80 protein-coding genes, 4 tRNA genes, 1 rRNA gene and 2 pseudogenes (2 of these 87 running past the window's edge) are annotated in these 93,724 nt (G+C 34.3%); 61 read left to right on the top strand and 26 right to left on the bottom strand.

The features are described 5' to 3' along the window. The 7 genes from AC0ONG_RS26290 to dnaA all read right to left on the bottom strand — a co-directional run. Positions 1-441 (bottom strand): 16S ribosomal RNA (locus AC0ONG_RS26290); it reaches 1,111 nt to the left of the window's first position. 244 nt (positions 442-685) lie between these two features. Further along, on the bottom strand, positions 686-3,157 hold the full coding sequence (gene gyrA, locus AC0ONG_RS26285) for a DNA gyrase subunit A (RefSeq protein WP_001282868.1): 2,472 nt from the start codon (positions 3,155-3,157) through the stop codon (positions 686-688). A gap of 88 nt (positions 3,158-3,245) precedes the next feature. Then, positions 3,246-5,168 carry a DNA topoisomerase (ATP-hydrolyzing) subunit B gene (gene gyrB / locus AC0ONG_RS26280; RefSeq protein WP_000435979.1) on the bottom strand — a complete coding sequence of 641 codons (1,923 nt, stop codon included), beginning with the start codon at positions 5,166-5,168 and terminating at the stop codon, positions 3,246-3,248. Between the two features lie 39 nt (positions 5,169-5,207). Further along, the gene (recF, locus tag AC0ONG_RS26275; RefSeq protein ID WP_000470754.1) at positions 5,208-6,335 is read right to left on the bottom strand and encodes a DNA replication/repair protein RecF; all 1,128 of its coding nucleotides are present in this window, start codon (positions 6,333-6,335) and stop codon (positions 5,208-5,210) included. Positions 6,336-6,347: 12 nt separating this feature from the next. Beyond that, positions 6,348-6,560, bottom strand: coding sequence for a S4 domain-containing protein YaaA (gene yaaA / locus AC0ONG_RS26270; RefSeq protein WP_000680510.1), 213 nt, complete (start codon positions 6,558-6,560; stop codon positions 6,348-6,350). A 127-nt stretch (positions 6,561-6,687) separates the two neighbouring features. Next, entirely contained in the window at positions 6,688-7,833 is a 1,146-nt protein-coding gene (gene dnaN, locus AC0ONG_RS26265; RefSeq protein ID WP_001212884.1) for a DNA polymerase III subunit beta, read from the bottom strand. A 178-nt stretch (positions 7,834-8,011) separates the two neighbouring features. After that, on the bottom strand, positions 8,012-9,352 hold the full coding sequence (gene dnaA, locus AC0ONG_RS26260) for a chromosomal replication initiator protein DnaA (RefSeq protein ID WP_000428018.1): 1,341 nt from the start codon (positions 9,350-9,352) through the stop codon (positions 8,012-8,014). 564 nt (positions 9,353-9,916) lie between these two features. Between dnaA and rpmH the strand changes: the two genes are divergently transcribed. The 10 genes from rpmH to spo0J all read left to right on the top strand — a co-directional run bounded on the left by rpmH (position 9,917) and on the right by spo0J (position 18,963). Beyond that, the gene (rpmH, locus tag AC0ONG_RS26255) at positions 9,917-10,051 is read left to right on the top strand and encodes a 50S ribosomal protein L34 (RefSeq protein WP_000831901.1); all 135 of its coding nucleotides are present in this window, start codon (positions 9,917-9,919) and stop codon (positions 10,049-10,051) included. Between the two features lie 76 nt (positions 10,052-10,127). Continuing rightward, positions 10,128-10,475 carry a ribonuclease P protein component gene (rnpA, locus tag AC0ONG_RS26250; protein ID WP_000726621.1) on the top strand — a complete coding sequence of 116 codons (348 nt, stop codon included), beginning with the start codon at positions 10,128-10,130 and terminating at the stop codon, positions 10,473-10,475. A 52-nt stretch (positions 10,476-10,527) separates the two neighbouring features. Further along, entirely contained in the window at positions 10,528-11,295 is a 768-nt protein-coding gene (gene spoIIIJ / locus AC0ONG_RS26245; protein WP_000727741.1) for a YidC family membrane integrase SpoIIIJ, read from the top strand. After that, positions 11,292-11,909 (top strand): RNA-binding cell elongation regulator Jag/EloR, encoded by a 618-nt coding sequence (gene jag / locus AC0ONG_RS26240; RefSeq protein ID WP_000022797.1) that lies wholly within the window; start codon positions 11,292-11,294, stop codon positions 11,907-11,909. The genes spoIIIJ and jag overlap by 4 nt, the downstream gene beginning before the upstream one ends. Positions 11,910-12,135: 226 nt before the next feature. Continuing rightward, positions 12,136-13,512, top strand: coding sequence for a tRNA uridine-5-carboxymethylaminomethyl(34) synthesis GTPase MnmE (mnmE, locus tag AC0ONG_RS26235; protein ID WP_000393760.1), 1,377 nt, complete (start codon positions 12,136-12,138; stop codon positions 13,510-13,512). A 46-nt stretch (positions 13,513-13,558) separates the two neighbouring features. Further along, a complete protein-coding gene (mnmG, locus tag AC0ONG_RS26230; protein WP_000541045.1) occupies positions 13,559-15,448 on the top strand; it encodes a tRNA uridine-5-carboxymethylaminomethyl(34) synthesis enzyme MnmG in 1,890 nt (629 codons plus the stop codon). A gap of 21 nt (positions 15,449-15,469) precedes the next feature. Next, complete coding sequence (gene rsmG, locus AC0ONG_RS26225) at positions 15,470-16,189, top strand: 16S rRNA (guanine(527)-N(7))-methyltransferase RsmG (RefSeq protein ID WP_001019628.1); 720 nt, start codon at positions 15,470-15,472, stop codon at positions 16,187-16,189. A gap of 105 nt (positions 16,190-16,294) precedes the next feature. Further along, on the top strand, positions 16,295-17,167 hold the full coding sequence (noc, locus tag AC0ONG_RS26220) for a nucleoid occlusion protein (protein WP_000799016.1): 873 nt from the start codon (positions 16,295-16,297) through the stop codon (positions 17,165-17,167). A gap of 190 nt (positions 17,168-17,357) precedes the next feature. Beyond that, on the top strand, positions 17,358-18,119 hold the full coding sequence (gene soj / locus AC0ONG_RS26215) for a sporulation initiation inhibitor protein Soj (RefSeq protein ID WP_000516114.1): 762 nt from the start codon (positions 17,358-17,360) through the stop codon (positions 18,117-18,119). Continuing rightward, the gene (gene spo0J, locus AC0ONG_RS26210) at positions 18,112-18,963 is read left to right on the top strand and encodes a stage 0 sporulation protein Spo0J (RefSeq protein ID WP_001051833.1); all 852 of its coding nucleotides are present in this window, start codon (positions 18,112-18,114) and stop codon (positions 18,961-18,963) included. The genes soj and spo0J overlap by 8 nt, the downstream gene beginning before the upstream one ends. 20 nt (positions 18,964-18,983) lie before the next feature. On the opposite strand, the gene yyaC is transcribed toward spo0J, so the two are convergent. Continuing rightward, positions 18,984-19,580, bottom strand: coding sequence for a spore protease YyaC (gene yyaC, locus AC0ONG_RS26205; protein ID WP_474204546.1), 597 nt, complete (start codon positions 19,578-19,580; stop codon positions 18,984-18,986). Positions 19,581-19,839: 259 nt separating this feature from the next. Between yyaC and AC0ONG_RS26200 the strand changes: the two genes are divergently transcribed. The 26 genes from AC0ONG_RS26200 (at position 19,840) to AC0ONG_RS26075 (ending at position 40,803) form a co-directional block, all read left to right on the top strand. Continuing rightward, a complete protein-coding gene (locus AC0ONG_RS26200; protein ID WP_000365111.1) occupies positions 19,840-20,721 on the top strand; it encodes a mechanosensitive ion channel family protein in 882 nt (293 codons plus the stop codon). Between the two features lie 23 nt (positions 20,722-20,744). After that, positions 20,745-20,942 carry a DUF951 domain-containing protein gene (locus AC0ONG_RS26195; RefSeq protein ID WP_000435486.1) on the top strand — a complete coding sequence of 66 codons (198 nt, stop codon included), beginning with the start codon at positions 20,745-20,747 and terminating at the stop codon, positions 20,940-20,942. A gap of 115 nt (positions 20,943-21,057) precedes the next feature. Next, positions 21,058-22,158 (top strand): redox-regulated ATPase YchF, encoded by a 1,101-nt coding sequence (ychF, locus tag AC0ONG_RS26190; RefSeq protein WP_000524658.1) that lies wholly within the window; start codon positions 21,058-21,060, stop codon positions 22,156-22,158. 191 nt (positions 22,159-22,349) lie between these two features. After that, a complete protein-coding gene (rpsF, locus tag AC0ONG_RS26185; RefSeq protein ID WP_001233781.1) occupies positions 22,350-22,640 on the top strand; it encodes a 30S ribosomal protein S6 in 291 nt (96 codons plus the stop codon). A 26-nt stretch (positions 22,641-22,666) separates the two neighbouring features. Next, positions 22,667-23,188: a single-stranded DNA-binding protein gene (gene ssb / locus AC0ONG_RS26180; protein ID WP_000981963.1), complete on the top strand. Its 522-nt coding sequence runs from the start codon at positions 22,667-22,669 to the stop codon at positions 23,186-23,188. Between the two features lie 45 nt (positions 23,189-23,233). Beyond that, a complete protein-coding gene (gene rpsR, locus AC0ONG_RS26175; RefSeq protein WP_000918873.1) occupies positions 23,234-23,467 on the top strand; it encodes a 30S ribosomal protein S18 in 234 nt (77 codons plus the stop codon). Between the two features lie 79 nt (positions 23,468-23,546). After that, the gene (locus AC0ONG_RS26170; RefSeq protein ID WP_474204540.1) at positions 23,547-24,482 is read left to right on the top strand and encodes a YybS family protein; all 936 of its coding nucleotides are present in this window, start codon (positions 23,547-23,549) and stop codon (positions 24,480-24,482) included. Positions 24,483-24,560: 78 nt separating this feature from the next. After that, a complete protein-coding gene (locus AC0ONG_RS26165; protein WP_001113785.1) occupies positions 24,561-26,534 on the top strand; it encodes a DHH family phosphoesterase in 1,974 nt (657 codons plus the stop codon). Beyond that, positions 26,531-26,977: a 50S ribosomal protein L9 gene (gene rplI / locus AC0ONG_RS26160; RefSeq protein ID WP_000864237.1), complete on the top strand. Its 447-nt coding sequence runs from the start codon at positions 26,531-26,533 to the stop codon at positions 26,975-26,977. Before AC0ONG_RS26165 ends, rplI begins: the two co-directional genes overlap by 4 nt. A gap of 27 nt (positions 26,978-27,004) precedes the next feature. Next, positions 27,005-28,354: a replicative DNA helicase gene (gene dnaB / locus AC0ONG_RS26155; RefSeq protein ID WP_001286147.1), complete on the top strand. Its 1,350-nt coding sequence runs from the start codon at positions 27,005-27,007 to the stop codon at positions 28,352-28,354. Between the two features lie 215 nt (positions 28,355-28,569). Next, positions 28,570-29,859: an adenylosuccinate synthase gene (locus AC0ONG_RS26150; protein ID WP_000100230.1), complete on the top strand. Its 1,290-nt coding sequence runs from the start codon at positions 28,570-28,572 to the stop codon at positions 29,857-29,859. A gap of 140 nt (positions 29,860-29,999) precedes the next feature. Then, positions 30,000-30,075 (top strand) — tRNA-Lys (locus AC0ONG_RS26145). Between the two features lie 13 nt (positions 30,076-30,088). Continuing rightward, positions 30,089-30,160: transfer RNA gene (locus AC0ONG_RS26140), tRNA-Glu, on the top strand. A 21-nt stretch (positions 30,161-30,181) separates the two neighbouring features. Continuing rightward, a tRNA-Asp gene (locus AC0ONG_RS26135) sits at positions 30,182-30,257 on the top strand. Positions 30,258-30,298: 41 nt separating this feature from the next. Next, positions 30,299-30,371, top strand: a tRNA-Phe gene (locus AC0ONG_RS26130). A 281-nt stretch (positions 30,372-30,652) separates the two neighbouring features. Then, positions 30,653-31,360 (top strand): cell wall metabolism DNA-binding response regulator WalR, encoded by a 708-nt coding sequence (gene walR, locus AC0ONG_RS26125; RefSeq protein WP_000971869.1) that lies wholly within the window; start codon positions 30,653-30,655, stop codon positions 31,358-31,360. Between the two features lie 3 nt (positions 31,361-31,363). Next, entirely contained in the window at positions 31,364-33,205 is a 1,842-nt protein-coding gene (gene walK, locus AC0ONG_RS26120; protein WP_000755366.1) for a cell wall metabolism sensor histidine kinase WalK, read from the top strand. Continuing rightward, positions 33,202-34,518 (top strand): YycH family regulatory protein, encoded by a 1,317-nt coding sequence (locus AC0ONG_RS26115; RefSeq protein WP_000061567.1) that lies wholly within the window; start codon positions 33,202-33,204, stop codon positions 34,516-34,518. The genes walK and AC0ONG_RS26115 overlap by 4 nt, the downstream gene beginning before the upstream one ends. Beyond that, positions 34,499-35,341, top strand: coding sequence for a two-component system regulatory protein YycI (locus AC0ONG_RS26110; protein ID WP_016078234.1), 843 nt, complete (start codon positions 34,499-34,501; stop codon positions 35,339-35,341). Before AC0ONG_RS26115 ends, AC0ONG_RS26110 begins: the two co-directional genes overlap by 20 nt. Next, entirely contained in the window at positions 35,325-36,119 is a 795-nt protein-coding gene (locus tag AC0ONG_RS26105) for an MBL fold metallo-hydrolase (protein ID WP_000522837.1), read from the top strand. The genes AC0ONG_RS26110 and AC0ONG_RS26105 overlap by 17 nt, the downstream gene beginning before the upstream one ends. Before the next feature lie 63 nt (positions 36,120-36,182). Then, positions 36,183-37,358: a S1C family serine protease gene (locus AC0ONG_RS26100; RefSeq protein WP_474204533.1), complete on the top strand. Its 1,176-nt coding sequence runs from the start codon at positions 36,183-36,185 to the stop codon at positions 37,356-37,358. A 53-nt stretch (positions 37,359-37,411) separates the two neighbouring features. Continuing rightward, positions 37,412-37,597, top strand: a complete 186-nt coding sequence (locus AC0ONG_RS26095; protein ID WP_001052827.1) for a CxxH/CxxC protein — start codon at positions 37,412-37,414, stop codon at positions 37,595-37,597. A gap of 59 nt (positions 37,598-37,656) precedes the next feature. Continuing rightward, positions 37,657-38,136 carry a 23S rRNA (pseudouridine(1915)-N(3))-methyltransferase RlmH gene (gene rlmH / locus AC0ONG_RS26090; RefSeq protein ID WP_001027003.1) on the top strand — a complete coding sequence of 160 codons (480 nt, stop codon included), beginning with the start codon at positions 37,657-37,659 and terminating at the stop codon, positions 38,134-38,136. Between the two features lie 801 nt (positions 38,137-38,937). Next, entirely contained in the window at positions 38,938-39,312 is a 375-nt protein-coding gene (locus AC0ONG_RS26085) for a GntR family transcriptional regulator (RefSeq protein WP_000866328.1), read from the top strand. Positions 39,313-39,314: 2 nt separating this feature from the next. Further along, entirely contained in the window at positions 39,315-40,175 is an 861-nt protein-coding gene (locus AC0ONG_RS26080) for an ABC transporter ATP-binding protein (protein ID WP_000432710.1), read from the top strand. A gap of 1 nt (position 40,176) precedes the next feature. Next, complete coding sequence (locus AC0ONG_RS26075; RefSeq protein WP_474204528.1) at positions 40,177-40,803, top strand: ABC-2 transporter permease; 627 nt, start codon at positions 40,177-40,179, stop codon at positions 40,801-40,803. Between the two features lie 197 nt (positions 40,804-41,000). Here the strand turns inward: AC0ONG_RS26075 and AC0ONG_RS26070 are convergent, their stop codons facing one another. Next, entirely contained in the window at positions 41,001-41,210 is a 210-nt protein-coding gene (locus AC0ONG_RS26070) for a hypothetical protein (RefSeq protein WP_000764646.1), read from the bottom strand. 466 nt (positions 41,211-41,676) lie between these two features. After that, positions 41,677-41,886, bottom strand: a complete 210-nt coding sequence (locus AC0ONG_RS26065) for a hypothetical protein (RefSeq protein ID WP_000764647.1) — start codon at positions 41,884-41,886, stop codon at positions 41,677-41,679. A gap of 199 nt (positions 41,887-42,085) precedes the next feature. Between AC0ONG_RS26065 and AC0ONG_RS26060 the strand changes: the two genes are divergently transcribed. The 7 genes and pseudogenes from AC0ONG_RS26060 (at position 42,086) to AC0ONG_RS26030 (ending at position 51,658) form a co-directional block, all read left to right on the top strand. Next, positions 42,086-44,305 carry a peptidase domain-containing ABC transporter gene (locus tag AC0ONG_RS26060; RefSeq protein WP_127726053.1) on the top strand — a complete coding sequence of 740 codons (2,220 nt, stop codon included), beginning with the start codon at positions 42,086-42,088 and terminating at the stop codon, positions 44,303-44,305. Further along, a complete protein-coding gene (locus AC0ONG_RS26055; RefSeq protein ID WP_000036959.1) occupies positions 44,298-45,611 on the top strand; it encodes a putative HlyD family type I secretion protein in 1,314 nt (437 codons plus the stop codon). The genes AC0ONG_RS26060 and AC0ONG_RS26055 overlap by 8 nt, the downstream gene beginning before the upstream one ends. 41 nt (positions 45,612-45,652) lie before the next feature. Continuing rightward, complete coding sequence (locus tag AC0ONG_RS26050) at positions 45,653-46,333, top strand: autotransporter (protein WP_127726052.1); 681 nt, start codon at positions 45,653-45,655, stop codon at positions 46,331-46,333. A 21-nt stretch (positions 46,334-46,354) separates the two neighbouring features. Continuing rightward, positions 46,355-46,627, top strand: coding sequence for a hypothetical protein (locus AC0ONG_RS26045; RefSeq protein WP_000581652.1), 273 nt, complete (start codon positions 46,355-46,357; stop codon positions 46,625-46,627). A 228-nt stretch (positions 46,628-46,855) separates the two neighbouring features. Next, positions 46,856-48,873 (top strand): annotated as a pseudogene (locus AC0ONG_RS26040) (GAF domain-containing sensor histidine kinase). A gap of 274 nt (positions 48,874-49,147) precedes the next feature. Further along, complete coding sequence (locus AC0ONG_RS26035) at positions 49,148-50,620, top strand: WD40/YVTN/BNR-like repeat-containing protein (protein ID WP_000280572.1); 1,473 nt, start codon at positions 49,148-49,150, stop codon at positions 50,618-50,620. Positions 50,621-50,779: 159 nt separating this feature from the next. Beyond that, positions 50,780-51,658 carry a radical SAM/SPASM domain-containing protein gene (locus tag AC0ONG_RS26030; protein ID WP_000713633.1) on the top strand — a complete coding sequence of 293 codons (879 nt, stop codon included), beginning with the start codon at positions 50,780-50,782 and terminating at the stop codon, positions 51,656-51,658. Between the two features lie 37 nt (positions 51,659-51,695). Here the strand turns inward: AC0ONG_RS26030 and pepF are convergent, their stop codons facing one another. Together pepF and guaC are read right to left on the bottom strand one after the other, a co-directional pair. Next, on the bottom strand, positions 51,696-53,513 hold the full coding sequence (pepF, locus tag AC0ONG_RS26025; RefSeq protein ID WP_074790822.1) for an oligoendopeptidase F: 1,818 nt from the start codon (positions 53,511-53,513) through the stop codon (positions 51,696-51,698). 136 nt (positions 53,514-53,649) lie between these two features. Further along, positions 53,650-54,633, bottom strand: coding sequence for a GMP reductase (guaC, locus tag AC0ONG_RS26020; RefSeq protein WP_000432438.1), 984 nt, complete (start codon positions 54,631-54,633; stop codon positions 53,650-53,652). 478 nt (positions 54,634-55,111) lie between these two features. On the opposite strand from guaC, the gene AC0ONG_RS26015 reads away from it, so the two are divergent. Then, entirely contained in the window at positions 55,112-56,557 is a 1,446-nt protein-coding gene (locus AC0ONG_RS26015; RefSeq protein ID WP_000039346.1) for a DEAD/DEAH box helicase, read from the top strand. A 40-nt stretch (positions 56,558-56,597) separates the two neighbouring features. On the opposite strand, the gene AC0ONG_RS26010 is transcribed toward AC0ONG_RS26015, so the two are convergent. Then, positions 56,598-57,158, bottom strand: coding sequence for a DUF1836 domain-containing protein (locus AC0ONG_RS26010; protein WP_000427875.1), 561 nt, complete (start codon positions 57,156-57,158; stop codon positions 56,598-56,600). A gap of 164 nt (positions 57,159-57,322) precedes the next feature. On the opposite strand from AC0ONG_RS26010, the gene trhA reads away from it, so the two are divergent. Together trhA and galE are read left to right on the top strand one after the other, a co-directional pair. Continuing rightward, a complete protein-coding gene (gene trhA, locus AC0ONG_RS26005) occupies positions 57,323-57,970 on the top strand; it encodes a PAQR family membrane homeostasis protein TrhA (protein ID WP_001099726.1) in 648 nt (215 codons plus the stop codon). Between the two features lie 185 nt (positions 57,971-58,155). Then, a complete protein-coding gene (gene galE, locus AC0ONG_RS26000) occupies positions 58,156-59,172 on the top strand; it encodes a UDP-glucose 4-epimerase GalE (protein ID WP_000996551.1) in 1,017 nt (338 codons plus the stop codon). Between the two features lie 568 nt (positions 59,173-59,740). Here galE and AC0ONG_RS25995 read toward each other — a convergent pair. Beyond that, positions 59,741-60,142, bottom strand: coding sequence for a hypothetical protein (locus AC0ONG_RS25995; protein WP_001128270.1), 402 nt, complete (start codon positions 60,140-60,142; stop codon positions 59,741-59,743). 371 nt (positions 60,143-60,513) lie between these two features. Here AC0ONG_RS25995 and AC0ONG_RS25990 point away from each other — a divergent pair, with 371 nt between their 5' ends. After that, a complete protein-coding gene (locus tag AC0ONG_RS25990) occupies positions 60,514-61,104 on the top strand; it encodes an AmiS/UreI family transporter (protein ID WP_000542567.1) in 591 nt (196 codons plus the stop codon). 102 nt (positions 61,105-61,206) lie between these two features. Next, positions 61,207-62,094, top strand: coding sequence for an NAD-dependent epimerase/dehydratase family protein (locus AC0ONG_RS25985; protein ID WP_003280977.1), 888 nt, complete (start codon positions 61,207-61,209; stop codon positions 62,092-62,094). 88 nt (positions 62,095-62,182) lie between these two features. Here the strand turns inward: AC0ONG_RS25985 and sodA are convergent, their stop codons facing one another. Further along, positions 62,183-62,809 carry a superoxide dismutase [Mn] gene (sodA, locus tag AC0ONG_RS25980; protein WP_000094037.1) on the bottom strand — a complete coding sequence of 209 codons (627 nt, stop codon included), beginning with the start codon at positions 62,807-62,809 and terminating at the stop codon, positions 62,183-62,185. A 216-nt stretch (positions 62,810-63,025) separates the two neighbouring features. Between sodA and AC0ONG_RS25975 the strand changes: the two genes are divergently transcribed. Both AC0ONG_RS25975 and AC0ONG_RS25970 read left to right on the top strand, forming a co-directional pair. Continuing rightward, positions 63,026-64,096, top strand: a complete 1,071-nt coding sequence (locus tag AC0ONG_RS25975; protein ID WP_000005086.1) for a nitric oxide synthase oxygenase — start codon at positions 63,026-63,028, stop codon at positions 64,094-64,096. Positions 64,097-64,455: 359 nt separating this feature from the next. Beyond that, on the top strand, positions 64,456-66,024 hold the full coding sequence (locus AC0ONG_RS25970) for a BCCT family transporter (protein ID WP_474204517.1): 1,569 nt from the start codon (positions 64,456-64,458) through the stop codon (positions 66,022-66,024). A gap of 52 nt (positions 66,025-66,076) precedes the next feature. On the opposite strand, the pseudogene AC0ONG_RS25965 reads toward AC0ONG_RS25970, so the two are convergent. After that, positions 66,077-67,375 (bottom strand): annotated as a pseudogene (locus AC0ONG_RS25965) (MFS transporter). A 324-nt stretch (positions 67,376-67,699) separates the two neighbouring features. Here AC0ONG_RS25965 and lytS point away from each other — a divergent pair. From lytS to msrB, 6 genes are all read left to right on the top strand, one after another. Then, positions 67,700-69,469, top strand: a complete 1,770-nt coding sequence (gene lytS, locus AC0ONG_RS25960; protein WP_474204515.1) for a two-component system sensor histidine kinase LytS — start codon at positions 67,700-67,702, stop codon at positions 69,467-69,469. Then, positions 69,447-70,187, top strand: coding sequence for a LytR/AlgR family response regulator transcription factor (locus AC0ONG_RS25955; protein WP_000921847.1), 741 nt, complete (start codon positions 69,447-69,449; stop codon positions 70,185-70,187). The genes lytS and AC0ONG_RS25955 overlap by 23 nt, the downstream gene beginning before the upstream one ends. A gap of 132 nt (positions 70,188-70,319) precedes the next feature. Further along, positions 70,320-70,751, top strand: coding sequence for an antiholin-like murein hydrolase modulator LrgA (gene lrgA / locus AC0ONG_RS25950; RefSeq protein WP_000104901.1), 432 nt, complete (start codon positions 70,320-70,322; stop codon positions 70,749-70,751). Between the two features lie 35 nt (positions 70,752-70,786). Then, positions 70,787-71,479: an antiholin-like protein LrgB gene (gene lrgB / locus AC0ONG_RS25945; RefSeq protein ID WP_000168869.1), complete on the top strand. Its 693-nt coding sequence runs from the start codon at positions 70,787-70,789 to the stop codon at positions 71,477-71,479. Between the two features lie 325 nt (positions 71,480-71,804). Further along, entirely contained in the window at positions 71,805-72,839 is a 1,035-nt protein-coding gene (locus AC0ONG_RS25940) for an AI-2E family transporter (protein WP_001166011.1), read from the top strand. A 101-nt stretch (positions 72,840-72,940) separates the two neighbouring features. Beyond that, positions 72,941-73,906 (top strand): peptide-methionine (R)-S-oxide reductase MsrB, encoded by a 966-nt coding sequence (msrB, locus tag AC0ONG_RS25935; protein ID WP_000290180.1) that lies wholly within the window; start codon positions 72,941-72,943, stop codon positions 73,904-73,906. Between the two features lie 28 nt (positions 73,907-73,934). Here the strand turns inward: msrB and AC0ONG_RS25930 are convergent, their stop codons facing one another. Continuing rightward, a complete protein-coding gene (locus AC0ONG_RS25930; protein ID WP_001033479.1) occupies positions 73,935-77,051 on the bottom strand; it encodes an efflux RND transporter permease subunit in 3,117 nt (1,038 codons plus the stop codon). A 140-nt stretch (positions 77,052-77,191) separates the two neighbouring features. Here AC0ONG_RS25930 and AC0ONG_RS25925 point away from each other — a divergent pair, with 140 nt between their 5' ends. Continuing rightward, positions 77,192-78,067 carry a TetR/AcrR family transcriptional regulator gene (locus tag AC0ONG_RS25925; RefSeq protein WP_000659642.1) on the top strand — a complete coding sequence of 292 codons (876 nt, stop codon included), beginning with the start codon at positions 77,192-77,194 and terminating at the stop codon, positions 78,065-78,067. 41 nt (positions 78,068-78,108) lie between these two features. Here the strand turns inward: AC0ONG_RS25925 and AC0ONG_RS25920 are convergent, their stop codons facing one another. Next, on the bottom strand, positions 78,109-79,662 hold the full coding sequence (locus AC0ONG_RS25920; protein WP_002083531.1) for an ABC-F family ATP-binding cassette domain-containing protein: 1,554 nt from the start codon (positions 79,660-79,662) through the stop codon (positions 78,109-78,111). Positions 79,663-79,831: 169 nt separating this feature from the next. Here AC0ONG_RS25920 and AC0ONG_RS25915 point away from each other — a divergent pair, with 169 nt between their 5' ends. After that, positions 79,832-80,404, top strand: a complete 573-nt coding sequence (locus AC0ONG_RS25915) for a TetR/AcrR family transcriptional regulator (protein ID WP_000074952.1) — start codon at positions 79,832-79,834, stop codon at positions 80,402-80,404. 59 nt (positions 80,405-80,463) lie between these two features. After that, positions 80,464-81,402, top strand: a complete 939-nt coding sequence (locus AC0ONG_RS25910; protein WP_474204508.1) for an NAD-dependent epimerase/dehydratase family protein — start codon at positions 80,464-80,466, stop codon at positions 81,400-81,402. A 49-nt stretch (positions 81,403-81,451) separates the two neighbouring features. Here AC0ONG_RS25910 and AC0ONG_RS25905 read toward each other — a convergent pair whose 3' ends face one another. From AC0ONG_RS25905 to AC0ONG_RS25890, 4 genes are all read right to left on the bottom strand, one after another. Further along, a complete protein-coding gene (locus AC0ONG_RS25905) occupies positions 81,452-82,390 on the bottom strand; it encodes a glycosyltransferase family 2 protein (RefSeq protein WP_000175828.1) in 939 nt (312 codons plus the stop codon). A gap of 83 nt (positions 82,391-82,473) precedes the next feature. Next, positions 82,474-85,152, bottom strand: coding sequence for a YfhO family protein (locus AC0ONG_RS25900; RefSeq protein ID WP_000200234.1), 2,679 nt, complete (start codon positions 85,150-85,152; stop codon positions 82,474-82,476). A 348-nt stretch (positions 85,153-85,500) separates the two neighbouring features. Then, positions 85,501-86,916 carry an oligosaccharide flippase family protein gene (locus AC0ONG_RS25895; protein ID WP_000856150.1) on the bottom strand — a complete coding sequence of 472 codons (1,416 nt, stop codon included), beginning with the start codon at positions 86,914-86,916 and terminating at the stop codon, positions 85,501-85,503. Between the two features lie 97 nt (positions 86,917-87,013). Beyond that, the gene (locus AC0ONG_RS25890; protein WP_016078223.1) at positions 87,014-87,994 is read right to left on the bottom strand and encodes a glycosyltransferase family 2 protein; all 981 of its coding nucleotides are present in this window, start codon (positions 87,992-87,994) and stop codon (positions 87,014-87,016) included. Between the two features lie 225 nt (positions 87,995-88,219). Between AC0ONG_RS25890 and AC0ONG_RS25885 the strand changes: the two genes are divergently transcribed. Continuing rightward, on the top strand, positions 88,220-89,497 hold the full coding sequence (locus AC0ONG_RS25885) for a glycosyltransferase family 39 protein (RefSeq protein ID WP_000946117.1): 1,278 nt from the start codon (positions 88,220-88,222) through the stop codon (positions 89,495-89,497). A 79-nt stretch (positions 89,498-89,576) separates the two neighbouring features. On the opposite strand, the gene AC0ONG_RS25880 is transcribed toward AC0ONG_RS25885, so the two are convergent. The 3 genes from AC0ONG_RS25880 to AC0ONG_RS25870 all read right to left on the bottom strand — a co-directional run bounded on the left by AC0ONG_RS25880 (position 89,577) and on the right by AC0ONG_RS25870 (position 91,389). Continuing rightward, positions 89,577-89,933, bottom strand: a complete 357-nt coding sequence (locus AC0ONG_RS25880) for a DUF2304 domain-containing protein (RefSeq protein WP_000547569.1) — start codon at positions 89,931-89,933, stop codon at positions 89,577-89,579. A 6-nt stretch (positions 89,934-89,939) separates the two neighbouring features. Beyond that, positions 89,940-90,668 (bottom strand): glycosyltransferase family 2 protein, encoded by a 729-nt coding sequence (locus tag AC0ONG_RS25875; RefSeq protein WP_000021473.1) that lies wholly within the window; start codon positions 90,666-90,668, stop codon positions 89,940-89,942. 208 nt (positions 90,669-90,876) lie between these two features. Further along, positions 90,877-91,389 carry an acyl-CoA thioesterase gene (locus AC0ONG_RS25870; protein ID WP_000412126.1) on the bottom strand — a complete coding sequence of 171 codons (513 nt, stop codon included), beginning with the start codon at positions 91,387-91,389 and terminating at the stop codon, positions 90,877-90,879. Positions 91,390-91,688: 299 nt separating this feature from the next. Between AC0ONG_RS25870 and AC0ONG_RS25865 the strand changes: the two genes are divergently transcribed. Then, positions 91,689-93,002: an ArnT family glycosyltransferase gene (locus tag AC0ONG_RS25865; RefSeq protein ID WP_001015632.1), complete on the top strand. Its 1,314-nt coding sequence runs from the start codon at positions 91,689-91,691 to the stop codon at positions 93,000-93,002. 88 nt (positions 93,003-93,090) lie between these two features. On the opposite strand, the gene AC0ONG_RS25860 is transcribed toward AC0ONG_RS25865, so the two are convergent. Beyond that, positions 93,091-93,724, bottom strand: partial view of a methyl-accepting chemotaxis protein gene (locus tag AC0ONG_RS25860; RefSeq protein WP_370541919.1) — the 3' portion only. 68 nt of this gene lie beyond the right edge of the window; the window shows 634 of its 702 coding nt (coding positions 69-702); the start codon falls outside the window, past its right edge — the gene reads right to left on this strand; its stop codon occupies positions 93,091-93,093.

Here is a 93,724-nt window from a genome sequence, read left to right as displayed (position 1 = left end):
TTTTACGACCCGAAAGCCTTCATCACTCACGCGGCGTTGCTCCGTCAGACTTTCGTCCATTGCGGAAGATTCCCTACTGCTGCCTCCCGTAGGAGTCTGGGCCGTGTCTCAGTCCCAGTGTGGCCGATCACCCTCTCAGGTCGGCTACGCATCGTTGCCTTGGTGAGCCGTTACCTCACCAACTAGCTAATGCGACGCGGGTCCATCCATAAGTGACAGCCGAAGCCGCCTTTCAATTTCGAACCATGCAGTTCAAAATGTTATCCGGTATTAGCCCCGGTTTCCCGGAGTTATCCCAGTCTTATGGGCAGGTTACCCACGTGTTACTCACCCGTCCGCCGCTAACTTCTTGAGAGCAAGCTCTCAATCCATTCGCTCGACTTGCATGTATTAGGCACGCCGCCAGCGTTCATCCTGAGCCAGGATCAAACTCTCCAATAAAGTTAGTTTGTCTAGCATCTAAAAATAAAAATTGACGTTTCACGTTGTTTGTTTCGTTTAGTTTTCAAAGTTCAATATCGCGTTTCAGCGACTTTTATAATATATCATAGTATATTATTTTCGTCAACAAGTTTTTCAAGATAATTTGTATCTCTCATTTGCTGACTCTGCCTATTATATAGACTTTGCTATCACTATGCAAGTATTATTATAAAAAAATAAGAGGGGGGGAAAATCCACCCTCTTATTCTTCAGAAGAAACCTCTTCATTAGATTCTTCTTCTTCATCTTTCTGTGCTTTTGCTACTGTCGCTACCTCTTGCTCATCCTCTAAACGAATTAGACGAACACCTTGTGTATTACGTCCCATTTGAGAGATTTGATCAACCGGCATACGAATAATAACGCCTGCGGCTGTAATTAGCATGATGTCTTCTTCACCTGTTACAGACTTAACCGCTACTAACTTACCGTTTTTATCTGTAATGTTACAAGTTTTAAGACCTTTACCACCACGGCTTTGTAGTCGATACTCTTCAACTGGAGTACGCTTACCATACCCGTTTTTCGTTACAATTAAGACATTCGTATCTTCTTCAACAATTTCCATACCTACTACTTGGTCCTCTTCGCCTAATGTAATAGCTTTTACACCAGCTGCATTACGGCCCATAGAACGTACATCTTGTTCATTGAAGCGAATTAACATACCGTTGCTTGTCCCTACGATAATATCTTTATCGCCAGATGTTAAACGTACAGAAATCACTTCATCTTCTTCACGAAGCGAAATTGCAATTAAACCGTTCGTACGTATATTTGCAAATGATGAAAGTGGCGTTCTCTTAGAAATACCTTGTTTCGTTGTAAAGAATAAGAACTGGTCGTCACCAAATTCACGAATTGGAATAATGGCATTGATCCACTCACCCTTATCTACCCCTAATAGGTTAATAATTGGTAGCCCTTTTGCAGTACGACTATACTCTGGGATTTCATATCCTTTCGTACGGTATACTTTACCCTTGTTTGTAAAGAATAAAATATGATCATGAGTAGACGTTGTTAATAAGTGTTCAACAAAGTCATCATCATTCGTACCCATTCCTTGTACACCACGTCCCCCACGGTTCTGTGTTTTGTACGTAGAAGCTGGTAACCTCTTAATATAACCGTTATGAGTTAACGTAATTGCAATATTTTGCTCAGGAATTAAATCTTCATCTTCAATAAATTCCATACCGCCAATTGTAATTTCTGTTCGTCTCTTATCATTGAAACGCTCTTTTACTTCTGTTAATTCTTCACGAATAATCTCAAGAACTTTCTCTTCATCTGCTAAAATCGCTTTTAATTCAGCAATTAAATTCATTAAATCTTGATATTCTTGCTCGATTTTTTCACGTTCTAATCCAGTTAAACGTTGCAGACGCATATCTAAAATCGCTTGCGCTTGTTTCTCACTTAAACCGAAACGTTCCATTAAGCCTTGCTTTGCAATATCAGCCGTTTTTGAACTACGAATTAACGTAATAACTTCATCAAGATGATCTAAAGCAATTCGTAATCCTTCTAAAATATGAGCACGTGCCTCTGCTTTTTCTAATTCATACGCAGTACGTCTACGGATTACTACCTTCTGGTGCTCCAAATAATGATATAAGTTTTGTTTTAAATTTAGTACTTGAGGCTCTCCATTTACAAGAGACAACATATTAATACCGAAACTTGTTTGAAGTGCTGTATGTTTATATAGATTGTTTAATAGTACGTTTGCATTGGCGTCACGACGTACTTCCATGACAATACGCATACCATTTCGGTCTGATTCATCACGTAAATCTGTAATACCTTCAATTTTCTTATCGCGAACTAATTCTGCGATTTTTTCAATTAATCGTGCCTTATTAACTTGATAAGGTAGTTCCGTTACGATAATAGATTGTTTACCATTTGATTTCTCTTCAATTTCAACTTTGGCACGAAGCATAATAGAACCGCGCCCTGTTTCATAAGCTCTACGGATGCCACTTCGACCTAAGATTAAACCTGATGTCGGGAAGTCTGGTCCAGGAATATATTCCATTAACTCCGCTATAGTAATATCCGGGTTATGACTTAATGCCAACACACCATCAATTACTTCGCCAAGTTGATGCGGCGGAATATTTGTTGCCATACCAACTGCAATACCTGTCGTACCGTTTACTAATAAATTAGGAAAACGCGCTGGTAATACAATCGGCTCTCTTTCCGAACCATCGTAGTTATCTTGATAATCAATTGTATTTTTTGAAATATCACGTATTAATTCCATAGAAATCTTAGACATTCTTGCCTCTGTATAACGCATTGCCGCTGCTGAATCTCCATCTACAGAACCGAAGTTACCATGCCCATCTACAAGCATATAACGTTGACTGAAATCTTGCGCCATACGTACCATTGTTTCATAAACGGCTGAATCACCATGAGGGTGATACTTCCCGATTACTTCACCGACAATACGTGCTGATTTCTTATACGCTTTATCAGCTGTAATTCCTAAATCATTCATCGCATATAAAACCCTACGATGCACAGGTTTTAATCCATCACGAACATCTGGTAATGCACGAGATACGATAACACTCATTGCGTAATCTAAAAATGAGGTACGCATTTCATGACTAATATTAATTTCTCGAATTCGTGCTTGTTGTTGATTGTCTGACATCAACGAGCACCTCCTCTTACGTTTCCGTTATACATACATTGATTTATATGTAGAAGACAGGAATACTTAGATTCCTGTCATTACTCATTTAAATATCAAGGTTTTTCACGTATTTTGCATTCTCTTGGATAAAGTTACGACGTGGTTCCACTTTATCACCCATTAAAATTTCAAATGTTTCATCTGCTTCTATTGCATCTTGAAGAGAAACTTGAAGTAACGAACGTACTTCTGGATCCATTGTCGTCTCCCATAGCTGAGTTGGATTCATCTCTCCAAGACCTTTATAACGTTGAATTCCTGGTTTCGGCTGGGCTGGTAACTCAGCTAATATTTTTTCAAGTTCTTTATCATTATAAGCATATTGAATTTTTTTACCTTGTTGCACCTTAAACAACGGTGGCTGTGCGATATATATATATCCACACTCAATTATTTGACGCATATAACGATAGAAGAAAGTTAATAATAGGGTACGAATATGCGCACCATCAACATCGGCATCGGTCATAATAATAACTTTATGATAGCGTGCTTTTTCGATATCGAAGTCCCCACCAATATTTGTACCAATCGCCGTAATAATTGTACGAACTTCATCATTTGATAAAATCTTATCTAAGCGTGCCTTTTCAACATTAATAATTTTACCCTTCAGCGGTAAAATTGCTTGAAAATGACGATCGCGTCCTTGTTTTGCAGATCCACCCGCAGAGTCACCCTCTACGATATAAATTTCACTAATTGCTGGATCTTTAGAAGAACAATCTGCCAATTTCCCTGGTAAACTTGAAACTTCTAAAGCACTCTTTCGGCGAGTTAGCTCACGAGCTTTTTTAGCTGCTACACGCGCACGTGCTGCCATCGTTCCTTTATCTACAATCTTACGTGCAACATTGGGATTTTCCAGTAAGAATTTTTCAAAAGCCTCAGAGAATACTGACTCCGTAATCGTCCTCGCTTCACTATTTCCAAGTTTCGTCTTCGTTTGCCCTTCAAATTGTGGATTTGGATGTTTAATCGACACAATTGCTGTTAAACCTTCACGAACATCTTCACCAGTCAAATTACTATCCGCATCTTTTAAAATGTTATTTTTACGACCATAATCGTTAATCACACGTGTTAAGGCAGTTTTAAATCCTACCTCATGTGTACCACCTTCATACGTATGAATATTATTTGTAAATGAGTAAATATGATTTGTATATCCTTCGTTATATTGAAGCGCAACTTCAACTTGAATACCATCTTTTGAACCTTCTACATATACAGGCTCTTCATGAATTGGTTGTTTTGAACGATTTAAATGTTCAACATATGATTTAATTCCACCTTCATAGTGGAACTCTTTCTTTTGCTTATGTTCACGTTTATCTTCAATTGTTAATTTAATATTACGATTTAAAAACGCCAACTCACGCATACGAGTCGCTAGCGTATCGAATTCATATTCTGTCGTCTCTTTAAAAATTTCTGGATCCGGTTTAAAGCGAGTTATTGTTCCAGTCTTATCTGTATCACCGATGACTTTTAAATCTGCAACCGGAATACCTCTTTCGTATTTTTGGTAATGGATTTTACCATCACGATGTACAAATACTTCTAATTCTGTTGATAAGGCATTTACAACAGATGCACCAACACCGTGCAAACCACCAGAAACTTTGTAACCGCCACCGCCAAATTTACCACCAGCGTGGAGGACAGTCATAATAACCTCTACTGCAGGACGCCCCATTTTTTCTTGTATACCAACTGGAATACCACGTCCATTATCCGTTACAAGAATACTATTATCTTCTTCGATACTAACGTTAATTTCATCACAATATCCTGCTAACGCTTCATCGATACTATTATCGACAATCTCCCATACAAGGTGGTGAAGTCCCTTTCCACTCGTAGATCCAATATACATACCCGGACGTTTCCGAACTGCCTCTAGTCCTTCAAGTACCTGTATCTGACTTTCATCATATGCATTTTCTTGCATTTGTTTTTGTTCCATTGACACAAAGATCACCTACTTTTCCATTTAAACAGGGGTTTATGCCCTATCTATTTCACAATCTACCGTGCCGTTCGTTACATGAATTGTTTTCGCATCTTTTAATGTTTCGTGTTCAATTCCGTCGACACTCGTCGTTGTAACAAATGTTTGCACCTTTCCTTGAATTGTATTTAACAGATGTGATTGACGATAATCGTCTAATTCTGATAAAACATCATCCAGCAAAAGGATTGGATATTCTTTAACCTCTGAATAAATTAATTCAATTTCAGCTAATTTTAGGGATAGTGCGGTCGTTCGTTGTTGCCCTTGCGAACCAAAGACTTGAACATTTTTACTATTAACGAAGAATTGTAAATCATCACGATGAGGACCAATTAAAGTCGTACCACGGAAAATTTCACGTTGTTTCACAGATTGAAAACTTTCATAGTATACTTCTTTTATTTTCGACAAATCCATTGATTCTGATACATCTACACTTGGTTTATAGACAATTTCTAACTCTTCTAATCCACGGCTTATACCGCGATGAATTGGAGCTGCCCATTCCTGTAGCAAATGCAAAAATTCAAAACGTTTTTGCAGTATTTTCGCACCATGCTCAATTAGTTGAAGTGTAAATACATCCAACATCGTTTCCTCATTCTTACTATTCCCTTGCATTTTTTTCAACAAGTGATTTCGTTGCGTGAGCACCTTTTGATATTGACTTAATTCATACAAATATATAGGAGCTATTTGTCCTAATTCCATATCTAAAAAGCGTCTTCTTACTTGAGGGCTTCCTTTTACAAGATTTAAATCTTCTGGGGCAAACATGACAACGTTCATCACGCCAATATATTGACTTAACTTTTGTTGTTCAAGTTGATTTAATTTTGCCTTTTTACCTTTTTTCGAAATATTTAATTCCAAAGACAAAGAACTGTTTCTTTTTTGTAATTTCCCTTTTATTTGACCAAACTCTTCATCCCAGCGGATAAGTTCGCGATCATTAGAGGTTCTATGAGATTTCGCCATCGCTAAAACATAAATAGCTTCCATCAAGTTTGTTTTCCCTTGTGCATTTTCGCCGATAATTACATTTACCTTATCTTCAAAGGAAAGCTCTAATTTTTCATAATTGCGATAGTTTTTTAATTGTATTTCTGAAATAAACAAAGGGCTCCCCCTTTATGCCTGAACTTGGAAAGTTCCGCTTCCTGGAATTTCAATAACATCATTCGCATATAGTTTGCGACCTCTTCTATTTTCAAGTTCGTTGTTCACGTACACTTCATATTCTTGTAAAAACCATTTTACAGCGCCACCTGTATCAATTACATCAGCTAACTTTAAAAATTGTCCTAGTGTAATATACTCTGTTGAAATTTTAATATGTTTCATAAAATCGCTCACTTTCTGAAAGTGTTCATTCTTTCATTGTACTAAATAAACTAACATTAGGAAAGTAATACCCAAAAATCAAATAAGGGCCACTAGCATCTTTAAACTAGCAACCCTTATTCCTTACCTAGTAAGTACGAACCGGTAAAATTAATTGAATAATTGAATCATCATTTACTGTACGAATTAAGAACGGTCTCATCGCCCCAGTAAAGCTAACTTTAATCTCTGTACTATCTAGAGCTTTCAATGCATCCATCATATATTTTGCACTAAAAGATATTTTTAACTCTTCTCCATCTACTTTTTCACATTGTACTTCTTCGACAACTTTTCCAATTTCTGGTGAATTCGAGGAAATCTCTAGCATTTCTTGCTCTAAAGTTGATAATTTGACAACGTTATTGCGGCCATCTCTCGCTAATAGTGAAGCACGATCAATTGCTTGTAGGAATTCTTTTGTATTTACAAAAATATCCGTTTTACTCTCTGCTGGAATTAAACGTGTCGTATCTGGATAATTTCCTTCTAACAATCTTGAGAAGAATAATAAATGCTTTGTACGGAATAATACTTGATACTCAGTTATTACAATATCTACCATCTCTTCAGACTCATCCAGAATTTTACTTAATTCGTTTAAGCTCTTACCTGGAATAACAACATTAGCTTGAAATTCATCTGCAATATTATGTCCTTCGATTTTCGCTTTTCGAAGTGCCAGTCTATGACTATCTGTTGCAATACAAGTTAACTCGCTGTTATATACCTTCCAGTTTACACCTGTCAAGATTGGTCTTGTTTCAGAAGTAGAAACTGCAAATACAGTTTGTCTGATCATATGTTTAAGTAAATCTGTTGGTATCTTAAATACATGATGTTCTTCAATCTGTGGTAATAACGGATATTCTGCAGAATCTAAACCATTTAAGTTAAACTCTGATTTTCCAGATTTTATTTTTGTCATAAAATGATTTTCCACAGAAATTTCGACAGTATCCTTAGGTAGTTTTTTTACAATCTCACTAAAATATTTTGCTTGTAAAACAATGCTTCCTGATTGAGCTATTTCTACGATTTCTTTTCCATCTTCTTCGACTGGAATAAACGATTCAATAGAAATATCAGCATCGCTTCCTGTTAATGTAACCCCTTCTTCAGTAGCTACAACTTTAATTCCCGTAAGGATGGGGATTGTTGTACGAGAAGAAACTGCCTTCATTACATCTTGTACACCTCTTACAAGATAGTCTTTTTGTATTGTAAAACGCATAAAGAAAAACCTCCGGTAAGTATAAGATTTTATTTAATTAATAAAGATAAAAAATAGTAGTAATAGTAATAGGGCTTGTGGATATGTGGATAACCCCTTTGAAGGATGTAAAAACAGTCTATCTACATGTGGATAGACTGTGCGTAAAACAAGGTAAGTTATTCACACTATTCAGCTACTACTTTAAAATACCATTAATTTCTTCAACCTGCTTTTGTAATTGCGTATCGGTTTTTAGTAGTTTAGAAATTTTTTCATGGGCATGGATAACTGTTGTATGATCACGTCCACCAAATTCTTCACCTATTTTTGGTAAAGAGGAATCCGTAAGTTCGCGTGATAAATACATTGCAATTTGGCGAGGAAACGCAACTGATTTTGTACGTTTTTTCGCTTTAAAATCTTCTAATTTTACTTGATAAACGTCTCCGACAGCTTTTTGAATATCATAAATAGAGATAATTTTCGGCTTAGAATTTGGAATAATATCTTTAAGTGCTTCAGCTGCTAAATCAGCATTAATATCTTTATTAATTAAAGATGAATAAGCTACAACTCGGATAAGTGCACCTTCTAATTCGCGAATATTTGAATCAATTTGATTTGCGATATAAAGCATAACTTCATTTGGTATATCAAGCCCTTCAGCTTTTGCTTTTTTGCGTAAAATTGCAATTCGTGTTTCTAAATCTGGCGGCGTAATATCTGTAATAAGTCCCCATTCAAAGCGAGAACGAAGACGATCTTCTAAAGTTGGAATTTCTTTTGGTGGTCGATCACTAGAAATTACAATTTGTTTACTTTCTTCGTGTAATGCATTAAATGTATGGAAAAACTCTTCTTGAGTTTGTTCTTTTCCAGCAAGAAATTGAATATCATCTATCAATAAAACATCTACATTGCGATATTTATTACGAAAATCAACAGCTTTATTATCACGAATAGAGTTAATAAATTCATTCGTGAATTTTTCTGATGATAAATATACAACTTTTGCATTTGGATTATGTTCAATTACATAATGGCCAATCGCGTGCATTAAATGCGTCTTTCCAAGCCCAACTCCCCCGTAAATAAAGAGTGGATTATACGCTTTAGCTGGCGCCTCGGCTACAGCTAATGAAGCTGCATGGGCAAAACGGTTACCAGAGCCGATAACAAATGTATCAAATGTATATTTTGGATTTAACATGCTCTGTGGTAAATGAGCTGAATCATCTTGTGCTGGATTCCGCTTAACTGGAGGAAGATCAATGTCCTCTTCCGCTTGACTTTGGGGAATAATAAAGCGAATTGCTAATTTTGCCCCTGTTAAATCGTATAGTGTTTCTGAAATTAGTTCTGAGTAATGAGATTCTAGCCAGTCACGAGCAAATTCATTTGGAGCTGTAATCGTTAATACGTCTTTCTTCAAGTTATGAGCCGTTGTTGATTTTAACCATGTCTCATAACTAGGCTTGCTTACCTTTTTTTCTAATTCTTTTAAGGCACTATTCCATAAATCAGAGATATTTTCCAAAGGTGTCCCTCCTTTACTAAGATGGTAAAAGAATAAGGCTGCGCAACAAATGTACAACCTAATAAATATAAAATGTATATTTATACGAAACGTATTTTAAAACCTAAAAACGTCGTTTGTATATGAGATAGGGTTTTCGACAAAAAAAACAAATGTGGACAACTGTTTACCCACATGTGATTAAAACTGTCCACATGTTATACACAAATTGTGGATAAGATAAAGATGTGGAAAACTTATTCAAAGTGAAAACACAACTATAATATCAAAAAAAAGTGGCTATAGCAATGAATTTAAGAAAGTTATCCACAAAATCAATACCTTGTGGAATAAACTTGTCCACAACACGATATACTGTGTAAAAGTGGGAAAAAAGTTTGTGGATATAAAAAACGTGAAAAAACATTTATCCACAAGGAAATATAGATGCTGTGAAAAAGTATGTGAATAGGTTCAAAATGAATATTTGATGAAAATTTCTAGAACCATTGACATTTTCCTAGTTGATTAACTATAATTTATAGGACTGTCTTTAACAGATATTCCTCAGGGAGGTGTCATATAATGAAAAGAACTTACCAACCAAATAAACGTAAGCGCAGCAAAGTACATGGTTTCCGCAGCCGTATGAGCACAGCGAACGGACGTAAAGTGCTAGCAGCTCGTCGTCGTAAAGGAAGAAAAGTATTATCTGCGTAGACCACTGATCGTTCAGTGGTCTTTTTTTCTAATAATAGTGAATTTCCGCTGATGAAATACAGGAGTGTCAATTGATATGAAGAAAAAACATCGTATAAAGAAGAATGATGAATTCCAGGCGGTTTTTCAAAAAGGAAAATCAAATGCGAATCGTCAGTTTGTTGTATACCAATTAGATAAAGAAGAACAGCCAAACTTTCGCATCGGCCTTTCTGTTAGCAAGAAAATAGGAAATGCAGTAGTTCGTAATCGAATTAAGCGCATGGTCCGTCAAGCTATTACAGAGTTAAAAGATGAGATAGATTCTGGAAAAGATTTTGTTATAATAGCAAGGAAGCCTTGTGCAGAGATGACATATGAAGAAGTAAAGAAAAGCTTAATTCATGTCTTTAAACGCTCTGGTATGAAAAGAATAAAAAAGTAGCGTAAGGAAATGAATTACACTATATACATACCGATACAAGGAGGAGTAGGCTTTGAAAAAGAAATTAGGTTTACTAGCCATGGTCGTTGCATTAATGGCGATTGCCACCGGTTGTAGTGAAACGGGTCAGCCGATTACATCGAAAAGTACTGGGATTTGGAATGAATATTTCGTATATCCGCTTTCTCAGTTAATCACGTATTTTGCCGACTTATTTAACAGTAATTACGGTTTAGCAATTGTTATTACAACTCTTATCATTCGTTTTGCATTATTACCATTAATGATTAAACAAACAAAGAGTACAAAAGCAATGCAAGCGTTACAACCAGAAATGGTGAAGTTAAAAGAGAAATATAGTTCTAAAGATCAAGCAACACAGCAAAAACTACAACAAGAAATGATGCAGTTATATCAAAAGAATGGTGTAAATCCATTGGCAGGATGTTTACCGATATTTGTTCAGATGCCTATTTTATTCGCGTTTTATCATGCGATTATGAGAACAACAGCAATTAGTGAACATACATTTTTATGGTTTGATTTAGGACAGGCAGATCCGTTCTATATCTTACCGGTTGTTGCAGCAATTACGACATTTATTCAGCAAAAGCTTGCAATGGCAGGAACAGCTGGTCAAAATCCGCAAATGGCAATGATGCTTTGGCTTATGCCGATTATGATTTTAATCTTTGCAATTAACTTCCCAGCTGCATTATCACTTTACTGGGTTGTTGGTAATATCTTTGGTATTGCTCAAATGTACTTTATCAAAGGGCCAGAGATTAAGGCTAGCAAAGCTGGAGGCTCAAGCAAGTGAGTATAATTACTGCTAAAGGACAAACAGTCGAGCTGGCAGTAGAGGATGCTTTAAGGCAATTAAATACATCAAAAGATCGAGTAGATATAAATATTGTCGATGAGGGTAAAAGAGGATTCTTAGGTTTATTTGGGAATCGTCCTGCAGTAGTAGAAGTTGTATTGAAGAAAGATCCAATTCAGGAATGTGAAGAATATTTAAGAAATGTTATTCACAATATGGGTGTGGAAGTTGAAATTAGTAAAGTTGTAAAAGGACGCGAGATCGAATTTACAATTTCTGGTGATGATGTAGGAGTTTTAATTGGAAAAAGAGGTAATACACTAAACTCTTTACAGTATTTAACAAAACTTGTTGCGAATCGTAACACGAAGCAGTATATAGGTATTACACTAGATGCTGAAAATTATCGTAGTAAAAGAAAAAGTACGCTAGAATCACTTTCTTATCGATTAGCGAAACAAGTATCTAATACGAAAAAAAGAGTTATTTTAGAACCGATGCCATCTTTTGAACGAAAAATTATTCATCAGGCATTATCAAATCATCAAGGTATCAAAACAACTTCTGAAGGAAATGAACCACATCGGCATGTTGTAATATCTCCTAAATGACCGGTTGCTCAAATGAGTGCCGGTTTTTTTGAGCGAAAAATAGATGTGGATAACTAAAAAACACTAAACTTATCCACTGTGAATAAGTTTAGTGTTTTTTACATGGGGATATAATAAAATGAGTTATTCTTCTTTTGTAGATAGGTTCGTTATGGTATCCTAATAATTTAGTGAAAGAAATAATCATGTTGAAATAGAGATAAATAAGCAAGTGAGGTGAAAGGACATGGAATTTGATACAATTGCTGCGATTTCCACAGCGCTTGGAGAGGGTGCAATTGCCATTGTTCGAGTAAGTGGGGATGATGCGGTTGAGAAAGTTGACCGTATTTTTAAAGGGAAGGATTTAACAGAGGTTCCTTCTCACACTATTCATTATGGTCATATCGTTGATTTAGATACAAATCAAGTTATTGAAGAAGTTATGGTGTCTATTATGCGCGCACCAAGGACTTTTACACGTGAAAATATAGTGGAAATTAACTGTCATGGCGGACTTGTTTCAGTAAATAAAGTATTGCAACTTATTCTAGCGCAAGGAGTACGATTGGCAGAACCGGGCGAATTTACAAAACGTGCTTTTTTAAATGGACGTATCGATTTATCACAAGCAGAAGCTGTTATGGATTTGATTCGAGCAAAAACAGATCGTGCGATGAATGTAGCAATTAATCAAATGGAAGGGCGATTATCTAAATTAATTGGTCGCCTACGTCAAGAAATATTAGAAACATTAGCTCATGTTGAGGTAAATATAGATTATCCAGAATACGATGATGTAGAAGAGATGACACATAATATTTTAATTGAGAAAGCGACGCATGTTCGTTCGGAAATCGAAAAAATATTAGAAACATCAAAACAAGGGAAAATTTTACGTGAAGGTATTGCTACAGCAATTATCGGTAGACCTAATGTTGGGAAATCATCGTTATTAAATAGTCTTGTTCAGGAGAAAAAAGCAATTGTAACTGATATTGCAGGAACAACTCGTGATGTTATTGAAGAGTACGTTAATGTGCGTGGTGTACCTCTTAAACTTATAGATACAGCCGGTATTCGTGAGACAGAAGATGTTGTTGAACGAATTGGTGTGGAGCGATCAAAAGAAATGATGAGCCAAGCAGATTTAGTATTAGTTGTTGTCAACTATAGCGAGGCTTTAACAAATGAGGATGAAGATCTATTCCATGCGGTACAAGGAAAAGACTTTATTGTTATTGTGAATAAGACTGATTTACCGCAAGCGATTGATATGGAACGTGTTACAGAGTTAGCTGCGGGAAATCGTGTTATTACAACATCCTTAATTGAGGAACAAGGAATAGATGAACTCGAAAAGGCAATAGCTGATTTATTCTTTGAAGGAACAATCGATTCTGCAGATATGACATATGTTTCTAATGCGAGACATATTGGATTATTAACACAAGCGGGACAAACAATCGGTGATGCAATTGAGGCAATAGAAAATGGTGTACCAATTGATATGGTGCAAATTGATTTAACAAGAACGTGGGAAATACTTGGTGAAATTACTGGTGACACAGTCCATGAAAGCCTAATTGACCAGTTGTTCTCTCAATTTTGTTTAGGAAAATAATATAGTGATGTTTTAGAAAGATAGAGATTATTAGGAGGAATAAACAATGGGATACAATGCCGGTTCATATGATGTCATAGTAATCGGTGCAGGTCATGCAGGATGTGAAGCTGGTCTTGCGGCAGCACGAATGGGCTCAAAAACATTAATGTTAACAATTAACTTAGATATGGTAGCTTTCATGCCATGTAACCCTTCTGTTGGTGGACCAGCAAAAGGGATTGTTGTTCGTGAAATTGATGCATTAGGCGGAGAAATGGGACGTAATATTGATAAAACTCATATTCAAATGCGTATGCTAAATACAGGTAAGGGGCCAGCTGTACGTGCACTTCGAGCGCAAGCTGATAAATTCTCTTACCAACATGAATTGAAGAAAACAATTGAAGAAACACCAAACTTAACGTTATTCCAAGGAATGGTAGAGCGTTTAATCGTTGAAGATGGTATGTGTAAAGGGGTAGTTACACAAGCTGGTGCAGAATATACAGCAAAAACCGTTGTAATTACGACTGGAACATTTTTACGTGGCGAGATTATCATGGGCGACTTAAAATATTCAAGCGGTCCAAATAATCAGCAACCGTCTATTACATTATCTGAGCATTTAGAGGAACTTGGGTTTGATCTTGTTAGATTTAAAACAGGGACACCTCCGCGTGTAAACAGTAATACAATTGACTACAGTAAAACAGAAATTCAACCGGGTGATGATAAGCCACGTTCGTTCTCTTTTGAAACAACGAAATTTATTATGGATCAAATTCCATGTTGGTTGACATATACAAGTACAGAAACACACCGTTTAATAGATGAAAATTTACATCGTTCAGCTATGTATTCTGGTATGATTAAAGGAACAGGCCCTAGATACTGTCCTTCTATTGAAGACAAAGTAGTAAGATTTAATGATAAACCACGTCATCAAATTTTCTTAGAGCCAGAAGGGCGTAATACACAAGAAGTATATGTGCAAGGTTTATCCACAAGCCTACCAGAAGATGTACAACGTGACATGCTTAGAACAATTCCAGGCCTAGAAAATGTTGAAATGATGCGCACAGGTTATGCAATTGAATATGATGCAATTGTGCCAACACAACTATGGCCAACACTTGAAACGAAAAAGATTAAAAATTTATATACAGCAGGACAAATTAATGGAACTTCTGGTTACGAAGAGGCGGCAGGACAAGGGCTTATGGCTGGGATTAATGCAGCATGCCGTTCTTTAGGTAAAAAAGAAGTTGTTTTAGGTCGTGAGGATGCTTATATTGGTGTCTTAATTGATGATCTTGTTACGAAAGGTACAAATGAACCATATCGTTTATTAACATCTCGTGCAGAATACCGTCTATTATTACGCCATGATAATGCTGATCTTCGTTTAACTGAAGTTGGTCGTGAAATTGGATTAATTAAAGAAGAGCGCTATGAGCGATTTACAAATAAAAAACTACAAATTGAACAGGAAAAGGAACGTTTAAGCAGCATTATTATTAAACCACGTCCTGAGGTTCAAGAATTAATTCGCAATATTGGCGGAAGTGAATTGAAAGATGGAATACGTGCAAGTGACTTATTACGTCGTCCAGAGATGACATATGAGCATATTCATCTTTTAGTACCAAGTGAAGTAGAATTAAGTGATGAAGTTACAGAACAAGTTGAAATTCAGATTAAGTACGAAGGATACATTGAAAAATCTTTACAGCAAGTAGAGCGTATGAAGAAAATGGAGAGTAAAAAAATACCTGTAGATATTGATTATGATGCGATTTCTAGCCTTGCCTCAGAAGCTAGACAGAAATTGAAAGATGTTCGTCCACTTTCAATGGGGCAGGCTTCACGTATTTCTGGCGTAAATCCAGCGGATATTTCCATTTTACTTGTTTATATAGAACAAGGAAAAATTGCGCGCGTATCGAACCAATAAATAGTAAGGAGATATTGCTAGATGAACATAGAACAATTTCAATCTATGCTAGAAGAGAAGGGGATCACCCTCTCTTCTAGACAGTTAGAGCAGTTCAAAATCTACTTTGAAACATTAGTAGAGTGGAATGAGAAAATGAACTTAACGGCTATTACAGAAAAAGAAGAAGTATACTTAAAACACTTTTTTGATTCTATTACAGCTGCTTTTTATTATGATTTTTCAAAACCGTTCTCAATTTGTGATGTTGGTGCAGGGGCTGGATTCCCAAGTATTCCTTTAAAAATCTGTTTCCCGCACTTAAAAGTAACAATTGTAGATTCATTGCAAAAACGTATTAATTTCTTAAATCACTTAGCACAAAAGTTAGAATTAAGTGATGTTGCATTTTGTCATGATCGTGCTGAAACATTTGGGAAAAAAGAAGGTGTACGTGAATCATACGATATTGTAATGGCACGTGCAGTTGCACGTCTTTCTGTATTAAGTGAGCTATGTTTACCACTTGTAAAAGTTGGAGGAACATTCATTGCAATGAAAGGTGCAGCAGCAAATGAAGAAATCGAAAATGGTAAGTATGCTTTAGAGGTGCTAGGCGGAGAGTTAAAAGAGATGTCTACGTTCCAATTACCGTTTGAAGAGAGTGAACGTAATATTTTATTAATCGAGAAAAAGCGCAAGACACCAAAGAAATATCCACGCAAACCGGGAACGCCCAATAAATTACCTATTGAAAAATAAATCTTATTAGACGTAAGATTAAATTATATAAATGAAAACGTAAATGTTTCATAGGAAACATTTTATGGAGAATAGTCAATAGGCCTAAAAGGTGGTGGAATATGTATGAAAAATACGTTTTCTCGTTTATTTGGCTTTGGAGATAAAGAGAGCGAATTCGAATTACAAGACGAAAGCCATGAAGAAATAGATAAAAAGGTATATGAAGAAATACAAGAAATTCCGATAGTAAATATTACCCCTAACCGTTATCAACCAAGAACAGTTTTTGATGATGCACGTATTGATGAGCTAGCATTAACGATTCGTACACATGGACTTATTCAACCGATTGTTGTAAGGCAATATGAGGATGATAAGTACGAGATTATCGCTGGAGAAAGACGCTTTCGTGCGGCAACAAAGTTAGGTTGGGAAAAGGTTCCTGCAATTATAAAGAACTTAAATGATACAGAGACAGCTTCTGTAGCTTTAATTGAAAACTTGCAACGTGAGGAACTAACGGCAATCGAGGAAGCTGTGGCATATCAAAAGCTGATTGAGTTACATAATTTAACACAAGAAGCATTGGCACAACGACTTGGAAAAGGACAATCTACAATCGCAAATAAGTTGCGATTGTTAAAGTTGCCTGAAGAAATAAAAAGTGCATTATTAGAAAAAAGCATTACAGAACGTCACGCCCGCGCTCTCATTCCTTTAAAAAATGAGGAATTACAACTGAAGGTTTTACAGGAAATTGTGGAGAAACAACTGAATGTAAAGCAAACAGAAGAACGAATTGCGAAGTTACTAGAGGAAGCAAAACCGAAGCGTAAGGCAAAGCAAAAAGCAGTAAGTCGAGATACGAGGATTGCTATGAATACAATTAGACAATCTTTACAAATGGTTACTGAAAGTGGTTTGAATGTTAATTCTGAGGAAGAAGAATTTGATGAGTACTATCAAATTACAATTAAAATTCCAAAGAAAAAATAATAACGACGTGTTAGAGACCTTATCCTATTGGAGAGGTCTCTTTTACTATATTTTCTTGTTAAATGAAGAAGGAGTTTAGAAATAAATTTTGAAGTTTAATAAAGGACGTAAAAGAAAAAGTTTTATTTCATGTTACAATAAACGTAATTGTTATTAGAATAAGATAGAAAGGTTGAAAGTAGGTGACATCATGGGAAAAATCATTGCTATTGCTAATCAAAAAGGCGGTGTTGGAAAAACCACAACATCTGTTAATTTAGGGGCTGGATTGGCGCAAGTAGGTAAAAAAGTCCTTCTTGTAGATATTGATGCTCAAGGAAATGCAACGACTGGTGTGGGAATTGAAAAATCTGAATTAGATCAATGTATTTACAACGTTCTTGTGGAAGATGCAGATGTTCAAGGGGTTATACAGAAAACCGCAACGGAAAACTTAGATGTTCTACCCGCTACAATTCAATTGGCTGGTGCTGAAATTGAATTGGTACCGACTATTTCCCGGGAAGTACGTTTACAAAGAGCATTACAGCCAGTTCGTGATGAATATGATTATATTATTATCGACTGTCCCCCATCTTTAGGGTTATTAACAATTAATGCATTAACAGCAGCAGATTCTGTTATTATTCCTGTACAGTGTGAATATTACGCACTAGAAGGGTTAAGTCAGCTATTAAATACAGTTCGACTTGTACAAAAACATTTAAATAAAAATTTAGCAATTCAAGGTGTATTGTTAACGATGTTGGATGCCCGTACAAATTTAGGGATCCAAGTTATAGATGAAGTGAAAAAGTATTTTAGGGATAAAGTATATCGCTCGATTATTCCGCGTAATGTACGCTTGAGTGAGGCTCCAAGTCATGGGAAACCTATTATGCAGTATGACGCTAAATCAAGAGGAGCAGAAGTATATATAGATTTAGCAGAGGAAGTGATTGCAGGTGGCTAAGGGATTAGGAAGAGGAATTAATGTGTTTTTTCCTGATTTAGATGTGAAAGAAGAGGAAACAATTCAGGAGATTCTTGTAACTGAATTAAGGCCAAATCCATATCAACCGCGTAAACACTTTAATAAAGAGGCTATTCAGGAATTAGCAATTTCGATTAAGGAACACGGTATTCTACAACCATTAATTGCTAGGAAGAGTATTAAAGGATATGAAATCGTTGCAGGTGAAAGACGATTTCGTGCTGCAAAAGAGGCTGGTTTAGAAAAGGTACCTGCGGTTGTAAGACAATTAACTGAACAGCAAATGATGGAATTTGCTTTGTTAGAAAACTTACAACGAGAAGATTTAAATCCTATGGAAGAGGCAATGGCATACCAGATGTTAATGAATGAGCTAAATGTAACGCAAGAACAATTAGCGAAACGTCTTGGCAAAAGCAGACCTTACATTGCAAATTATACTCGGTTATTAAGCCTCCCTTCGTTCGTCCAAGATATGATTGCAAATGGTCAACTTTCAATGGCTCATGGGAGAACTTTACTTACGATAAAAGATGAAGAACAATTGAAGTCCTTATTGAAACGCATTGAAAAAGAAGGATTAAATGTTCGTCAATTAGAGAAAATCGTCCAAGAGATTAATCAACACGTTTCACGTGAAACAAAAAAAGTGAAAAAAGAGCGAAATATATTTTTCGTAGAACGTGAAACGTTCTTAAGAGAAAAGTTTGGCACAGATGTGAAAATTAAAGAGACGAAAAAAGAAAAAGGTAAAATCGAAATTGAATTTTTTAATAAAGAAGATTTGAATCGTATTTTAGAACTATTATCACAAAAAAAATAAAGAGCAAACCATCTTATTATTTATAGATGGTTTGCTTTTTTTAGTGCGGATAATTTTTGATCCGTCTCTTTTATACTTTGTGCGATTACATCGGCCATTTTCATAACTAAACTTAATCTTGTATTTTGAAGAACGAAAAACTCCATAAACCCATTTAGATTGACGATACCGTGTATATGCAGATCACCAACTGCAGGTAATTTCTTATTCATAGCAGCTCCAGGCTTACTAGGACCCTTTCCAGTAGTGATTGACCCGATATTTTGAGACTTTCCTAAACATGCATCAACAGCAATTATAAATGCAGCAGGATATTCTTTCTGTATATTTCGAATTTTTTCTTCTAAATTTAGCGCATGTACTGGCTCATCTAGTGTACCGAATACTTGGAGGTTTTTGATGTCTATTTGTTCAAGTTTTGTACCAACTAACGGGCCGAGTGCGTCACCTGTAGAACGATCTGTTCCGATACAAACGAGAATGAGTGGTATATTAGTTTTAATAGGAATGTGGGTAAGTAAGAAATTACTGATTATCTCAGAGGCTTCTAGATCCTGGTGCATAACGTTTTGAGTTTCTTTCTCAAAAAATGGTAAGCGAAAACTTCCAATATTCATGAAGCACCCATCCTTTTAATAAATTTTCAATATATGTTATATGGTGAGAAAAATGGAAATCTATAAGTGCGTAATTTTTGCAAAATGTGAATGAAAACGGAAATAATAGTACTAGTATATATATATTCGTTCCATTTTATACCTGAATGGCGGGGGTAAAATAGGATTAAAATCATAAAATTTTTTCAGCAATTAGAGGACTTCTGATACAATAATAAGGATAACTAAAAAGAAATTTTAGCTAGAGAGGTAGAGGTACATGGATTTATTAACGAAGTGGTTTAATTCTACGAAACAGTATTTATTAGATGCTGATCGTTGGGCTCATATTGGAGTTGCGACATTAAAAATATGTATTATTTTAATAATCGGTGCAGTTGTTGTGCGAATTGCAAGAGCGGTTGTACGAAATGCGTTTCGTATGGGGAGTCGTTCTCCAATTCAAATTTCAGAACGTCGTACAGTTACAGTAGCGAAATTACTTGAAAATATTGTAGCGTACGTTGTTATGTTTATTATGCTGATTGCGATTTTAGGTGTGTTTGATATTAATGCATCAGGTTTATTAGCGGGTGCCGGGGTAATTGGTTTAGCAGTCGGATTTGGTGCTCAAAGTTTAGTGAAGGACGTTATTACAGGTTTATTTATTTTGCTAGAAGATCAGTTTTCAGTTGGCGATTATGTTAAAATCGGTCAATTTGAAGGAGTCGTTTTAGAAATTGGGCTTCGTACAACGAAAGTAAAGAGTTGGACAGGTGAAATTCATACTTTACCAAACGGAAGTATTATTCAAGTTACTAACTACTCAGTTAGTAATAGTGTAGCATTTGTTGATGTATCTATTTCATATGAGGCTGATATTGCGAAAGCAGAGCAGGTTATTGAAGATTTATTAGTAGAGTTACCTTCAAAGTACGAAAAAATGGTAACAACACCTCAATTATTAGGTGTGCAAACGTTAGCTGCATCAGAAGTTATATTACGCGTTATTGCTGAAGTAGAGCCGATGCAACATGCAGTTATTGCAAGGGCACTTCGTAAAGAGATTAAAAATCGTCTTGATTTACATGGAATTGAAATTCCATATCCACGTATGGTTTTATATAATCGTGAAGAATTGGTTAGTGGAAAAGCAATTTAGTATGGAGAGGAGGAGTTTGAAGAGTGGAGCAAAAGGAATATAACTTGTACGATGTTGTGGAAATGAAGAAAGCACATCCATGTGGCGAGAATCGTTGGAAAATTATTCGTATGGGAATGGATATCCGCATTAAGTGCGAGGGATGTGACCATTCAGTAATGATTACTCGAAGAGAGTTTGATCGTAAGGTGAAAAAAATACTTGTGAAGCACGAAGAATAGAGAGAGAGTAACAGTTACAGTAGGTAACTGTTACTTTTTTTCGTTTGGCGGAAACTTGTCATTTTTTTCGTTACTATCTATAATGATGAAAGATTGAGACATAGGAGTGAAAAATATGGGATTAACGGCTGGGATTGTTGGATTACCTAACGTAGGGAAGTCCACTTTATTTAATGCAATTACACAAGCAGGAGCAGAATCTGCGAACTATCCATTCTGTACAATTGATCCAAACGTAGGGATTGTAGAAGTACCAGATGAGCGTTTAAATAAATTAACGGAATTAGTAGAACCGAAAAAGACTGTTCCGACTGTATTTGAGTTTACTGATATTGCAGGTATCGTAAAAGGTGCTAGTAAAGGTGAAGGTTTAGGAAATAAATTCTTATCTCACATTCGTCAAGTAGATGCAATTTGCCAAGTTGTTCGTTGTTTTGAAGACGAAAATATTACGCACGTTTCAGGGAAAGTAGATCCAATTGATGATATCGAAACAATCAACTTAGAGCTAATTTTAGCGGACTTAGAGTCTGTTGATAAGCGTATCGAGCGTGTTGCGAAATTAGCAAGACAAAAAGATAAAGAAGCTGTATATGAGCATGAAATTTTAGTTCGTTTAAAAGAGGCTTTTGAAGAGGGGAAACCGGCTCGTACTGTTGAATTTACAGAAGAGCAGATGAAGATTGTTAAAGGCCTTCATTTACTTACAACAAAAGAAATGTTATACGTAGCGAACGTAAGTGAAGACGATATTATCGATCCTTCGGAAAATAAATACGTACAAATGGTAAAAGAATTTGCAGAAAATGAAAATTCTCAAGTAATCGTTGTATGTGCAAAAATCGAATCAGAAATCGCTGAATTAGACGAGGAAGAGAAAAAAGTATTCCTTGAAGAACTAGGTATTGAAGAGTCTGGTTTAGATCAATTAATTCGTGCAGCATATGACCTATTAGGACTTGCTACTTACTTTACAGCTGGCGTTCAAGAAGTACGTGCTTGGACATTTAAACAAGGTATGAAGGCACCACAATGTGCTGGTGTTATTCATACAGACTTTGAGCGTGGATTTATTCGTGCAGAAACAGTTTCTTATGATGACTTAATGACAAACGGTTCTATGACAGCTGCAAAAGAAGCTGGAAAAGTACGTTTAGAAGGAAAAGAGTATATCGTAAAAGATGGAGATGTTATGCACTTCCGTTTTAACGTTTAATTTAATATTTCCTAGGAAAAATAAAGATATGAGCTTGGCGAATATATTATATGTTTGCCAAGTTTTTTATGTATTGGTGAGTTGATTCATATAACTTACTATGATATAATCTAAACTCGTGAGTAATTACTATAAATTAATTGCTCCTTGCCCATTATGGGCCGTTTAGACCAAAAGGAGGTGAAAGTGTAATGAGAAAGTACGAAATTATGTACATCATTCGTCCTGGCGTTGAAGAAGAAGCTCAAAAAGCTTTAGTTGAACGTTTTGCAGGTGTTTTAACAAACAATGGTGCAGAAATCATTAACACGAAAGAGTGGGGTAAGCGTCGTTTAGCTTACGAAATCAACGACTTACGTGAAGGTTTCTACATGATCTTAAACGTGAACTCTAACGCAGAAGCGATTAACGAATTCGACCGTTTAGCTAAGATCAACGAAGATATCCTTCGTCATATCGTTGTTAAAGAAGAAGAAAAATAATTGATATATAAGGGAGAGTGGTTCGATTGATGAATCGTGTTATCCTCGTTGGTCGTTTAACTAAGGACCCTGACTTACGTTACACGCCCAATGGTGTTGCAGTAGCTACTTTTACGTTAGCTGTGAATCGCGCATTTGCGAATCAACAAGGTGAGCGTGAAGCTGACTTTATTAATTGTGTAATATGGCGTAAACAAGCAGAAAACGTAGCAAATTATTTGAAAAAAGGAAGCTTAGCAGGCGTAGATGGACGTCTTCAAACTCGTAATTACGATGGACAAGACGGTAAACGTGTGTATGTAACAGAAGTTCTTGCGGAAAGCGTACAATTTTTAGAGCCGCGTAATGGCGGTGGGGAGCAACGTGGTTCATTCAATCAGCAACCATCAGGAGCTGGTTTCGGTAACCAAAGCTCTAACCCATTTGGTCAATCTAGTAATTCAGGTAACCAAGGTAATCAAGGGAACTCTGGATTTACGAAGAATGACGATCCATTTTCAAATGTAGGTCAACCGATCGACATTTCCGACGACGATTTACCGTTCTAATACAGTAAATTTGTTAGTTTTAACAAAGAATGGAGGGAAATAGACATGGCAGGACGCAAAGGTGGACGTGCGAAACGTCGTAAGGTGTGTTTCTTCACAGCTAACGGCATCACTCGCATTGACTATAAAGATGTTGATTTATTAAAACGTTTCGTTTCTGAGCGTGGTAAAATTTTACCTCGTCGTGTAACAGGGACAAGCGCAAAATACCAACGCAAACTTACAGTTGCAATTAAACGTGCTCGTCAAATGGCACTTTTACCATATGTTGGTGAATAATAGCGTATGAAATGCACAGTAGAGTCGGACTCTACTGTGCATTTTGCTATGCTTTTCTTTTTGAAAGAGAGGTTAAAATGTGAAACAAACAAAGTTTATTACAGAAGGTGCAGCGTTATTAGCTATATATGCAATTTTATTGCTTATATCTATGTATGTTCCGATTTTGGGTACTGTTGTAAATTTTGCGTTGCCGTTACCATTTATACTATTAACGATAAGACATAAACTATCTAATGTGCTCATGATTTTTGTAGCATCACTTTTTGTTACTATTATTGTGAGTCAACCCATGAATTTAGTGAAGACAATTATGTTTGGATTGATAGGGATTGTTTTAGGATATATGTATAAAACAAGAAAAAAGTCAGTAGAAATCTTAATAGCGGGGACGCTTGCATACTTAATTGGTTTTGTACTTATTTATGTTGCGAGTATAAAGTTTTTCAACATAGATATAATGAAGCAAATGCAAAGTATGTTTAGTGAAAGTATGGTGCAAAGTGAAAAGATAGTAAGTGCTACAGGTATGCCGATTAGTAAGGAACAAAAAGAGTTACTTACACAAATGAATGATATATTACAATCGTTATTTCCAAGTATACTTGTTCTAGTTTCAGTATGTTTTTCTTGGATTACAGTGATAATATCAGGTAGTGTTTTGAAAAAGTTAAAACATGACATTATACCTTGGCCTAAATTTAAAGATATACAATTACCAAAGAGTATTGTTTGGTATTACGTTATATTTATTTTGTTAGCAACTTTTATAAAAGTAGAACCAACATCATATTTACATATGGTATTTTCTAACCTAAATGTCATATTTACACTATTGCTTGTACTGCAAGGTCTGACATTTATTGCCTTTTTAGCGTATAGAAAAGGTTTTACTAAAGGGATTCCTATTATTAGTTTTATTGCATGCATGTTTATTCCGATGCTGTTTCCTCTTGTGACAATCTTAGGTATAATTGACTTAGGGATTTCATTGCGTTCTAAAATAGGGGGATAAAACAATATTCCTTATACTATTTTAATCTGTTTAACTAACTGGAAGGTGAGTTAGTTTTACTTTATAGGAGTTGTATACATGCCTGAATTTGATAAGAAACAGTGGTTTTTATATCCTGTTTATGTATTGGCATTTTTTGTGTTTGTGCTCATTTCAATTCTCTGTTATTTTCATTTAATTATGGGAATAGCTGCTTTTGTCATTTTTTGTATCGTATTTTTTATCGTTATACGATTTGAACTTAATTTTCAAAGGAATTTCGAAAAGCATACTACAGATATGATTACAAGAGTAAAGAAAGTAAGTAATGAAGCATTTAACCAAATGCCGATTGGTATTTTGTTATACAATAAGGATTATGGGATTGATTGGGCAAATCCTTATTTATCTTCATGTCTGGGACAGCATGCATTAGCTGGATGGCACCTTTACGATGTATCAGAAACATTACTTCTTTTCATTAAAGGAGAAACTTCTGATGATATAGTCTCTTTAAATAATCGAAAGTTTCGCGTTTTTGTAAGGAAAGAAGAAAAGTTAATTTATTTCTTTGATGTAACGGAACAAACAGAAATCGAAAAGATGTATGAGGATCAACGTACTGTTTTAGCTGTAATTTATTTGGATAATTATGATGAAGTTACACAAGGATTAGATGATCAATTACGTACGAATATAACAAGTCTTGTGACATCGCGACTAAATGAATGGGCACTTAAGTATGGTGCGTATTTAAAACGTGCATCTTCAGAAAGATTCTTCGTTGTGCTAAATGAAAGTATTCTGACGCAAATGGAGAAAGGGAAATTTAGTATTTTAGATCAGGTGCGTGAAGAAACATCTAAAAGGAATATACCACTTACATTAAGTGTAGGTGTCGGATCAGGTGATTTACCTTTGTCAGAGCTTGGGGCAATGGCTCAATCTGGTTTAGACCTTGCGCTTGGACGCGGGGGAGATCAAGTAGCTATTAAACAAGCGACAGGTAAAGTTAAGTTCTATGGAGGCAAGACAAATCCGGTTGAAAAGCGTACCCGTGTACGTGCTAGGGTCATTTCGCATGCGTTAAAGGATTTAGTATTAGAAAGTAGTAATGTCATTATCATGGGGCATAGGGCTCCTGATATGGACGCAATTGGTGCTGCGATTGGTATTTTAAAAGTGGCTCAATTAAACGAGCGTAAAGGATATATTGTATTAGATGAAAATGATTCTGATAAGGGAATTAAACGCTTGATGGACAAAGTGAAACAAAATGAGGAATTATGGTCTCACTTTATTACTCCAGAGCAAGCGATGGAATTTGCGAATGATGAGTCATTACTTGTTGTTGTTGATACACATAAACCTTCTATGGTGATGGAACAAAAATTGTTACATAAAATTGAAAATGTAGTAGTTATCGATCATCATCGCCGTGGAGAAGATTTTATTGAAGATCCATTGCTAGTTTATATGGAACCATATGCTTCTTCAACGGCAGAACTGGTTACAGAATTGCTTGAGTATCAACCGAAAAATTTAAAGATGACAATGTTAGAAGCAACGGCATTGTTAGCGGGGATTATTGTCGACACGAAAAGTTTCACATTCCGGACGGGGGCTCGTACGTTTGATGCTGCTTCCTATTTACGCTCACATGGTGCAGATACTGTACTTGTACAAGAACTTTTAAAGGAAGATATGGATCAGTATTTACGGGTTGCAAAAGCTATAAAAAATGCGTACATTTATAAAAATGGAATTGCGATTGCTAAAGTTGATAGTGATGATTACTACGATCAAGTGCTTATTGCGCAATCAGCTGACACGTTATTAACAATGACAGGAATTATTGCATCATTTGTTGTTGCGAAACGTGGCGAGAATCTCATTGGAATTAGCAGCAGGTCTTTAGGTGAAGTGAATGTGCAGCTAATTATGGAAAACTTAGGTGGTGGCGGGCATTTGACGAATGCAGCCACACAAATGAAAAATGTTACAGTAGATGAAGCCGAGGAGAAGCTTCGATTTGTTATTGATGACTATTTACAGGGAGGCACACAATCATGAAAGTAATTTTTCTAAAAGACGTAAAAGGTAAAGGTAAAAAAGGAGAAGTAAAAAACGTACCAGATGGCTATGCAAATAACTTCTTACTAAAACAGGGATTGGCTGCTGAAGCAACAAATAGCAGTATGAAAACTTTAGAAGCTCAAAAGCGTAAAGAAGAAAAAGATGCAGCGGCAGAAGTTGAGAATGCAAAAGAGCTGAAAGAAACATTAGAGAAATTAACTGTAGAAGTAAAAGCGAAATCTGGAGAAGGTGGCCGTTTATTCGGTTCTATTACGAGCAAACAAATCGTAGATGCGATGCAAAAATCACATAAAATTAAACTTGATAAACGTAAATTTGAAATGGATGATGCAATCCGTGCATTAGGCTACACAAATGTAACAGTGAAATTGCATCCGCAAGTAACAGCGACAGTAAAAGTTCATGTTAGTGAACAATAAAAATAAATTAAGCAAGGAGGATTGCGTATGAGTGATGTACTTGCTGATCGTACCCCTCCGCATAATATAGAAGCCGAGCAGGCGGTTTTAGGGGCCATATTAATTGATCAAGATGCGTTAACATCAGCATCAGAGTTATTGGTACCTGACTCATTCTATCGAACGAAACATCAAAAGATTTTTGAGGTAATGCTTGGGTTATCTGACAAAGGAGAACCGATCGATTTAGTAATAATGACATCAGCGATGGCTGATCAAGGATTACTAGAAGAAGTTGGTGGAGTGTCTTATCTAGCAGAGTTAGCAGAAGTTGTTCCAACAGCTGCTAACGTTGAATATTATGCACGTATCATCGCTGAAAAGGCACTTTTACGTCGTTTAATTCGAACAGCGACTCATATTGTGTCGGATGGATACGAGAGAGAAGATGACGTAGACGGCCTTTTAAATGAGGCCGAGAAAAAAATATTAGAAGTATCCCATCAAACGAATGCAAAAGCATTTCAAAATATTAAAGATGTTCTTGTAGATGCTTATGATAAAATTGAACTTTTGCATAATCAAAAAGGTGAAGTTACTGGGATACCAACTGGATTTACTGAATTAGATAAGATGACGGCAGGTTTCCAGCGAAATGATTTAATCATCGTAGCAGCACGTCCGTCAGTAGGGAAAACTGCATTTTCATTAAATATCGCACAAAACGTAGCGACGAAAACGGATGAAAATGTAGCGATTTTTAGTTTGGAGATGGGCTCCGATCAGCTTGTTATGCGTATGCTTTGTGCAGAAGGAAATATCGATGCGCAAAGACTTCGTACCGGGTCATTAACTTCTGATGATTGGGCGAAATTAACAATGGCGATGGGTAGTCTTTCAAATGCCGGTATATATATTGATGATACACCAGGAATTAAGGTAAATGAGATTCGAGCGAAATGTCGTAGACTAAAGCAAGAACAAGGTCTTGGTATGGTTTTAATTGACTACTTACAGCTTATTCAAGGAAGTGGGAAATCAGGTGAGAACCGTCAGCAGGAGGTATCTGAGATTTCTCGTACTTTAAAAGGGATTGCGCGTGAATTGCAAGTGCCTGTTATTGCCTTATCACAGTTATCTCGTGGTGTAGAATCTCGTCAGGATAAACGCCCGATGATGTCTGATATTCGTGAATCTGGTAGTATTGAGCAGGATGCTGATATTGTAGCTTTCCTATATCGTGAAGATTACTATGACCGTGAAACGGAAAATAAAAATACGATTGAAATTATCATTGCAAAACAACGTAATGGTCCGGTAGGTTCAGTAGAGCTTGCGTTTGTTAAAGAATTTAATAAATTCGTTAATTTAGAACGACGCTTTGAGGATGGGGCATAAAGGCAGTATAAAAAAGAAACACATTTCTTATAATAAGATGTGTTTCTTTTTTTATGGGATAAAGATAAGGCTTTCATAAGGTGAAAATATAATTCTTACGAACGAAAATGATTTTTAATAAAAAAATGTTCGCTTTTTGGTTGACTTCTTTTTCGGTTTTGGTACAATTATATTGTTTGAATAGATCGTTTGAAAATTGCGGAGGTGCTTTAATAATGTCTTCAGTAGTAGTTGTAGGAACACAATGGGGCGACGAAGGAAAAGGTAAAATCACTGATTTTCTTTCTGAGCATGCGGAAGTAGTTGCAAGATATCAAGGTGGAAATAACGCGGGACATACAATTGTTTTCGGCGGAGTTAAATATAAGTTACACTTAATTCCATCTGGTATTTTCTATAAAGAGAAAATTTGTGTAATCGGAAATGGCTTAGTAGTAGATCCGAAAGCATTACTTGAAGAGTTAAAATACTTACACGACCGTGGTGTAAGTACTGATAATTTACGTGTAAGTAACCGTGCACACGTTATTTTACCTTATCACTTAAAACAAGATGAGTTAGAAGAGGCTAGTAAAGGTGATAACAAAATCGGTACAACGAAAAAAGGTATCGGTCCTGCATATATGGATAAAGCTGCTCGTATTGGTATCCGTATGGCTGATCTTTTAGACCGTGAAGCATTTAAAGAGAAGCTTGAGCGCAATTTAGTAGAGAAAAATCGTTTGTTTGAAAAAATGTACGATACAGAAGGTTTCAGCGTAGAGGAAATCTTTGAAGAGTACTTCGAATATGGACAACAAATCGCACAATATGTATGCGACACATCTGTTGTATTAAATGATGCACTAGATAACAATCACCGTGTATTATTTGAAGGTGCACAAGGTGTTATGCTTGATATTGACCACGGTACGTACCCGTTCGTTACATCTTCTAACCCGATTGCGGGTGGTGTAACAGTTGGAACTGGAGTTGGCCCTGCGAAAGTTACTCGCGTTGTAGGTGTATGTAAAGCATATACAAGCCGTGTTGGTGACGGTCCATTCCCTACTGAACTTAATGATGAAATTGGTCATCAAATTCGTGAAGTTGGTCGTGAGTACGGAACAACAACTGGTCGTCCGCGCCGCGTAGGTTGGTTCGATAGCGTTGTTGTAAGACATGCGCGTCGTGTTAGTGGTTTAACGGATCTATCATTAAATTCTATCGACGTTCTAACAGATATTCCAACTCTTAAAATTTGTGTTGCTTACAAATACAATGGCGAAGTTATCGATGAAGTTCCAGCAAACTTAAACATTTTAGCGAAATGTGAGCCTGTATATGAAGAGCTTCCAGGTTGGACAGAAGATATTACTGGTGTAAAATCATTAGACGAGCTTCCTGAAAATGCAAGAAAATACGTAGAACGTGTTTCTGAGTTAACAGGAATTCAATTATCTATGTTCTCAGTTGGACCAGATCGTAACCAAACGAATATTGTTCGTAATGTATACGAAGCTTAATTGATATTTTTAGAAAAAACTCATGTCCGCATGAGTTTTTTCTTATCTTTTATAAAAAAATGAAAAAAAGTATTGCGAAGAATACAGAATACATGTTATGATACATCTTGTCGTCACGAAAATATGACGTTGGTGAGTATGAGCCATTAGCTCAGTTGGTAGAGCATCTGACTTTTAATCAGAGGGTCGAAGGTTCGAATCCTTCATGGCTCACCATTTTATTTTTCGTGGCCCGTTGGTCAAGTGGTTAAGACACCGCCCTTTCACGGCGGTAACACGGGTTCGAATCCCGTACGGGTCATGTTTTTTTATGCTTATTTTTGGTCCCGTGGTGTAGTGGTTAACATGCCTGCCTGTCACGCAGGAGATCGCCGGTTCGACCCCGGTCGGGACCGCCACTTTTGTTTATACCACCATTAGTGGTTTTATATATAGTTTTGGCTCGGTAGCTCAGTCGGTAGAGCAGAGGACTGAAAATCCTCGTGTCGGCGGTTCGATTCCGTCCCGAGCCACTCTCAGGATATTAAGTGGGCCCACTTAATATCCTTTTTATTTATGTAATTTTACAAAACTGAGTAGTTATTTTAAAATAGAACGAGGAGCCTCTAGCAGTTGAAGCTAGAGGTTTTTCTATAGATCGTATAGGATGCCGTGTAAAAGTGGATCATACATGAGTCTATGAGAATAGAGGAGAAAATACTTAAACAAAGGATGCGGTCATATAGGACATACTATGTAAACATCGATATGTTTAGGGATTATTGACCATATTTTTATAAGGAGGAAATAGACGATGATGGGAAAGAAAATTTTAGTAGTTGATGATGAAAAGCCGATTGCAGATATTTTGAAGTTTAATCTAGAAAAAGAAGGTTTTGAAATAGTAATGGCGCATGATGGTGATGAAGCAATTGAAAAAGCTAATGAAGAACAACCAGATATGGTTTTATTAGATATTATGCTACCGGGTAAAGATGGATTAGAGGTTTGCCGTGAAATACGTAAAAGTTCAGAAATGCCGATTATTATGCTTACAGCAAAGGACTCTGAGATTGATAAAGTATTAGGGCTTGAGCTTGGGGCAGATGATTATGTAACGAAGCCATTTAGTACGAGGGAATTACTTGCTCGTGTGAAGGCGAATTTACGCCGTCATCAACAAGGTGGTTCTGCAGAAAAAGAAGAAAATACAGAAATGGTTATTGGACCAATTGTTATTAATCCAAATGCATATAGTGTAACGAAGCGCGAGGAAAATATCGAGCTTACACATCGTGAATTTGAGTTGCTACATTATTTAGCGAAACATTTAGGACAAGTTATGACACGCGAACATTTATTACAAACAGTTTGGGGTTATGACTATTTTGGAGATGTGCGCACAGTAGACGTAACAGTACGTCGTTTGCGTGAAAAAATTGAAGATAATCCAAGCCATCCTACTTTAATTGTAACTAGACGTGGAGTAGGGTATTACTTGCGTGACCCAGAGCAGGAATAGTATATGAAGAAAGTTGGTTTTTTTCAATCTATTCATTTAAAATTTGTGCTTATATATATGCTATTAATATTAATAGCGATGCAAGTTATTGGGGTTTATTTCGTAAGGGAATTAGAGAAGAGCCTAGTACAAGGTTTTAGGGATTCTTTAACGCAGCAAACAAACTTATTATCATATAACTTGAAACAAGAGTTTAAAAAAAGTTATACAAAAGCAGAAACAGAGTCAACAGATGAAACCATTAAAACTTCTATTCGAAAATTTGCCTCTGATCAAAAGAAAGTTATACAAGAGGTAAGTGTATTTGATTCGCATAGAAAGTTATTGGCTATTTCAGATGAATCAAAGCAGAATAAGGTGAATAGAACATCAACTGATATAGCTGTTCAGCGAGTGTTAGTACAAAAAAAGCCAGAAGTGAAAATTGAGAAGGATGGTAGTACAGGCCATCGTGTTCAAGTTATGCTTACTCCGATTCTAGATGATAATGGCAAGGATGCGCTTGGTGTTATATACATCGTTGCATCTATGGAAGATGTATATAAACAAATGAAGGATATAAATCAAATTTTTGCTACGGGAACAGTAATTGCCTTATTAGTAACGGCCGTACTTGGGATTTTATTGGCTCAAACAATTACAAGACCAATTTCAGATATGCGGAGACAAGCAATTGAAATGGCAAAAGGAAATTATTCGAGAAAAGTAAAAGTGCATAGCCATGATGAAATTGGACAACTGGCATTATCCTTCAATAATTTATCAAAAAAATTACAACAAGCTCGTTCTTCTACAGAAAGTGAAAGGCGTAAATTATCATCAGTTTTATCACATATGACAGATGGAGTAATTGCTACTGACCGAAAAGGGGATATTATTTTACTAAATGACCCTGCGGAAAAGATGTTAAATGTTTCTCGTGAAACAGCGCTCGATCAATCTGTTTTAGAGGTATTAGGGATACAGGAAGAATTTACGCTCGATCATTTATATGAAGAGCCAGATTCTGTGTTATTAGATTTTAGTACGAGAAACGAACCATATATTTTACGTGCTAGTTTCTCTGTTATTCAAAAAGAAACAGGGAAGGCCAATGGCTTAATTGCTGTACTATATGATGTAACAGAGCAGGAGCGTATAGAAGGGGAACGCCGTGAGTTTGTGGCGAATGTCTCTCATGAATTAAGGACGCCATTAACGACGATGCGCAGTTATTTAGAGGCACTTACAGATGGAGCGTGGCAGGATCCGAATATTGCACCACAATTTTTAACGGTTACACAAGAAGAAACAGAAAGAATGATTAGACTTGTAAATGCGTTGTTACAGCTATCTAAACTTGATAGTACAGAGCACCGTTTAATGAAAGAATGGGTCGACTTTACTGATTTCTTTAATAATGTTATTGATCGCTTTGAAATGTCTAAAGAGCAAAATGTAAGTTTCAAACGATCTTTCTCTAAAAAATCTAGGTTTATTGATATGGATACTGACAAAATTACTCAAGTGCTGTATAACATTATTTCTAACGCATTAAAGTATTCACCAGAAGGTGGAACAGTAACATATCGCTTACGTGATCGCGGTGATTTATTAGAAATTAGCGTAAGTGACCAAGGAATGGGTATTCCAAAAGAAAACGTTGATAAAATCTTTGAACGTTTTTATCGCGTAGATAAAGCTCGTTCAAGACAAATGGGTGGTACGGGACTTGGATTAGCAATTGCAAAAGAAATGATTGAGGCACATGGTGGCTCTATTTGGGCGAAGAGTGAAGAAGGAAAAGGGACAACTATTTATTTCACGTTACCAATGGCAGCAGATGAAGAGGACGATTGGGAATGAGTATGGAAAACTTTAAAACAATAGTTTTAATTAACCTAGTCGTAATTAGCCTATTTCTTACTTTTAACCTATGGACGTATGTGCCAGATTCTACATCCATGCAAAACGCGAAATTTGTACAGGGCAATGAAGGAACGAATCAAACTAAAATTGCCGATGTTGTCCGTCCTACTTCTATCATCGTGCATAAAGATAAAAATCATTATGGGAGCAGAAGAGAGGCAGATATAGAATCAATCTATAAGCCTCTGGAAGTAGGGGAACTACATGAGTTTAGAGAGATATCAATCACTAAGGGTGATTTCCTGTCCTATGTGCATGGTGAAGGGAAAATTGAACTTGTTTTCCCTACCGATATCCCATTTGATGCAGTTAAATCCATGTTTAACATGAAAGAGAAAGGTACAGATAAGCCTAAACATTTTAATCGTATTCTTCTTGATCCTTCTAGAAGTAAGGATCAAGAAATTAAAATTAACTTTGTTTCTGATGGTGATAACTTTAAAATATATGAGGCAAAATTAAGTGGCGTGTATTTAAAAGATATTGTAAATGCCCAAAATCAATTTATAGTATCAGCAAAGCCTTATTTTGATTATCAAATCAATGATATGAAAAAGTTATTTTTACCAGATGGAACGACAGAGTTAAACAATATAACATATATCTCATCTAATTTAGCAGTGGATACGTTTAAGAATGCTCTGTTTAGTGATCCTCGTTATTTAAGTCCAATTACTGAGATATCGAAAGAAACATTTACAGATGGTATTAGATCTATGGAAATTGAAGACGATCGTCACATGCTAAAGTATAAAAACTCTTCTGTCTTAACTGAGAAAACGATAGATAATTTAATGCTGTTACAAAAAAGCTTTGAATTCGTAAGTGGTCACAGTGGAAGTTTGGATTCATATCGTTTGGACTATATGAATAAAGGAGAGACAGTGTTTCGCTTACATGAAGATGGATATTCCGTATTCAATACAGATGGATTAGCTGAATTGAGACAAAAATGGGGATCAGAAGAAGTAATGGAATATGAAAGACCGTTGCTGTCTTTAAATACTAAAGGCATAGAACAGAAGGTTACTCTTCCGTCAGGGCATGTTGTAATAGCATCTCTAGAAAATAATCCAGAGATAAAGAAACAAGTAATTAAGGATATTGGTATTGGATACAAGTTATCACTAGATGGACAAGTAGTTCGACTACAACCAATTTGGTATGTAAAGCTTGTTGAAGGTGAAACAGGTAAACAGAAAATCTATGAGTGGAGTGAGGGAGGACTAAATGGATTGGGATCGGATTAAAACCATATTTATTGTGACCTTTTTTGTTTTGGACCTCTTTCTCATTTTTCAATTCATTCAAAAGCAAGATAGTAATCAATTGGAGCTTATTGCAGAAACAAAGATAGATCAAGAATTAAAGGCAAACAAAATTACTATAGGGAATATCCCTAAGGAACCGAAAAAAGAGTCGTTTATTAGAGCGGAAAATAAAGCCTTTAAAGAAGATGATATACAGTCTTTGAAAAATCAAACGGCGCAGATACAAAATATGTACAAGATAGAAAGTAAGCTAAAAGAGCCTTTTTTAAATACGAAATCATTATCAAAAGATAAGTATAATGAATTTTTGAAGAACTATGTATTGGATGGACAAAAGTATGAATTTGGAGCGGTGAAAGACTCTAAAATTTATTTCTTCCAAAAATATAAAGATAAGCCTATTTTCTATAATAATCAGGCGATGATTGTTGTGGAATTAAATGAAAAAAATGAACTTGTTTCATATACGCAGACAATGCTAACTGATTTAAAAGAAATGGGCGAAGGTGAAAAAACGAAAGAGCAAGAAATTATTACGGCTCAAACAGCTTTAGAAAATTTGTATTTAAAAAATAAAATTCATGGAAATACGCATGTTAAAGAAGCACAAATTGGCTATGCCACTCTTACCGCATCTACTTCTAATAACCAAGTACTTGCTCCAACGTGGAATTTAAAAACGGAGCAGAAACAGGACTTCTTTGTGAATGCAATTGAAGGACAAGTTATGGAATTAGGGGAAAAGGAAAATCAAGTGGTTGATGAACATACTGGAGTGAGAAAGAATGGGGTTGCATTTTAGCGTACTTGCAAGTGGAAGTACAGGAAATATGCTATACGTAGGAACCGATGAAAAAAAATTACTAGTCGATGCAGGTTTAAGTGGTAAAGCGACAGAGGCTTTATTTAAACAAGCAGAACTGAATATAAATGATGTATCAGGTATTCTTGTAACACATGAGCATAGTGATCATATTAAAGGGTTAGGTGTATTGGCGCGTAAATATGATTTACCCGTTTATGCGAATGAGAAAACATGGAATGCAATGGAACATTTAATAGGAAATATCCCAACTGAGCAAAAATTCATTTTCTCAGTTGGGGATGTGAAAACATTTGGTGATATTGAAGTCGAATCATTTGGAGTTTCTCATGATGCGGCAGAACCGATGTTTTATGCTTTCCATAACAATAATAGGAAATTAGCACTTATTACAGATACGGGATACGTAAGTGACCGTATGAAGGGCGTTATTAAGGGAGCTAATGCTTTCGTATTTGAAAGTAATCATGATGTGGAAATGCTTCGTATGGGACGTTACCCATGGAGCATTAAACGACGTATTTTAAGCGACGTTGGGCATGTTTGTAATGAAGATGCTGCATTAGCAATGGCAGATGTAATTACAGATGAGACAAAGCATATTTATTTAGCCCATTTAAGCTTAGATAATAACATGAAAGAACTAGCTCGTATGTCAGTATCACAAGTACTAGAGGAAAAAGGATTTGGAGTGGGTGAATCCTTTGAAATTCACGATACAGATCCAAAAATGCCTACAAAAATTCAATACGTATAATTCTTCATTTTAGTAAACAATAAAGGTGAATATAGTTGTTTTCAGGAAGATGGGTGAACAAATATGTCCTTTATTGATGAAGAAAATTATCGTATGAAACGTGCAGGGAAAAAGAAGCATAAAGGTATAGTTCTTTCTAGTATAGCGGGAACAATTGTAGGAGCTTCTTTATTTGCGTTTGGAGCTCCTTTATTTTCAAATTCTGCTGATACGCTTCCGCAAGCTGAAGCAAGCGGAAGTAATATGGCCGAAGCTCAAGGAATTAAACAGATTAGCTTTGTAGATGCTGTTGACCGTGCATCTGAAGCTGTTGTGGGCGTTATTAACATTCAACGAGATAACTTTTCAGAGGCAGATTCAGAGGCTGGTACAGGATCAGGAGTAATTTATAAAAAGACAAATGGTCAAGCTTATATTGTAACGAATAATCATGTTGTAGCTGGAGCGAATCGTATTGAAGTAAGTTTAAGTGACGGTAAGAAGGTTCCTGGAAAAGTATTAGGAACCGATGTAGTCACAGATTTAGCTGTATTAGAAATAGATGCAAAGCATGTGAAAAAAATAATTGAAATCGGCGATTCTAATACTGTTCGCAGAGGAGAGCCAGTCATTGCGATTGGAAATCCACTCGGACTGCAATTCTCTGGAACTGTTACACAAGGTATTATTTCAGCTAATGAACGTATTGTCCCTGTAGATTTAGATCAAGATGGACACTATGATTGGCAAGTAGAAGTGTTACAAACGGATGCGGCGATTAATCCGGGGAATAGTGGCGGTGCGCTTGTAAATGCAGCAGGACAATTAATTGGTATTAATTCAATGAAAATTGCTGCAAAAGAAGTAGAAGGAATCGGACTTGCTATTCCGGTGACTAGGGCTGTTCCGATTATGAATGAACTTGAGAAGTATGGAAAAGTAAGAAGGCCGTATGTTGGGATTGAAATTAGGTCATTAAATGAAATTCCAAACTATTATTGGTCAAAAACATTACATTTACCAGGTACTGTAACAGAAGGAGTTTGTATTTTGGATGTGAAAAATCCTTCGCCAGGCGCAGATGCTGGTTTAAGAGAACATGATGTTATTGTGGCAGTAGATGGAAAACCGATTCGCGATATTATTGGATTCCGCACGGCCTTATATGATAAGGAAATTAATGATAAAATGACTCTTACGTTTTATCGTGGTACAAAAAGAGTAACAACAACAGTGAAATTAGGCATTCAAAAGTATTAAAAACAGGAGGGCCTACCTCCTGTTTTCTATTGTAGAAAAGTGAGGTGAAGAAAATGAATTTACCTTGTTGTTTAGAACATGTTGAATTAGCGTTAGATATTATTGTGGATGAGTGTGAAGTTGCGCCGGTTATCAACAATGTGGATAACTCAGAAAAAGAGAAAAAAACATGTGAATTTTGTCAAAATGAGGCGACATATGTTGTATCGAACACAGATTCTCACACAATATGTGGGTAGTGTTTGTGGATATGTGGATAAGTTTTGTGGATAACATGTTTGTAAGGTGGATGATACGTGTGAATATCTCGATTATTTCAATTGGGAAATTAAAAGAAAAATATTTGAAACAAGGTATAGCAGAATACTTAAAACGATTATCAGCATACGCAAAAGTAGAAGTAATTGAATTGCCCGATGAAAAGGCGCCAGAAAATTTAAGTGAAGCAGAAATGTTAATTGTAAAGGAAAAAGAAGGTATACGTATACTGGATAAAATTTCTGATGACACGCATGTGATTGCATTAGCTATAGAAGGAAAGCAAAAGTCATCAGAAGAATTTGCGGTAAGTCTAGATCGCCTTGCTACATACGGAAAGAGTAAAGTCGCATTTGTAATTGGTGGATCACTCGGACTAAGTTCAGAAGTGATGAAGCGTTCAAACGAATCACTTTCTTTTTCAAAGATGACATTACCACACCAATTAATGCGATTAGTATTGCTTGAACAAGTGTATAGAGCGTTTCGGATTAATCGTGGGGAACCGTATCATAAGTAACGGTAAACCAAGCCAAAAATAAATAATAAATTAGGTATATATTTTATAAAATAGGTTAATAGTGATGGTGTAATCAATAATAACTTATTAAACATTTGGACGAAGTTATCAGGGAAGTATATAAAGGAATAATTGGATAGTAATTGTATTGGGGTTAGTCTGCCTAATGCAAGATACAATTTCATTGTTGGTTTGAGATTGCGTTGGAAGATGTAATAAAGGATAAATTATTTTTTCAGGCACCGTCTAAGTTTCGCATATACAAAAAAGGGTACTATCCGTTTTATTTGTTTTATCTTCCAGATAATAGGGATAAAAATTTTGCAGAGTTTATTTTTAAAGTGCAGCATGAACCTGCAATGGAGATAGATTCAAGTGAGCATTGTTCAATTATTAATAATGAGATAAAAAATATATAGGTATTTAACAACTTGATTTTTGATATATAACCCAAAATATTGCGGATATAGTATCTCATAGTAATAGAATAAAAAAGAGAGTTTTCCTAATTAAGGAAAACTCTTTTTTGGTTTTGGGATTCCGCCAGCATTTTGGAATTTACTACGCCAAGGGATCTTCAATCAAGAAAAGACACCCTAAGGAGCCTCTCTCTGACTTGAACCACTTTCATTTAATACGAATTTATCCGTATTATCCCTTTGTTATAAATGTAAACACATCCTATAAAACAGGACCGTTTATCGTGTATGTGTTACAGAAATATAATGTGTATCTATTGAGTATAATGTATATATTGTATATAATGTTAATGTAAGGTGATGTGAGTGAAGGGGTTGAAAAATGAAAGTTTTACTATCTAATAGTTCCAAGGAGCCTATTTACCAACAAATCATTGATCAAATTATATTACAAATATTGAATGGGACATTAAAAGAAGATGATGCTTTACCTTCTATGCGTTCATTGGCTAGAGACTTAAAGGTAAGTGTGATTACTTCAAAAAGAGCATACGAGGAACTTGAGAAAGCTGGTTATATTTATTCTATAGTAGGAAAAGGATCTTTTGTTGCAAAACAAATTGAAAAAACAAGGATTGATAAATCAAATTATCTAATACGTCGAGAGTTTATTAGAGTTGTTCGTGAAAGTAAGAGTAGTCATGTATTACGAGGTGATTTAATAAAGATTATTGATTCTATCTATGGGGAGGAATAGAAATGGAGAATGTTGTAGAGTTGAAAAATGTATCGAAAACTTATAAAGAGTTTTCTTTAAAAAATGTTTCTTTTAACATTAAAAAAGGGTTAGTTACAGGGTTTATTGGTGCAAATGGAGCTGGGAAAAGCACAACAATAAAACTCATTATGGACCTTATTGGTAAAGATAGTGGGGAAATTACAGTTTTTGATGAAGATTATCAAAAGAACCAAATTTCTATCAAAGAACGTATTGGTTTTGTATACGATGACAATATTTTTTATGAAGATATGACAATTAATGAACTCAAAAAATTCATTGCACCTGCATATACAAAATGGGATGAAAATCAATTTCAATTATATATAAAACGTTTTGAACTACCGATTAATGTAAAAATAAAAAAGATGTCTAAAGGTATGAAAATGAAGGCATCTCTAGCGTTCGCGCTTTCACATCATGCAGAATTTATTATTATGGATGAACCAACATCTGGATTAGATCCAGTATTTCGTCGAGAAATTTTAGATATACTCTATGACTTAATGGTTGATCAAGATAAGACGATTTTCTTCTCTACACATATTACAACAGATTTAGATCGTATTGCAGATTATATTGTATTTATCCATAATGGTGAAATTGAGTTCGAGAAGGATATACATAGTATTTCTGAAGAATATGCAATTATAAAGGGGGATACAGACTTACTTACATTAGATATGAAACAAAACTTAATTGGGATTCGTGAAACAAATGTAGGATTTGAAGCACTTACAAATAACGTAAAACAAGTACGCACGCAGTTAGGTGATGAAGTATTAATTGAAGCAGCAACGCTAGAAGACATAATGTACTATACAAAAAAGGGGAATGTTTAAAATGCTTAATTTAATATTAAAGGACTTTCGGTTACAAAAAGTAATTATGTTACTCTATCTTGTGGTTGCATGCCTTTTTATTGGAACCTTTGGGAGTTTTGGATTAACAGTTGTTTTAATTGCTTGTTCTTATATGATGAATTTACATTATTACGATGACAAGAATAATAGTCACAAATTTATTAACAGTCTTCCTTATAGTAGAAATACAATTATTATGTCAAAATATATAGGTGTAATAATATTCACGCTAACAGTAGTCCTATTTTCTTTATTAATTCAAGAAATAATTCAATTTATTTCTCCAATTCATAGTGGGAAAGTAGCAAGTCTACAAGAAATTATAATTAGTATTCTGACTGTCATGTTGCTGACATCTATTTACTTCCCATTTTGCTATCGTTTTGCCAATAAATATTTATTAATTGCAGTTAGCGCGGTGTCTCCTGTTCTTATTATTTTATGGAAAAGCATAGGGGAATATGTAAATATTATTGATGCTATGCAAAAGGCGACTACACAACTTACTGTTAATCAAATGGTTACACTTGTTTCAATAGTTGTTATTGTTCTATTCATTGCTTCGTACTTTTTAACTGTAAAAATTTATAAACGTACTGATTTTTAATTTTGTTTTATAGAGTATCTACCAGTTAAACACATTGATTTTTACATTGTATATATGATTATTCTATCCATGCAAAGGATCAAGATGGCTAAGGTATATAAAAATTAACATGTCAATTAGCTATAGAAAAGCCTCTCCACAAACTGGAGAGGCTTTTATGAAATAATTGATTTGCATAAGAATATTTTAATTTGCTATTAGCAGTAAACTACGCCTAAAGCACCAATACCAGCACCTACTGCAGCACCTACTGCAGTACCTACACCAGGTCCGAATGCTGTTCCGAAAGCAGCACCATAACCTGCAGATGCAGCAGTACCTACACCTAAAATGCCCCAACTACAAACATTGTTAGCACCAGCTGAGATTTCTAAAAGTTCTTTTTCTGTAAGTGTTTCAAGTTTCATAATAAAATTCTCCTTTAAAATAAATTTTTTTATGATTAATAATTCGATAAAATAAAATATATCAATCGATATATATACAATATCATGAAAATAAGTAAAAATTAAGCAATATGTAAAATTGCATATTATATCCATATTTTTTAAAAAATAGATATAATATTTTTGAAAGTGAATTTTCTTTTTTGAAAAATGTCTTATTTTATTAAACAGAAAGATTTGAAAGAGCATAGCTCAGCAGTATATTTTAATGATCATAGATCCATGTTGGCGGTCTCTACAAAACAAATATCTGGTGTGAATTTAGTCGAAAGTAATACCAAAGGGGAATAAAAGAAGGAAAGAAATCTGTATAGGAGGCTAAAACAACAAAATGATTACTATAAATTTTGTTGTTTATTATCTAAATAAACAAAAGAGCCCTAAATAATTAGGACCCTCTATATGTTTAATCAATTTTAATTTACTATTAGCAGTAAATTACGCCTAAAGCACCAATACCAGCGCCTACTGCAGCACCTACCGCAGTACCTACACCAGGTCCGAATGCTGTTCCGAAAGCAGCACCATAACCTGCAGATGCAGCAGTACCTACACCTAAAACGCCCCAATCACAAACGTTTCCACCACCAGCTGAGATTTCTAAAAGTTCTTTTTCTGTAAGTGTTTCAAGTTTCATAATAAAATTCTCCTTTGAAATAAATTTTTTATGATTAACAATTCGATAAAATCAAATATATCAATCGATGTATATACAATATCATGAAAATAAGTAAAAATTAAGTAATATGCAAAATTGCATATATAACCTTTTTAGGTAATATTTAGATATAATATTTAAGTGTAATATTTTAATATTAAGAAATGAGGCTGTGATTTTGTTTGAAAAAAAGTTTTCTTATATTAAGCAACAAGATTTAAAGGATTGTGGTCCAGCATGTCTAGCAATGATTTCTCGTTATCATGGATTTAAGATGTCTATTTCTAAAATCAGGGAAATTGCTGGCACAGATTTAGAGGGAACTAATATAAAGGGGTTAATAGAAGCAGGAGAAAAATTGGGATTTGAAGTTAAAGCTGCAAAGGCAACAAAACCGGATGATTTAAAAGAAATACCATTACCTGCAATTGCTCATGTAATAGTCAATGGTGGCTTACTACATTATGTAGTTATTCATAAGGTTAAGGATAATAAAATTTATATTGCTGATCCAGAGAAAGGATTAGTTACGTATCTAATTGATGAATTTTGTCCAATGTGGACAGGTATTCTTGTATTAATGAATCCTACGGAAAACTTTCAACAGGGTAAAGAATCTCAAGGAACATTTTCTCGTTTTGCCTTGTTATTAAAGCAGCAAACAAATTTATTAGTGCCCTTATTTTTTGCTTCAATATTCTTTAATTTGTTTGGATTATTAGGTGCGTTTTATTTTAAATTCTTAATTGATGATATTGTGACGAACCAATTGTTACAGACACTTCATATAGTATCAATTGGAATCATCATATTATATATTTTTAAAGTGATACTTTCTTATTTCCGTACGCATTTAATTTTATATTTAAGTAGACGAATAGATATTCAATTAATGCTGGGATATTATCGACACGTTGTAGGTTTACCAATGAATTTTTTTGAAACAAGAAAAGTAGGGGAAATTATTTCGCGATTTATGGATGCAAGTAAGATTCGAGATGCTCTATCAACTGTAACGGTTACCTTAATGATAGATACACTAATGGTTACATTAGGAGCTATTTTATTATATATACATAGTCCACTATTATTTGGTGTAACTTTATTACTAGTACCCTTTTATATTGGTATTATTTTTGCTTTTCATAAGCCTTATCAATCTATTAATCGTAAAGAAATGGAGAGTAATGCAAAATTAAATTCCTACTTAGTAGAGTCATTAAATGGTATTTCGACAGTAAAATCATATAATGCGGAAAAAGAAGTGTTTTTCCAAACAGAAAATCGCTTTATCAATTTATTAAAGCATGTGTTTAAAAGAGGGATGTTATCTAATCTCCAAAGTTCCATTAAAGTAGGACTTGAGTTAATTGGTGGCACTTTAATTCTTTGGATTGGGGCTGTGCAGGTATTAGAAGGAAATATGACGATAGGAGAATTAATTACTTATAATGCTTTGTTAGCATATTTTTTAAATCCAATTGAAAATTTGATTAGTATTCAGCCTACCATGCAATCAGCACTTGTCGCTGGAGAACGATTAAATGAAATTTTTGATTTAGATCAAGAGAAGAGTGAAGAAGAGGAGAATAAAGTATGTCCTAAACAATTATCAGGTAAGATTCAATGTTCAAATGTTACATTCCGTTATGGAACACGTAAGAATGTATTAAATAACATCAGCTTTTCGATTGAATCAGGTAGTCAAGTAGCATTTGTAGGAGAGAGTGGATCAGGTAAAACAACAATTTCAAAACTATTGATGCATTATTATGAATCTCAACAAGGGGATATATATTATGATGATTATCATATCAAAGAAATAAATCGTACAGCATTACGTGATAGGATTGCATTTGTTTCACAGGAATCCTTCTTTTTTAGTGCTACAATTTATGAGAATTTATGCTTTGGTTTAGAACGTCCAGTCACTTTAGAGGAAGTTATACAAGTATGTAAACAAGCTTATGTACATGAATTTATTAGTGAATTACCGTTACGTTATGGAACTCTTTTAGAAGAAAATGCTTCAAATTTATCTGGTGGACAAAGGCAGCGTTTAGCAATTGCACGAGCATTATTAAAAAAACCGGATATTTTAATATTAGATGAAGCAACTAGTAATTTAGATTCCACAACTGAAAAATATATTACCGATATGCTAAAAGATTTAAGTTCACAAGGGGTTACAGTAATCATGATTGCCCATCGTTTAAGTACAGTTCAACATGCAAATCAAATCTTCGTGATGGGACAAGGAGATATCATAGAGCGGGGCTCTCATATGGATCTATTATCAAATAAAGGAGAATATTATCGTTTGTGGAAAAATCAAACCATTCATGTAGAACATACAGAATCTCAACCTTATGCAATGCGAGGTGTTCAGGATGAGTAAGATATATTCGTTTGATCAGTTAACAGATAGTAAGGAATTATTAGAAAAAAAACCGCCTCGTTTTATTGCTGGAGTAATTGTTTTTCTTTTAATAAGCATATTTACTTTTTTAATTTGGGCTTATATAAGTAAGATAGATATTGTAAGTAAAGGAACGGCAATGATACAAGGAAAATCAGACATAAGTGTGTCTCGTACTCAAATTGTAGGTGTGGTAGATACAGTCAATGTAAAGTCTGGTAACGAAGTGAAAAGAGGAGATATTATACTCCAATTAAAGAATCAGGAATTAACAGATAAACAAAGCCAGATGGACCAAATTGTACAACATTTAGAAAAACAAAAGGGAATGTTAGAGCAGTTGAAAAAGAGTATCCAGTCTCATAAATCTTCTTTTCCTGATGATGTGGATAAAAAAATAAGAGAAGAATATCAGGCTTATAATCAAAGATATCAATCTATACAAAATGAAAAAGACAATGAAATAAAAATGATAGAAAATAGTAAAACTTCAAGCGAACAAGATGAAGTTTTACAAGGACTAATTGCAGAAAAAGAAAATATCCAAAGAGAAATAGACATAATTGAAAAACAAAAAACAAAAGAAAATATATTAGAAGAACAAAAACAAGTAATGGATGATAAAAAGGGAAATTTAGAATCTCAAAAAAATAGTGTAGAAAAGCGTATTCAACAACGAAAAGAAACGTTAGAGCATGAAAAAACAAAATTGGATGTTACTAAAGAAGGAAAGCAGGAACAAAAGAAAGATGCTTTAAATCAATATAAAGAAGAATCTATGATTTCAGTAAATCAACGTATTCAATCCCTAGAACAAGAACTATTTATTAAAAACCAAGAATTAGATGGACTGCGTCATCAAAATGAAACGACAATTGTAAAAGCACAAAAAGACGGGATTGTACAATTTCCTGCCATCTTACAACAAGGGGATTTAATTAATCCTGGCCAAGAAATTGTTTCGGTTATCCCAAAAGAAGACCAAAAAAAAGTAAGAATCTTATTACCAGCTCGAGAGATAAAAGGAATAAAAAAAGGAGATAAAGTACAATATTCATTTAATCTACAGAAAACGGATAAACAAATGGGTAAAGTAACATACGTATCAGCATATCCTACGTTTGATAAAGATACGAAGGGGTATATGTATGAATTAGAAGCGACAATAGATACAAAAGATTTACAAGAACTACATACAGGAATGATCTGTAGAGCTTCTGTCATTACAGGAGAGGAAACGGTATGGAAATTTATTTTAAGAAAATTAGATTTTATTTCTAATTAAAATAGTAAAAAATAGATTAATGTAAGGGGACAGAATTAAGTATGAAAAAGTATATTTCTATTATAACCATGTTGATTTTATTAGTGGGATTTTTTCCACTCTCTGTTACATATGCAAAGGAAAATAACATCACTTTAGGTAATATTGAGGAAATGACCAATGTCTTTAATAATGATACTAGTTTAGTAGAAAAAATTAGTGCCATTAGAAATGATGATTGGAATAATTGGTCAGTTAAAGAAATAAATCAAGTCCTAGATAAAATAGATGATTTAAATCTAAGTATAATGGAACGAGCGAGTTTAAAGAGAGAGGTAATACGTTCTTCAGGATTCTCTAATTTTGATTTTAAAGGCACAAATTCAGATGTATTAGCATTTAAGGAATTAAAAATAGAAATTATAGAGACTGAGAATCCACTTATTTTACACAGAAGAAGCAAGTCCGGTGAACCAGAATCTAAATATGGTCTCGGTTATTGGTGGGGAGATAAAGAAAGAGATATTGAAGAAACTAGAAATGAGTTAGCTGTATTAGAGGCTTGGGGGAATCCGCTCAATACACAATATAAAATCAAGGTACCTAAAGGAACAAGAATACTTAAAGGATTGACAGCTTCCCAAACCCAATATCTTAAAGGGACAAGTATAGTACAAGAATATAGAGAAGGTGGGGCTATACAATACTGGATTAATAAGATAGATAACAGTTGGTTACAATAAAAAAATTATTAGGAGGAAGACATGATACATAATCATGAATTTATAAATCTTGCTCTAGATTGCGAGCGTATTATAACACAAAATATTCCTAGTAATCCTGATGATGTTAAAAGGTATCACTTAATGTTAGACGAACTTAAAGGATTAAGAATGACCATAAAATCAAACCAATTGAATGATAAGCAATATTACTTATCAATTACACAGATGCTTGAAAAAGATGATCCAGAAGAAGTATTACAAGCTGTTTTAAAAGTAAATACATTTTATTGTAACTACTATCAAAATGTATAAAATTATTAACCCGATAAACTCAAGCATATAGTATTTAAAATAACATAAATTTATAGCCTTAACATACAGTATACGTTTCAAAATATGCCCGAACTATGTTTAAATGTACAATTTTCTTATTTTGATCTGGTGAACCGTATCATAAGTAAGATATTCTATGTAAAATAAAGGTAAGACACTGATATTATCATATTTATTTTATTATGCCTATAACTGGAGGCTATGTGAATGGTAAGTGATCAGACGAGATATTCTAGGCTCGCGAATATAACAAAAATAATAAATACGAAATTAGAACTACGTGAAGTATTGCAGCGTGTGACAATGGCGATATCAGAGGAGATTGTTAGGTGCGATGCTGTTGGAATTTATTTACCACAGGAAGATGGAACATTTAGAGGGTTTGCAGGAAAACCAAAGACCATAAATGGCGTAACGCTCGATACTCAGGTAATTGATCCTGAAATAGACTTACTGGCAAAAGAAGTTATTGAAACGAAAAAAACCATCTATATTCCTGATACCTCAAAGGATCATCGACCAGATCCGAGACCAGTTGATGCGTTTAAAATTAAGTCCTTATTAGCTCTGCCTATCTCATTTAGGCAAGAGTTATTTGGTCTGGTTTTTTTATTTGATTATGGGATTCCGATGAACTTAACAGATTCAGAAATTCAAAGTGTTGAAGCTTATGTAAATATGGCCGCGGTCGCAATTCAAAACGCAAATAATTTAACACAAAAGGAAAACCTTATTGCTGAGAAGCAGCTGTTACTAAATGTTACCCGTGATTTATCAATGTGTTCTTCGATACAGGAGAGTTTTGATAAATGCTTTTTTTACTTAGAACAGATTTTAGAGAGTAAAAATATGACTGCCCATCTTCTAGATCCGCTAGACAAAACAACGATTAAAACAACGAAATTAAGTAAGGGCTGTGATTGGACAGAAGCGGATCGGACAGAGAAAAGCTATGAAGCCAAGATCCAAGAGGTTATTCAAACAAAAATATAGATAGTAAGGATCTATTGATGATTCCATTGGTTTCAGTGGGAGAAGTATTAGGGGTAATCGTCGTTGGCAAAGAAGGAAAAGCTCACAATTACGATAATTCTCAAATTCAACTAGCAAAATCTATCGTTGATGCCACAGCCCCTACGTTTTCAAATTTGTTATATATGGATCAACTAGAAAGCATAGTGAAAGAGCGAACGGGAGAGCTAGCTGCTGCTAATGAAAAAGTTACAAGTGTGATTGAATGTATTACGGATGGATTCTTTACTTTAAATAATAAATGGGAATTTACGTACGTAAATAAGCACCAATATTTTCCGCAAAGAAAAACAGCAAAAGATGTATTAGGAAAGAATATATGGGATGTTTTCCCGAGTGACATCGACACAGTTATGTATAAGGAATTTCATCGTGCGATGTCAGAGCGAACTACAGTTCATTTCGAATTTCTTTCTACTGCAGATGAATATTGGCACGAAGTTATTGCATACCCGTATGATGATGGTATTTGCTGTATTTTTAAAAACATAACGGAAAAAAAGAAATATGAACAGGAATTGAAAAGATTATCTAACATTGATTTAATAGGGCAAATGGCAGCAGGTATCAGCCATGAAATTAGAAATCCAATGACAACGGTACTAGGATTTTTGCAGTTATTAAAAGAAGAGAATACCTATGAGAAACATAATAAGTACTTTCATTTAATGATTGAAGAACTTAACCGTGCCAATTCTATTATTACTGAATTTCTCTCAATGGGTAATACAAGGAAATTAGATTTGCAGATGTTAGATTTAAATTCAATTATCCGCGATATTATCCCTTTAATAAAGATTGATACGTATAATCAAAATAAATATATTCAAGTCGATACAAATGACATTCCGGAATTACTTTTAAATCGTAATGAGATACGGCAATTATTAATGAATCTATATCGTAATGGCTTAGAAGCGATGAATACAGGGGAAGTTCTAACCATTAGCACCTACAAGGAAGGTCAAAATTGTGTGGTGCTTGCAGTGCACGATCAAGGAAAAGGTATCAGGCCTGAAGTCTTAGAGAAACTGGGTACGCCATTTTACACGACCAAAGATAATGGAACTGGATTGGGGTTAGGTGTATGTTATGCCATTGCTGCCCGCCATAATGCAAAAATAGAAATTCAAACAGGATCGGAAGGCACTACCTTTTTTGTTAAATTTAATTATAAAGATAATAAAAAGTAAACTTATTTAGATTAGTTACGGTGAACTGTATCATAAATATTGATCCGAAATTAATCATGCCTTGTGTACCAACATGAAGTATTATTGGCTGTATATTGAATAAAAAATATAATCAAGAAAAAAGCACTTATCTTTACAAGATAGAGTGCTTTTTTATACGCATTTTATTATTTTAGATTTAACCGATATGTAATGAAGATGTACAGTAAATATGGGGGTATGCAAGTGCCTGGTGAAATCAAGTATACTCAATATAGGAAAAAAGAAGTATTAGATGTACTTAGGGGGGATTAACATATTTAAGGAAGATATGAAAAAAATATTGGCATCATTACTAAAAAATCCATTAGTAATAATCGTATACTGGATTTTTTGTTATGAGTTAGCTTTATTATGTATGTATGGGAGAATGAATAATAATATTTATATTTGGTTATTATCTATAGCATTTCTAATACTTATCATTATATTTACTACAATTAAAATTGTGAAAAATAGGGAACGCGAATCATCCAAATTATTAAATGTAAAGGGATGGAAATACATTTCTGTTCTAATACTTATCCTTATAACGTCTTTTTATGGGATAAAAATTTATAAAAGTGCAACGAATTATGGCGGTAAACTAGCATGGTTTATAGAAAGCGTAAAAAACGAAAGATCAGTTAAACTTGAGCGTGATAATATATATAAGTATGGTGTAGAGGGCATTTTTGAAGATATAAATAAGAAATATACTTTGCCAAAGAAGTTATATATGTCGGATGATTTTACTTTGGAATTTAAATCAGATGGAACAATTACATCATTTGATACTTTTCTTTATGGGAAAAATGCTGCTGGAAAAGAGGAAAGCTACTTAATATCTTATAATAAAAATAAATCAAAAGATATTTTTGTAGGATTAAATGGGTATGTTAACGCTGATTATAATGAAGATAAATTAGTAAAACCTTTAATTAAAACAGTTCAAGCCATTCCAGTTAAACAAACTGTAAGTAAGTGGAATGAAGATAAGTATGGGCTGGTCTATTATGGGAAAAGGAACTGGGGTTACAACAGAGAAGGAATTATTAATATTAATAAAGATGGGAAATTAGAGAAGCTTGAAGAAGCAAAGTCCGAAATAATTGGATATACGGTATCTATATTTATCCCTGGAAAAGAGAAAGAGGTAGTACCTGCTAGATATAATTTACTAGGTGACCCAAATTGGAGTAAGGAAAGTAGTTCTAAAAAGAAAAAGAAGAATTTAACTAATAATAATGAGCAATTTTACTTTTCAAAAGAAGTTGGTTATAAACTAGATGTCACAGATAAAGCATTAGGGAGCACCTTTTATTCACTAAGCAAGACAATTGATGGAGGGGAAACATGGGGAGTTATAAATGAAGACCCGTTCAATGAAGCGGTAGGTAGTGCATCAGGAATCATCTTTTTTAATGAAAAGCTCGGATTTTTAAGGGCAGCCAGACCCTCTGGAAATGAAGGGAGGTTATACCGTACAGATGATGGGGGTATAACTTTTAAAAAGTTGAGCTATACAAATTATGAAGTGAAACTAGAAAGTGGACAGGTAATAAATCCGTTTGATTTTCCTAATCTGCCTTATGAGAAGGATGGAGTTTTTAACATGCTAGTAGGGCAAGGAGCAGATGGAGACTACAATGGTAATAGTAGTATACTTTATCAATCAAAAGATCAAGGTGAAACATGGGAGTATGTAAAAGAGGTTAAAGATAATTAATAGTGGGAAAGACCATTGGACAAAAATTACCGATGGTCTTTTAAACATTATTAGATGGTATGTACATTTCCTAAAATAAGTATGTTTCTATTTCTATAAAAATATGCTGTAATATGAAGAGGAAAAAGTATAAGTAGTTAGAGAAGTGAGGAATTAAAGGTGAAGAAGTTTAAGAAGTTTTACTTGGAGATTACGAGTGTGTGTAATCTTGCGTGTAGCTTTTGTCCGCCGACGGAAAGGCAGAAGCAATTCATTTCTGTAGAGGATTTTGCTAAAAGATTAGACCAAATTAAACCTCACACAGACTACATTTATTTGCACGTGAAGGGTGAGCCGTTGCTCCATCCGAAAATAGATCAGCTATTAGACTTAAGTCATGAAAAAGGGTTTAAAGTTAATATTACAACGAACGGAACGTTAATTAATAAGAGAAGGCATAGGCTGTTAAATAAGCCCGCGTTAAGACAAATGAATTTTTCACTGCATAGTTTTGATGGACACCCAGGTTCGCAAGATAAAGAGGGCTATGTAAGGAGTATACTTTCCTTCATTAGGGAAGCGACAAGTCAATCAGATTTAATTGTATCGTTAAGGTTATGGAATTTAACTCAGGATAATAAAACAAATGCTGAAATCCAGAAAAATAGAGAGTTATTATCCATAATTGAAAATGAATTTGATCTATCTTATCAGATTGAAGAGAAGCTTACACCAGGAAAAGGTATAAAAATTGCAGAACGTGTCTTTATTAATCAAGACTATGAATTCCAGTGGCCAGCATTACATGAAGAAGAGGATGATGGGAAAGGATTCTGTCATGGACTTCGTAATCAGGCAGGGATTTTAGCGAATGGGACGGTTATTCCTTGTTGTTTAGATGGTGAAGGGATTATTAACCTTGGAAATATTAATAATGATTCATTTTCTAACATTATAGAAGGTGAAAGAGCAACAAACATTGTCGATGGATTTTCAAAAAGAGTTGCGGTTGAAGAGCTTTGTAGGAAATGTGGATATCGTAAAAGGTTTGGGAAGTAAATATGAAATAAGCCCTCATAAAGCGAGGGCTTATTTTTTATTCTTGATAAGAATGCTCTAATTCATCAATTAATGAACCAACGTAAGAAACAGCTTTACGGATTGCATCTGATTTTGACATATCTACTCCGGCATGTTTCATTAGTTCAAGTGGTTTCATTGTACCACCAGCGCGAAGCACATCTAACCAGCGATCAATAGCAGGTTGTCCTTCCTCTTTAATCATTTGAGCTACTGCAGTAGCTGTAGTGAGGCCTGCGGAATATGTGTAAGAATATAGACCCATATAATAATGAGGCTGACGCATCCAAGTTAAGCCCGCACCTTCATCGATTTCTACAGAATCTCCCCAGAATGTCGAAAGGACATTTGTTTTAATTTCAGTTAAAGTTGTAGCTGTAAGGGCCTGTCCTTCTTCTGCTAGAGCATATACCCTACGTTGATATTCACCCTCAAGTAAATGAGTAACAAAGTTGTGATAATATGTGCCGAGTAGTTGTAGAATGACCCATCTGCGCATTCTCTTATCGTCAGTAGTCGCTAGTAAATGCTGAGCTAATAGTAATTCATTCATAGTTGATGGTGCTTCAACAAAGTACATAGATGGGCGTACGTTCATGATACGTTGGTTTTTATTTGCTAAATAGAAATGACCAGCATGTCCAAATTCATGTGCTAATGTGAAGCATCCACGCATCGTATTTTGCCATGTAATTAAAATATAGGGATGAGAGCCGTATGGACTTGAGCAAAATGCCCCGGTTGATTTGCCTACGTTATCTGCAAGATCTACCCATCTTTCTTTGAATCCTTTTTGGATTATTGAACTATATTCATCGCCTAATACTTTTAAAGAATCTTGAATGAGCGTGCCTGCTTCTTCATAAGTAATAGCTGGATTAAATTCGGGATCTAAAGGTGCATGTAAGTCGCAGAAAAGCATTTGATCGAGTCCTAATACTTTCTTTTTTAAATCTGCAAAACGGCGCATATGAGGTGCTAATTCTTTATAAATAATATCAAGTTGGTTGTTATACATTTCAAGTGGAACTCTTTGTGGTTCTAATAGCATATGGGTAACGGATTCATATTTACGTAAACGAGAAAGTGTTACTTGTTTTTTAACTTCAGTAGCATATGTTGTGGCAATTGTATTTTTATATTGTTTTAGTGTGGAAACAAATGATGAATATGCTTTTCGACGTATATATGTGCTTGGAGAAAATTCATATTTGCTTTCAAATAATGAGAATGAAACAGGGAGTTCGTTTCCTTGTTCGTCTTGTATAGAAGTGAAATCCATATCGGCCAATTTAGTCATGCCGTAAATTTTGTATGGAGAACTATGAACTTCGCCAAGTGCAGCAAGTGCTTCTTCTGTTTCAGGAGAGAGAGTGTGCTGCCTTTTTTTGAGTATCTCTAGTAACGACTTACGGAAAGGTTCAAGTTTTGTTTCGTCAGTTAAATATTTTTCAATTGTTCCTTCTTCAAGTGAGAGAATTTCATTATGGATAAAGGATAGTGCAGTATGTACTTTCGTCCATAAAGCAGAAATTTTGGAAGAGTTCGCTTGAATAACTGGATTTGTACGATCAGTAGATTCTTTTAAATTTGCATATGAATACAGTTTTGTTAACTTCATTAAAAGCTCTTCTTCTAAAAGTAGGCAATTTAATAAAGTTGTGGAGTTGGTATGTAAACGTCCTTTAAATGTATCAAGTTTCTGTATATCATTTTCTAATACGTTTAATGCGGTATGCCATTCGGCATCAGAATTATACAAATCGGATAAATCCCATGTTAGTTCAGCAGGCACCTCTGCGCGATTAAGGCGATTTTCCATTACATTTTTCAAGTCTATCTCCTCCTCATTAAGACTATTTAAAAACATGATACTAGAAAATTCAGTAAAATAAAAATATTTTATGTTTTTATATATTAAAAAGAAGGACAAGCACTTTTATGCTTGTCCTTCTTTTTAAATTTAAGAATTAATATACTTTATCGCCGTTGAAAATCGAGTTTTTCACGACAACATAATCTACAGTACGAATAGCATCTAATTTTGTTCCGCCAGCGTAAGAGATAGAAGATTGAAGATCTTGTTCCATTTCGATTAACGTATCTTCTAAAGAACCTTTATGCTCAACGAACATTTTCTTACCTTCAACGTTTTTCTTCTCACCCTTTTGGAATTCAGAAGCAGAACCGAAGTATTCTTTATAAAGTTTGCCATCTCTTTCGATTGTTTCCCCTGGAGACTCTTCGTGACCAGCGAATAGAGAACCGATCATGACCATAGTTGCCCCAAATCGAATAGATTTAGCTACGTCGCCGTGTGTACGAATACCACCATCAGCGATAATTGGCTTACTTGCAGCTTTTGCACACCAGCGAAGTGCAGCTAGCTGCCAACCACCAGTTCCGAAGCCTGTTTTAATTTTAGTAATACAAACTTTACCAGGTCCAATACCAACTTTTGTTGCATCAGCACCAGCATTTTCTAATTCTCTTACCGCTTCTGGAGTTCCAACGTTTCCAGCGATAACGAAGCTCTCTGGTAAATGTTTTTTTATATGTTGAATCATGTTGATCACAGCATTAGAATGACCGTGTGCGATATCAATCGTGATATATTCAGGTGTAATTTGCTCAGCAGCTAATTGTTGTACGAATTCATATTCGTCCTCTTTTACACCAACGCTGATAGAAGCGATTAATCCACGTGATTGCATATCTCTAATGAATGAGATTCGTTTCTCTGGTTGGAAACGATGCATGATATAGAAGTAATTGTTTTCAGCTAAATAAGTTGCGATTCTTTCATCAATAATCGTTTGCATATTTGCAGGCACGACAGGTAATTTAAATTTATGTTTTCCTAAAGTGACAGTTGTATCACATTCAGAGCGGCTATTTACAATACATTTTGCAGGAATTAATTGAATATCTTCATAGTCGAATACGTTTTCCATCATTTACACCCCTAAAATACGAATATTTTATTTTTATTAATCAAAAATGTTCGTCCATAGGATAATTTACATTATTTTTATTAAGAAGTCAAAGGATTTCTTAACATTTTTTGAAAAACTAGATGTTACATCTGAAAAATAACGTTAAAAACGAATTTAAAATGTATTTTTATTTATATTGTTCGTTTATGGTAAAGATTGAAAAATTGAGATAATTATATAAGGTTGTATGTATTCTTTTTATTTTTTTGGAGTGGGATGGAGGATACCATGAAAGAGTCAATGCTAACAATACGAGCAAAAGATGTTATCAATTAGTTGAACAATATATGAAATGATAAGGTTTATTTCTATATAAAAAGAGGAATCTGGTATGAACCACCTTTTTATGTAAGGTTTCAAGTATAATAAGTAGGGTAATAGTAACGTATACAAAAGATAAAAAAGAAAATAATACATAATAAAATGAGGTTAATATATGAGTAAAAAAAGTTTTTCTGATTATAAATTAAGTAAGGAAATTGTAAGGGCACTTACTGGATTAGGATATGATCATCCAACAGAAGTACAAGGTGAGGTTATTCCAGTCGCATTACAAAAGAAGGATCTTGTTGTGAAGTCTCAGACTGGAAGTGGAAAAACAGCTTCATTTGGTATTCCACTTTGTGAAATGGTGGAGTGGGAAGAGAATAAACCACAAGCATTAGTTTTAACACCAACGAGAGAGCTTGCGGTGCAGGTAAAAGAAGATATTACAAATATAGGTCGATTCAAAAGGATTAAGGCTGCGGCAGTTTATGGGAAATCTCCATTTGCACGTCAAAAATTAGAATTAAAGCAAAAGACACACATTGTAGTTGGGACTCCTGGTCGTGTATTGGATCATATTGAGAAGGGTACCCTTTCTTTAGAGTGTTTGAAGTATTTAGTTATTGATGAAGCAGATGAGATGCTAAATATGGGCTTTATCGATCAAGTAGAGGCAATTATTGATGAATTACCTACAAAAAGAATGACAATGTTATTTTCAGCAACACTTCCAGAAGATGTTGAAAAATTGTCTCGTACATATATGAATTCACCAACTCATATTGAAATTAAAGCAGCTGGGATTACAACGGATAAAATTGAACATACTCTTTTTGAGGCGATAGAAGACGAGAAGTTTTCACTACTTAAAGATGTAACAATGATTGAGAATCCTGATAGTTGTATTATTTTCTGCCGTACACAAGAAAATGTAGATCATGTATATAGACAGCTAAAACGAGCTAATTATCCTTGTGACAAAATACATGGTGGTATGGTACAAGAAGATCGTTTTGAAGTCATGGATGATTTTAGAAAAGGAAAATTCCGTTATTTAGTAGCAACAGACGTAGCTGCGAGAGGAATTGATATTGATAATATTACACATGTTATTAATTATGATATTCCACTTGAAAAAGAAAGCTATGTACATCGTACTGGAAGAACGGGACGAGCTGGAAATAGTGGAAAAGCTATTACATTTATAACACCATATGAAAATAGATTTTTAGAAGAGATTGAGGATTATATTGGTTTTGAAATTCCAAAGGCAATTGGACCTTCAAAAGAAGAAGTTATGAAAGAGAAAGCTGCATTTGAAGAAAAGATACATGCTAAACCAATTATTAAGAAAGATAAAAATGCGGACATAAACAAAGGCATTATGAAGCTGTACTTTAATGGCGGGAAGAAAAAGAAAATTAGAGCGGTAGATTTCGTCGGTACAATTGCTAAAATTAAAGGTGTTACAGCAGAAGATATAGGCATTATTACGATACAAGATAACGTTTCTTACGTTGAAATATTAAATGGAAAAGGACCACTTGTCTTGAAAGTCATGAAGACTACAACGATTAAAGGGAAACAATTAAAAGTTCATGAGGCAATTAAGTAAATAAAAAACTATCCACTTTAATAGGTGGATAGTTTTTTATTTATGATTTTTTCAAATCATCAACTAGTTGCTCTGCTAAACGTCTATACATATTACTCATAGTCACGAAGGATGTTAATAGTAGAAATTTTTCTAGCTTTGTACCTTCTAAGGAAGAAATCTTATTTACTTCTGTAACACGTTTATTTACGTCTTGTTTAAAGTTTTCGACATTGCTTGCAGTAAGAGCAAGATAATTTTTATATAACGCATTTAATTCAAATGAATCATCGTTTAATAAGGAGTCATTTATATTTTCTAATGAACTTTTTATGTCGTTAATGGAGAGAGCTCCCTTTAATTGGTAAATCAGGCTAATTAAAATCATATGCTCTTTTGAATACTTTTTATTTTTGATAGGGATGAATAGTTTCCCTTTTGCGTAATTATTAATCATCGTTTTTGTTAATACTTTTTCATCATCAGTTCTCGTTGTATCTGCATAAGTATTCTCAAATAGTTGGACAACTTGGTCTACATATAAGTCAACATTTGGAATATCCTCAAGTTTAATATTTTTTTCTAAATGTAATGTCTCAAGTAATTCATTTATATTTTCCACGTAGAATCCCTCACTTTTATAACTTAGTGGAACTTAATGTTTAATATATCTTTAAATATGGTATTACGAAACAAATGAATTGTAAATGTTGACCTTAAAAAGAAATGTGTATATAATTACATGTAGTTATCAAAACTACATGTAATTATATGAGGGGTGTTATTATGAATACTTATGTAAGGGAACCAGTTAACGCATTTACTCACTTAGGTGGAGCGATCTTATCATTTATTGCCTTATTAGCTATGCTTGTGAAAGTTTCTATTAAGATGCCATCATTTGCTGCAATTACAGCTGTTATTTTGTTTGGTATTGGAATGATGGTCCTTTATGCGGCGTCAGCTGTGTATCATAGTGTTGTGGCCAATGAACGTGTTATTTACTTCTTTAGGAAGCTAGATCATTCTATGATTTTTATATTAATTGCAGGTACATATGCACCCTTTTGCTTAATTACATTAAATTCAGCAAGTGGTTTGCTATTATTTTGTTTAGTCTATGCAACTGCGATTTGTGGTATTGTGTTTAAAATGTTTTGGTTTAATTGTCCAAGATGGTTATCGACAGCAATTTATATTACGATGGGTTGGTTAATTGTTTTGTTCTTTGCACCGTTAGCTGAGAATTTAAGTACAGGAGGTATTGTTTTCTTAGTACTTGGGGGCATTTTTTATACAATTGGTGGATTTATTTATGGCACAAAGCCAAAATGGCTAGAGTTTAAATATATGGGACATCATGAAATTTTTCATGTTTTTGTATTATTAGGTAGTCTTGCGCACTTTCTAAGTGTATATTGTTACGTAATTTAATAAAAAAACGCCACATAATTTTTATTATGTGGCGTTTTTTTTATTACCTGATTAGAATCGTATATGTTATAAAATTATTATGGGATAAAATGTAAGTTTCTGTGTTCGCATGTTAAACATAGGATAAGAAATATGTGATATACTTTGAGAAGTTTATAATGAATGAAATATGGAGGACTATAATTATGGCAATACTTGTAACAGGTGGAGCAGGATATATTGGTAGTCATACATGTGTAGAATTACTAAATAGCGGTTACGAAGTTATAGTAGTGGATAATCTTTCGAATAGCTCGGTAGAATCCATAAATCGAGTGAAAGAAATAACAGGAAAACAATTTAAGTTTTATAAAGAAGATGTTTTAAATCGCGAAGCGCTTGACGCAATTTTTGAAGAAAATGTAATTGAAGCAGTTATTCACTTTGCAGGATTTAAAGCTGTAGGGGAGTCAGTAGCGATTCCATTAACATATTATCATAACAACATTACAAGCACGTTAGTGCTATGTGAAGTAATGCAGAAACATAATGTAAAGAAGATGATCTTTAGTTCATCTGCAACTGTATATGGTATCCCGGAAACGTCACCGATTACGGAGGAGTTTCCATTAAGTGCAACAAATCCATATGGTCAAACGAAATTAATGATTGAGCAAATTATGCGTGATGTAGCATTTGCAGATGCAGAATGGGGTATCGCATTACTTCGCTATTTCAATCCATTTGGTGCACACGAAAGTGGGCGTATCGGAGAAGATCCAAATGGAATCCCAAATAACTTAATGCCATATGTAACGCAAGTAGCAGTAGGTAAGTTAAAAGAATTAAGTGTATTCGGAAATGACTATCCAACGAAAGATGGAACAGGAGTCCGTGATTACATCCATGTTGTGGACTTAGCAAATGGTCACGTAAAGGCGCTTGAGAAAGTAATGAGTACAACAGGAGTAGATGCTTATAACCTGGGCACAGGCATGGGCTATAGTGTACTAGAGATGGTTGAAGCATTTGAAAAAGTTTCGGGCAAGAAAGTTCCTTATAAAATCACAGAGCGTCGCCCAGGTGATGTGGCAGTATGTTTTGCTGATGCATCGAAAGCAAAGCGTGAATTAGGCTGGGAGGCAACACGCGGATTAGAAGAGATGTGTGCAGATTCTTGGAAATGGCAATCAAATAATAAAAATGGCTATTTAGAAGTTTAATGATGAATAAAAAAATGACCTTTGCTTAAAAGCAAGAGGTCATTTTTTATATTCATTTTTTATTAAGTTTATTACCTAACCTAGAAAAGAACGTTCCCTGTTTTATAGGAATATTTGACTGGCAACACGTGTAGGAATCGATACTTTCAATATTAGTAAAGGTATTGATTATTAAGTATGCGCTCTATTTCTCGTCTTAGAACGAAAGTGTATTTAATATAGCCTAGTAGTAAGTGAATAAAGATTGAAAAGTGCTACAAAGGTATTGTTATAAATAAGGAAAATTATCGGAAAGGATATAGATGAGGGATCAACTGCCTGTAAAACCCCAACTGATTAAAGTTTTATTTTATGATCAGCCAGCAACACAAGAGCAATTTCAGCGAGCATATGTAAATTTATTAAAAGAAATTAAAGGTTTTGATTCAAGCCTATTCCTTATACAAAATTGAGGATTTGAAACAATCAAAAACTGTTAAGGGTTACTATCGCGTTTTAGGTCCGTAATACAATTTTCTCATAAGAAAGAATGTATTACGGACCACCACCTATTACATAATAGGAGGAATTAATGAATTCGAACAAGTTGTTTGTGATATACTGTGTTTCCCTCTTGACTTGTATATGGTGGGAGACTTCGTCCGAAACAATTTGCAATAATATTGGAGTGAGCGGGATAAGAAATACGTATTTCATACAAATCAATAGTTTCATCTAAATTAGCATAAAAGACTGCGAGATGATTGCCTTGTAAAACATATGGGAATTCTACTTCTGCATTTTCACCAATTAATACAGGTAACTTTACAGGATTAGAATAATTAGACCAATCCCACACTTCTATATTTACATAGTGAGCGTAATATGCATCTAAATTTACAATGTTTATGACCGCTGAAATAGTTGCAGGTTCTCTTGTTAATACACCTGTAGAGTGAAAAACAGAATGATTTGGATAATGAAGAGGCATAAATATCAAACCTTTCTTAAAATGATAGGATTTTACAATATCTTATGCTAGAAGGTAGTAGAATGAGATAGAGGAATGTATTATTTTATTCATTTTTTATGGAAATTGAAAGCGTATTATTGAAATGTATTCCAACACTTGTATCATCGCTAGAGTCCGTTTATAATCAAGGAATCCTAGTTCATGTTTTGATAGGATTATTTATTATTGAAAGCGTTTTAAGTTCGCTCCTTTTTAAGGTAGGAGGTCTGACTTATACAGATGAAAAATTATGTATGTAGTTTTAAATGGGAAGAAAAATAATATAAGTATCACTTTATAGTGTGGGGAGGTTAAAAGTGTGAAAGGTAAAGATTTTCACACGAGTATATATGGGTTATGTAGGATTATTACTTTCAGGGGCAGCTTTATTTTTAAATAGTCTTGTTATATTAGGGAAAGCAGAGATGAAAAGTGCGGGTGTTTTTAATTTATTTGTGGGTGCACTACAAATTATTATTCCGTTTTATTTGATCATGATTTCTGACCAAAGCAATTGGACAGTGTATTCATATGCGGCTACTTTCTTATTTGGATTAACCTATTTATATGTAGGTGTTACTTTTATAAAGGGAATGGATAGTAGTGGTCTAGGATGGTTTTGTATTTGGGTAGCAATTATAGCCTTATTCTATATGGTTGTTTCATTTGTTCAATTTCATGATGTTGTTAATGCGTTAACATGGTTTATGTGGGCATTACTTTGGTACTTATTCTTTGTGCTAAATACACAAAAAAAGAATATTAATCAATATCTCGGACGAATCGCCTTCGTACAATCATGGGTAACATTGACTTTACCTTCACTATTTTATTTTATGGGAGTGTGGGGAGAGGGATTTGTATATGAACTATGGGTTTATGTATCAGTAATTTCTATTTTGTACTTTTGTTATTGTATTTTTAAATATAGAGTCCGTTAATATATTATCTGCATAAAAGCATGGAATCGTTAAACTGATTTCATGCTTTTTTTTATAGTAGCCTTTTATAATAAAAGAAGTAATATTTTATAAATTGCAAAAATGGGGATGATGAAATTGAAAAAAGTGTTGGTGCTAGGAGGAACAAGATTTTTTGGTAAACATTTAGTAGAGTACCTTTTGCAAGCTGGACACGATGTAACAATTGCCACGAGGGGAGTTACTGAAGATTCTTTTGGTAACGCAGTAAAAAGAATAATTGTCGATAGAGAAGATGGAAAACTACTAGAAGAGCGTCTAGAAGGAAAAAGTTATGATATTGTATACGATAATTTATGCTATAGTTCAAATGCAGCGAAAATGGTATGTGAAGTTTTGAAAGGAAAAACGAAGAAGTATATTATGACATCTTCAATGGCTGTCTATGAACCTGCATTAAGCTTGTTAGAAGAGGACTTTAATCCATACGAATATGTAATTACATATGGAGATAGGAATGATTTTAATTATAGTGAAGGAAAGCGATTAGCCGAAGCGGTTTTATTTCAATATGCAACATTCCCAGTCGTTGCAGTGCGTTTTCCAGTTGTTATTGGAGAAAATGATTATACGAAAAGGTTACAATTTTACGTTGAATGTGTTGTGAACCAAAACCCTATCGTTGTGGATCATGTAGATGGAAATTTGTCATTTATACATGAAAAAGAGGCAGGAGAGTTTCTAGCTTGGTGCGGAATGGAAAATGTGAAAGGACCAATTAACGCCTGTAGTAACGGGGTAGTTTCTACGGAAGAAATTATTCATTTCATAGAAGAGAAGACGGGAATAAAAGCACTTATCCAGGAAGCTGGGGAAAATATAGCTCCTTATAATGAGGTAACTAACTGTACGTTACATAATGGAAAGGCTCGTGAATTTGGATTTTTGTTCCGAGAGCTGAAAATAGAAATAAAAAATGTTTTAAAACATTATATAAATACAATGAAGTAATCATAAATCCCCCGGTGGCAATCCGGGGGATTCTGGAGGATTTCGACAATACTGATTTTACATTACCAAATTTACCTTATACGTACGACTAATGTTTTTGCGATTGAATTGCTTGTAAATACTTCTCGTTTACTTGGTCCCAGTTTACTGTATGCCACCAGTTGGTAACAAACTCGGGGCGCCGATTTTGATACTTTAAATAATAAGCATGTTCCCATACATCAATTACGAGTAAGGGGATTTTTCCTTCTTGCAAAGGCGTATCTTGATTTGGTGTACTCATAACAGAGAGTTCCTCACCGTCAAGAACAAGCCATCCATAGCCACTTCCAAAACGACTAATAGCTGCTTTGGAAAGTTGATCTTTTAAGTTGTCAAAGGTATTGAAATAATAATCAATTACTTTTGCAACGTCTCCATTAGGCTCACCGCCACCTCGTGGGCTCATCACTTCCCAAAAAAGACTATGACAATAGTGACCACCACCGTTATTTCGTACAGCTGTAACAATTTCCTTCGGTAAAGCATCTAAATTACATAGCAATTCTTCTAAAGATTTATTATGTAATTCAGTATAATTTTCTAAAGTAGCATTTAAATTGTTTACGTATGTCGCATGGTGCTTTCCATGATGAATGGAAAGTGTATTGCTATCGATATGTGGCTCTAGTTCATCATAGTCATATGAAAGCTTTGGCAATTGAAATGAAGACATAACATTCCCTCCTTTCTATTCAAAAGTTGGTCTAGGTAAAAAAACTTTACCTGAGTAAAAAATACACTCATTTTCTATGGAAGTCAATAGTAAGTTCGTTAATTTTCTGAAAAATATTACAATAAAAGTAACACTCTCGCTTTCATTTGTGACTCCTATCCTTTTTGCTTATACTGTAAAGTATCAGGGTTTTGTTGAAATAGAAGGAGATTGTTTATGAGTGAAACGAAACAATTAATAGAGGAAGCAAGTAATTTTATTACGATTTGTTATAAAGAGCTTCATAAAGAACAATTGATAGAAGAACGTATAAAAGAAATTCAAATTGAGGTAGAGAAGACAGGGACATATGAGCATACATTTGAAGAACTTGTTCATGGTTCACGAATGGCATGGCGTAACAGTAATAGATGTATTGGAAGACTATTTTGGAGTAAGATGCACATATTAGATGCGCGCGAAGTAAATGATGAAGAGGGTGTATATAATGCATTAATTCATCATATTAAATATGCAACGAACGACGGGAAAGTTAAACCAACCATTACGATTTTTAAGCAATATCAAGGTGAGGAAAATAATATACGAATTTATAATCACCAATTGATTCGATATGCAGGATATAAAACAGAAATGGGAGTGATCGGTGACTCTCATTCCGCTACATTTACGGACTTTTGTCAGGAGCTTGGCTGGCAAGGAGAAGGTACGAATTTCGATGTATTGCCACTTGTGTTTTCTATAAACGGGAAGGCGCCTACATATAAAGAAATTCCGAGGAAAGAAGTAAAAGAAGTGCCAATTGAACACCCAGAATACCCTATTTCATCACTTGGAGCAAAATGGTATGGGGTTCCAATGATCTCGGATATGTGCTTAGAAATTGGCGGTATTTCTTATACAGCTGCTCCGTTCAATGGATGGTATATGGGAACAGAAATTGGGGCGCGCAACTTAGCGGATCATGATCGTTATAATTTACTTCCGGCTGTTGCGGAGATGATGGATTTAGATACATCGAGAAACGGTACGTTATGGAAGGATAAGGCGCTAATTGAGTTGAATATTGCCGTACTACACTCTTTTAAAAAACAAGGAGTTAGTATTGTTGATCATCATACTGCTGCACAACAATTTCAGCAATTTGAGAAGCAAGAAGCTGCTTGTGGTCGTGTTGTAACAGGTAATTGGGTGTGGCTTATTCCACCATTATCTCCAGCTACCACTCATATTTATCACAAACCGTATCCGAATGAAATTTTGAAGCCAAATTTCTTTCATAAATAATATTTAGTGCAGTTTTTTCTGCAAAATATAATTTTTTTAATTACTGTTATGTAGCAAATGGAAGCCTTTACTCTCGGTTATTTTTGGAAGAGGATTTTTGAACCAAGGAGTTCCTTATGTTATAATCAAATTTCTGTTTCGAAGACCTTATAGAAATATAAGGTCTTTTGTTTTGCTTTTTTATGTAAGAGAAAGAGATTTTTTCTTTTTAATAAGGGATTTGGCATATTTTTAGGGACAACATAAGTATGTGGGAAGTCGATAAAATGTTATGCATATATAATTATTGTGTTTTGGGTTTAAACAATAAAACATAATAAAGTTGTTTTTTTAGATTGCTGAGGAAGGAGGAAGTGTAAATGAGGATGAAGAGTCGAAAAACTGATTGGCCTGTATTTATTATTAGCGGTGGTTCACTTTTATTATTTGTAATTGCAGTTTTTTTGAACAAGGATTATGTAGAGAGTGCGATTAATAACAGTTTCGCTTTTTCAATTAAATATTTTGGTGCCTTCTGGCAAGTTTTATTATTAGGTACATTTATTGTTGCGATGTGTATGGCGTTCTCCAAATATGGGAGAGTTAAACTTGGGGGATTAGAAAAACCTGAGATTAGTACGGCAAAATGGCTTGCTATTATTATGTCTACATTACTTGCAGGAGGTGGCGTTTTTTGGGCAGCAGCAGAGCCAATGTACCATTTGATGACGGTGCCACCAATACATGATGGTATATCTGCTGGAACGAAAGAAGCAGTCATGCCTGCTTTAGCACAAAGTTATATGCATTGGGGATTTTTAGCATGGACGATTTTAGGTACAATTAGTGCGGTAGTTATGATGTATGGACATTATCATAAAGGTATGCCGCTAAAACCTCGAACGCTTTTATATCCTATTTTTGGGAAAAAATTAGGAAAGAGCCTGCTTGGAACGATAATTGATGCAGCTGCAATTATTGCAGTAGCTGCAGGTACAATTGGCCCCATTGGATTTTTAGGTTTACAAGCAAGTTATGGGTTACAAGAATTATTTGGAATTTCTGATGTGTTTACTACTCAATTGGCAATTATTGTTTGTGTAGTGGCCGTGTCTACCATATCGGCAGTAACAGGTATTGATAAAGGGATTCAAATTATAAGTAATTTAAATGTTAGATTAGCAATTTTGTTAATGGCATTCATATTACTATTTGGGCCAGGTGGATTTATTATTGATTCGTTTGTTTCTTCGTTTGGATTTTATGTAAGTGAGTTTATACCGATGAGCACATACCGTGGTGATACAAGTTGGTTAGGGTCTTGGACAATCTTTTTCTGGGGATGGTTTATTGGATACGGACCAATGATGGCAATTTTAGTGAGTCGAATTTCAAGAGGGAGAACGATTCGAGAAATCATCGTTGCAATTGGAATTATCGCACCTATTATTACAACGTTTTGGTTTACTATATTAGGTGGATCAGGTGTGTTTTATGAGTTAATGAATCCTGGTTCTATCTCGGACGCATTAAGTGAATCTGGTATGCCGGCAGCTATGATTGCAATTACAGGGCAATTGCCACTTTCTAATATTATTGGACCAGCATTTCTTTTATTAACAATTTTATTTGTAGTGACAACAGGAGATTCAATGGCGTATTCCATTTCAATGGCAGTGACTGGAGACGGAGATCCTAGAATTAGTTTGCGAATTTTTTGGTCGCTTATTATGGGAGCAGTTGCAGCAATTCTTTTATATATGGGTGAAGGAAGTATTAATGCGCTACAATCGTTTATCGTAGTGACGGCAGTTCCGGTATCAATTTTATTATTCCCAATGCTATGGTTAGCGCCTAAAGTTGCGGGAGAATTAGCATTAAAACAAGGTATTGTAAAAGAAGAAGATAAAACTGCATTCTTATTTCAGAAGGCTAGTAAATCAAAATAAATAAAAATGTAAAAGAGGAAGCATCTTAAATAAGATGCTTCCTCTTTTACGTTTAATCTAATACTTTTCCCTTTGTTTCTGGTACACATATTAGCATTGTAATTAACCCGATTGGGTAGATGATAAAAATCAAGGACAATGCTCCAAGCAGGTTGCCGCCTGTAGCGAGTAAGCCGATAATAACAGGCCCAAATCCAGCTAACCCACGTCCTGTACCGAAAATAAAGTTTTCTGCGGTAGAGCGAGCTTCAGCAGGGTAGTTTTCAGCTAAAATTGCCCCAAACCCTCCCATCATTCCATTTGCAAAGAATCCAAGCAATGCACTTCCCCATAATAATAATGTTGAATCTGTGAATAAGAAGAAGTAAATGAGACAGTATACTGTACCACCAATATAATAAATTGCAAAAGTTTTACGACGACCAATTTTATCAGCCAGAATACCAAAGATTGCAATTCCAATTAGCATACCGATGGTAGAAATGAACATCCAGCCACTCGCTTTTGCTAATGTATAGTTATATTTATTTGCTAAAATAGTTGGCATTCATGTGAAGATGCCGTAATATCCGAAGTTCTGGATAAACGACATAATAATAAGACCGATTGTTGTGATTGTTACTTTTTTATTGGCAAATAATTTTCGAAGTGGGAATTTTTTTATATGTTTTAGTTGTTCTGCTTCAGTAGTTGTTAATTTACCTGTAGCTTCTTTTTGCAATAGTTCCTTTTTGTAGCGTTGTTTTTGCTCCCATATTTTCGGTTCACTTAAACTTTTACGGACATAGACAGCTAGTAAAGCTGGAATTAATCCAAATAAGAAAACGGCTCTCCATCCAAAGTGTGGGACAATAAATGCTGGAAGGAGTGAAGCAATCAGTACACCAAATTGCCATCCAAGTGCAACAACAGATGTCGCTTTAGCGCGCATTTCTTTAGACCATGTTTCTGTTACAATGGCCATTCCGATTCCGAATTCACCACCAACTCCCATTCCAACTAAAAAGCGAAGAATTAATAATTGCCAGTAGTCTGTTGCGAAATAAATGAGTGCGGTTGCTAGTGAAAACAGTAAGATTGTGAAGGCCATTGTACGAATACGGCCAAATAAATCAGCAATAAATCCAAATAAATAAGAACCAATTAACATCCCTATTGTGGTAGCTAATGTTAAGTTTCCACCTTCAACAGGACTTAAGTGAAACTCTTTTAAAATATAGACAAGTACGAAAGATAATAGCAACATATCTAAACCTTCTGCTGCATATCCTAGCGCAGAACCAAATAATGTTTTATACCTTTTCGCTTTCGTCTCCTCTGTTGTTTGTTGTACATCAGTAGTGACGTTCATTATTACTCCACCTTATTTTCTACAGTCGCTATGGAAGAATAACAAAAGGCCTTCTCACCTGATATGATGAGAAGGCCAAAAAAGCATACGTATCCCCAAAAAAGAACATACGTATATTGTATTCCGACTTCCTTCTCAACCTCACGGGGTTGGGTTAAAGGACTGTATTATATTACTTTATTTTTAGCACTCTTCTATTGGATTGTCAAATAAAGAGGAAGTTATTATGTGTGAAATATTTCAAAAAACATTTCGTTCTTCTTGACGTCGGCTTCATTATTTTCCCATAATAAAACTAACTAAATAAAAAGGAATGAATCAAAGATGCTAAATTTAGTACTCATGATGATTGAACGAGTCGGACTTATAGTTATTTTAGGATTTTTACTCTCTCATATTAAAACTTTCAGGCGCCTCCTTCATAAACAGGATGGCTATGTAGATAAGCTTAAGCTTATTTGTATTTTTTCGGTATTTACAATTGTAAGCAATTACACTGGGATTGAAATAGCGGGAAATACAATTATGAATGAAAATTGGTTACAAGGTGTTTCTTCGTCAAGTACAATTGCGAATACGCGTATTATGGGTGTTGGTATTAGCGGCTTACTTGGTGGCCCTATCGTAGGGATTGGAGTAGGGTTTATTGCTGGTATTCATCGTTATATGCTTGGTGGTACGACAGCGCTAAGTTGCGCAATCTCTTCTATTTTAGCGGGGATTATAACTGGTTATATCGGATATATTTTCAAAAAATATAACCGTACAATTACTCCTAAGTTTTCAGCAGTTTTAAGTGTTTTTATCGTATCTTTAGAAATGCTTATGATTTTATTAATTATAGAGGATGGAATTAGCGTTGTGAAAACAATAGCGATACCGATGATTCTTGTAAATAGTTTTGGAAGTTTTATTTTACTTTCTATGATACAAGCTATTTTGCGTCAGGAGGAGAATGCAAAAGCACTTCAGACTCATAAAGTATTGCGTATTGCTGATAAAACGTTACCGTATTTTCGTCAAGGCTTAACAGAAGAATCGTGTAAGCATGTGGCACAAATTATTCACCGCTTTACAGGAACAGATGCGGTATCTTTAACAGATACAGAGAAAATATTAGCGCACGTTGGATTAGCATCAGATCACCATATTCCTTCACATAGTTTAATAACTGGTTTATCAAAAGAAGTTTTACATACAGGGCAAATAATGAAGGCGAAATCACGTGAGGTTATTAATTGCCAACATGAAGGCTGTCCCTTACAAGCCGCTATTGTTATTCCACTAACTTCACATGGAAATACGATAGGGACATTAAAACTGTATTTCAAAAATTCTAACCAGTTAAGTCGCGTTGAAGAAGAATTAGCAGAAGGGTTAGCAAAAATATTCTCCACGCAGTTAGAGTTAGGAGAAGCTGAGTTGCAAAGTAAATTACTTCAAGATGCGGAGATAAAAGCATTACAAGCGCAAATTAACCCGCACTTTTTATTTAATGCGATTAATACAGTATCAGCTTTATGCCGAACAGATGTAGAAAAAGCAAGGAAGTTATTATTACAGCTTAGCGTGTATTTCCGTTGTAATTTGCAAGGAGCACGTCAGTTATTGATTCCACTGGAACAAGAATTAAACCATGTACAGGCATACTTATCACTAGAACAAGCAAGGTTCCCAAATAAGTATGAGGTAAAGATGTATATTGAGGATGAGCTAAAGACAACTTTAGTACCACCATTTGTTCTTCAACTATTGGTTGAAAATGCATTGCGACATGCTTTTCCGAAGAAGCAACCAGTGTGTGAAGTGGAAGTGCATGTTTTTGAAAAAGAGGGTATGGTTCACTTTGAAGTAAAAGATAATGGACAGGGAATTGAGGAAGAACGTTTAGAACAATTAGGAAAGATGGTAGTTTCGTCAAAGAAAGGGACTGGAACAGCTTTATATAATATTAATGAACGTCTTATTGGGTTATTTGGGAAAGAAACCATGCTTCATATCGAAAGTGAATTAAATAAAGGGACGGAGATTACCTTTATTATTCCAAAAAAAGTAGGGGAGGAAGAGCTAGGTGTTAAAAGTATTAGTAGTTGACGATGAAATGTTAGCACGTGATGAACTAAAGTATTTATTAGAGAGAACGAAAGAAGTTGAGATAGTTGGTGAGGCTGATTGTGTGGAAGACGCATTAGAAGAACTAATGCAATGTAGACCAGATATTGTATTTTTAGATATTCAATTATCCGATGATAACGGATTTGAAATCGCGAATATATTAAAGAAGATGAAAAATCCACCTGCAATTGTATTTGCTACTGCCTATGATCAATATGCGTTGCGAGCATTTGAAGTAGATGCGTTAGACTACATTTTAAAACCATTTGATGAAGAGCGTATTGTGCAAACATTAAAGAAGTATAAAAAACAAAAACAAGCGCAAATAGAAACGAAGCACGAAATAAAGGGGACAGATGTAACAGCAGAGATGCATAAATTAGCATTACCAATTGAAGAATCAATCGTACTTGTGAATATTGAAGATATTATATATGTAGGGCTTGTAGATGGGAAAGTAACAGTAAAAACAATGAGGGAAACATATGTAACACATGATACACTTGTAATTTTAGAGAAGAAGTTACCACAAGCAAACTTCATGCGCGTCCATCGTAGCTTTATTGCAAATATTAATCATATTACTGAAATTCAGCCATGGTTCAATTCTACTTATAATTTAATCATGAAAGAAGGATCGAAAGTACCTGTTAGCCGTACATATGCCAAAGAACTCAAGAAGCTGCTTCGTATTTAAGAAGCAGCTTTTGTATTTCATCCTTTTATATTTGTAACTGATTCTGTATATTTGACGTTCTGTTATGTAAACGCTTACCTCGTTACTTACATCTTATACAATAAAGGTACCAAATCGAAAGAGGTGGCCAAAATGAGTACGAAAAAAGTATACAGTTTCTTATCACAAGCATTCATATTCTCAGCTATTATGTTAATTTCTAATATTATTGCAACACATTTACCAATTCCGATGCCTTCATCGGTAATCGGGTTAGTTATTTTATTTAGTCTATTATGTTTAAAAGTTATTAAATTGGAGCAAGTTGAATCACTTGGAACAGCTTTAACAGGTATTATCGGATTCCTTTTCGTCCCATCAGGTATTTCAGTTATTAATTCTCTTGGTGTAATGGGACAATATTTTGTACAAATTTTAACTGTAATTGTTGTAGCAACAGTTATTTTACTAGCTGTAACAGGATTATTTGCACAATTTATTTTAGGAAAAGATGAAAAAGAAACAGAAGATACAAAAGAATTGAAAGTAGTAAATAAAGGACGCAAGCACGGAAAGGTTGCGTAACCATTGCATTTATATATTGTTAGGAGGTAATGAATATGGCAAGCACAATGACTCCATATTTCGGAATCGTCGTTTCATTAATCGCATACGGGATCGGAACGTTATTATTCAAGCATTCAAAAGGATTCTTCTTATTTACACCATTATTTGTAGCGATGGTATTAGGGATTGTCTTTCTAAAGGTAGGTAACTTTACTTTTGAAGAATATAATACTGGCGGAAAAATGATTAGTTTCTTCTTAGAACCAGCAACAATTGCATTCGCTATCCCACTATACAAACAAGTGGATAAGTTGAAAAAATATTGGTGGCAAATTTTATCGGCTATCGTGGTGGGATCTATTTGCTCAGTAATTGTCGTGTTCATTGTTGCAAAAGCAATCGGTTTAGATACAGCAGTAATGAATTCAATGCTACCACAAGCAGCAACAACAGCAATTGCGTTACCAATCTCAGAAAGTATTGGTGGTATTCCAGCAATTACATCGTTTGCAGTTATTTTCAACGCAGTTATCGTATACGCATTAGGGGCATTATTCTTAAAAACATTTAGAGTTAAGCATCCGATTGCAAAAGGTTTAGCACTTGGAACAGCGGGCCATGCATTAGGAGTTGCAGTAGGAATTGAAATGGGTGAGGTAGAGGCAGCGATGGCAAGTATTGCTGTAACGGTAGTTGGGGTTGTAACAGTAGTTGTCATCCCGATGTTCATGCCATTCATTGGATAGTAAAACTTACTTAAAAAATAAGAAAAGCAAGCTATTTGTAGGACAGATTTCTACTGATAGCTTGCTTTTTATGTTACAGTAGTGGTAAGACCTATTTAAAAAAATGTAAGTTTCCTTAAATCTTCATTAATACTATGTAGAATACGTTTTGAATTAGGTCATTGTATTGTAAAATAAGAAGTAAGCTACTTATATACCTGTTAAGGTAGGCATATAATGAGTTTATAAAAATCTTAATATGAATGAATAATTAAAAGTAGAAAAGAGAGAGAAATCTACTTATTAACGTTTTAGTTTATAGGACAGGAGAGAGTATTCGTCGATTATGCAAATAAAAAACCTGTTTCAAAGCAAAGGATTTCAGAGGTTACTCGTATTAGTAATACTTGCTCTCGTGTTATACGGGCTGCAAAGTATGTTGAATTTAATATTAATTACGTTTATTCTCACGTATTTAATGGATCGATTCCAAAAGTTTATTTCCCGCAAATTAGATCATTTCATGCCTATTAATCGAAAAATTATTATAGCATTTCTATATGTAATGTTAATTGGTGGAATTGCTATTACGCTATTTAAATATTTACCAGTATTGACGATACAAATTTCACAACTGATTTACCAATTCAATGTATTTTTAAGAAACCCACCAGATAGTGAACTAATTAAGTATGCAGTTAATGCTGTCAATCATATGGAGCTTTCTAAATATGTAGGACAAGGCGTAGACATTTTGTATAAATCGATTACGAATGTTGGTAAATTTGGCCTTCAAGTTTTACTTTCTTTAATTTTGAGTTTGTTTTTCTTACTAGAAAAATCTCGTATTGTTGGTTTTACTGCAAAGTTTAAAGAAAGCAGGCTTGCAATTTTCTATACTGAAATTGAGTACTTCGGAAAGAAATTTGCACGTTCATTTGGAAAGGTAATCGAAGCACAATTTTTAATTGCTGTTGTTAACTGTGTTCTTTCAGTTATCGCATTATGGATATTAGGATTCCCACAATTATTAGGTTTAGCGTTAATGATTTTCTTGCTTGGCTTAATTCCAGTAGCGGGGGTTATCATTTCGTTATTCCCACTTTGTATGATTGCTTACAATATTGGCGGTATTATGTACGTTGTTTATATTTTAGTTATCGTAACAGTTATTCATGCGCTTGAAAGTTACGTATTAAATCCGAAGTTTATGTCGCAAAAAACAAATTTACCGATTTTCTATACTTTTATGGTATTAATTTTCTCAGAGCACTTCTTAGGTGTATGGGGACTGATTATCGGTATTCCAATTTTCATTTTCTTATTAGATGTCTTAGATGTGACAAGTGATGAAATGGAGAAGGATGTTGGAACAAAATAAAGTGAAGTAGAGAAAAAGCATCGATGTTCGATGCTTTTTATTTTATAACATTATGTTTCTTATGACATACTGTAAGGAGAATATAGAATAGGGGTGAAGTAATGGCTGTAAATGAAAAGGTAGAATTGGCTACATTTGCTGGAGGGTGTTTTTGGTGTATGGTTTCTCCATTTGAAGAGATGGAGGGAATTATACAGGTTGTTTCAGGTTATACAGGCGGTCATAAAGAGGACCCAACGTATAAAGAAGTGTGCTCGGAAACAACAGGACATTATGAAGCGGTACAAATTACATTTGATGCAAATAAAATGCCGTATGAGGAATTGTTAAATATATATTGGAGACAAATTGATCCGACCGATATTGGGGGACAATTCCATGACCGCGGACAGTCTTATGAAACGGTGATTTTTTATCATAATGAAGAACAACATAAAAAAGCAGAAGCTTCAAAAGAAGAGCTTGAGCAGAGTGGGCGCTTTTCGAAACCAATTGCGACAAAAATACTACCAGCAGCTACATTTTATCCAGCTGAAGAATATCACCAAGGATATCATAAGAAAAACACATTCCGCTATGAGTTATATCGTAAAGGCTCAGGACGAGATATTTTTATTAAGCAACATTGGCCAAAGGATAATGTTCATTTAAAAGAAAAACTCAATGAGATGCAGTTTTATGTAACACAGGAAAATGGTACAGAACCACCATTTCGAAATGAGTATTGGAACCATAAAGAGGAAGGTCTTTATGTAGACATCGTTTCAGGTGAGCCGTTGTTTACTTCTCTAGATAAATTTGATAGTGGATGTGGATGGCCTAGTTTTACAAAACCAGTGATGGCAGCAAATGTGAAAGAAAAGATGGATGTGAGTCATAATATGACACGTACAGAAGTGAGAAGTAAAGAGGGAGATTCACATCTTGGGCACGTATTTCCAGACGGTCCAGGACCAAATGGCCTTCGTTACTGTATTAATTCCGCAGCTCTTCGATTTATTCCAAAAGAGGAATTAGAGAAAGAAGGCTATGGCGATTTCCTAATCTTGTTTGGAAATAAAAAATAACCTCGCAGTTAGCGAGGTTATTTTTTTGTTATTTTGTTTTTTTCTTTTTAAATTTGCTTAATACTTCATAAACAATTGGAACAATAAGAAGTGTTAATAACGTTGAACTTGTTAATCCACCAATTACCGTTACGCCAAGTCCTTTAGAAATTAAGCCACTACCTTCAAATCCTAATGCAAGCGGGATAAGAGCACCGATTGTTGCAATTGCAGTCATTAAAATTGGACGAAGGCGTGTTGCACCAGCTTCTAATAAAGCTTCACGTGTTGATAGTCCTTCATTTTCTTTATGAATAACGCGGTCGATAAGCACGATTGCGTTTGTTACAACGATACCGATTAACATAAGTGCACCAATCATTGCAGATACACTTAATGTTTCACCAGAGATTAATAAGGCAACAAGAGCCCCAATAATTGTAAATGGTAGCGAGAATAAAATTGCGAATGGTGCAAGGGCACCACCAAATGTAACGACAAGAACGAAGTATACAATGGCAATCGCAGCTAACATCGCTAGGCCAAGTTGCTTGAATGATTCTTGAATATCTTTAGTAACACCGCCCATAGAAACATCTACCCCAGAAGGAAGATCCATTTTATCTACTTCTTTTTGTACTGCAGTAGATGCTTTTGAAACGTCATCAGATATTAATTTGGCACTAACCTCTGCATAAACACGTCCATCTCGGTGTGTTACTGTATTCGATGTTTCACCTTCTTTTACAGTCATAACATCTTTCACAGCTACTTCATTACCAAGTGGTGTTGTAATTTTGCGATTTGTTAAGTCATCGATTGTTTCATAATTTTGTTTTTCAGCTTCTACATATACATTGATATCTTTACCGTCTTTTTTAATTGTTGTCAGAACAGGGCGATCGTGTTGATTAGAAAGTCCCATTCCAATTTGAGCAGCCGTTAAGCCCATTTTACTTAGCTTTTCTTGATCTGCGACTAAAGTGTACTCTGCATATGTTTTTGCAATACTAGAATCTATATCTTTTAAGTCTTTATTTTTCTTCATGATATTTTGAATATCTTTTACGACAGGCTTAATGTCTTCTGAGCTATCTCCGTAAACGTATAGTTTAATTTCGTTACTACCGCCACTTGCTCCGAAGTCTTGGTTTTTCCATTCGCCTTTGCCAGACATCTTCTGTAAATCTTTAACGACTTGTTCTTTCTCTTTTTCAAAGTTTTTCGTGTCGTTATCATATTGAACGAAGAACATAGCTTGATTTGTTTGACCAGGGCTCATTGGGTTCTCTCCACCTAATGAGAACTGAATTGTTTTCACGTCTTTATTATCTTGGAAGTGCTTTTCAGCTTTCGTTGCAATTTTTTCAACGTCTTCCAATGTTTGACCTGGTTCAGGTTTGTATGTTGCGATAATCATTTTTTCTTCTTCAGAAGGTAAGAAACTTACACCGATAACTGGCACAAGTGCGAGACTACCAACTAATAGAAGGACAGCGATACTTGATGTAATAATTTTGTGATTTAAAGCCCATGCAAGTATGCGTTTATACCCATTTGCTAATTTACTTGGTTTTTCTTCATGATGTACTTCTTTTTCTCTCATACTCTCTTTCTTAAATAAAGAGTGAGCTAACATCGGTACGATTGTAACAGCTACTAGTAATGATGCTAATAAAGCGAAGACAATAGTTAAGGCGAATGGTAAGAACATTTCACCAATCATACCTTTTACAAGTCCTAGCGGTAAGAATACAGCGATTGTCACAATGGTAGAAGACATAATCGGAATAAACATTTCTTTCGTAGCTTCACGAATTAAATCTCTTCCGCGCAATTTCTCTTCTGATAACGACATACGTCGGTAAATATTTTCAATAACAACAATTGAGTCATCAACAACACGGCCTATAGCAACTGTCATTGCTCCAAGCGTCATAATGTTAAGCGTAATATCCATTTGCTTTATGACTAAAACAGCAATTAATAACGAAAGTGGTATTGAAACGACAGAGATTAACGTTGTTCGAATATTTCGTAGGAACAGCATAATAATAACAATCGCAAAGATAGCACCGAAAATTGCTTTGCTTAGCATTGTTTCAACTGACTTTTCAATAGGTGCACCTTGGTCGAATGTTGAAATGATCTCTAAATCTTTATATTTTTTCTCAAGATCTTTTACTTTATCTTTTACTGCATTTACAACATCAACTGTATTTGCATCAGAGGCCTTCACAATTTGAATTCCAATTGCTTCTTTTCCATTTGTTCGAGAAATGGATTCTGCTTTCCCAACTTCTTTAATTTCAGCAATTTCGTCTAATGTAACTGTTGGAATTCCGTTCATAGCAGCTGGATTCATTTGCGGCGTTTGTGCACCAGCGCCAGCATTTTGACTACCTTGACCGTTAGGTGATGAAGGTATAGCTGGGATTTTGAGTTCTTTTAATGCTTTAATCGTTGTAATATTGCCATCTACAACAACTGATTTTTCCGTGTCTTTAAACGTGTATAGGCCAAGTGGTAAAGATACATCCGATCCTTTAATTACATTTTTTACAGTATCTTCACTTAGTCCTAGTTCTTTCATTTTATCTTTCTTGAAGACGAGCTGTACTTCATCTACTTGTTGACCTGCAATTTGAACAGATGCAACACCATCAAGTCCTTTTAAGCCCGGTACAATATTTTTCTCTACATTTTCAGTTAAGGTAGCTAAAGATTCATTCTTGCTTGCTACGCTTAACGAAATAACAGGAAAAGCATTGAAGTTTACTCGTGAAACCTTAGGGTCTTTAACACCGTCAGGGAGCTTTACATTTGTGAGAGCTTCTTTAATTTCTGTTTCTGCTTTTTCCATATTTTTATCAAAATCGTATTCTACTTGAATAGAAGATGCGTTTTGAAAAGATGATGAGCTAACAACGTTAACACCACTTAAATTTTGTAGTTGTTCTTCCATCGGCTTTGAAACTTTATCGGCTACTTCTTCTGGTGTAGCACCAGGATAGACCGTAGTTACTGTCACAATCGGTGTTGTAATATCAGGAATTGTTTCCAGCTTCATATTGAGGCCAGAGTAAATTCCCGCAATAGTAACAATAATGGTTAGTAGCCAAACTGCGAACTTATTTTTTAACGAGAAATTGATGATTTTGTTCATGTTTGCGCTCCCTTTGTATTATATTGACCAACTGGTCAGTCTAATACATAATATAACTGACCAGTTGGTCAATCGTCAATAAAAAGAGATGGTATAATAAATCCATAATAAGATGCGAGATTAAATTTAGGAGAGAAGATATGAAAGAAAAAGAGCGTTTAATTATAGAATCGGCTATGAAGTTATTTGCTACTAAGGGTGTAAATGCGACATCAGTGCAGGAAATTGTGACAGCTAGTGGTATATCTAAGGGAGCTTTTTACTTATATTTTAAATCAAAAGATGAGCTTTTATTAGCGACACTTCGATATTATTATGACAAAATTCAAAAGAAAATGCTGGATATTGAGCAAGAGTCTTTGTTACCACGTGAAAAATTTGCAAAACAATTACATTGTCAGTTTAATGATATACAAAAGCATAAAGAGTTTATTATTATGCATGCGAGAGAAAATGCGATTCCGTTTAATAAAGAAGTGGAAGAATTTATGATGCGGATGAAGTTAGAGTCTCATGCATTTTATCGAAATAGTTTATTGTCCATTTATGGTGAAAAGATTATGCCATATTTATTGGATTTAGTAATTATGGTGGAAGGCATATGCCGTGGGTATTTAGAATTAATTATTTTACAAGCAACAGAAATTGATTTATCTTACGTCTCTGCTTTTATTTTAAAAAGAGTAGATAATTTAGTAGATGGCTTGGTAGAATCTTCGGAAGAACCTATTTTACACGAAGAAAAGCTTGGAGAATTTCTTTGTAAATCAGAGCTCATTAAGGAACAGGTTAAAGAGCATTTTTTAAAAGAAATTATTGGATTTAAGCGTACTCTAGCTGATCAATTAGAGGACGATGAGCTGCTAGTAACATTAGATGTTTTAGAGGCGGAAATGCGATTGCTTAATCCAAGAATTCCGGTAATTAGAGGTATGTTAGCAAATTTAGAGGTTTATCCGGAATTAAAAGAATTTCGCTTACGCCTTATAGGATACTACAATATAAAAAATTCTTAATAAAAAACTCCTTGTCTACACAAGGAGTTTTTTATTAAAGATTACTTACTATTTTGAGACCATTTTTCTACATCCCAAACCTTTGTGATCCAATCTTCATAGAATTCCGGTTCGTGACATACAAGGAGAATTGTTCCTTTATATGCTTTCATAGCCTTCTTAAGTTCTTCTTTTGCTGTAACATCAAGATGGTTTGTCGGCTCATCAAATAGTAGCCAGTTACTTTCTTCACCCATTAGCTTACATAAACGAACCTTTGCTTGTTCTCCACCACTTAATTGACTTAATGGACGAGAAATATGTTCATTTTTTAATCCGCATTTTGCTAACATCGCACGAATTTGATGCTGGTCTAGGCCAGGGAATGTATTCCATACATCATCAATTGGTGTTATATTATCAGCTTTAACTTCTTGCTCAAAGTATGCAGGCTCTAAGAAGTCACCAAGACTTGTTTTACCGTTTAAAGGTTTAATTTTACCTAAGATTGTTTTTAGTAGCGTTGATTTACCAACACCATTACATCCAACAATAGCAATTTTTTCACCACGCTCAATTGTCATTGATAACTTTGGTAGTAGCGGATGTGTATATCCGATTTCTACATTTTCACCTTCAAAGACGAAGCGACTACTTGCACGACTTTCTTTAAATGAGAATTCAGGTTTGATTGCTGTTTCCGGACGATCAATAAGTTCCATGCGATCAAGTTGTTTTTGACGACTCTTTGCACGACCTGTCGTTGAATAACGAGCCTTGTTCTTTGCAATGAAGTCTTCTTGCTTTTTGATAAACTCGCGCTGCTTTTCATAAGCGTTTATATGTTGATTTTTATTGATTTCTGCTAGTTCTAGGAATTTTTCATATGTCGCTGTATAGCGTGTCATTTTTGTGAATTCTAGATGGAAAATAACATCAACACATTTGTTCATAAATTCCGTATCATGAGAAATCAATAAGAATGCATGTGGGTATTCTTTTAAATAAGTTGTTAACCAATGAATATGTTCAACGTCTAAATAGTTAGTAGGTTCATCAAGCAATAACACTTCTGGTTGTTCAAGTAATAGCTTTGCAAGCAATACTTTTGTACGTTGTCCACCACTTAGTGCTGAAACATCACGATCTAAACCAATAGCATCAATTCCAAGACCACGTGCAGCCTCTTCAATTTTCATATCTAGTAAATAGAAACCACCTGCTTCAAGTGCATCTTGTATTTCTGCCATTTGCTCAAGAAGTTCTTCTAGTTCTTCTGGTGTAGCAGTTCCCATTTTTTCTGTAACTTCATTTAAAGCTGTTTCCTTTTCGAATAACGGTAAAAATGCATCCGCTAGTACGTCACGAATTGTACGTCCAGGCGTTAAAACCGTATGCTGATCTAAGTAACCGTAATGTGTGCCTGGTGTCCATTCTACACGACCTTCGTCATGAATAAGCTGACCAGTAATGATATTCATAAATGTTGATTTACCAACACCGTTTGCACCAACTAATCCAACGTGCTCACCTGCTAATAATCGCATAGATACATCTTTAAATAATGTACGATCGCCAAATGTATGTCCTAATTTTTCAACTGTTAATAAGCTCATAGTATCCTCCGTCCAACTTGAAATAGTACCTTGAATCATGATACTAAATTCTTTCATATAATGCCATCATTTCAAAATGTATATTTTTTCAAAAAAAGGGTTGCATTAATTTTCTGAAAATATATAATATAATTGAACAGTGGTTAATTATATGTGTGAGGTATGAAATATGTCGCCAAGGAAAGCAGTTAAACAAGAACTAACAAGAGAAATGATTATGAATGTAGCTAGGGAGCTATTTATAGCACAAGGATATCAACATACTTCAATGCGCAAAATTGCAACAGAACTTGGATATAGCCATGGTTCGATTTATTATCATTTTAAAAACAAAGCAGAGCTATTTTACGCAATGGTGGAACAGGATTTTCAATTATTAAACAAAAAGTTAGATGAAATTTGTAATCAAAAGTTATCGAGAGAAGAGCAACTAAGAGCAGTTTTATTCGGTTTTATTGAATTTGGTCTAAGAAATCAGAGTCATTATGAAATTATGTTTTTAATTAAAGATGCCGAATTAAAAGAGTGTTTGGCAAATAGTCCTAATGTTAGTTATGAAAAATTTGCGAAGGTTATTTCTTTTTTATGTGATGGGGAATTAAATGCGATGATAATATGGTCTGTTTTTTTATCATTACATGGATTTGTAGCACATTATTGCAGAAGTGGCCAAACGTTTGAAGAACTACAAGGTTTGGCTAAGGTACATGTAGAGTTTATTTCAAAATCGCTTCTTATGTAAGTGATTTTCTTTTTAATATTAATTGAACAGTGGTTAATTAATTTAGGAGGGGATTTATAATGAAAAAGGCTTTAGTATTAGGTGCTTCTGGTTCAATGGGTTATGCAATTGTAAACGAATTATGTGGCCGAGGGATTCATGTGGTTGCTTTTGCAAGAAATAAGGAGAGATTAGGTGCATTATTTTCTGGGAACAAACATGTAGAAGTTGTAGCCGGCGATGTATTTGTAAAAGAGGATATAATGAATGCTGCTAAAGATGTTGATATTATATTTCATGTTGTAAATATTCCGTATTCAGATTGGGAGAAACAGCAAGAGAAATTATTAATAAACATATTAGAGGTATCGAAACATTACGGTATCAAACTAGGGATAGTTGATAATATTTATGCGTATGGAAGGCAAGGGGAAGGGCTTGTAAAAGAAGAGGCTAAAAAAAGACCACACACAAAGAAAGGGAAGATTCGTTTACAACTTGAAGAGATGGCAAAACAAGCTAATGTACGAATGTTTATTGCTCATTTCCCAGACTTTTATGGTCCAAATGCAGAAAGCACACTTGTTCATCATATATTAAAGGGAATACTTGCAAATAAAATGTCTAGCTTTGTTGGAGATAAAAAGATTGCCCGTGAATATATTTTTACACCAGATGGTGCAAAAGCAATGGTTGAATTAGCTTTACATGATGAGGCCTATGGACAAAATTGGAACATACCAGGTTATGGTGTTATTACAGGTGAGGAAATGATTCAACACATACGGGAATTAACGGGATATACGAAACGAGTAATAACTGTAAAAAGAGGAATGATCCAGTTTATTGGTTTGTTTGATAAGCAGATGAAAGAATTTATGGAAATGCTATATTTGACGGAAAAACCAGTTGTATTAAGCGGGGAGAAATATGAGAGGTATATCGGGGATATACCAAAAACTTCGTATTATAATGGGCTAAAAGAAATGATTATATCTATGCAAAAAAAGGGTGTGTAAATGTTAGTATATAAAAAAGTTACTTCTACCTACAGAAGTAACTTTTTTGTTATGCCTTTTGTTTAACTTCACTAACTTTCTTTTCAGCTACAATAAAATGCGGTCTACGTTTTGTTTCATAATAAATACGACCGATATATTCACCAATAACACCTAGGAATATGAGTTGAATACCGCCAATAAATAGTATAGCGGAAATGAGAGTAAAGTAACCAGGAACTTCCACACCACCAAGGATAATTTGAACGAACGTAGTGATTACATATAAAAGTCCAAAAATGGTTGTTAGTAATCCAAGATATATAGATAGGCGTAACGGTTTATTATTGAATGAAATTACACCATCAATTCCGTAATTTAATAATTTCGAGAAGGTCCATTTACTTTCTCCATCAGAACGTAATACATTTTCATATTCAATAATTAATTCGTTATAACCAATCCAAGAGAATAAGCCCTTTGAAAATCGGTTGTACTCACTTAAGGATACTAATGAATCCACTGCTCTTCGACTTAAAAGTCTAAAGTCACCAATACCATCTACTAATTCAATATCTACAAACTTATTCATCACCTTATAGTAAAGACGAGAGACGAAAGAGCGAACGGGTGAATCACCAGTTCTTGTCCTTTTTGCAATGACTTGGTCGTAGCCATCGTTATATCCTTCTAACAGTTCTTTTATTAACGTAGGAGGGTGTTGTAAGTCAGCATCCATAATAACGATTGCATCGCCTGTAGCGTATTTTAAGCCAGCTAACATTGCAGCTTCTTTTCCGAAGTTTCGACTAAACGATATATAGTGTACTGATGAATCTGAACTAGCTAAATCACGTAAAATATTTAATGTATCATCTTTACTACCATCATTAACAAAAACAAATTCATAATCGGTAGTTAATTTATGAATTTCAAGAGAAGTCTCTGAATAAAAGGCTCGAAGCACCTTTTCTTCATTGTAGCATGGTACTACTATTGAAAGGGTCATGTTAGGACCTCCTTAGGTGTAATTTTAAACTGGGCATGAAGTAAAAGTGAAGCAATGATCTTCAACTTTTACTTCACTTTACTTTAATAACTTTTTTTAAAACGATTTTTTAATTTTGAATATCTTTTCGGATCTCCAAGAACTAGAAGCGAGATGCAAATGATAAATGAAATGATAGAAATAACGAGACCCATTTTGAAATAAGGTGTGACGTATTTCATTTCAACTATATGTTGCCCTTTGGAAATAGGAACGCCAATAAAGGCGGAATTAGCCTTCGTAAATTCTGTTTCTTTACCGTCAACTTTTATTGACCATCCTTTACTATACGGTACCGATAAATATAGCAATCCATCCTTAGTAGAATTAATATCACCTTTTAAGGAGTTACCTTCATAGTAAATATTTTGTAGACTATTTTCTTTTAAAGTATTTACTTTTTTCGGGATAGTCTGATAGTTAGTACTGTTGATTTGTAAGTCTTTCAACTCATATTGACCAGGAGTAGGAATAGAAATGATTAGCTCGGTTGGCTTCGCATCTTTTCCTAAGTTGTAAACAAATCTTTCTAAAGGATAAGCATAAGCTCCATCTTCATTACCTTTTATCATAGATTTGTCATTCACGGTAACCCCAAATGATTCCTTGTTTATATTTCTAATTTTAATTTCAACAAGAAGATCACCTAACATATCGTTATTATCAATAGGTACTATTATACGCCCATTTTCATGAACAGTGAGTATATCTTTCTCTTTCTCTATATTTTCCCACTTCATTTTATTTGGATTAATCTTAATTTGTTTTGAATCTAGCTGTTTTGTATTAAATTGTTTTAGTGGAAGACTTCCAACATCATTTACAACTACAGCATCTAATAAAAGTTGATCTTTCTCGGCAAAATTAAGTTTTGAAAATTCTTCATCACTTATTCCAGCTTCGTATACATAGCCTAATGGTAGTGCAAATTCATTTTTATAAATGTTGTAAGGACCTACTTGTTGTAAATGCTTATAGCCATAAGGAATTTCGGTTTTATTAGCACCGTCACTTAGTACATAATATTTTACCCCTAGCATGTTCTCAAGGAATAATCGTTTATCTAACTGGAAGAACATAGATGGGCTATCATATCCTTGGAAAACATTGTACTTATTCTTCATAAAGTCATGAATATGATAATTGACTAAGCTTTGATAAGTACTTGTACCATGATAACCTTGCAACATAGGCGTATTTTTATAATTATTGTTTGGATTGATAATTCGATAAAAATCTTTATCTTGATTTTGTATATAACGAATTGCTTCAATTTCATCCTTATTATCAAGACCTGGTCCATGTAATGATTCTTTTGTCACGCCTGCTTGATTAAAGTGTTTACTAAGAGCAAAATCTGAATAGAAGTAATTAATAAATATTACATTGACGAGTACATTTAATACAATGAAACATTGTAGGGCTACTTTTGATAAATAGCGCCATAGTAATATTGTAATAATGGATAATACAGTAGTGCAAATTAAAATTTTATCAATCGTTTGTAGCGGCTGTGCGTTTATATTTACTTTTCTATAGAATGCGTAAATAAATAGTGCTGTTGCCAGCAAAGGACCTATTAAAGAATTGACCTTCTTTTTGTGAAGCAGCATCCAATCTAAAATGTAGGCGACAGTTTGCGCAACCACAAATGCAAATAAGTAAAACCATCTGTATTGCATAGCAGAAAAGCCATTAAATATGGAATACGTATATGGAAGCATATATAGCACTAACATAAACCCAGTAAAGAGTAATTTATTTGTGACAAGTTTATTGCGTATTAGAAGCGCGCTAGTAATAAGGAAGAGGATGAAAACAGGGAATGCAAGCTGATAATCCTCTGTATTATTAATGAAAAAGATACTTTCCATTAAGTTTTTATAAAACGTATCTTCAAAAAATAACGGTATAGTAAATTTTGTAGCGAGTCGATCGGAACTAAATACACCATTTACAGATGGTATAAAGCAAACAGCAGATAAACCTAGTGATAAAGCATATAGAAAAGCAATTCTAATATAATAAATTATAAATGTTTTAATTGTTTTGTTCTGCTGTGTAGCGAAATATTGGAAAAAGGCATAAATATAGATAAAAATACTAGTAATGAAAGCGAAATAGAAATTTGATGCAAGCATAAGTGCTGTTGCAAACAGGAATAATCCCTTTTTTCGCTCTAAAATATATTTATCTAATCCCCATAGTACTAAAGGTAAAAACACTATAGCATCTGCCATGAAATCCCATAATAAAGAATGGCGAATGAAAGTTACACATCCTCCATATATAATGGCAGAAATGAGAGAAGAAAAAATAGTTTTATTGTGATAACGTAAAGAACCATACATGAATAACATAGCTAATGTACTTTTTAAAATGCTCATATATAGTTTCATCTCAAAGATTTGGTCAAAATTTAGTTTAGGAAGTAGAAGCGTAAGCCAGAAAAATGGTGCTGTACTATAGTAATAACTAAATTCTCCGAATAAATCTCCACCTAAGCCATAATCCCAAGACCAAAATAAATTTCCATCTTTAAATGCGTGTTGTAAAAGGAATGTAAAGAAACTGAATTGTGATAATGCATCTCCCGTACTAGAAAATACACTGTCTGATTTTAGGAAAAAGTAATGAAAAGCAAATGCACATATTATTAATAATGGAATAATAATAAGTGTGCTTTTAGTGAAAAATGTTCTTTTATTTACTTCTGAAGTCATTAAATAAATAAGCCTCCTTAAATGCAATTGCCACATTCTTCACCTCTGGATATCGTTTTATGATGAAGAAAAACTATGTATGAATCGGCGATTTTTAATAGTATTAATAAAGTGTTCATTTGTGCAATTTGTGGAAAATTTAGGGCGTGAATAGTTAATATTTACATGAAGAATTAACTATGAATTACCTTAATAATAGGTGTTAGACATCTAGTGCTGTTCGTTTCCAAGTATAATCATTCCAGAAAGGCAAGTCAATTTAAGATATAGATTGAAAAAGGGCTCATTTTCTAAGTGAAGAAGATAAAAATAAAAACTTCAAATTTGATTTGAAGTTTTTATTTTTATTTATTTTCGAGCCAGCTTTTTATTTATAAATCCTAAAATCAATACGCGTATTTGTGGATCGATTGCAAGACCGATAATACCGTATAATATACCAGTAATTGTTAAAGCAACTAGTGGCGGTAAGGCAATTAATATTGTGCGGTATAAAATATAGCTGATTATAAAGGCTAAGGTATTGAATATAATCCCTTTAAATAGTAACGAGAAGCCTTTACGAACAAATAGAGTGAATCCGATTAGTAACGTAATCTCGGTAAGGATAGCAGCAATAGCGGCTCCCATCATTCCGAACTGACTACCTAAGGCGATGTAACTTATAACGGCAACAGCTAGTCCGATTCCCATTGTTGTTGCACGTTTCCATTGTTGACCAATGGTCGTTAAATTATCAGCAAGTGGGTAGTTAATAGATTGTAGAATGACCATAAAGGCTAAAATGGCAAGAGCATCACCAGCTGGCGCATATTCTTCACCTAATAAAGTAACAATCCAAAAGCTTGGATTAGCGATAAATGGAATGGAGATCCCCATTCCTAAGAAAGACATCAGTTTTAATTCAAACTGAGATAGTTTTCTATGTTCATCAATATTTTTTTCATTTCCAAACGCAAATAACTTTGGATAGAAGGCTGCTGCAATTACACCAGGTATTTGATAAAGGACTGCAGGTATTTTCGATGCAGCTCCAAAGAATCCAACTTGCTCATATGTCGAAACTTTTTCTAATATAATAGGGCCTAACTGCGGTAAAAGCATAATGATAATGCCATTGATTGTGAAAATCAGCAGTTGATCTAAAATCCCTTTGTCCCAGCCCTTATGAACTGTCGTATGGCGGAGTACCATTATGAAGGCAATGACTCCTGTTACAAGACTAGATATCCCGTACATGGCAGCGACTGTCATAAGTGACCATTTCAATGACATTCCTAGTAGAAGCGCAGCAGCGGCTGTTACACCTTGTAGTACAGAAATAATCGCTGTAAATTGCATACGTTCTGTTACTTGGAAATAAGCCATTCCAACGCCTTGTAAAGTTGCTCCAAACATTGTTGGTAATACAACCCAATATACCATGGCGCGTAAGTAGGCATCCGTATAGAAGAACTGAGCAAAAATAGCGAAGAGTACAGAAATTACGACAGCTAATACGAAACGAATGCGTAAATAACTACTGATTAGTACGCTAATATTTGCATCCTTTCTCGTTCCTTCACGCATAAACGTATGTGTCAAACCTGCATCTGTGAAATAACAAATAACAGCGGAAACTGCTAATGCAGTTGTAAACATTCCATACTCACCGGGAGACACGTATCTTGCAAAGAGAATCGTCGCGATAGCAAGTACAAATCGAACAGTAATATTTCCTACAAATAGGTAGGAGGCATTTTTAAGAATCTTATTTGTTTTCATGGGAAAAAACCTTTCTATTCTTTAGGACCTTTTTTGTCTGTCCTATTTGTAAATTTGATTTGTTTACGGAAAGAGAGGTGAGTACTATATTTTCAGTTTAAGAAAACAGAAATTTAATTCGTACAAACCAAAGCATTGCATATAGTTTTTTACTACGCTTTCCGTTTTTTGAATAGATTTTACGGCAATATTTCTTTATATCTTTTTTGATTAATTGAACTTGGGCATTATTTAATTGAGAGTTTTCTTTAATGTATATACAAGCATTATTGATAACCGTATAAGGGAATAAATAAGTCTCAAGAATCTCAATAAGTGACTGAGGGTCTTTCGTAATGAAGTCTTGAGATTTATTATGTACCCAGTCTTTCATACGATTGAATACTTCCAGTTCTTTAGTTGTTTTTAATTCGTAATCTTTATATTTAGAAGAAAGATTTCCTTCTGATAAGATTCTATAATATGTTAAATATTCATCGACATAGCATACATTTGTCACACTCATTAGTTTAAATAAAAACTCCAAGTCTTCTCCCCAGCTACATCCTGGTGTAAAACGGATATTATGATTCATTGCGATAGAGCGTTTGAAAATCCAAGTACTTGTTTGAGCAACAACTTGGTGTGTTAAGAATGCTTTTGCCATATCACCTTTAATAAAGTTTGTTGTATGCTCAATCTTTTCGCCTGTTTCTTCGTAGAAATTCATATAACCACAATAGCACGCGTCCATGTTGTTTTTATGCATACTCTCGATTTGTTTCTCAATTTTAGTTGGATGCCATAAGTCGTCACTATCAAGGAAAGCGACGTATTCTCCGCTAGCATTTTCAATCCCTGTATTACGAGCTACTGAAACACCTTGGTTTTTTTGGTGAACGTACTTTACTTGACCCGGATATTTTTCTGCAAGGTTTTTTACGATAGAAGGTGATTGATCTTTACTTCCATCATCTACAATTACAATTTCAATGTTTTTATATGTTTGATCCAGTATCGAATGCATTGTTTCTTCAATATATTTTTCTGTGTTATACAGGGGTATGACAACAGAAACAAGTTGTTTTTGTTCCATCATAGAATTTTTATCTCCTCAAATTTTTTATGTCTTGCACCATATATACAAGCCTTTTGAAAGGAAGAAGATTACAAGAACATCTGTATCAGTTTAACGCATATAAACTTTGTAAATCAACTTTCTATTATTGTACTTTGTATAAAAAGTATTTATTATAGAATATATTGTCTTGTAAAAATATAGAAATATAATTTGAAAATTATGTATTTGAAGGGAGAAGATGAGATGTTAAGGCGATTTACTCGCAAATCTAATGTAATCCTTTTAGGGATTATTATGATAGTCGGTTTTGCGCTTCGTTTTGCAACTTTACAAACACATGGTGCAGATTTGACTCTAGCTAGCGATGATCTAGGTTATCAAAAAACGGCAACTATTTTATTGGAAACAGGAATGTTAACATATCATGAGCCGGATAAACCAACTATTCATATTATGCCAGGTTTTCCAGCGTTTTTAGCTACTGTATTTTACTTTTTTGGAAATGGCAATGAAGGCCTTTTTGTAGCTAAATTAATTATTATCCTATTAGGGGTACTTAGTATTTTACTAACTTATAAGATTGGTACTTATTTATTGAATCCCGCTGCAGGATTAATAGGTGCTTTCTTATTAGCTGTGTATCCTCCAGAGATTGTTGTGGAAAATTTAACTTTAACTGAAGGACCGTTTCTATTCTTTTCATTAGGATTATTATATTGGAGTTTAAAATTAGCTGATACTCATAAAACGAAACATTTCCTAATTGTATTAATTTTCTACTTTTTAGCATTGTACTTACGCGTACAAGTTGCTTTATATCCAATACCATTATTTATATATCTCTTAATGAAGCGCTATCCATTCCGCATTATGATGAAGCAAGCGATTATAAGTGTAGGAATAGGACTTATCGTACTTGGACCATGGTGGGCCCGCAATTATATTCAATTTGATAAGTTTATTCCACTAACTGCTGGGGCAGGGAATCCGTTATTACTGGGAACGTATCAAGGGAAAGGTTACCCAGAAGGTAAGAATATGGCAGAACTTGAAGTAGAATTACACGCAAAGTACCCTAACCTAGAAGCACATGAATTTATGGAATTAGAAGAAAAAATAGCGAAAGATAAAATGAAAGAATGGTGGAACAGAGATAGGAATTCCATGATAGAGAGTTATTTAATCTTGAAGCCAGAAATTATGTGGAAAAAACCGTATTATTCTATAGAGCATAATATTGAAGTATTCAATGTTTCTGCAAAGGATATGAATGAAATACATAATTTTATTAAGACGATGTTTTTAATATGTACAATACTTTCATTTATCTTCCTTTTAAAAAGGTGGAGAGAGACTACATTTTTATGGTCAATCCTTTTACTGCAAACAGCTTTAACTTGTTTTTATGCCGCATATGAAAGATATGCATTACCATTAATTCCATTTTTATTTATTATAATTGGAGTAGGAACTGTAGCAACGGTTATGAAAATTAGTAAATTATTAATTAGAAACAAATAGTTTGCAATGAAAAAGTACCTTGATTCGTAGAAGAATTAAGGTACTTTTTTGTATAATATAATATTTGAATGTAAAAAAATTATTCGCTATCTGTTTTAGTTTGCGTTCCTTTTAATTTTTGCTTTAATAATGCATAATCTTGCGTTAATGTTACAAGTTGATGGTGTAGCTTAGAAATTTTTCTTGTTAGGTCAAAAATTAAGATGAAACAGAATAATAATCCAAATAAGAATAAGATGGATGGTGGATATTCTACTTTTAATAGTTTTCCAATCCAATTTATAATTTTATCAGTAGAACTTAAAATAGCCATTGCAACACAAACAAAAATCCACAAAATAGCATATTTTGTTTCTAAAGCCCCGCGACGAATAGAATTAATAATTAAGAAGAATAATAACAAAATAAAGATGAATGAAAAGGTAATTATATGCATTCACTATCAACCTTTCACGATTTTTTGCATCAATATAGCAAGGCTTACTTTAATCATGTAATATGCAGATTTAAGAGGTGTGATGGAAGATTGTCCACCTTGTCGCTCTTGCATATTTACAGATATCTCATTAATGCGAAGTTTTTTCTTTTTTAAATGAATAAGAACTTCTGGTTCTGGATAATCTTTTGGATAATTGTGTGCAAAAATTGTAATTACTTCTCGATTGATAGCACGATATCCAGAAGTTGGATCCATAAATGTTTGTTTCGTTAACACTTTCAGTAGGGCAGTAAAATAAAAAATACCGATTCTTCTTGAAATACTACCTTTATAAGCTGTTTTTTCTGTAAAACGTGAACCTAGCACCATATCGCATTGGCCTTCAGCAATAGGCTGTATAATTTTGTATAAATCATCCGGATTATGTTGTCCATCAGCATCGAACTGAATTGCAATATCATATCCATTCTCATATGCGTATTTATAGCCAGTTTGTACAGCTGAACCGATGCCCAGATTATATGGTAGATTAATAAGATGAACAGGGAAATTTTTTACGATTTGAGCTGTTTTATCTTGTGAGCCATCATTAATAACGCAAATGCTTAACGCTGTAAAATGTTGTTTTAGTTCTAGTAATCTTGTTAATGTATCTGCAATTGCTTCTTCCTCATTATAGGCTGGAATAATAATCAAAGTTTTTGGTATTGAAATTGGTACCTCGATAGACATTACCGCACCACCCCTTACATATTTAACTATATTATGGTTATTTATAAACAACTTTACTTAATATACCATTAAAAGTATAAGAAAATAAAGGAAAAACTGATGGGTGATTTTAGGAGGAAGCCACTGATACAAAGGCAAGCGATAGTATTTTTTATAATAAAAAATACATGCAAGGAAGGACCTGTGCATGTATGATGAGAAGATTATGTTAAATATTCCAAGGCTTACTTAAAGTTAAAACTTCAGCCATCTCTTTACTTTTTAAACGTCCCTTTTTTCGGTTTTCCGCGCGTTCTAAACCGGTTGTGTGTAACCAATGTTCTTCCTGAGTTTCAGGGAGTACTTGTGGTACGGACGAAGGTTTTCCATCTTTTATCGCCACAAATGTAATGAAGCAAGTAGCAGCAATTCTACGCTCGCCTGCTAATAAATTTTCTGCGATTACTTTTACGAAAACTTCCATTGAAGATTTCCCTGTATAACATACAAATGCTTCATAACAAACAGAATCAGCTTGGTGAATTGGAGTTAAAAAATCAACTGAATCAATAGATGCTGTTACGCAATGTTTACGACTATGTCTTGCAGCCGCAATTGAAGCAATACTATCAATTTCTGCTAATAATTTCCCTCCAAAAAGTGTTTGGTGATTATTTAAATCGTTAGGAAAAACACGTGTTGTCTTAATTGCTTTAGATTCTCGCATGAATTTCTTTTCCATATATTCAGCCCCTATAGTCTGTTTTCAATCAGAATAATATGTGTAAGCGGAGTACTCATATTAGATATTTAATGAAGTAAAGTGTATTCCAAAAGAGAATGATTTAAACTTCTGTATTTGTATTCATATAACTGAAAGAAAATTTATTTTATCTAAAATGTAGTGTAAAAGAGGATTCGCTTACATTGCAAGTAAAAAAGTAATGACTATGTATTTATCATAGAAATTCCCTATCAGCCATGTACCCATTCATGATAGAATCGTTTTGTTATGAATGGAAATAGAGGTGCAATGGACATATGAATCATATACAAACAAATTTTTCATCTTTCTTCAATAAAATTACGATCGGTGCGATGCTCGCATTTTTTGTTTATAGTTGTTGGGCAGCATTTGAGACAAGTAAGCAATTTTTTGGAGGAAGTACAACAAGTGTAACAATCATACTGGCAATTTTCGTCATACTCATTTTGTTAGTGGCATCAATCCTACAATATCGTTTTACAGATAAACAATTTCTTATTTTTCTTATAAGTATATCTATAGTTGTGAGATTTAGTATGCTGTTATTTGTAGATGCTCCAATAATTGGTGATATGAAAGTGATGTATGAGTCTGCAAAGCAGATTGCAATTGGTAATAATATAGGGACTGTAACTCATTTGCCTTTTATTATATATGAGTCAGTAATTATTCGTATATTTGGTGATACATTATTCGCTTTACAACTATTTAATGTGTTATTTTGCGCAGGAACCGCATTTTTTATTTATCGTATTGCGGCAATGGTTTTTGGAGAAGAATGCGGGCGTATTGCTTCTATATTTTATGCTCTGTATATTCCAAATATATTCATGAGTTCCGTATTAACTCCTGAGTCACTTGCAATATTTTTATTTTATTTTGCTTGTTACATACTTTTATATAACGGATTAGATCATCCTTATATGTGGTTGTTTTCAGCGATTTTATTTGCATTTAGTAATATGATTTTCCCAATGGGATTATTTCTTCCTATTTTTATCACGGTATATATATTATTAATTGAAGTGTTTCAATCAGCAACGAAACAAAAAGTGTTACTAAAGATGATAGGGATACTTATTCTATTTTATAGTGCTCATTTTAGTGTGAATTATGGAATTAAGACAATGGGACTGTCACAATATACGATTGCGAATGAGACGTATGTTCAATCTGTCTTAATTGGAAAAACGCAACATGAGGAAAAAATATCGAAAAATCAAAGTGTAACAGAGCATATTGATCAAAAGTTAAAAGAGATTGAGGGAGAAAGATTTAAACTTTTAGAACCGATGATAAATCAGTTTTCAGAGGAGGGGATAAATTCTATTCTTTTCAAATGTGAAAAACTGATATATATAGCCGTAACATTGTTTATGACTATAGCTCTATTACACTTCCTAATTAAGAAACAACAAAATGAGGGATATATGTTGTTCTTATTTTTAATTAGTGGCTACGTATTGTTAAAGCTCTTCCAAGTAGATATGGCATATTACAATGTAATTATGCCGGCATTGTTTATTTTGCAGAGCTTTGGTGTTTATATGAGTTATGTGTATTGTCAAAAAATATTTTTCAGAAAGTAAAAAGAATCCATTCTGGATTCTTTTTTTGATGGAAGATGAAATTTAGTAGTCAGTGCAGATGAAAAGTATGCCTGACCTGAATTTTGTCTTATCGATTTAGTTCTAGTTGCAAATTATCGGCTGTTAGAGCCATTTGTGAGGAATCATCTTGAATTCCTTTCATGACTTGTGAAATAGCTTGTAGCTCATGTTCAATTTTCTTATTCTGTTCTTTTGAGTTAGACATATCTTTTACAATTTCTTGGAAGTATCGATCTGTTGCCGACATACTATCCGTTCCTTCCGATACGAGAGAGCTAATTTGTTTCACGGAAGACGAGACACGGGTAATTTGTTCATTTGTTTTTTCGACGAGCTTTGTAACGTTAAATATCGATTCTTTCGTTTGCTCTGATAATTTTCGGATTTCACCAGCAACAACAGAAAACCCCTTCCCAAATTCTCCAGCACGTGCAGACTCGATAGCAGCATTTAGTGCGAGTAAATTTGTTTGCTCCGCGATCGATTTAACGATATCTATGATTTCGTTAATTTTGTTAGAAATATCGAGAAGTTCATGAGTATCTGTAATAATCGTTTCCATATTCATTTGAATAGATCCCATTCGTTTGTTTTGCTGGTTTAATTGTTCTTTCCCTTTATTCGCTTTTTCTTCAGATGTTGTAGCTAATGATGTACCTGTTTTAGCAATCTCTACAATAGTTTCAGACTTAGCGGTTAGT

Source organism: Bacillus sp. TCT6, assembly GCF_056033845.1.
The sequence above is the reverse complement of the archived record's forward strand: the minus strand, read 5'-3'. Positions and strand labels throughout refer to the sequence as shown.

Coding starts and splice junctions, on each gene's coding strand:
- gyrA (WP_001282868.1), bottom strand. CDS start 3,157: ATGTCAGACAATCAACAACAAGCACGAATTCGAGAAATTAATATTAGT.
- gyrB (WP_000435979.1), bottom strand. CDS start 5,168: ATGGAACAAAAACAAATGCAAGAAAATGCATATGATGAAAGTCAGATA.
- yaaA (WP_000680510.1), bottom strand. CDS start 6,560: ATGAAACATATTAAAATTTCAACAGAGTATATTACACTAGGACAATTT.
- dnaN (WP_001212884.1), bottom strand. CDS start 7,833: ATGCGTTTTACAATACAAAAAGACTATCTTGTAAGAGGTGTACAAGAT.
- rpmH (WP_000831901.1), top strand. CDS start 9,917: ATGAAAAGAACTTACCAACCAAATAAACGTAAGCGCAGCAAAGTACAT.
- rnpA (WP_000726621.1), top strand. CDS start 10,128: ATGAAGAAAAAACATCGTATAAAGAAGAATGATGAATTCCAGGCGGTT.
- mnmE (WP_000393760.1), top strand. CDS start 12,136: ATGGAATTTGATACAATTGCTGCGATTTCCACAGCGCTTGGAGAGGGT.
- mnmG (WP_000541045.1), top strand. CDS start 13,559: ATGGGATACAATGCCGGTTCATATGATGTCATAGTAATCGGTGCAGGT.
- rsmG (WP_001019628.1), top strand. CDS start 15,470: ATGAACATAGAACAATTTCAATCTATGCTAGAAGAGAAGGGGATCACC.
- noc (WP_000799016.1), top strand. CDS start 16,295: ATGAAAAATACGTTTTCTCGTTTATTTGGCTTTGGAGATAAAGAGAGC.
- soj (WP_000516114.1), top strand. CDS start 17,358: ATGGGAAAAATCATTGCTATTGCTAATCAAAAAGGCGGTGTTGGAAAA.
- yyaC (WP_474204546.1), bottom strand. CDS start 19,580: ATGAATATTGGAAGTTTTCGCTTACCATTTTTTGAGAAAGAAACTCAA.
- AC0ONG_RS26200 (WP_000365111.1), top strand. CDS start 19,840: ATGGATTTATTAACGAAGTGGTTTAATTCTACGAAACAGTATTTATTA.
- ychF (WP_000524658.1), top strand. CDS start 21,058: ATGGGATTAACGGCTGGGATTGTTGGATTACCTAACGTAGGGAAGTCC.
- rpsF (WP_001233781.1), top strand. CDS start 22,350: ATGAGAAAGTACGAAATTATGTACATCATTCGTCCTGGCGTTGAAGAA.
- rpsR (WP_000918873.1), top strand. CDS start 23,234: ATGGCAGGACGCAAAGGTGGACGTGCGAAACGTCGTAAGGTGTGTTTC.
- AC0ONG_RS26165 (WP_001113785.1), top strand. CDS start 24,561: ATGCCTGAATTTGATAAGAAACAGTGGTTTTTATATCCTGTTTATGTA.
- rplI (WP_000864237.1), top strand. CDS start 26,531: ATGAAAGTAATTTTTCTAAAAGACGTAAAAGGTAAAGGTAAAAAAGGA.
- dnaB (WP_001286147.1), top strand. CDS start 27,005: ATGAGTGATGTACTTGCTGATCGTACCCCTCCGCATAATATAGAAGCC.
- AC0ONG_RS26150 (WP_000100230.1), top strand. CDS start 28,570: ATGTCTTCAGTAGTAGTTGTAGGAACACAATGGGGCGACGAAGGAAAA.
- walR (WP_000971869.1), top strand. CDS start 30,653: ATGATGGGAAAGAAAATTTTAGTAGTTGATGATGAAAAGCCGATTGCA.
- walK (WP_000755366.1), top strand. CDS start 31,364: ATGAAGAAAGTTGGTTTTTTTCAATCTATTCATTTAAAATTTGTGCTT.
- AC0ONG_RS26115 (WP_000061567.1), top strand. CDS start 33,202: ATGAGTATGGAAAACTTTAAAACAATAGTTTTAATTAACCTAGTCGTA.
- AC0ONG_RS26110 (WP_016078234.1), top strand. CDS start 34,499: ATGGATTGGGATCGGATTAAAACCATATTTATTGTGACCTTTTTTGTT.
- AC0ONG_RS26105 (WP_000522837.1), top strand. CDS start 35,325: ATGGGGTTGCATTTTAGCGTACTTGCAAGTGGAAGTACAGGAAATATG.
- AC0ONG_RS26100 (WP_474204533.1), top strand. CDS start 36,183: ATGTCCTTTATTGATGAAGAAAATTATCGTATGAAACGTGCAGGGAAA.
- AC0ONG_RS26095 (WP_001052827.1), top strand. CDS start 37,412: ATGAATTTACCTTGTTGTTTAGAACATGTTGAATTAGCGTTAGATATT.
- AC0ONG_RS26085 (WP_000866328.1), top strand. CDS start 38,938: ATGAAAGTTTTACTATCTAATAGTTCCAAGGAGCCTATTTACCAACAA.
- AC0ONG_RS26080 (WP_000432710.1), top strand. CDS start 39,315: ATGGAGAATGTTGTAGAGTTGAAAAATGTATCGAAAACTTATAAAGAG.
- AC0ONG_RS26075 (WP_474204528.1), top strand. CDS start 40,177: ATGCTTAATTTAATATTAAAGGACTTTCGGTTACAAAAAGTAATTATG.
- AC0ONG_RS26070 (WP_000764646.1), bottom strand. CDS start 41,210: ATGAAACTTGAAACACTTACAGAAAAAGAACTTTTAGAAATCTCAGCT.
- AC0ONG_RS26065 (WP_000764647.1), bottom strand. CDS start 41,886: ATGAAACTTGAAACACTTACAGAAAAAGAACTTTTAGAAATCTCAGCT.
- AC0ONG_RS26055 (WP_000036959.1), top strand. CDS start 44,298: ATGAGTAAGATATATTCGTTTGATCAGTTAACAGATAGTAAGGAATTA.
- AC0ONG_RS26050 (WP_127726052.1), top strand. CDS start 45,653: ATGAAAAAGTATATTTCTATTATAACCATGTTGATTTTATTAGTGGGA.
- AC0ONG_RS26045 (WP_000581652.1), top strand. CDS start 46,355: ATGATACATAATCATGAATTTATAAATCTTGCTCTAGATTGCGAGCGT.
- AC0ONG_RS26035 (WP_000280572.1), top strand. CDS start 49,148: ATGTACTTAGGGGGGATTAACATATTTAAGGAAGATATGAAAAAAATA.
- guaC (WP_000432438.1), bottom strand. CDS start 54,633: ATGGAAAACGTATTCGACTATGAAGATATTCAATTAATTCCTGCAAAA.
- AC0ONG_RS26015 (WP_000039346.1), top strand. CDS start 55,112: ATGAGTAAAAAAAGTTTTTCTGATTATAAATTAAGTAAGGAAATTGTA.
- trhA (WP_001099726.1), top strand. CDS start 57,323: ATGAATACTTATGTAAGGGAACCAGTTAACGCATTTACTCACTTAGGT.
- galE (WP_000996551.1), top strand. CDS start 58,156: ATGGCAATACTTGTAACAGGTGGAGCAGGATATATTGGTAGTCATACA.
- AC0ONG_RS25995 (WP_001128270.1), bottom strand. CDS start 60,142: ATGCCTCTTCATTATCCAAATCATTCTGTTTTTCACTCTACAGGTGTA.
- AC0ONG_RS25990 (WP_000542567.1), top strand. CDS start 60,514: ATGGGTTATGTAGGATTATTACTTTCAGGGGCAGCTTTATTTTTAAAT.
- AC0ONG_RS25985 (WP_003280977.1), top strand. CDS start 61,207: ATGGGGATGATGAAATTGAAAAAAGTGTTGGTGCTAGGAGGAACAAGA.
- sodA (WP_000094037.1), bottom strand. CDS start 62,809: ATGTCTTCATTTCAATTGCCAAAGCTTTCATATGACTATGATGAACTA.
- AC0ONG_RS25975 (WP_000005086.1), top strand. CDS start 63,026: ATGAGTGAAACGAAACAATTAATAGAGGAAGCAAGTAATTTTATTACG.
- AC0ONG_RS25970 (WP_474204517.1), top strand. CDS start 64,456: ATGAGGATGAAGAGTCGAAAAACTGATTGGCCTGTATTTATTATTAGC.
- lytS (WP_474204515.1), top strand. CDS start 67,700: ATGCTAAATTTAGTACTCATGATGATTGAACGAGTCGGACTTATAGTT.
- lrgA (WP_000104901.1), top strand. CDS start 70,320: ATGAGTACGAAAAAAGTATACAGTTTCTTATCACAAGCATTCATATTC.
- lrgB (WP_000168869.1), top strand. CDS start 70,787: ATGGCAAGCACAATGACTCCATATTTCGGAATCGTCGTTTCATTAATC.
- AC0ONG_RS25940 (WP_001166011.1), top strand. CDS start 71,805: ATGCAAATAAAAAACCTGTTTCAAAGCAAAGGATTTCAGAGGTTACTC.
- msrB (WP_000290180.1), top strand. CDS start 72,941: ATGGCTGTAAATGAAAAGGTAGAATTGGCTACATTTGCTGGAGGGTGT.
- AC0ONG_RS25930 (WP_001033479.1), bottom strand. CDS start 77,051: ATGAACAAAATCATCAATTTCTCGTTAAAAAATAAGTTCGCAGTTTGG.
- AC0ONG_RS25925 (WP_000659642.1), top strand. CDS start 77,192: ATGAAAGAAAAAGAGCGTTTAATTATAGAATCGGCTATGAAGTTATTT.
- AC0ONG_RS25920 (WP_002083531.1), bottom strand. CDS start 79,662: ATGAGCTTATTAACAGTTGAAAAATTAGGACATACATTTGGCGATCGT.
- AC0ONG_RS25915 (WP_000074952.1), top strand. CDS start 79,832: ATGTCGCCAAGGAAAGCAGTTAAACAAGAACTAACAAGAGAAATGATT.
- AC0ONG_RS25910 (WP_474204508.1), top strand. CDS start 80,464: ATGAAAAAGGCTTTAGTATTAGGTGCTTCTGGTTCAATGGGTTATGCA.
- AC0ONG_RS25905 (WP_000175828.1), bottom strand. CDS start 82,390: ATGACCCTTTCAATAGTAGTACCATGCTACAATGAAGAAAAGGTGCTT.
- AC0ONG_RS25900 (WP_000200234.1), bottom strand. CDS start 85,152: ATGACTTCAGAAGTAAATAAAAGAACATTTTTCACTAAAAGCACACTT.
- AC0ONG_RS25895 (WP_000856150.1), bottom strand. CDS start 86,916: ATGAAAACAAATAAGATTCTTAAAAATGCCTCCTACCTATTTGTAGGA.
- AC0ONG_RS25890 (WP_016078223.1), bottom strand. CDS start 87,994: ATGATGGAACAAAAACAACTTGTTTCTGTTGTCATACCCCTGTATAAC.
- AC0ONG_RS25885 (WP_000946117.1), top strand. CDS start 88,220: ATGTTAAGGCGATTTACTCGCAAATCTAATGTAATCCTTTTAGGGATT.
- AC0ONG_RS25880 (WP_000547569.1), bottom strand. CDS start 89,933: ATGCATATAATTACCTTTTCATTCATCTTTATTTTGTTATTATTCTTC.
- AC0ONG_RS25875 (WP_000021473.1), bottom strand. CDS start 90,668: ATGTCTATCGAGGTACCAATTTCAATACCAAAAACTTTGATTATTATT.
- AC0ONG_RS25870 (WP_000412126.1), bottom strand. CDS start 91,389: ATGGAAAAGAAATTCATGCGAGAATCTAAAGCAATTAAGACAACACGT.
- AC0ONG_RS25865 (WP_001015632.1), top strand. CDS start 91,689: ATGAATCATATACAAACAAATTTTTCATCTTTCTTCAATAAAATTACG.